This window comes from Chthonomonas calidirosea T49 (genome assembly GCF_000427095.1).
Taxonomy (GTDB): domain Bacteria; phylum Armatimonadota; class Chthonomonadetes; order Chthonomonadales; family Chthonomonadaceae; genus Chthonomonas; species Chthonomonas calidirosea.
In genome coordinates this window covers 3,226,063-3,341,405 of the sequence record NC_021487.1, presented here as the reverse complement: position 1 = coordinate 3,341,405, position 115,343 = coordinate 3,226,063, and the positions used below count along the sequence as shown (strand labels likewise).

Sequence of the window (115,343 nt, the reverse complement as noted above, 5' to 3'; positions counted from 1 at the left end):
GAGTGGGCATACCACTCCACGGTTCCTCCTGTGTGTTCAAATATCTGTCGGAAAGGCGCAAGCGGCATTCCGTTGACCACTCGAGGCGGCACATCGAAGGCGATCAACTGGTTGTCGAAGGCGATCTGTAGCGTTCTGGCACGATGAACGGTTGTGCCGGTGCCGAGCAGCCGCGTATGCTGAATGCGTTTCACGACAGGCTGTGCCACGAAGCCGGTGAAGGCGTGAGGCTTTGTCCCTACCCCTACGGCAGCGGCCACATGAGGCATAACGGCGAAGTTGCCGATGCGTTGCGGAGCCACCAAAGGTTGGGAGGTGCGACTTACGAACGATAGCCCCTCTTTGTTAAGGCTTAGCGCGCCTTTCGGCTCGGCCAGCATAGCCAGAACACCAACCGAAGCGGTGGGCACCGCGAAATGCACGGCAGGCACTTGTCGGTCGGGTGTACTCCAGGCAGTTTCTGGCAGCGTAGGCGCCTTGAAGCGGTTCGGTGCGGGAAGTGCCAACAGCGGATGCTCCTTCGTTACCTCCTGTGGCACCACGGCGGCCCGCAACCCACCCACGAGAGATGCCGCGGAGGTGGCGTCTTCCGTTGGTGCTACAGCCGCATCTGCTTCCAAATGTCCTTCCGGCTGAAGAGCTAGCGTGGCTTCCACCGCACGATTAACCAAATTTTGTGCCGGAGAGGGCTGCGAGTTACGCAGGTCTGGAATGGTGGTTTGGCGATTGGTAAAGCCCATCACATTGTTAACGGTTACAAAGGTGCGGATCTTCTTTACCACTGCCTGGGTTTGAGCGTCGAGGACCTCGATGTAGATCTCATGGTTGCCGTTGGCCACACGAGTCGAGTCCCAGTTAAAGGTGTAGGGCGCATAGTTCTTCATCATGAGGAAGCGATTGTCCACATAGAACGAAACAAACGCCCCACTTAAAGAGGGGTCAACCTGTACAACGATGGGCACCACCCCTTGTACAACTGCATTTTGCATGGGCGATGTTAGGCGAACGGGACCTCCTTCGCCAAAGTGCACGGTGGCTTTGGCAACCACAACCCGTCCGTTAGCATCTATTCCCTTTACAACGACAATGTGATCTCCGGCCTCCACAAGGGAGGGATCGATCTCAAAACGAATTTTGCCGACTTTGGCGTCGGTTGTCAGTGCGCTTTTTTCGAGGAGATTTCCGTCAATGTAAAGCATTATCGAGCGGATGTTGCCCCCGATGTAGCGAACCGTTAGAGCAACGTTACCGGCCTCCGTGACTGTGGCCTCTGGAGAGATCGAGAGTTGAAGCCCGCCCACATTTGTCATTGTGATGTGGTCTGCCAAGCTCGGTGGGGTTGCAGCTAGACCAAGCCCTGTGCCGGCAGCAAGGGCGAGCATCCAGGCCATACGTTTTTTCATGCAGTTTGCCTCCTTTGTTTCCGCGCGGTGCTGCGCTTACCTTCGCAATTCCACCTAAGCTAAAAACAGACGAAGTGGCTTGTTATGCAGCACTTCACTGCCTTAGCGGAGAAATTGCAACCGAAGGTTCGTGAAGATTTCGGAATCCGTGCCCAAGAGGCGTCGTGATACTTGCTACGACATATGGGCATTCTAGAGCCTATATACTCTATCACAATTGGGCAGATGTGTCAAGAGTTTTTTGACAAAAATTTTTTGCTACCGTCCATCTCCACGCTTTGTCTGTTGATAGTGGGCGGTTAAAAGATCACAGGGCGCGAGTTTCGCGCCCTGCTAAACACGAACTATCTTGGAACTACTGTGCCGATGATGGAGGTTGAGGGTTCATTGTGGCCGCCTTCAGCTCCTCCATCTCCTTATGAAAGATAGCACGCTGCTGCTTGATACCCGCTTCCCCCATCTGAGCTTGATGCCAATATTTATCGGAGACATCAATGGTGTAGGGATTCGGCAGGGAGTTTTTAGGCTTCTCCGGATGATTCACCATCTCATAAAGCTCGCTGAGCATGGGGGCAGGAATCCCTTTCTGCTTCCACTGCTCCACCGTTTTTTTCGCGATTCCATGCTTCAACAGCTTCTTGTCCATACCGGCAGGAAGCGGCACGAGAGCCTGTTTTGGGGGTTTTGCCGGCGCCGATGGCAGGTTTGTTACCTGATTATCCTCTTTGGGCGGTGCAGCCGGTGGCGGTGCTACCATGCGTCCTCCTAAATAGAGGATCACGATGAGCAAAACAACAATAAGTAACTGAGTTAACGAGAAATTTCGTTTCATAAGCGAGAACGTTGAACCTCCTCAACCCTTTTTGGGTCTCTAATCTGAATACGCATTATGTCTTGCTTCTCTCACCCCTGTCAAGCTGTAAGGCGGCGCTTAACCGGTGCTCTATCTCGATCTCCGACAGATTTTGTGGTATCTGCACGTAGAAAACCGCACGGGCTTCGCCCTGCCACGTAGATATCCGTGCGCTCTGGATATTCCATCCTAAACGCGCTAAAGCCGCAGCAGGCCAGTAGAGCGCGCCCATCTGCTCCTCACCAGCCACCTCAATGAGCACGATCTCCTCCTCTACGTTTCTACGTACCTCTCGCACATACATCCTTTTTGCTTGCTGCAACAAGGCTGTTGGCAAGGCCAGCGTCTCTCCTTGGACAACCTTTTTTAGGAGCTCGGTCACCTCTTTCCTCTTGCCGGGCAGGAGATGGCGCCCACGATAATCTACCCAAAGAGTGTCTATTGCGATACGCTCTTCCCCAGCAACACGCGTTAACACCTGGGCCGCATGAACGGTTACCCCGGCACAGAAGAGCGCTAGCGCGATCTTAGACAAAAGCCCGGGCTGCGGGTCGTCATAGGTACAGACCGTTAATTCGGAGTAGGTCGCTGTCGGCTCATCTTCAAATGCGATGACCATCTCGCCTGCACGCACGCGCCGCACGTACTCGATGTGGGCGGCGATGCGTTGCACCGGTTGATTCAATAGATAGCTCGTTGGCATGGCCTGAATATGTTCTTGCACCAACTCGGTCGGAAGCGTGTGGAAACTGGTGTCTCTCAATAGCGCCCTCTGGGCACGTGCCACCAGTGCCTCCTCATCTTCAACCTCTTCACGGGCATAGAGGGCATCTAAAGCTCGCAGCCATAGTGTCCTCAAAAAATGCCCCTTTACCGGTGTCCATACCCCCTCACCCACAGCGCGTGTGTCGGCGTAGGTTAGTAAAAAAAGCATGTTGAGGCGATCCACATCGTCCACCACGCGCACAAAATCGGCAATGGTCTGTTCCCTATCGAGGTCGCGGAGACGCGAGGTCTCCGCCATTAAAAGATGGTTCTTCACCAGAAAACAGACGGTCTCTGTGGCCTCCTCATCCCACTCCAGTCGCTTGCAGATCGTCCGAGCAATGCTCTCTCCGCTCTCGGTATGCGGCACATCGGGAATGGCCTTTCCACAATCGTGAAGTAGAGCCGCTAACATAAGCCATTCGGGATGAGGAAGCTCAAGGAGAAGACGGCGCATCTCGGTCAATAGCTCTTCGTTGGTCGGATGCGGCTCCAAGAGCGCTTCAAGATGCTTGATCACATAGAGAGTATGCTGGCCCACGGTATACTCATGGGCGGAGTCATAGGGAATGAGATTCATCAACACGCCGAACTCCGGCAATAGCCAGCCCAGTACCCCCAAATCGGCCATCTTTTGCAGAATGGGATAGACCTTGCCTGTTGCCGAAAGAATCCGCGTGAATACCTGACGGATGCTACGATCCGCAGGGACTTCCGGTTTAGAACGCAATAGCTCGATAATGACAGGCTCCAAAGCCTCTCCGATTTCGAGCTGATATTTCTGAGCCACCTCAAAAATCCATAAAATCCAGCCGAGGTCGTCGGCGATAAGGGCGTCGTTAGCAGGTACGATCTGCCGATGTTTACAGTCTAGCCCAATGCCTNAAATGAGACGGCTATGCTCCACCCGTCGAAATATGGAGGCGGCAAATCGCCGAATCGTTGCCAGGTGGGTAAAGGTTTGAGCCATAAACGCCTCTGTGGAGGCAGGCTCTTGACCGTAGCCCAAAGCGTGTGCCACCTCCTCCTGCCGAGTAACCACCAGCACATCACGCTCGGCGCCGCAAAGGGCATGTAGGGCGTTCCTGACTTGAAAGAGGTGCTCTTTTGCCGTAGCGAGCTGCTTACAGTCCTCCTCGGTTAAATGCATCTCCTGTTGCAGAACCTGAAAGACTCGTTCACCGCGAACACGCGCTGCCGGCAGATGATGGCGCGCCTGCAGCAGCCATACCATCGTCTGAAGATCTCGCAGCCCCCCAGGCCCCTCCTTCAAGTGTGGCTCGACGTGGTACGGTACCATCCCATGCTTGGCAAGCGCCTTTGTCCGCTCCTCCAGTTTGGCAAAAATGAAATCGGTAGCGTTAAAGTTGTTCCAAAATGCGTCTTCAAACTGAATAAAGAGCCTCTCGCTGCCCACAATGAGCCTGGCATCTAAGAGCCCACTGATGGTAAGCAGGTCGAGATTGCCGCAATCCTCCAGCAGACGATAGGCATACCCCACCTCCAGCCCAACACGGTTCATCCCGATATCCATAAGCGCCTGAAACATGTGCCGGACGACCTGGTCGGTGCGGGCTTCGCCATCGCGTAGAGGAATGAAGGTGATATCTATGTCGGAGTAGGGACAAAGTTCTCTTCTACCGTAGCCTCCCGTAGCCACAACACAGAGCGGCACACCGGTAGGTGTCTCCCCAATACGCTCGCAGGCTAACTCAAACAGCCGTCCGATCACCGCGTCGGTTAGATCGCTGAAGCGACGTGCCATCTCCGTGCCAGAGGGTGCTTTTCTCTCTCCATTCCGCAGCGGAGCTCTTATCTCATCGCATAGCTTCTCGCGCTCTGCAAGAAAGAAGGCGGCTATCTGCTCCGGATCGCTCAAGGTTTTCAGTTCTGCATAGGCGAGATCAACGCCGTGATCCCCCACAAAACCGAAAGGCTCTTCGAGGCCGATGGCGTCACGTATGGCTTTCTCCTCTTGACCGGCGCTGAGGTCAGGTGATACGGAAAGCGGAGGAGGTGCTGCCTCAAGCCGCTCGGAGTCTTTTCGGAGCTTCTTCATTCCTGTCTTACCTCTACCCGAATGCCAATCGTCGCAATGATGCTGGCTACGCGTTCGCACTCCTCCTTATCGGCGTGATGAACCACCGACTTACCTAAGTGATGTATCTCCCAAGTCTCGATGGCAGCCTCCTCAAACGAACAGTGGGTTGCGGCAATGAGGATTCGAATGACCTCCTCCACCGTGTTGTAGTCGTTGTCGTATACCACAACAATCCACTCCGCCCCGCTGCCGCCGGTGCTTTCTAGCTCCTCTCCTTTCGGAAGCGCCTTGATGGAGTTCTCTACCAATCCCATGTTTCTCTCTTCAAGGCCAATCCTAGGATGCCCAGAAAATCTTGCGATTTTCTGGAGAGGGGTGTCCTCCTCTTCCGCAACACCCACTAGCAGAGGAGCCTTTGCCGTGCACACGAACGCGCCATCGTTTGTCCATTGGTGTTTCCGTAGCAACTTTCTCCTCCTCTACACTAAATGGATATGAGAGCCTCTTTCATCTTTTGTTACTTCAATACGATGTGCAAAGGCATCCTTCAGATCTTCCATGTGGGTTATCACCAAAATTTTCTCAAAATCGTCCTTGATAGCCTCGATGGCCTCCACCAAGCGCTCGCGCCCCTTTCCATCCTGCGATCCGAACCCCTCATCCATAATCAAGGTTTGCAAACGCGTCCCACTACGGCGGGCAAGCAATCGCGAGAGGGCGATGCGGATGGCGAAACTGATGCGGAAGGCCTCTCCTCCACTAAACAGCTCGTAGGGTCGTGTCCCCATATCGTCCGTGATGCGGATATCGAGCGTTTCGATCTCACTGCGTTTGGATTTTGTTGGGCGCACCACTTCAAAACGCAGTTGCATTTTACCATCGGTCAAAGAGCGCAAAATCTCGTTGGCCTCCTCCTCCAACTCCGGCAGCGTGTTTTCAATAATAAGCGCTTGAACTCCTTTTCTTCCAAAGGCGGCGTCTAAATGCTCGTAGAGGCTTTGCCGCTCTTTCCAAGCCTTTAGGGCAGCCTCTTTCTTTCTCAACTCCAGTGCGCCCATCTCAGCACGTCGCACAGCTTCGGCACACTGCCCCTCTTCGAGCTTTCGCTCTTCAGAACGTTGGCGAACCTCGTCCAGCGCTAGCCTAGCGGCCTCGCACTGGCGTTGCACATCCTCAATCTGTTCCAACAGGAGGCATTTTTTGGCATGCTCTGCCTCCAAATCCTGCACCTGCTTCTGCTTCTCAGCGATAAGATGGTTTAGCCGCTGCCGCTCCTTCCGCATCGGTTCAATCTCGGCACGTGCGGATTCCAACAAGCGAAAACGTTCACGGGCCGGCTCCAAAGCTTCCACCTGTCGCTTCACTTGTTCGTACTCCTCATGGACTTTCTTCAGTCGGGCAAGCTCGCTTTGTGCGATTGTTAACTTCGCCCGAATGGGATGACCAAAATCTCCCTTTTCGAGCTTTTGTTGCAAGCTGTTGCGTTCATCGCGTGCCTGCTTCAACTTCGCATCTACCTCATGGTAGTCCTTCAAACGCGCCTGCAAGGAGTCCAAAGTAGCGGCACGTTTTGCGTACTCCTCCTTCTGCTTCTGCAGTGCCTCTATCACCTCTCGGTTCTCTCTCTCCTGTTGTCGTAGTTCGTCAAGTTTCTTTTCCACCGCTTGACGACGTGCAACTAGTTCCCTCGCAGTAAGGATGTCGAAACGGGCGAGGCGCTGCAAAAGTTCCTGCGCATTCTCAAGCCGTGAAAACAGAGGACGCAGGGCGTCATCTGCTTCCGTCGCCTCAAGATCGGCCAACTCCGTCTGTGCTTTCTGTATCTCTTCTTCTATGGTGGCGTACTGCCTTTGTTGCTCTTGCAGCTCCTGTAGGCGCGCCTTCTGCTCAATGAGCTGGCGTCTCTGCCCCTCGAGGTGTTGTTGTGTCTCCTCAAGCTGCTTTTTTCTCTCTTTCAGCTCAGTGCCCTGTTGGAGCACTGATTTGAGTTCCTCCGCATACTGCTTCGATTTTGCCTCCTGTGAAGCCACGAGTCGCGCCCGCTTCTCCTCATTCAGCTCCGAAGCGCATACCGGACAACTGGCTCCAGCTTGTTGCAGGATAGGCAATATCTCATTAATCTCTTTTATATTCTGATTTAAACGATCGCGTTGCGACTTTAGCATCTGATATTTTTCCGTTGCCTCCTCAAGCGCCTTCCGCACCTCCTGAAACTTCGCTTCAAGCTGCTCTTCTTGAGCTAACTGTTGTTTCAAATTTGCGATGTCGGCAAGAATCCTATTGCGAGCATCGAGGCTCTTTTGCAGTTGGGCAAGCTCTCGTCGCTTCGAGGCTATCTGGTGTTGCAGGTCCTGTCGTGCCAAATTGTAGTCACTTTCAAGCTGCTTGATCGCGTCGCACTCGGCCTGTAGAGCCTCTTCTTGTCGCTCCAGCTTTTGCTGCAGTTGAACAAGCTGATCGTAGCGCACCAGCACATCCTTGTTCGACTCGATCCAAGCGTTTAAATTTTGAATTTCGGCCACCAATCGATTCCTCTGTTCGATCTCCTTTTCGAGCTGCTCTATCTCACGCCCCTTCGCGTCAATACTATGTCGCAACTCTTGCTCCTCATGCGCTAGCTCGGCCTCTAGTCGCAGCTTCTCGTTGCTGGTCTCATAATATGCTTTGATTTGTGGTTCAAGGGAATCGGCCTTCTGCTTCATACTTTGCCACGACTGGTAGTCGCGCACGATCGCTTCGCTCTGCCCTAAGATAGTCTCCATCTCTTCAATTTGGTTTTCGACTTTGGCAAGCTCAGCCCTTCGCGTTTGCAAATCGGCCCTCTGCTCGGCAAGTGTTCTCGCCTGCTCTCTGACCTGCGTGGCCAAAGTCTGCAACTCCATAAGCTTCGTTTGCAGCTGCGCATGTTCTCGCTCTTTTTGGGCCAGCTCCTCTCGCAACCTTTCCAGGCTGGCTTGTACCTCTTGCAACTGCTCCTTCCGTCGCTGCAGATCGTTCGCCTCGAGCTTTAAGACATTTATCTCCCCCTCGATCTCCTGTATCTGGGCTTTTGCATCCCGCACCTGCTCGCGTGCCAACTCTTGGAGCCGGTCGTACCGCTCGAGGCCAAGGATCTGCCCTAGCACCTGCTTGCGCTTGTCGGGAGTCTGCCGGGTAAACTCCTCTGCGCGCCCCTGCTGCAAATAGGCCGAATTCAAAAACGTCTCATACTCCATGCTAAGCAGCTGGGTGAGGCGCTTTTCTGTCTCCCTTTGAGAGGTTCCGCTAAGCGATATCCAGTCATTTCCACTCCAACCGGCAAGATGCCATTCGCTGCCACCGCCACGCTTACGCTTTTTGGTCACCTTATAGCGCTGCCCATTTAACTCGAATTCAAAGAGCACCTCCATATCTTGAGCGCCCAGCCGAATGAGATCGTCCTCGCTTACCCCCTGCGAGGCAATGCGCGTGCGCCCCCAAAGTGCCCAGGTAATGGCATCGAGTAAGGCGCTTTTCCCATTGCCGTTTTCACCGGATAGACAGGCCACATGAAGCCCCTCGAAGTTCAACGTTTCCGGCGTCTCCCCATAGCTCATAAAGTTTTTCAGACTCAACCGAATCGGGATCATCCTGTCACCTCATTCTTAGAGAGAAGTAGTAAGCTCCTTCTCTTCCTGTTCTAAGATCTGAAAGAGCGGTTCAGCAGCCTCAAGTAGACGGTCTTTTAGTGGTTTGAGTTTGTCCTGTGTTTCGATGTAGAGGGCTAATGCCTCACGTGGCTGACGATTTTCGGTTAATGCGCTGTTGCGCGTATGGATGTTGCGACGGATAGCGCGGCGCACGATGCGCACAAGCGCCGGAGATAAGGCCTCCTCGATAAGGCGTTGATCCACCAAAGGGTCGCGATCGGCCTCAATGTGATAGATTAGTCGTACGATGTTATCTCGAATCGGGTGAAGCCTGATCGCAGCGAGGATGGCCGCAGTAGGGTCATCACAATCGGCATCCACCTCGATCTCCACCATCTCACGGGCCACTTGCACAGGAATAAACCGATAATCGGCCCCTCCCTTGTACACGTCGGCGATCACAAACCCCTTCTCCTCCTCGCGCTCCCCGAAGTCTATGCGGTCGGGGCTCCCACAGTAGACCACATGGGGCTGCCCTTGCGGATGAAGATCTTGAAAACGGTGTATGTGCCCTAGCGCCACGTAATCGAAGGCGGGGTTCGTCAGCACGGAGAGGGGTACCTGTGGCTCGTTGGAGTTTCCTAGATAGCCCTGCTGCCAACTCGAAAGTTTGGCACCGCTTACCCAGAAATGCCCCATAAGCACCGTGGGAATATCGTCCTTTGCCTCCTCTACCTGCTTTGCCAACCCCTCGATGTAGAAACAGTAACGTTCCTCCACATAGCGGCGTGTTTCATCTAAGCTGAAGTGTTTCAACTCCTCACGCCCAATGAGCACCCCTTTCGCTAGATAGGGCATGGCGGCAACACGCAGCAGCGTACCGCGCTTTGTGGGGATGCACTCAACATCAGGGCGGCTAAACACATAGACCTTTTCAACGCCAAGAGTTTTATAAATTTCAATAGCGTTGGCACGTCCCTTCATTACGGGTAGGTCGTGATTGCCGGTTAGCAGCACCACAGGAATATTCTTCTCGGAAAGGCGGCGAATACATTCGGCAAACTCACGCTGCTCCGTCTGACGAGGGTCGCGCGCCTTGTAGGCATCGCCGGTAAAAATTGCGATGTCTACATCCTCTTCGATCGCGCGGTCTATGGCGCGCAGAAGCGACGTTTTAAAATCCAACAGACGTGAGTTTAGGCCGGTTGCAGCGTCGAGCTTGCCATACTGCTCGACGCCAAAATGGGTATCCGCAAAATGCATAACTCGAATGGTGTCGCCCATGTTTTTATGTCCCCCTGGCGTCCGCTATGGTATCTTCTAACATTATAACACTGCCCACAACATTCCTCTTGGCGGAAAGCCACCTCTTGACATGCTCTTAGGCCAATGCGACGATCTAACAAGTCGTAGAAAGCAAGCGAGAGGTATACTACAGTAGCCTATGTTTGCATTGGTGCCCTTTTTATGGTGAAGCGACTTTCTCTACTATCCGGCTGCACGCTACTGTTTTTGCTTGCGCTGCCCACTTCGGCAAACGCCGTCGATCTACCGGACGCTTTACGTTATACCGTCAATCTCTACTCGAACCTTCATAGCTACACGGAGCGGGCGACGGTTGAAGCCTCATTACAGAGCGGTAGCACCACGCTAGAACGCTTTGTGGAGGGGATCGTCCTCTCTGCCAAGCGCCCTAACCTTCTGAGCATGGTGATCAACATGTCAAACCGGTCTGCCTATCAGGCCGTCTACAGCGATGGCAACACGCTAACCGTCTACAGCTCCGGCACCAATCAGTACTTTTCTATCCCAACAGCTCCAACCTTCGCGCAACTGCTGCCCCTTCTCCATAAGAGAGCCCAGATTAACTTTGTGCCAAGTCCTCTCTATCTGTTCGCCGATCCAAGCCTGCTCTCCTCTTTTCAGAACTTCCGCCAAGAGGAGGATCAGGCAGTAGATGGCCATGCCTGTCGGGTCATTTCCGCTCTCGCTCCATCTACGCCCTCTCCTTTAGGACGCCAAACAGTATCCGTTCGCTGGAAGTGGTATATTGATAAACGAACCGGCTGGATATGGCGGCTTGAAGGGGTATCTGAGCCGGCCCTGCTGAGGGTTCGTCTGCCGGGGCATCCACAGCCTGAACCAACAAAGGTGATTTTACGTATCGAATATCGGATATTGCAGGAGCAGATAGACCCGGAGATAGCAGAAAGAGACTTCCGTTTTCATCCGCCGCGTGGGGCGACCCCGAAAAAGGGATCAACCGTTCCCCAAGCGCCGCAACGCTTGTCAAAATAAGGAAGGAAATGTAATGCTATGTTGGCAATGACCGCCGCCGCGCTAATCGCCCTCCTTATCACCACTTGGTTAACACCGAAAGTGAAAGAGTGGGCTGTTCACCGTGGTGTGGTAGATCATCCCGAAGCGCGGCGCATTAACAAAACGCCTCTGCCGCGAGCAGGTGGTATTGCTATCTTTATTGGGTTTCTTATAGCGGCCGTGCTTGCCATTACCGCCCGCCAGCTTTCTAGTGGCAAACACGACTGGACATTCTCCATCTTCGGCGTTCTTGTTGCCGTCACCGCAGCAGCCCTCCTCGGCCTTATTGACGACCTCTACGATCTGCCAGCAAAGTGGCAAGCCCTCGCACTGATCGGCCTTGGGCTGCTCTTGTTTCTTATGGGCGTGCGCATTGAAGGGGTATCCAATCCTTTTACTCCCATCAACGGCTCTTACAACCCCACCGTCAATTGGCACCCTATCGGCTTGGCGACCTCCATTTTCCTCACCATTGTTTGGGTGTTCACCGTAGTGAAAACGGTAGATGCTATTGACGGCGTAGACGGTCTTGCCGCCGGCGTATGCGCTATTTCCGCGGCGACGTTAGCCCTTATGTCGGCACAGCTTCATCCCTCCGATGGCCCCACTCTTCAAAAGTACGACGGCCCCACGTTAGCCCTTTTGGCCTCAGCCATCGTTGGGGCCTGCATCGGTTTTCTGCGCCACAATCATCACCCTGCTCGTATCATTATGGGAACGGTAGGGGCTTGGGTGCTCGGCACAGCGCTGGCTGCCATCTCGATTCTGGGCGCCTTCAAAGTGGCGACGGCCGTTTCCGTCATCGTGCCTATTCTGGTGCTTGGCGTGCCTATTTTCGACTATGTGCATGTAGTTACCCGAAGGGTGCTTGCCCGTGCTCCTCTTACCCGAGCCGATAAACGCCATCTTCACCATCTTCTGCTGGCTCGCGGTTGGTCGCAAACTCAAGTCACCTACTTCCTTTATGGTCTCACCTTATTGCTCTGCCTCTCGGCTTATGCCCTCTTTCAGATCATGCGTGCCCACTAATTTCGAGCTAGCAGTAGAGAAACAGTTACGTACGCACCATCTGCAAGGGATCTCTCGCTAGAGTGAAAGGTGCAGGTATAATCTCATAGGACGGATAAAATAAAAAGGAGTCACGAGTTTTGTTAGACCCCAAAGAGGTGGCAGCCCGCGAGGCGGTGAAAGCCGTGAAAGATGGGATGACTATTGGAATTGGAACCGGCTCAACCGCGGCTTTCGCTATTCGGGCGATCGGAGAGCGCGTTAAATTGGAGGGTCTCCATGTGCGAGCCGTCGCCACCTCCTCCCGTTCCAGGGAAATGGCCGCTGAATGGGGCATTCCTCTGATAGATCTCTGCGAGGTGGAGGCTCTAGATCTCACCATAGACGGTGCCGATCAGGTGGGACCGAATCTCTCTCTGATTAAAGGAGGCGGAGGCGCGCTCCTTCGAGAGAAGATCGTGGCGCAAGCAAGCCGTGAACTCATCATCATTTGTGACGAGACGAAACGCCAGATGCCTTTTGGTCAGCATCCCCTTCCTGTGGCCGTTGTTCCTTTTGGGCATACTCTTACACGCCGTCGCCTCGAACGATTCTGCCAGAAGGTGTTGCTACGCCCCAAAGCGCCTGACAGCCCTGAACCCTACCTTACCGACGATGGTCTCTACATCTATGACATGCACATGGAGACGATCGCCGACCCGCCTCAATTGGAACAAAGGCTTAAGCAGATCGTAGGAGTAGTAGAGGTCGGTTTGTTCAATGGGCTGGCCTCTCGCGTGCTCTTCGGCTTCCATGATGGGCACGTCGAAGAGCTCCTTCCCGAGCATTCCGCCCGTCTCTAATCTGCTTTTTGAGGTAGCCGCATGCCAACAGAGCCGCAATTCGACATCGTTATCACCCGTGGTACGCTTTTTGACGGAACCGGCGCCCCGCCTTTTCAAGCAGATGTCGGTATTCTAGGTGAGCGTATTGTAGCTATTGGCGACCTCTCGCAAGCGAAAGCACGGCGTATTATCGTCGCAAAAGATCTGCATGTGGCGCCTGGCTTTATAGATATCCACACCCATTCCGATATCTCAGCTCCTTTCAATCCGTGGCAGTCCAGCGCTATCGCCATGGGGGTCACCTCCCAAGTCGTTGGTAACTGCGGCATCTCTCTCGGCCTAGCGCTTCATGATCCTCTCTTTGCCTTTGAACAGCGCTGGCTTGCCGCCTACGGCAAGTCTATTGAATGGAGCAACTTTAACGAATTTCTCCTCTACCTGGAAGAGCAGGGCATCGGCACAAACTTTCTTCCTTTAGTCGGACATGGTACCCTTCGCAAACGTGTGATGGGTATGGCCGATAGACTTCCTACGGAGGAGGAGCTGCATGCCATGAGTCGCCTCCTTGAAGAAGCGTTGGAGGCCGGCGCTTGGGGGCTCTCCTCCGGCCTGGAGTACCTTCCCTCCGGTTACGCCGATGTGAACGAACTCGCCACTCTTTGTAGCCTTGTACGCAGATACAATGGCATCTATGCCACTCACCTCCGCAATGAAGGCGATACCCTTGTCGAATCGGTACAGGAGGCCCTGGAAGTTGCATCTAAAGCACAGGTTCCACTCCAGCTATCTCACCATAAGGCAGAGGGAACGAAAAACTGGGGCAAAACCAAGATCACCTTGGCAATGGTGGATAGAGCGCGCGCGGAAGGACTAGATGTTCAACTCGATCAGTATCCCTACCCCGCCTTCATGACCTCTTTGGTGGTGCAAACGTTACCACGTTCCGCTCAACAGGGCACCAACGAAGAGATGGCCGACCGTCTCAAAAACGCGCAATTTCGCTGTCAAATCGTTCACGAAATTCTTGCGGCCCATCCGGAATGGAACGACTTAGAGCCTTGGCAAAATATCCTTATCGGCGTCTGCCGCGGCAAACCGGAACTTCAGGGGCGCTCTGTGGCGGAGCTCGCCCAGGAAGCCCAAAAACATCCTGTCGAGTATGTACTCGATCTGATCATTGAGACCGAGGGCTTTGTAAGCGCTATCAATTTTTCGATCGGTGAAGAAGATATCGTGCGCGTTATGCAACATCCCTACACAGCCATCGGCTCCGATGCCGTCGCCTCCCAAGTAAACGAGCGTTCTTTACAAGATCAGATTCATCCTCGTGTCTACGGCACGTTTCCACGGGTACTGGGGCGCTACGTGCGCCAACAACAGGTGCTCTCTGAAGCGGAAGCTATCTACAAAATGACAGGTCTTCCGGCACAGCGAATGGGTCTTACCGATCGGGGATTTCTGCGAGCAGGTTGCTATGCAGATATCACCATCTACAATCCGCAAACGGTGATAGATACTGCTACCTTTGAACATCCCCATGCCTACCCCATCGGCATCGAATGGGTTCTGGTTAACGGCACTGTCGCTCTAGAAAACGGCAGGCTTACTAACGCCCTAGCCGGCAAGGTGCTTCGTGCCAACAACCGCGAATCCCGCTAGCGACGCTCGATGATGCTTACGGGGTCTAACGACGCCAAACGGAAGGCGATTGTGGCTAAAGCGAAGAGCGCAATGGTAAGGGGCAACGGCAACGTGAACATAAAAGCTGTGGGGTCGAAGATATCCAGAAGAAGGCCTTTAGGAGCAAGGAAAACCGCACGAATCACCCAGAGTGTGCCGATCGTCAGCAGGCCCCCCAAAATCCAGCCGCATGCACAGTAAAGACACACCTCTCCAAGCGCCCGCCTTAGCAAGAACCCACGATGATAGCCTATCGCTGCCAACATGGCAACCTCCGGCAAGCGCTGCGAAAAATAGATGTTGGCTAAAAGCCCACAAACGAAAGCAATGGCAAATACGATGATGCCAATGGCCAGATTGAGAATAAGATAGAGATTAGAGAGCGCGCTCTCCGTCTCATGAACTAAATCGGCGAAGCGCCAAACCCGCACCTGTGTATGATCAACCGCTCGCTCGATAGCCCTATCTAAGGCTCTCTGAGCGTTCGGTGAGGCGTTCGGGGCAAAGGCCAAATACCCAATGAAACTGTAGGGAGACGTTTTATCTACCTCGGATTTGGAAGTGATGCCAAGCCATACCGGGCCGTGTAGCAGCCCTACCAAGCGAATCGGAACGGGTGTGTAGTCATCTAGAGAGTTCGGGTTGGCAAGCACACCGCCCAAAGGGACTTTCAGGTTACGGGCAACATCATCCGATATCGCCGCCTCAGGCTGCCCCTCTCTTGGCATTCGACCTGCTATCAACCGAACATGGCTCCGCTCCAAAAGCATCTGGCGTCCTTCTGGACTGAGCCCAAAAATGGGAAAAGGCATTTTGCCGAAAATGGTTTTAATGAGCACCTGATAAGAGTGAGCCGGATAAAGCGCCCCAAGTTGGGGCAGTTTGCGGATGCGCTCTACTTGATCCGAAGGAATGTCAAGGGCATTGCGAGGCGTTAGTCCCGTTAAATAGCGATTATATCCATAAAGCGTATAGATGGTCAACCGGATCGAGTCGACAATGGTGACCACACAAGCCACCAGCATCACGGCAAGCATGATCACAAAAACCAAAGGCGCCACCCTCGCCGGATTACGCCGAAAGTAGATCAGCGGGTGCAGTGGGCGTATCATTTTACTAAATGGGACGTATCGTTGAGCAAAAGCAGCCGAGCAAATGGCTCGGGTTCGCGCGGCTCCTCTTCTATCAGGCTCAGAGAGGCGTTATCTACCCAGACCCGCGGCATAGACTCCATAGGCGCTTGTAATGCGTTACAAAAGAGAACTCGCAGGCTACTGCCATGCCCCACGATGGCGACCTGCCCGGTAGGAAAAGCCGAGCGAATGGTGTGTAGCACCTGTAGCATACGCTGCCAAACATGCGCAAGTGGTTCACTGTTGGGGGGGCGATTGTGAAAGGAATCGCGGTCGTAGGCTTCAAGAAGGGCCTTATCCCCTCGGGCTACAATCTCGGCACGCGTTAGCCCCTCCCAATCGCCCAACATCGTTTCTCTCAGTAGCGGCGTAGCCTGCACGGGTAAGCTGAAACGGCGTGCGATGACCTCCGCCGTCACCCGAGCACGTTGCAGATCGCTAGACCAAACGGCTTGCAGAGGTTGAGGAAGGGCCGAAAGACGATCGGCTATACGCTCCGCCTGTCGATGCCCCTCTGCGTCAAGCGGAACATCGGTATGCCCTTGCATGCGCCCTTCCTCATTCCAGATAGTCTGGCCGTGCCGTACGATATAGAGGCGCAGGCGTCCTTCTGACACTCTATATGCCCTCGTCGTTAAGGATTGGGTTTTGATGGGCTGCTAGGGACACCTCCGGCCGCAGGAGCGGGCGGCTTAAGCAGACGCGCGCCCTTTGGGGGCACAAATCGAAATACCGACTCAGGGATATTCGCCCCTATCTGCTGATCCAAAATTTCCGTATCCAGCCCGAGAATGGTAGGATTTAGCTGGTTAGCATCCACAATACGCATCAAGCGGTAGCTGCCCTGAGACACAGTAAGCTCTAAAGGTTTCACCTTCGCTCGCACTGCCGCGCTTACACCTGGAGGCAGTACTAAACTTACCTGTATCACATAGGCATTTTGTCCATGATACTGTAGCGTCTTCGTTATTCGAGCGGTTTTGAGGTCAACACTCGTCAACAACGGATCGATGCTACGAAGAAACACAAAGGCCGGCGGCACCTGAGGCCCTGCAGGCTGTTGCATGTACACGTTCTGTACGCTATCGTAAAGGGTCGTCAGCTTGCCATCAGAGCAGATAATGCGCACCACATTCGTGTTATGGGGCATCAGAGAGCCACTAATGGTGGAATGCTCATAGAAGCGATTGGGTAGCGTCGCTTTTATCTCTCGAACCACCGTGAAAGTAGCCACTTTCTGCTGAGCCGACAGGCTTTTTTGATAGGTTCGCGCCGTGATGGCAAGGCTATGCGCATTTTTGTAGAGATCGAACATCTTCTGCAAAACGGCGGCTGGTTTCGGCGGTGCGGCCGAGCAGCCGATGGGTAAAACGATCCCGGCCAGGCCGCAGGCAACACCGAGGCACTTAGACATTCTTAGTTCCACATGGGAACGCAAAACAGACAGGTTCATCTTTAGACGGTTTCTCCTAATGTCGCAAAAACAGATTTTAGTATACCAGGTTTTTCCAAGCTATCGTTCCACCACGCTCACGCGCAGTTCATGGCTCCCATCTGCGCATGCCATTTCATAGTAGTAGAAAAGCTCATTTCCCACTGGAAGAACGTCCACATAACGCAGGGAGCCGCTGCCGTAGGGAGAGCGCAGAATAGGGCCGTGCGGAGAGAGGGAATGATAATGCTGAAGGTCGAACGTGATTGCCAAACCGGTTTGCTCCTCATAGTTGCCCTCCACAGAAGCGCTCCCATCGTAAAAAGCGAGAAAACCTCCATCCTCTAAGGGCAGCAAGGCACCGAGCCGGCGGCAATAGCCATCCCATCGCTGCGTTTTCTCCGAGTTCAGCGGCAGCAGGGGCGCGTGTTGTGGTGATACATCTCCCAGCCACTGAAACACGCGTCCATCTCCACTTATGGCGGCTGCGCTTCGCGATTCGGTAAGCCCCGTATTGTAGATATCGCCCGTAGCATGGCGCACGGCTTTCTGCTCTTCCGTGAGGTTCGGTAAGGTGACGGCATAACTCAGTAACAGATAGATCATACGCCCTATAAGAAAAGCACAGGGGTCTTTAACCCCCTCACATGCCAGGTCGTCTGGAGAGAACAAAACCGATACACAGTCCGCCTCAAATTTTTCAGGAGCATCGGCTTCGGCACGTCCCACGTACCAGCGCCCATCGGCAGCAGAGGCATAGCTTAAGTAGAGTAACCAACGGCCATCCGGTGCCTGTATCAGCGAGCCTCGCTCCACGGACAGCGCATCGAGAGAGTCCTTAGAGATCGTCCCAATATCCTCAAAAGTCACTCCATTGCTGCTAGCAGCGATGCGACACTCCACTCCACGCCCAAGTTCGGGAGGGCGACGTACGCGATAGACCAGATAAAACGTATCTGTCGTCGGGTCGAATACGGATGAGGGCGCGCCCACCCACCAGCCCTTTCCTCTTTGTTGGGGTGAGCGCACCACGATTCCCTCCTTCGGATCAAAGAGGGGAACCGCTCCAAACTGCTTGCCCATTCTTAGTGACATGCCAATGCTCCTCAACTCTAGCGATAAAAGCCCACGCTCCTATTTTTTTGCAGCCAAGACTACTTTAGACAGCCATCTTTAAACCCCCGATATTCGGCTGTAAAGGCGCAAACGATCTCCTATCTTCCAGCCGGCCAAAAGCGTTGGCAAAAGGAAGTTGCCGGCACTAAGAAGCGTTAGCGAGCTGGCTCCCCCAGATGAACCGCTGGGACGATAGATCAGCCAAAAGAGCACCGACAACAGAAACGCGCAACCATACACCATTAGTAACGAGCGCGACAAACGCTTGCGAAATCGAACCCACTGCCACGTCGCCCCCAGCAGATAGACCAGAAGCGATAATCCGATCCACAAAAGGGCCAAGAAAGCAAGCAGCGCCGCTATCGGCAGCTTCTTGTGGCGGCTCACGTAAATTTGAGCACACTGAGAAAGCGGATGGAGTCGTCCGTATAGGGAAAGCAGCAACCCAGAGAGAAAACCTCCGAATATCAGAGCGAAAATAAGGTTAAAAGAGATGTCGGCAACCAGCCGTTCGCCCGGAAAAAGATAGAGCAGGGCGAAGACGCAAGCGAGCGCAAAAGCGGCTGCAGCTGCAATGATTGCTAAAAATATCTCGCGCTCCATGCCATATAAGGCTTCCCACAAGGAGACCTTATGCGACTGCGAGAGCGTCACATGGGGTCGCGCCCTCTGTGAACGCTCCTTGATGGTAAGACGCTCGAGCTTGGCTTGCGCCTGGTAGTTGTTGGGATTAAACTGCACGGCGTAGGAGTAGGCAGCTATAGCGTTTTCCTTATCGCCTCGCCGTGCCAAGAGATCGCCAAGCAGCTCATGGGCGGGCGATAGCGTGACGTTCAGCGCGATGGCCTGCCGACAGAGACGTTCTGCCTCCGCATAGCGCCGTGTGTAGAACGCCAACTGAGCCTCGTGCAGAAACTTCTCCGCTCTGGCCGAACGGCTTGCGGTCGTTGTTTGCGAAGCGAAAGGTGCCTGTCGTGGACGTGAGGGGGTCTCTTCTTGCACCACACGCCCAAAGCCGTTAAAATCCACTTTCGGCTGTGAGGTAGGAGCGGAGGGTTTTTGCGACGAAGTCGTGCGAGATTTGGGGGAAGTGGGAGTAGAGTGTTGAAGACGTGTGGCCATGAACAGACGCTCCGTGTCGTAACGAGAACGCCTTTCGGGATCGCTTAGCACGTCGTAGGCCTCATTGATCTCGGTGATCTTCCGAGCCGCCTCCGGAGTTGGATTTACGTCGGGGTGATAACGCAGTGCCAACTCGCGGTAGCGCCGTTTGATCTCTTTGAGATCGGCCGAAGGCGCTACACCTAAAATGGCGTAGTAGTCTTTAGATGAACTCTCCATGCCCCTCCACTTACCTTAGCCTCCCGCAGAGGTTACACTGGCAGCATACCCACTGTAGAATCGGACAATGAACATGGCCACCACGATCGCCACGAAAAGAAACACGATGACCCCTACAGCGATCGCCCATTGCCTTGCTTTAACCTGCCCCTCTTGCTCGTAATAATCGGCGGTTTTCTGTAGAATCTCCTCCAAATTTCCACTCATCTCACCGGTACGGAGCATGTTCAGCGCCACCGGATCTAGAAACCCTGAACGATACAAAGCATCGGAGACGGCTCCTCCCCACTGGGCTTGACTCATGGCCTGCAAGGCGGCGTTTCTTAATAGAACGTTTCCGCTGGCCTCGCCGGCAATGCGTACGGTCTCCGACATAGGAAAACCGGCGTGGTAGAGAGCCGCATAGGTTCGGAGAAACTTAGCCGTCGCAAACGTCTTCACCAGCTTGCCAAGCCCAGGCAAGCTCGTTTTAAGGGTGTCGTACGTCTCTCGAACGCCCTTGATGTTGAACAGAAAAAGCCGAAAGATCACCACTAGCGCCAAGAAGGGCAGAAGCAACTCCAACCCAAAGACGAGCGTGTCGTTAAGATACTGCAGCAGCGAATACTGTGCCTTGCCAAGCCCGCTCAGCACAAGCTCGGAAATTGCCGGCATATTGGATCCCAGAAAGCCGCGGCCGAGTATCATAAAAGCGACAAAAATTACGAGTTTCGGATAGAAGGTCTCCATACGCAGCACCCGCCGCAACGCCACCTCATGCTCCACATACTCCGCAAGCTGGCGAAACACGTCATCAAGCATGCCCCCTTGCTCTGCAGCGTGTACCATCGCCACATGCATCGGTGGAAACACCCATGGGTAACGCGCCATAACCTCCGACAGTCTCCCACCGCGTTCGGCCCGCAACTTCATGTCGCGAATCACCTTTTTTAACTGTCCATTTTTCGTATTGGCCTCCAAGGCGCTTAGCGCCTGATAGAGAGACATGCCTGCGTTGATAAGCGCCGCGAATTGGCGGTAAAACTCCACCATGTTCCCCAGGAAAACGCCGCTCCAAACCGGATAGATGCAGGTTTCCAGGAACCTCTGATACAGAGAAAAACCTTTTGTTGCTCCGGAGTGTTCTGCAGCGCCTCGCTCACGCGCTGAATAGGAAGTCGAGGCTATGGTTGCCGCATAGCGCTGACCTTGGGGGGCGTTCATGGAAATCGTCGACGTTGCTACAGATTGAGTCGGTTCCGCAACCACCGGATTTGCGGGAGCCACCGGTCCGCCACGCTCCCAGGGCTGTATAGGTGAGTCTGGCGTTGGCTCTGGCTCGGCGAGGGGCGCTAACGGCGTGGGTTGAGCGCTCCAAGAACCAGCAAGTTCCAGCGTTGGAGACGGTGCAGGAGCTTGTAACAGCTCCAGCCGCGTTGGCGTATAGCCCATCTGCCGCAGCCTCTCCGCAGCCACCGCAAGGTTTTCGGCCTCTAAAGTGCCATCCAGTATACGGCCATATCCGTCCTTGGCCTGATAGGTATATGTCGGCATTCTAATGCCTCCTCTTCGGAAGACCTCTAGCTCCCGAAATACTTGTCCACGAAGTGGAACATTCCATTAAAATAGGAGTAGACAAACCAGAGAAAGGCGCCTCCACCCAACACCAGCATGGCGGTTATGCCGATATGAAGCATGGCATGGCGCACCTTACCGGTGCTGTCAAGCACCAGATTTTGGTAGTAATCGGCCACCTGATCGAGGCTTTCCGGCACCCGTCCGGCCTGATGACCGGTGAGAATCAGATTTTCGATTTGCCCCGTAAAGAGGCGCGTTGCCTGAAAGGCGTCGGGAAACGCGGCTCCGCGTTGCATAAGGGCGGCAGCCTGAAGAAGGCGTTCGCGAATAATGGCGTTGGGAGTGGCCGCCGCTGCGCTCTCCCACGCGGTTCCCGGCGCTACCCCCGCATGATAGAGCCGGCGCAACGTACGCGTGAAACAGGCTAGGCTAAACTGCCGTTGCAACAGCCCAAAAGGCGGTGTTCTCAAGGCCAGCGCATCGAGATAACGACGATACTCCGGTAGCTGCATCCAACGCCCTATGCTGACGGCAAGCAGCAACAGGCCCACAGCGGCCGGCAAATAGAGGAAAGCTAAACGCTTAAGATAGAGAGCGAGCCCGACTTTATAATCCATGCTGCTGAAGAGCGATGGAAAAAAGGGGATGACAATGGCCACAGAAAACAGGGCGCTGATCACGAGCAACTTCGGCAACCACGAGCCGCGATAGAGGGCGATATTCTGTTCGTAGGTTTGCGCTATCTCTGGCAGCATCACATCCAGGAAACCGCCCAGCTCCCCAGCAGCCACCGCTCCCGTCACATGCTCAGGAAAAATGCGCGGGTAGCGCTTCATGACCTCAGAGATAGGCCTTCCGGCCTGCGTTGCCATCATCATCTCCCTAATAACCTGGCCTAGGTGTTTGTTGGGAGTGCGCCGCCCCAACTCTTCCAACGCATTGTAAAGCGTGTAGCCACTAAGAACCAGCGTCGCGAACTGCTGGAAGAACACAAGCAGATCGTGGGTGCTGACCCCGCCGAGCTTCGAGCCGCTTGAAGAGGATGGACGAACTGCAGGCGATTTGGCCGATGCCTGTAGGCGTCCTGCATTGCCCGTGAACACGACCTTATGAGAGGCGTTACCGACCCCTTGCATGTGCGTTGAGGCCGACGCTCTGGGCACAAAAGGCGCATTGCTCTCCTGCGACAGCGACACAGGCGCCGTCCCCAAACCCACAAGCTGGCTGGCATCTAAAGCACTTGATAGGCTACTGTTCGGAGATGCCGGTGCTAATGAGATAGGCCGATAGCCTTGCTGCTGTAGTCGCCGATGTACCTCAGAAGCATCCTTGCCCTCTATCTTGCCCACAACGGTCTTGCCCGTCGCGTCAACGGCCTCATAAAAAAACTGCTGCATTCTCTCTAAGCTCCTTGCCACCCTGCCAACGTCTGTGCACAACGGCGCAGTGTTTGGCGTTGAATGCATTCGCTAGCCATCAGCTGTCCAAGCCGACGTCCGTCTGGCAGAAGGAGATCGGCTGCGATATCCCACAGAGGGACTATCACGAAAGCACGATTCGCTATCTCCGGATGAGGGATCTTCAACTGATCGGTCCTTATCTCTTCGTCCGCGTAGAGCAGAATATCTATATCTATGGTGCGTGGCCCCCAAGAGATGTTCCGCTCTCTGCCTCCCTCGGCCTCAACATACTGTATTCGCTCAAGTAGCGCCACGGGTGTAAGACACGTGCGTATTTTTACTACCGCATTGAGATGCGGCGGGTAACGCCACGCATCTTCCGGCTCTCTACCGAGGTGGGGCGATTCGTAAACCGGAGAGACCTTCTCTATGGTTATATCGCCTGTTTTGGTCAGCCGCTGAAGAGCTTTTTGTAAATTCTGCAGGCGATCGCCTAAGCTCGACCCTAAGCCGAGATAGGCTACCACCTCGCTTGTTCTCTCCTTCATATACTACTACTCCATCGCGCAAGCTTCCGTTTCCATCCTCCTTACCTATGCTAACGTGCGGAGGTCGTTGTGGTGATGCTTTCGCGATATAGTGCGGCCAGTTGCGAGGGCGTCACCGCTACGTAGTCTGGCCCCAAAATCTTCAGCATATCGCGCAAGTCCTCCAGCTTCGTGCTCCAGTTCATCACAAACACGTTGATGAAAGCTGGGCGCACATTGCCTATACGTTGGCGTATCTCATTGGCGAGCGTCTCTCCGCTGCCTCCACTTGTAACGGCCCGAAACACTTCTTGACCGCTTGGCAGCCGATACGTCAGCTGGTCATAAGAACGCTCTCCCTGATAACCGTAGTCCGCCATGATGAAAGAGACCTGCGGCAAGTAGCTTGCGACCTTCGCTATGGCATCTGCATCGACTCCCATCAATCGCAACGTATGCATGTCCATGCGTCTCATATACTGCCATGTGAGGTCGTAGAAGGAGCGAAAGGCTGCATCCCGATTTTTGAGAGCCATCGCCCAATCCGGGGGATAGATGTAGCCTACGCCCGACACGTCACAAAGAAACTCATCGTTTGGTGTGGCATGTTGATAGTACCACTGCACCCAAGTTGGGGCACAATCAATCAGTGTTGGCCCCATGCCCCAACCGATGGGAATGGACCCGTGTAGCGGGTCCTCGAAGTAACGTCGGAAGAAATCGCGCCAAGTACACAAGTTATCGCCGTCCGACATCGTGATGGACAGATAGACCTTCGAGCGATCAAGCGGGGGCGGCGCAGACGGATGAGGCTGCTGCACCCTCGCAAGTCGCACCCCACTGTAAACCGAAAAGTTGGCTACATAGTCGCTCACAGTGGTAATCTTACCAAAGCGGCTGGCCAGAGCCACTCCAGGGCCTTCATCAATACCGATTCCCTCGCCATGCCAGTAAAACCCGTGTACCACCGCATTCAGCGGCATGTGAGCAAAAAGGTATTTGACCTGCTCCAATTCCGCTCCCATATCGGCCCCAGGCAAATTTTGCGCACGCGGCCCTGTAATCCAAAAGGTGATGCCTTTGGCTGCAATGATATAGTCAATCGCACCACTGTCGAGAATAGAGGGGTCTAAGCAGAGCGCGAGATAGGGGTTAAGATGCGGCAGCAGCTGCCTATTTAGATAGTGCAGCGCGTCGGCATCGTTCTTAAATCGGCCACGTAGGTCTTGGCGTATCGGCAGATGCAACTGCTTGGCCAGCTGCGGGGTCGCCACCACCAAATTATCTATCGCCGCAATATTTACTGCGATATCCGGACTTACGTAGACCTTCGGATCGGGTACAACGACACCGTTTATCTCGGACCGGAACCGGCTGACGAGCGATAATGGATCGTTCACCATGATAGGCGTTCCGGTCTCGTTCTGCTTTTGCATCTCCTGCAACCAAAACCTATCGGAATCCTGTGCGATCAAGTAGATACGTGGTTTCTTTCGGTTAACAATCCCCTGCAGCGAGTAGAGCAGCACCTTTTGAGCAAATGGCAGATTCCCTATCTCCGCCACATAAAGATGCTCGGCGGGCGGCGGCATTTTCGGTTGCAGCGTGGGATAAGGTCTTGGAGGATTGGGCAGTACCACATCGCGGTAAATGGGCGGAGGCGGCAGACGATCGAGCACGGCAAAGGCCTTTCGCATCTGCTGTGGCGTTAAAAGGTGCTTTTCGACAAGGGCGACTAGGGTACCGCGCGCTAACATCTGCTCCGTATCCCAGGCAGAGTCATCCCTATTTTCGGGAAGATGGGTCCACACATCCACCGCCCCATTGAAAGCGGAGTCATGATGGATGATGATCGCTGCAACAGGCTCCTCTCCTTCCACCAAAATAGGGATGACGTGATCTTCTGGGGGCAAGGTAGAGACATCAAGCGTCTGAGCATGGGAAGTCTGCTCCCAATTCCGATGGAGCGCCCCCAAACCGAGCGGGTCTTGTGGAGCCAGGCGCAGCGGCGCCTGCGGCCCATCTTTAAATCCACCTACCCCCATCCCCTGCGGGCCGAAAAGCGCTGGGGCACTGTCGTGCCCTTCATCCACCCACCCTCTTTTTGCATCGTAGATAACCGCATGGGTGAACGGCACGCCGGATAGGATGAGACAGCCCCCGGCCTGGTGGAAGGCACGAATGTTAGCAAATGCGCTCGCTGGATAGGTGTTTCCATAAGGCAGAACCAACGCTGCATACCGATGGATATTAAAACGAGCCGGATCGGCCAGCGCAGCCGTATCAAGGCTCTCCGCGGCAATGCCCACGCGACGCAGATCGGCCACAACATGGGCGGGCGATGTGGCAATGGATACCATGTAGTAAGGAAATCCACGCTGTTCGTATACAGCCACACGCGGCGCCGATTGCGCTCTTGCATAGCCATGCAGACTGAGCGCTAGAACCATTCCACAGAGAAACATCGAAGCCCTTTGAAACTTCATAAAAGTCGCAGTGAGAACCCCATCCACCAGGGCGGGGAGAAACACCGCTTCCTCCTTCCTTGCAGATTTTCCTCTTCTTTCGTACAGGGTTACCGGTGTGCAGATACTCCTGCTGCACGGAGCAACGGTTTTATACGCCATGTGAAGCGTTCGCTCAAAAGTCCTAATTTGAGCTGTATCCTCTTTATTTTATTCACAGAAAACGGCTCTCCTGCTCAGTGCTCTTTCTCCGACGAAGGCACCGCAAGCACCGCTACTTGATCGGCGAAATATCTCTTTGCCACATCCAGCAGCTCGTCGGCAGTTACCGCGTGAATACGCTCCGGCAGATGCTGCAGATAGTCCGCCCCCAAGCCCATGGAGGCATACCACCCCAGCAAAAACGCCCTATCGCTTACTCGCTCCAGCGCAAGTTCTGCACGCGCGATGGCCATATTGCGCGCCCTTTCCATCTCCGCCTCCGACGGCGGTTTTGTGAAGAGAGTCTGCAGCTGTGTGTGAAGAAGATCGAGCATCTGCTCGGCCTTGATGGGGCTGCCCGCTTGCTCTCTTGCAGCATCCCACTCTGCGTAGAGCACAAAAGGGCCGGAGGTCGCAGCTAAATAGTCGGCTCCTACCTGATACCCTATTCCAAGGTGACCGCGCAACTGCATAAAAAGACGCGAAGCATGGCCTAGTCCCAGCAAAGCCTGCAGCACGAGAAAGGCCGGATAGTCCGGGCTGTCTGCCCTTGGCGCCGCTGTCACCACCATTGCATAGGCTGCCGGCCCAGCGGCTCGCACATGAAGAAGCTTGCTTGGTGGAGTTTGAGGCAGAGGCGCGACATAGGCCGCTGCCGGCAAAGGGGCGCTTTGCATAGGCTCGTCTAGAAAGGCCTCAAAGTCGGTCTGTGCCTGTTGGAGAGCAAAGTCGCCGGCGACGGCAATAAAGATGGTCGATGGCTGATAGTGCTCCAAAAAATAGCGTTTCGCCCGATCTGGAGTCACCTGTTCAAGCAGCGCTTTGGAAGGCTCAACCGCAAAGCCCAGCGCACCTTGCGCCGCCGCTATAGCCGATGCGTAGGGATCACTCGTCCGCTTTTGCCTTTCCCTTAGGATATCTTGCAAGGCCTTCTGTAAAGCGGACGGCGGAAAATCGGCATGAAACAGAATGTTTCCCAGCATGTCTGCCACATTGTCAAGCTCGGCACGATCGGTTAGACAGCTTAACGCCACGTAATCTGGAGTGCAGAGCACGTTCAACACACCACCCGTTCTTTGAAAGAGCATCTTTACTTTATCCGCCGTCCGCTCGGAGCTGCCATAGATCAGAGCGTGTGCAACCATCAGTCCCTCCGCCTGACGTAAAGGCAAGCTCTCACGAGGCGTTCGTACAAAAAGGCTGACGGCCACAAAATGCGAGGATGGATCGGGCTGCAATAGGACGTGCATGCCGTTAGCGAGCGTCATTGTCTGGACTGGCGTGCCCTGGGCAAGGGAGACCTGCACAAGGGAGACGCCAAGCCCGAAAGCGACCCATACATGGAAGGCTCTCCTCAAGGCCGTAGGCTCTCCCCCGACACTTTGGAAGTTAGTGCAGGTTCCATTACGACCGTGAAGGCATCCTGGGTTCGTAGATAGCGGCTCAGAAACAGCTCCGCATCCTGCGAGGTAAGGTTTTGTAGGCGTTCCCGTAGCTGATCTGGTAAGTCTCCACCTGTTGTAAGGGCCTCCCCTATGGCCGTGGCGTAGCCCTCATCGGTCTCCGTCTGATAGTCCAACCGACCGATAGCGCGCTGCCTCGCCTCCAGAAACAGATCCTGTGGCACGGACAGTTGCAGCTGTTGAAGGAGATGGAGCAGCTCCTGCCCTCTCCGCCTTAGTTGTTCCTGTGATTCAGCACGAAAGGTGATCACATACAAACTTGGATCGCGCCGAGGAGAGAAATGCACCTGCAGATCGGCCTCGGAGTCGTGATCGGCAAAAGCACTTTGAAGGAGATCCGCCAGCACAAAACCTGCGGCCACCATGGTTTTATTAGCCGCTCTAGGTGCCCGAAGCGCCACAGCGGCGATCCATTGTGCAGCGTCGCCTTTCACCGTTAAAAGAGAAGTCTCCGGCCACTGCGGCTCCTGATTCACGATGGGTTGTGGTGTTGTAGTGCCAACAGCCTGCCAACCGCCGAAAACCTGCACTACTTCCGGCAGAACCTGTTTTGGCGTCACGTCCCCAACGAGCACGAGCGCGGAGCGATCAGGCCTACAGCAACGCTGGTAGAAGGCCATGAGGGTATCTCGTGCCCGCAAGGCAATTCCCTCCGGTGTGCCCCCAGGAGAACGGTGATAGGGGGCACTGTCAGAATAAGTATGTGCGTAGAGCAACGTGATAAGGCGATTTATGGGGTCTGCATCACGACGGGCAAGCTCGTCTAAAATAACTCCTCGCTCCTTTTCCATAGCCGAATCGGGCAGCAAGGCATGTTGTGCAACATCCCCAATAATCTGCAATACCGGCGCGAAATGGACTGCCTCCACGGTGGTGTAGATGTGCAAAGCATCGGGACCGGTCTCCGCATCGAGGCTCGCTCCAAAACGCTCGGCGGAGATATCGGCCTCCTCGCCCGGCCGCTCGGTAGTCCCTCGAAACAACATATGCTCTAAAAAGTGCGCCGTTCCATCTTCATCACGATGCTCTTCCCTTGCTCCAGCCCGCATCCATAGGTCTATTGCAACCAGAGGCACAGAATGCCGTTCCTTCACCACCACGGTTAGCCCGTTCGAGAGGTGGGTGAGGAACAGAGGGCCACTTTCGGCCTTACAGCTTTGCCAAGTCAGAAGACTCAGCATAGAGCAGAGGAGGACACTCATCACGCGCGGCTTCATCTTGCCCGCATTATACCGCCTTTTCCGCTAAATCCGGTTTTCAATTGTCATGCGTCCAAAACCCTGTCATCTTCCTCAACAGGCAGCTGAGCCCACAAGATATCCTTGACAAAAAAACGCCCTGATATAATGGTGAGGTTTTCCGAAATAACAAACGATCTCTGTCGAGGGCTGTATATCCTGCCATTCCGTTCTGTTATGTGCGAACCGAACGGTTTCGAGCATGGAATACAGCCTTTCTATTTTTTATTAAGGACGTCCGCCTAGCCGTGAATGCCGCGACATCGGCTCTCCAGACCCCATGTTTTGGTGTTGTGGGAGATTTATGGTAAATTGATACTGCTTTTGCAACGGAGAGCTACGATGCGAATCCTTGGCCTTCACATTGGTAAAGATAAGCTGCTTTCCTTTTCAGATTTTTGCGATCGCATTCGGCGTGCAGCGCAAGAGGCCCATCCGGCGGCAAAGTTTGCCCCGGCAGCCAACGGCTTCACGATTGTGCTCGATGGCCGCATGCAGACCTGCAACCTGCGCGGGCTTTATGCGGCCTACTGCAAAGAGCCACATAAGCGAGACGCCCTCATCACAGAGTTTCTCGATTCCTTAGAAACGGAAGCACCCGCGGGAACCTGGTACGATACCCTGCCGATGCTGCGTCCCTCACTACGCAGTCGCGAATTTCTTGCCGATGCCCAACGCAGCCTTCAACGCCAAAAAGTGCCCGACAGCCTCCCCGCCGTTCATTTTCTCGGAGAGCTTTACGTCATTGTCATGGCCGAACATCGCAGCCGTATATGGGCGGTTACCCAAAACCTTTTGGACGGATGGGGTGTAACCGTGGAACAGGCCCTAGAACAGGCCATGAACAATATGAGTATCATGGCGTTTCCCAACATCGTGAGCGTGATGCAGGGAGGACCGCTAAATCTGGAAGCCGGCTTTGTGTTTGAAGGAAACTACCTTACATCGAGCTGGATTCTTTTCGAACGATTCCGCAATTACGTGGGGCAGCGGCTACAAAGCAACTTCGTGATCGCCGTGCCGAATCGAAGTCGCCTGATTGTGGTCCGCGACGATATGCCTTCCCTGATCGCCAGCGTGCAACAGGCTAATCGAAATTTTCACCTCCAGCCCTATCCGCTCACGAATCAGCTCTACCATGTGGATATTCGGGCCACAGGCGGTATTGTCTCGATCTATCAACCTCAGGGCGAGGGGGAAAAGCTCTCGCCAGATAGCCCCTTCGCTGGGGCTGTATGGCAAAATTCCTCCTTGCCCAGTCTATCGCAAGCGGCTCAGGGGCTTCCGCAGGCCACCCTCCTGAACCCTTGGGAAAGTTTTAGCGAACCTACCGAAGAATCGGTCTAACCATGTTAAAACAGATCTTGAATGAGCTTGTATTAGGCAAAAACCTCACCCGCGAACAGGCCGCTCAGCTCATGCAGCTGCTAATGGAGGGCGAAGCGACCCCAGCGCAAGTAGGGGGGCTGTTGGTGGCCTTGCGAATGAAAGGCGAAACCGTAGAGGAGATCACTGGTTTTGCCCAAGCCATGCGCACTCGCCTCCAGCCGGTCCACCCACAAAGCACCCCCCTGCTGGATACTTGCGGAACCGGTGGAGGGCGCTTTCGAGTATTTAACGTCTCGACAGCTGTCGCCTTTGTGCTTGCCGCCGCCGGAACCTATGTGGCGAAACACGGAAATCGTGCAGTATCTGGCACGTGTGGAAGTGCAGATGTTCTAGAAGCCCTTGGTGCGCGCATTGACCTCAGCCCCGAGCAGTGTGCCCGATGTATAGATGAAGTCGGCGTGGGTTTCCTCTTTGCTCCGCTTCACCATCCAGCTCTCCGACATGTGGGCGGACCTCGACGCGAATTGGGCATTCGCACCGTCTTTAATCTCCTTGGGCCGCTAGTCAACCCGGCGGGGGCGACCCTCCGCCTTATGGGCATCTACGATGAAAGCCTTTGTCGAACGGCCGCAGAGGCCCTGCATGCGCTTGGCACCACAAGCGCCATCGTAGCTCATGGTCATATCGGCGTCGGGGAGATCGCCACCGTGGGCACCACCCTTATTGCGGAGTTGAGAGAGGGGCACGTTGATACCTACACCCTCACCCGACGTGACTTTGGACTTCCATCGCAAGAGCCGCGCTTAGAAGACCTCATGCCCGAAGCTACGCCCGAAGCCAACGCGGCGCTCCTTCGTCGTGTTTTCACCCCCCAACACGACGATACTGGAACACGCGCTAAACGCGAGCTGGTAGCCGTCAACGCTGCTGCAGCCCTGCGAGTCTGCGGTTATGTGGAAGACTGGCAAGATGCCTACCAAATGGCTCAAGACCTTATCGCCTCCTGTAAGCCCTTAGAGACCCTTGAGCGCTTTGTAGCATTCACCCGAAAGTTCTAGGCCGCTCCTAGTTATCTATGCGACAGAAAGCGAAAACAGACTTTTACGCAATAGAATCATAGACTGACCCTGTAGCCCATACGCTATCATCAAAGAGGTCCTGCCCTACAACGAGAAATTAGGATACCAAAACGAGGACGAAACCCATGAGCATGCTTTCAGAGATACTGGCCACGAAACGCACAGAAGTGGCCTACCGCGCAGAACATACCCCTCTACAACTCCTCCAAGAGCGCCTTATTGACGCTCCTCCTCCCCGTGACTTCGTGAAGGCGCTTCGTCAACTTCCAGGCCCAACTCTTATTGCTGAGGTGAAAAAAGCCTCGCCGTCGAAAGGCGTCATTCGAGCCGACTTCGATCCCATTGCCATTGCGAAAGCCTATGAGGCAAACGGCGCCGCCTGCCTCTCGGTGCTCACCGATGAGCCCTATTTTCAAGGAAAACTCGACTATCTTACCAGCATACGTGAGGTCGTTTCTCTGCCTCTCCTGAGAAAAGACTTTATCATAGATCCATGGCAGATCGCGGAGAGTCGCGCCGCCGGCGCCGATGCCATCCTGCTTATTGTGGCAGCCCTCTCGCCTTGCCTGCTACGCGATCTTCTCCATCTCTCTCAAGAGTACGGCATGGCCGCCCTTGTTGAAGTCCACGACCGAGAAGAGTTACACGAGGCTCTCGACGCTGGCGCTAGCCTTATTGGCATCAATAACCGCGATCTCCACACCTTCCAGACCTCACTTAACGTTACCTTCGACCTGCTGGCAGAGCTACCCCCCGATCCCAACCGAACTATCGTCAGCGAGAGCGGTATCTTTACCCATGACGACGTCCTGCGATTAGGACAGGCCGGCGTTCACTCCGTGCTCATCGGTGAAGCGCTCATGCGAGAGGCCGATGTAGGGGCCAAAGTGCGAGAAATTCTCGGCCGTTAGCTCCGCTTACTCTGGTGCTAAGGCGTACTTGGGCGCTATACAGACGGTTATCTTCGGACATACGTAGAGAAAATCGTCGGGAATGATGGTCTGCCAAGGGGGTGCGCCCAAGGGTGGCCCAGAGCCAAAATAAACCCGCTTATAATCTCTTGGCAGAGCGGCAAGAAAACGTCGGGCAGAGGGCAATGCGAGCCGCAACGGATGCATTGTCTCAAAATTGGAAAACACTACGGCATCGGGCAGTGGAGATAGTACAGACCGATCCCATTCCCTAGAAGGAATGCGCAGACGAAATCGCGTGTCCTCTTGGGCTGCTTTCGCCCGTTGAACGGGTGAAGGCAACCCAAAGAGCGGAGATAGCGGGGGCGAGTAGAACCAGGGAATCGTTGGAAACGCAACGGAGGCACCTGGAGGCAACACGTGCCAAAGATAGGCTGCAGCCCGATCTTGGGGTGTGAGTGCCACCATCCTTCGAACCCATCCTACAGATAGTAACAATGTAAGCAACGCTACCACGGTTAAGAGGCCTTGCCGCAACCGCTCCCTGGCTCTGTTCCCATGCACCTCCTCTAACCCCCGCGCCGTAAGTACAGCAAGTGGAATAAAAAGCGGCAGGGTATAGCGCGCAAACCGTACCGCAGAGAACCCAATGATAAGAAAATAGAGGGCAGTAAACAGCAGCAGCAGTCTATCGCCTATCGTGCGCCTCCTACCGGCCACCCCTACTCCCCATAAAGCCGCGGCGTAGAGGGGAAGCCCTAGCCCCCACGGAAAGGAGATGATGAGGTGGTACCACCACCCAGGTCCCGTGTGGACAAACAAAAGCCCGTGCCCCTGACGTGAGTGAACAAAAAGCTCGTAGTAGACCCCAGAACCGGGATAACCGGGAAGGCCATTCCAAAAGACATTCCAGTTCACCAGAGGGCCAGGGCACCCCACAAAGAACGCCAGCAGCACGCCCAGTCCTACAAGCACGGCTGTCCTCAGCCTGTGCGGGCTTTTAGCCCAACAGAGGGCTATGAGGGGGGCTACAATCACTACCCCAGCGGTATATTTTGTTGCCGCTGCCAGCCCAACCCAAATTCCGGCCAACAGTCCATCTCGCGCGCTATCGCTCTCTATCAGCCGAGCGCTCCATAAGAGCGCAAGCGCCACAAAGAGATTTGCCGGCACATCCACTGCCAGGAAATGGCCGTAGACCACAGCTAAAGGCGCCACCGCATAAAAGAGGCCAGCCCACCAACCGATACGCGCTCCATAGAGGCGCCTGCCTAAGGCAAAGACCACGGGGATGGTGAGCGTACCCATCAGCACGGTCACAAGACGGCCCACAAGAAAGAGAGCAGCTTGATGCGCCGCGTTGGGTGTTTGAGGGGACGGTAGCAGACCATAGCCCGCCGCTATCGTCTCAGCTAAACTTACTAGGTAGAAATAGAAAGTACCGTAGTTATAAAACCCTATGTCGAGCTTGAGATGGGGAATATCTGCCTGAAGCGCTGCACTTAAGTTGATAAGCTCATCGGGATGATAGGTTGCAAAAGGATGATGGGCATTTGGCAAGCTCCATGTAATACCAAACAGACGCAGCAAGAACCCTAACAGCGTTATGAAGCCAACGGCTCGTATGGTTTCCCAAGAAAGCCCAAGCACAGAGGCTTTCTTGCCACTCGGCAACGCTTCTGCACCAACAGGTTCCTCGACCTCCAACCTCACTCTTTCCTTTCAAGGTTGCAGCACAATACGAGCCGGTTTCGGATGGAGCGCGTACGGAGCAAACCAAGCTACATAGGCTACTCCGATCATAAGCAGTACCAAGAGCACGATTCTCAACCAGAAAGCACGACGGGCACGTGCTCGTCGTTGCGCTAGGTAAGTCTTTTCAACCTTTGGCTTCACCGCTGTACGCTCGCCTCCACAGCAGGTCGCTTCTCTCCCAGCAGCAGATTCAGCAGCGCCAAAGCTCCCCGTTTATCCAGCGGCTGGTTGTTATTTCCACACAGAGGCGATTGCACACAAGACGGGCACCCTTCCCGGCAGGGGCATTGTTGGAGTAGAGAACGGGTTGCCTCCAATAAAAACAGTAAGTTCGCGTAGGCCAACTCCGAAAGGCCCACCCCACCAGGATATCCATCGTAGATAAAGACGCTCGGCAAAGCAGTATCCGGATGCTGGAAGTAAGAGACTCCTCCCACATCATCTGGATCGGTACCACTTAACAGAGGTAGGAGGCCGATAGCCGCGTGCTCTAGAGCGTGCAGGCTACCCATCAGATCTTGGGTAAACCCGGCCAGCTGCTGACAAAGCGAGGCGGGCACTGTGAACCACACCGCTTCGGTCTCGTAGGTCTGCTCCGGCAAGTCTAACGGCTCGATACTTAACACCTCCTCGGTGTACAGTTTTATGCGTTGATACGACACCACTCTGTTGGTAACCACTACCTCTCCGAAGTGAGCGGTAAAATGCTCATAGTCCTGTGAACTCCGTGCCCGCAGTATGATCACGTCCGTGGTGCTGCTGGAACGCGTATAGTAGTTAACCGTTGCAGGACTTACAATGGCCCGGCGCCCTTCTATATCTAACTCCTGCACCAGGTAGGTCTCCCCCATATGAAGATAGATCGCTCCTGGATGGAGCGTCCGAAAAGCGCTTGCCGGTTCTTCCGTGCCGATCAGTTTGCCAAAGACGTCCTCGATGCGGAAAGGCGCCCCACCGGCAGAGCGTATGCTTACCCATGCAGCCGGATTGTCCCCAGCGTTATAGAGCCAGCGGCCACCGTGGCGTACCAAAGTGCCCTCCTCCTCAAGCACTTTGATGCAGCTCTCTGTGGCCGGCCCGAGCAGCGCCAAATCCTCTTCGGAGAGAGCTTTCTCGTAAGCCGCACATAACAGATGTGCTCGCAGAATGCGCCGATTGTCGGGATTCAACGCCACGTGCTCGCAGGTTTTCTTGAAGAAATAGTCGGGATTGTTCATAAGGAACTGATCTAGAGGGCTATTGTAGGCAACCAACACACTTAAAGCGGGTTCTTCGCCCCTACCGGCGCGTCCCGCCTGCTGCCATGTGGAGGCCACTGAGCCTGGATAACCGGTAAGTATGGACGCCTGCAGTCCCCCAATGTCAATGCCAAGCTCTAGGGCGTTGGTGGATGTTACCCCCAATAACTGCCCGGAGAACAACTGTTCCTCCACACGGCGGCGCTCCTTCAAAGTATAGCCGGCTCTGTAGGCTGCGATTCGATCGACAAGTTCGGGCGCTCTAGCCTGCAACAGATCGCGAGCATAGCGGAGAATAAGCTCGGCGCTCCTTGCGTGCCTTGGTAAAAACAATGGTACGCACCCCCTGAGAAACCAGATCACAGAACAACTTCGTGGCCTCGGTGTGGGTACTGCTTCGCGTATTGTCGTCCTGTTCGATAAGAGGAGGGTTCCAAAAAACGAACGTTCTTCGGCCGGCTGGCGCTCCATCCTTGTCTATGATCACCGGTTCGCACACGCCGGTAAGCCGCTCGGTCAGCTCCTTAGGATTTGCAATGGTGGCAGAACAACAGAGAAATTGAGGGTTCGACCCATAGTGACGACAGAGGCGACGTAATCGGCGCAGTACATGAGCTACGTGGGCACCAAATACCCCTCGATAGACATGCATCTCATCTATCACCACATAGCGCAGGTTTGCAAGAGCGCTTCCCCACTGGATATGGTTGGGCAGAATGGCACGATGCAACATGTCGGGGTTCGTAAGCACGATGTGGGCGGACCGACGAACCGCTCGGCGCTCTTCAGCAGAGGTATCGCCATCGTAGGAGGCGAAACGCACTGTGGGAAACAGCCCTAACGCGTTCAGCTTGCCGAGCTGATCTTGTGTCAAAGCCTTCGTCGGAAAAAGGTAAAAGGCGCGCGCTGTTGGTTGCTCGAGCACCGTTTGGATAACCGGCACATTATAACAGAGCGTTTTGCCGCTCGCCGTGGAGGTCACCACGGTGACATGTTTCCCCTCGAGTGCGGCGGTGATAGCATCGGCCTGATGGCTGTAGAACCGCCCTATTCCCTGAGAACGCAAGGCGCGCTCCAGATCCGGATGGAGCGCGCGCACCGAAGAGGCAGGTTCCGAACCTGTTCGTACTTCCCCATAGCAGGCCGATTGGCCAGGTATACGCTCGATATGCGCTATCTGGCCTCGATAGGATTCCGAACGACGCAGGTCTTGAAGATAGCCATCAAAATCCATTGCATCATGCAGACTCAAGGCTTTGCAGAACCATCGGCATTCTTGTTACCTGTATCCGCTACCAAGGTCGTCTCCGATTCCCAACTGATCGGACCGTAGTTTAGAGTGGGCAGGTTTTTCAAGCTGGACTTCGCGTAGACCGTGGAGCCATCTGTCGGGTTCATATAGACCGTCGTTTTCACCGTCATCATCGTGCCCATGTCATCGGTAGCGGCCTCCAGGGTCTGCTCAACCTTCCAGCAGTTCCGCCCTTGATAGACCACCATACCGTCATAGGTATCCTTTAGAGTGACCTGTTTACCCTTGACAAGCGGGTTATCAAAGGTAGACTGCCAGGTATCGCCCGGCTTGACGGGGTGATCCGGCAGAACCACATGCACCGAAGCCTCTAGGAGAGCTGCCGCTTGGGGCACTATAGGCGATGTGTCGTCCTCTTTCTTTTCGCCTACCATCACCAAGCGTCCCTGTTTATCGAAAGTGACCGAGAAGGGCGGGGGTGGAGGGGTGGGCTGGGGCCCCGATCCCAAATCCACCGAGGCGCTTCCGGGGGTAACCGTGATAACAACTGAGCCGTCCGGCTTTACCTCCTTTACAACACGCTGAGCCGTTGTGGTATAGGTGACCTGCGACGAACCATCGGCTGCCATCACATGGGCAACCGTTTTCATTGTTACCGTCGCCCCTTTTTCAAACTTGTAGGCCAGCGTCACCATCTGGTCTCCGGCTCCCTGAGTTTGCGAGGTGTCTTGAGCTCGCGCCACAAGTGCGGTAGTGCCGATTAAGCAACTTAAAGCCATACCGAGACAAACAGTTCGCAGTGACATACAGAATGCTCCTTTCTCAATGTTAGGCGGTTCCTGGGCGTGGCTGTTGAGAGCGCGCCGCCCTCGCTTGATCGCGTATTTTAATCCACTCTACGAGGCGTACCAAGAAGTAGCTGCCGAAGTAGAGCACGAGCAGAGGTATGACCATGAGCGTCCACGAGATGATGTCGTTAGAAGGGGTCAGCAGGCCACCTACCACCGCAATGAGCACACCCCAGCGCCATTGCTTGATAAGGCTTTTTGAATTAACAATGCCCAAGTAGGTACCCGCCATCAGCACGACCGGCAGTTGAAAGGCTACCCCAAAGGCCGCCATCATCTTTACCATGAACACGATGTAGTCGTTAGGGTCTTGCATCAGCGTGGCGCCGGGAGGAAAATCGCTTAAGTAGGACAAAAACCAGCCCATCGCATAGAACATGGTGATGTAGGCCACCACCACGCCGAAAAGCAGAAGAAACACCGAGATAGGAAACATAAGCCGTAAAGGCCGCCGCTCCTGCGGAGTGAGAGCAGGTAGCACGAAAGCCGCCGCTTCCCAAAGAACGAAGGGAATAACGAGAATAAAGCCAAAAAGCAGGCTCAGTTTAAGGCGCACGAGAAACATCTCATGGAAATTGCGAAATACGTCGCCTATTACCGGCTTTTGACCGGGGTGCTGCAGACCCCAAATCACCAACTCCCGCAGGTTCTCGATATCCTGATACGTCGGCGGGTTGTGAAGGGGTGGCAGATAGATATGACCGTCCGATCCAAAAACGATCTTGTTAGCCGACGTGGTGTTGGCAATAATGCGCTGCTTATCGAGCCGATCGATCTGTTTGGCCAAGGGTTGGTAAAGGAAGTTATAGATGGGAGTGAACACCTGATAGGCCAAAATGGCACCCACAAGCACATAAAAGAGCGAGCGGATAATGCGCATCCGCAGCTCCGCAAGATGCTCTGTAAGCTCCATTCGCTTTTCATCATAGTGCGGTGTTTTGGCCATATGCCGTTACCTTCACCTCAAAAGGCCTTCCTTAACATTCTCCCCTATACGGAGATAAGCGTTCTATTCCTGAAAAAACGTGATCTTCTATCTCTCTTCTGCGATTATACCCTAGGAAGCAACCTGCGGGTTCCTCCTCGGCTTGACATTTGTGCGGTCTGCGCAGTATACTGCTGAACGATACGTGCCGACGTGGCGCAGCGGTAGCGCAACGGTTTCGTAAACCGTCGGTCGTCGGTTCGAATCCGACCGTCGGCTTTTTCAACATTCTGCCGTCCAATCTTTTGGTACTTCGCAGAACGGTCTATCAAACCCACTTTTCCAAAACGTCTTCAATGAATCTATTCCAAAACGTTCCTTTGAGCTCCGCTTTACTAGGAAGGTGTAGACAAGTCTACGGACTCAGCAGCCCTTTCCGCGATTCTTGAGAATAGACAAAAGCGAGGACAACCTTGTTACGACTTCCTGTCCTCGCCTCCATTCCCATTGGGCAGCGCGAAACAAAGCGCGCATGAGGTAGATACTCACGGGCTCTTGTGTGAACGCAGCGATAATGGCAAATAGATCCTTCTGGGTGAATTGGGGGGCATTTACCACGGCATATACGTTTTCCCAACGGTCAGGGGCAAGTCGTGCTCGAAAGGCCTCGATGCCGTGAAAGTTATAAAACCGTCTTCCGTGCATGCGTGCCCACCGCACAACTAGTCGTAGCCATAAGGCTTCCACCCCCTCCTCTTTGCCCTGAAGTGTCAGCGGCGTTAGGCCAAGCGATACCATCTCAGCGCCCCTTACAGCACCCATTAGGGCGTCCAGTAACAGCTCGCTTGTGCCGTTTGGCGCCGATGATCCGCGTATTAACTGCTCGACCAGCCACCCCTTCCTCTTCGGGATCGGGGTTGCAATGAGGAAGGCAACAGGAACGCCCTCACGCTCTGCCACGAACACTCGGCGGTCGTAAAGATGGGCTAAAATATCCGGCTCGGCAAGAAAATGCATGGGAGGAAGCCTATGGTGGCTTATCCAATCTCTTAGACAAGCCCTTAACGCCCTACTTTCGCTAACACACCCTAAAGGCCATTCGTGAACCTCAACCCCCTTGTTGCGCGCCCGACGAATCTGCGCATGGATCGAAGGATGTTGCTTCAACGTCTGCGCCCAACGACCCGGGATCCATATGGGCTGTGCGCCGATCCGCATTCGTCCCCTACGGCCCAAACACGCCGCATCCCCTTCCTCTACCCCAAAATAACAGACGGAACGTCCCGCTTCGGCAGCCTCTCGTTCAAATATCGCCATAGACTCTTGCAGACTTTCTAAAGGCGTGATCGGCAACCCTACAACAACGCGCGCATGCCAGCGCTCAACATACCCCACCAAAGCTGGCAACTGAGGATAAGCCCGTAGCACAACTCCCGGTAGCAATGTCTGATAGGCAATAGACTGCCTGCCGTAGCGCCGAACCATCGTGTGCGCCCATTGGTGCACATCCATAAGTTGGCATGTCGGCAGAGCCTCTACCTCTTGTCTTAAAAAGGCCGATGACATGATAGAGTTGGGTATAATCTTACCCGAAATATTCAAAATTTTGCATATTATGGAATGCTCCCTATGAAGAATAGCCAGCCCAGAAGTGTCAGCTCGTATGCCAGGAGCGGAGCGCAGAGCCACCTCGCGCCCATCTGTAAAATCTTTGCGGCTCTGTCGCATCCGGTGCGCCTGCAGATCGTTAGACGGCTTTGCCAACAGCCGTGCACGGTGAACGCGCTCGCGCGAGAGCTTGGCGTTGCCCAACCGACAATCTCTCAAAACCTGGCCGTTCTCAACCAGGTAGGTCTCGTGGTGGCCGAAGCCCAAGGCACACAACGTCTATATCGCCTTCGAGGCCCGCGCATCGCCCTTATGCTCACTCTCTTAGAGGAGTTCTGTCGCGTGCATGAGCTTAGCGAGGACGCAAGCTTTACTCCAGAACAACTTCAAGAAACGCCGGTTCAACCCCATGTCGCTACCCGATAACCCCTTGTCTCAAGAGACAGCATCCTCCTCTACAAAATCCGATGTAAAGCCTCAAGAACGCCCTACTGTAGCCGTCTCTGGTGTTGAAACCTATAACCCATTACCGCCAGATGCGCCTACAGAGACATATGCAGCCTATCGGTGGTACCTAGAGCAGGCGACACTGCTTGTCAATACGTTCAAATGGGCGGTACTTGGAACGGCGGTTGGCATCTTGGCCGGTCTTGGGGTTCGCCTGTATCTTTACATTCTCAACCACGCCATTGGGTTCGGGCATGCGCTTGATCGCTTTGGCATTCCACACTTTTGGCTCCTTCCGCTAATCCTTCCGCTTTGTGTGCTCTTAGCCCATATTACCACACGCCAAAAAGCGCACGACGACCTGGAATCGCAGGAGGGCACTGATGCTGTGATCGAGGCTATTCATACCCGTAGTGGTCGCCTCGATCCGTTCGCTATCCCCGTGCGCCTCTTTCTCAGCATTCTCACCCTGTTCGGCGGAGGCTCGGTAGGAAAGGAGGGGCCGGCAGCCCAGATCGGAGCCCTGTTCTCCAGCCTGCTTTCCGACCTTCTGCGCCTTTCAGATGAAGACCGCCGTCGTCTTGTGATCTGCGGGGTGAGCGCTGGTTTTGCCGCCGTCTTTGGAACCCCTATCTCCGGCGCGCTCTTTGGCGTAGAGGTGCTTTACCTGGGTAGGTTGGAATATCCGGTGCTTTTTCCCTGCATTGTAGCCGGTATCGTGGGTCATCTTGCCTGTGGCGCATCGCCTCCCGTGCCCGTGCTGGTTCCTGGGAACGGACACGCCCATCAACTATCTCAGCCGATGCTTGTACTGTTGAGTCTGCTTTCCGGGGTGTTCTTTGGTCTTGTGGCGATGCTGCTTATTGAGACAATGCGCTTTCTCGATCAGCAGCTACGGCGCTTTGCATCCCATCCCTTTTGGGTCGCAGTATTCGGCGGAACAGCTCTCGCTGTGCTTTACCAACTTGCCGGTTCAGGATATGCAGACCTGAGCGAACCCCTGATTCGATCGGCTCTGGAGGGAACGGCGAGAATCATGCTTCTCGCTTTTCTGGTAAAGATTATCGCTACCTCACTCAGCTTAAAAACAGGGGGTGCCGGTGGCATCGTCACCCCTCTTTTCTTCATCGGCTCAACCGCCGGCGCTGCGATGGCGCAGATTCTGCATCTGCCTGTTCCGCTCTTCGCCCGTTTCGGCTTTGTTGCCGTCCTTGCTGCCGCTGCCAACACTCCTATCGCCGCCTCAGTAATGGCTCTCGAACTGCTAGGAGGCCATTTTGGAGTCGAAGCAGCCCTCTGCGCCTGTACGGCTTTTCTCATTGTAGGGCACCGCAGCGTGTTCTCAAGCCAGTATCTTGGCTATTCTAAGGCAGCTGGACTGCTGCCAACGCTCGACGTACCTATCGGCAAGATCGTTCCTTCCGACATCCAACTCCACGAAAACAGTTTCATAAAACGCCTCGAGCGCGCTCTTCAAAAACGACACGGAAAAGAAGACAACTAGGTATCGCTGCCTGAGGAGATTGTTGTATCGCAGTAGATTCGCTTCCCGTATGCTACTGCGAAGTATCAACGGGATTTCTCATCTCCCTCACAGAAAGCCTTCCAAGTCTTTGAGGTCGAAACAACAACACAAGAGGGGCTTACCTTAAGGTAAGCCCCTCCACCATTCGAGAGTGCCGAGGACAGGACTCGAACCTGCAAGCCTTTCGGCATACGCACCTCAAGCGTACGTGTCTACCAGTTCCACCACCTCGGCAAGCAACTCGTTTTGTCAATAGGGATACGGGGAATCGAACCCCGGTTTAGGGACTGAAAATCCCTCGTCCTAACCTCTAGACGATATCCCCGGAAGCCATTCGTTTACAGTGTATTGTATCTTTTTTGCCAAACTTTTGTCAAGAGAGGCATACGAACGAGGGAGCCTGAGTTACCGTAGTGTAGCGATCTCTTGCCTACCTAAACAATACCCTACGTAATCAGATAGGATCTTTTATCCGAATCGGCCTTGAATGTAATCTTCCGTGCGCTTGTCGCGTGGTCGAGAGAAGATATCCTCTGTATTTCCCACCTCAATAAGTTCCCCTTTTAAGAAGAAGGCCGTGCGTTGTGAAACACGGGCCGCTTGTTGCATATTGTGTGTTACAATAACAATCGTGTAGTTCGCGCGCATTTCGTCCATAAGCTGCTCAATACGATAAGTGGAGGCCGGATCGAGCGCGGAGCAGGGTTCATCCATAAGAATAACCTCCGGGTCTACCGCCAGTGTACGCGCAATACAGAGCCGTTGCTGCTGGCCTCCCGAAAGCTCTTCCGCCGACTTATTGAGGTTATCCTTCACCTCATCCCACAAGGCAGCCTGTTTCAGCGAGCGTTCCACAATTTCGGCAAGGCGTTTCTTATCTCGAATACCGTGCAGGCGCGGCCCGTACTCTACGTTTTCTCGAATTGACATCCGAAAAGGGTTTGGCTTCTGAAACACCATGCCAACACGCCGCCGCAGCGCAATGACATCCACGCCCTTATCGTAGATATCCTCTCCATCTAGCAACACCTGACCGCTTAAGCGGGCACCTGGAATGATGTCGTTCATTCGGTTTAGGGTGCGAAGAAACGTAGATTTCCCACACCCCGAAGGGCCTATAAGGGCGGTTACCTGATTACGCAAAATGTCGAGATTGATATCGTGTAGCGCTTGAAACTTTCCGTAAAAGAAGTCAAGATGCCGCACCGAGATGCGAACAACCTCTTTCTTCCCGTTCGAGGCTCCAGCAACCACGCTCTCTTCCAAAGAGAGCGGCACCCCGCGTTCCGTTGTTTCCATCAGAGGATTCCCTCCTCGCAACTAGCGCCCTTCCCCGTTTTGGGAAATGGCCGTGCGGTCACTTGCCACCAAAAGGTTGTTGATCACTCCTGCATTAACGCTAGCGTACTTTTGAACTACCTGGTCTACATCCTTCTCGGCCTCATCATGTGCCGCAATAGATTTTACCGTACCATCCAAGCTTACTTGGGCATCCTTAACAGAGACAGTGATTTTCTCGCCCTTCAACGCCGGATCGGCTGCAAGTGCCGCCTTCACATCGGCCTCGATCTGAGCATCCTTGCTGGCGTTGTTCAACGTCCCCTGGCCGGAACTAGTGCCTTCTGATGGCGTCTTAGCAGAGCAGCCGCTCAGCGCCACGGCCAAGCCGACAATCCCCAACAATCCATAAGCTCTCTGTCGCATATTCGATCGTTCATTCCTTTTCAAAAGTTTAGTTTATCGCTCGCATCTCTCCGCGTGCGGAGACGATGCGCGCTAGCAAGCTCGTCACGATAACGAGGAGCACAAGCACCAAAGCTGCGCCCCATGCTTGTGAAAGCGCCACAGGGTCGTTATCGTTTCTCAGGAGATATATCTGCACCGGTAGAGAAGGTAAAGGCTTTTGTGGGTTCACCGACCATAGGTTAATGCTACAGAGCACGATGAGCAGCGGGGCCGTCTCCCCAGCCACACGAGCCACTGCCAAGAGAATGCCGGTGAGAATGCCTCCGCGGGCAGCTGGCAGCACCACCTTCCATACCGTTCGGGCATAGGTGGCCCCAAGGGCAAGTGAGGCTTCCCGTAAAGAGACAGGCACCACTTTTAGTAGCTCTTCCGTTGTGCGCATTACGGTTGGGATCATCAAAATGCCCAAAGCAATGCCGCCGGCATATCCAAAGTTTTCGTGAGTCGGAACCACCAGAATATTATAGACGAAGATGCCAACAACGATGGAAGGCACGCCGTTAAGGAGATCTGTAAAAAACCGAATCCAGAAGCCCAATCGGCCTTTGCCAAACTCCGACAGATAGATGCCGCCTAAAATACCCACAGGTATGCCCACGGCCGAGGCCATCGCCACTAAAATACCCGTGCCTACAATGGCATGCAACATGCCTCCCGCCTCCGGATTTGCCGGGTTTGGAAGGCGGAAAAACTGCGCGTTCAGGGCGGGAACGCCAGCTCGAAATACATACTGGAAAAGCCAAACAAGCGCTGTAGCCCCCAGCAGCGCACACAGAAAACAGGCGACATTACCGCCGATACTGCCGATGCGTCGCCATATCTGGAAAAAGCGCGTATGGGGCGCCCATCGGTTAATGCCCCAAAGGAGCAGGAGAGATATCGCGAGCAACTCCGCCGGACCGAAAAGCCCTTGCAAGCCCTGCGATCGCAGATCATGCGCGATCTGATAAAGCAGTACCACGGCCACTAACAGGCTAAGCAAGATACGTAGGAAGCCCATTAGATGACCACGTAACGCTACCGTGCGGCGCGATCCCCCACCTCCGCTCGCCGTAAGCCAAACGAGCAAGCGAGCCACTCCATTCACGACAATGGTAATGAGAAACAGCGTCAGCGCGATCTCGGTGAGAGCGCTCGCGTGCAAGGGAGAGTTAGGTCCGTTATACTGATCGACCAGCACAGAGGTCATCGTATAGCCGGAGCGTAAGAGGGAAAAGCTCGCGGGGTCTTTTAAATGGGCTATGGTCACTTTAGCGCCAATGACCATGGTCACCGCCATAGTTTCCCCCAAGGCCCGACCTAACGCCAACATAACGGCCCCGATGATCCCGCTGCTTGCGTAGCGCAAAACCACCTGCTTCGTGGCCTCCCACGGTGTGGCACCAAGACCATAGGCGGCCTCTCGCTGTACCCGTGGAACGGCCATCAGCACATCACGTGATACCGCCGTGACGTAGGGCAGAATCATAAGAGAGAGCACAACACCGGCTGCAAGAAAATCCATGCCGGTGCCCGTATCGTAGTAAGAAGCGAAAAAGGGGATGCTGCCGAAATGAGAGTTCAGCCATACCTCTACGCGGTTTTGTAAAATGGGAACGAGATAGAGCAGGCCCCAGTAGCCGTACACAATGCTGGGCACCGCAGCAAGCATCTCGATGAAGAAGGAGAGCGTCTTGTTGACCCGATGCGGTGCCAGCTCCGCCAAGAAGATGGCGCTGCCAACCCCTATAGGCACAGCCAAAAGCAGCGCTAGAGCCGAGGTCACAAACGTGCCGTACACGAAGGGCAGCACGCCGAAAACGTTTCCAATGGGCTTTTCTGCCGTAGGTGGGTTGGGTATCCACCGATCGCCCAAGAAAAAGCGAAGCCCGGAGTGGTGAAAGTTTTGTTGGGAGGCAAGCACCAGCGAGAGGGCAATGCCTAGAATAATCACAACCGTTGATAGGGCGAAAAGCAGGGCGGTTCCGCGGAAAAGACGATCGACAAGAAAGGCCCAAATCCTCCGTTCACCTAGCCCACGCGGCTTCGGAAGAGGTTCTTTTGCCAATGAAATTTGCGCCATCGTTCCTGAGTTATTAAGGCCCTATCGCCACTTGGGCACCTTGCACGGTTTTAAGGGCCGCCAAATTCAGCTTTATTAAGGAGGGTGGTAGAGGAGCATAGTAAAGCTTCTCTCCCATTTCCTGAGCTTTCTCGCCCATCGCCCAACTGAACAGCTTAGTTACCGGTCCTGGATTGCTTCCCCCGTGCTGGTAGATCAGCACATAGGTCAGCCCGCATATGGGATAGCTATTGACGCCGGGAGCATAGACGGTGGGAGTGCGAATGTCCTTTTTCAGAGCGCCGATATACTGTCCAATAGCGATGTTGGTGGTGGTAACGCTGGGGGTAACGAAGTTCCCGGCAGCATTCCGCACGGAGGCTAGCGGCAGATGGTTCTGGATGGCATAAGCTAGCTCCACATAACCGAACCCTCCCTTGGTGCGCATAATGTTGGCTGTTACTCCAGGATTACCCTGGCCGCCGATTCCAACCGGCCAGCTCACCGACTTTCCCGAGCCTATCTGTTTTGCCCATTCGGGAACGGCTTTCGTGAGAAAGCTTGTGAAAATATAGGTTGTTCCCGAAGCATCGGAGCGGTGAACGGGATGGATAGGCAGATCGGGTAGGTTCTTAATAAAGTTGATGGCCAAGATACGTGGGTCGTTCCACTTTTTGATCTTGCCCATGTAGATATCGGCGATGATCTCTGGGGTGAGCCGCAGGCCTGACCCAACCCCCGGCAGGTTGTAGGTCATTACCACAGCTCCTCCCAAAGTGGGAATCTGCACCACGGGAAAAGGCATCTGCTTGAGGTCGGAATCGGTTAAGGGTGCGTCCGTTGCTCCAAAATCTACGGTACGATTCTTTAGCGCGTTGATTCCGGCACCCGACCCCACCGCCTGGTAGTCCACAGAGACCCCTGTCTCCTTTTTATACTCTGCAAACCACTGCGTATAGATCGGCGCTGCAAAGGTGCTGCCCGCCCCTCGCAAGGTAACACTCTGTGCAAGCGCATATCCAGAAACCATCAGCAGCAACAACCCCACACTTCCTGCTTGTCTCAGGTACCTCCTGAAATTCATATCCTTTCTTTCTCGGCCTCCTTCGGCTTTATTGAGCTCGTCAGACGATGCCCAAACCTCTTTTGCTTCCGATCAACGATTATAACCCGCAAAATATTAAGAGAATGTTAAGACGCGGTGCACCCTCAGGCACCTCGTGCGGTACACAGGCCTGCCTAATGGTTTCTCGCCATGTACGCCGACGCCACCTTCGAAAAAAATTAAAAATTTTTTGCCCCCTATCCCCAAGCAACATCCAATCCTCTCTCAAATACATCTCTGAGCTAATGAACGAGCTAATGATGGGCTAATGATGGCCTGTTATAGTGAGAATTGAAAGGGCTTCAAAAGCCTTTCCACAACACTCAAATCTAAACAAGGAGGCTTTAGAATGAAAAGCCATCGGATCGCTTCACTTGCATGGGTAGTGCTAGCTTTGCTTTTGCTGAGCGGCTTCTGTTCAGCTCAAGCACAAACCGAATCCATCTTCAATTACCCTGATTTCAGCAGTAGCTCCCTGGCGGCAAATGCCCCGTTTACCTTGTCGCTAGTGGGTGATGCCAGCTTCTTCAACAATCGGCTGCGTCTGACACCAGCCACCGACTTCCAAGATGGCGCGGCTTGGTTCAGCGCACAGCTCTACGTACAAGGGGGGTTCGACAGCACCTTCCAGTTCCAGATCACTGACCTAGGTTCGTTTCCTGGAGTGACCCCCGGTGCCGATGGAATCGCCTTCGTTATTCAAGATGACCCGGCGGGCACCTCAGCAATCGGCGGTAATGGTGGGGATATCGGATATGTGGGTATTACCCATAGTCTCGCGGTAGAGTTCGATACCTTTTGGAACTGGTGGTACGTTCCCCCGGATCCCAACAATAACCATATCGCCATCCACACGCACGGCATCGGGCCTAACTCTCCTGACGGTCAGAATGGCACCCTGATCCTGGGAGATAATCCTAACCTTCCGGTGCGGATGGCGGATGGAAATGTGCATACCGCCGAGATAAAATACCTGCCCGGAGCCCCAGGGAACATGACGGTCTCCTTAGATGGAGTGCAGGTTCTCTCTGTGCCCGTTGACCTTCAACAGGCGCTTGGTCTACCGGGCGGACTGGCTTGGGTAGGTCTAACCTCCGCCACAGGAGCCGCATGGGAAAACCACGACATTCTGAGCTGGAACTACCGAACCTCCCTGTTTCACATCGGCAATGTCTCTGTCATCGTGAACGCCACGGGAACTTCTGCCCAAATCACCTGGACGACGGATGAACCCTCCACTGGCAGTGTTGTTCTGGAACCAAATGGCCCTTCTTTCTCAGATACAACAATGGGAATTAACCACTCCGTCACGATCCCGACCATTCCCAATCAGGTCTATCACTTCCATGTCCTCGCTCAAAACCCTACCTTAGGAACCACACAGAGTGCCAGCTCGGTCTTCGTTACCGGTACGGCCTCCGCACTGCAACTCTCCTACGCTAATCTGCAGAAGAATGCTAATGGCACCTACTCGGTCACAATACAGGTAACCAACGTTGGCCCGACACCCGTCAACGGCGTCTCCCTCACCATGGCGCAGTTAGGTGCTGCCGGTTCTCCTCTCTCTCCCTCTCTTCCCACCGCAGCAATGAGTCTGAACTCGGCTCAAAGCACCTCCTTTACCTTCACCTTCCCCAGCTCGGCGGGCCAAAGCGGGAAGACGGTGCGACTCTCTGTAGGCGGCAATCAAAACTCAGGAGCTTTTCAACAGTCCTGGCGGGTTGTGCTGCCATGAAACGAAACAAACTTAGGTGAAATACCAGTCTTCTAAAACTATCAAAGGAGAAAGAACAAACATGAAAACAGTGAAATCGCCTCTACTTCTCACTGTACTGCTATTGGTCATTTGGGGTGGGCTTGGAAAAGCGCAGGCCCAAATCTCCCTGACGCTTAGCCCCGCTCTTCAATCGGGGCCTGCCGGAACAAGCAACCTCTTTACCTTTATCGGCACGATAACCAACAACGGAACCTCTACCGTTTTTCTAAACGCCGACAACTTCTCGTTTGCTGCAACGGGTTGGACGCTTGATGACACCGACTTCTTCAACAACGCCCCCCCCTCTCTTAACCCAGGAGATACTACCGGCTTGATCGCCCTGTTCACAGCCACCAATCCGCAGAGCGCACCTGCCGGAAACTACGTCGGTACCTACTCTATTTTGGGGGGTGCCACCGCTTCGGATACAAACGTCTTGGCAAGCGAGCCGTTTCAAGTGACTCTCACCTCCTCGGCCACAACCCCGGAGATGGGATCGCTTGCAAGCTTAACCCTGCTCTTTATGCTGGTCGCAGCCCTATCTCTATATCGCGCCCGAAGCAGAAGACAGGCCATCCGAGAGCTTTGAAAGGAGAGCACCATAATGCATAAAAACGCTACACTACAGCCTTTAGGTTCGATCAGGCGGCACCGAGAGCTTCTCTTCATTTTTGCACTGCTCCTCGGTCTAGCGTATCCGACGATAGGAAGGGGGCAGACTTTCCGGCCCAATGCAGTTCCTATTTATATTTCTCAGCCCATCGCCGTGCTACATAGCTTTTCGTCAGACTCTATGTATTCTAACGCGGATGGGGCATATCCACAAAACCCAGTGGTTGTAGGGCCTGACGGACGGGTCTTTGGTACAGCTGCATTTGGAGGAGTGGATGGCGCAGGCGTCCTTTTTTCCGTAGACTCTGATGGCAGCAACTTCCAGGTACTCCATACCTTCACCGGAGGGAACGATGGGGGCTATCCAGTTAGCATCATTCAGCTCCCCGATGGCACGCTGTTTGGCACGGCGTCAGGAGGAGGTACGAACGGAACCGGCGTCGTTTATAGAGTAAACCCAGATGGAACTCAGTTCCAGGTGGTGCACAACTTTGCCGCCTGGATCGTTATCACCCCTCTGCCTTACCCCTACAATGCAGATGGTGTTGCTCCCTATGGTCTTATCCAAGGAGCTGACCACGCGCTCTACGGCACTGCGCTTGAAGGCGGGGCCTTTGGAGGTGGGGTCGTCTTTCGACTGCAGTTAGATGGAACCTTCACCGTTCTCCATACCTTCTCGGGCACCGACGGAGCCAGTCCCATAGGTCTACTGCAAGGCATGGGTGGAGCGCTCTACGGTGCTTGTCGGGACAGTGGCGCAAATGGGGGTGGCGACCTGTACAAGCTGCTTCCCGATGGCAGCGGTTTCACGGTAATCCACAACTTTAACGCACCCGGCTATACCTCTAACTCCTATGTGAATGCTGGCGGCGCAGAACCCTACACCTATCTCGTGCAAGACCAGTCCGGCACTCTCTACGGCACCACACTGGATGGAGGCACGTACGGTGGAGGAGTGCTTTTCAAAATACAGACTGACGGAAGCAACTACACGCTGCTTCACGAATTTGGAGGTCCAGAGTTCTTACTACAGCCGATCGCCTCTATTCCATCAGGACAACTGGTTCTTAAGGGTGATCAAATCTATGGCACCTGTATCAATGGAGGATCATCCAACGGAGGAGGAGTGCTCTACACAATACCTACCTACGCTTCCACCAACCCAGAGTACCTCTTCGAAATTCACTCCTTCGACTTTGGGCAGGACCCCAATAACGGAGGTGGTCCGGCTGGCGGCCTCACCCTTGGCCCCGATGGTGAACTCTATGGCACTACAGGCTCAGGCGGTAGCAACGGCACGGGTGTGGTCTTCCGCTATGGTTCAAAGCTGCTAGCCCTTAGCCCCAATAGCGCCCCAGCCGGCTCCTCCGATCTCACCTTAACCCTACAAGGAACGGGGTTTACGGATTTCTCGCATGTGTTATGGAACGGACAATTTGTTGCAACAAAAAAGCTCAGCCCTCAGCAACTCCAAGCTACCATTCCGGCCTCCTGGCTTGCCAGCCCCGGTTCGGCCACGGTTCAGGTCTACGATGGTATCATTGGGGCGACGACCTCACCGCTTATTTTCCTTATAGGGCAGCCCCAACTTCAAGTCCATCTCACCTCCGTCGCACGCGACCAAAGCAACAACGTGATCGTACAGCTCACGTTTGTCAGCACTGGAGGAGCTCCCGTCAGCAACCTTAACTTGGCCTCCGCCAAGCTCACGGATAGCAGCAGAAACACCGTTATGGCCACTGCCGGAACAGGAGCCATCGGCAACCTTCCCTCAGGAAGCAGCGTCACGGTCAGTCTCACCTTCCCTGCTTCCGTGGTCTCAGGGAGAGGTCTGCTGCGCATCGCGGGCACCTACACACAAGGTAGCTTCGGAAGTTCATTCCGAGTCAACATCCCATAAGAATCTTAGGCCCTCTTGTCTAAAACTCCATAACGCTTTCGCTTTGCCCTGCTTCGCCGTATGGCCCTGCGAAGCAGGGCGTTTTTTAGGTTTTGACGCTCTATCTATTTCTTTCTCACTTAGGCTATAATAATTAAATAAGAGTGCTTGTTTGCTTTTGACAAGGCTCTTTCGAGTAGTTGTTGTAGTAGTTGTTTTAGAGAGATCTTTAGATTGTCGTGAGGCAAACAACGATGATGAACCAAGCTTGGCGTATCGAGCTATTGGGCGGATTAAGGGCCTATCTAGATAATAAAACTCACTTCCGACTACCTACCCGCAAGATGGGAGCGCTATTAGCCTATCTCATTCTGCATAGCTCCCACTCCGCTCCCCGCGAAGAACTTCTTGCGCTCCTCTGGCCGGAAGAGGAGCCGGAGGTCGCAAAAAATCGGCTGCGTGTCATGCTAACATCCCTGCGTTATCATCTCGAACCGCCGGGCACCAAACGCGGGCTTATTCTGCAGAGCAACCGTCTAAGCGTGAGCCTGCACCCTCATGCCTTTACCTCCGATGTACTCGATATGCTCTATAAGATCAAATGGGCCGATAATGCTCCGAACGAGCAAGAATGTATCGCCGCTCTAAAAGAGGCGGTCGCTCTCTATAAAGGCGAGCTACTGCCGGGGAATGAGGAGGAGTGGGTGCTTGCACAGCGACAGTATCTCTCCGAGGTTTACTATCACACACTGCGTAAACTGACCACTCTGTTAAAGCAGAATAGAGACTTCCAGCAAGCCATAGAGTACGCCCAAAAAGCCGTCTACGCGGAGCCTCTGGACGAAGAGGCCCACTACGAGCTTATTCAGCTCTACAGCCTAACCGCCCAGCCTTCTACCGCTCTACGCCACTATCAACAGCTTGAAGCACTTTTTCGCCAAGAGTTAGGCGCTGCGCCTTCCCCAAAAGTAAAAGCGCTCGCACAGCAACTCCAAGCACAACTCGGGCATCTGGGCAACAAGAAGCAGACCGCTCAGAATGTCCTTCCAATTCTAATCGCAACCGAAGTACCAAAGTCTCCTCAGCAAAGACAATCCATCCCTCCACGCCTTACACGGTTTTTTGGACGAGAAGAGGAGCTAGAGTGGATCCAACAGCACCTCGTTCCTAGCTCGCATCAGTATCGGCTTATCAGCCTTCTTGGAACAGGCGGCATCGGAAAAACACGCCTTGCTATTGAAGCAGCCGAAAGGGTACAAGACTGTTTTGGTGGGGGTGTCTGGTTTATTCCATTTGCTAGTCTCTCCAACTCAGCCCTCATTGGAGATGAGATTATGGACGCCTTGGATATCTCACAAGGGCACCATCAAGAGCCTCTCGAACACCTCATTCAGGCTATGGAGGCAAAGGGGGATTGTCTACTGATTCTTGACAACATAGAACACCTGCTACCCGAAGCAGCCGCCACTATCCAGCACCTTTTGGAACGGCTACCTCATCTGTGTTGCCTTGTGACCTCTCGAAAGAGGCTCGGCATTCGGGGAGACCGGGAGCTTTGGCTAAAGCCGTTGCCTACTCCTAGCGCAAATATGGGGCTTAACGAACTGCTGCAGTGCCCTAGCGTAGCCCTGTTTATAGATAGATTGCAAAGCCATAATCGTAAATTTCTTTTGAACGAGCGTAACCGCAACGACGTGGCCTGGATTTGCCAATGGATCGAGGGACATCCTCTTGCGATCGAGCTGGTCAGTAGTCACGCCCAAATGCTCTCCCCCGCCCAAATGCGAGCCCAATTTACCCATCGTCTCAACTGGACGGTAGATACCTCCTCTCTTGAGAAAGGCGATCGACAGGGTTCCCTTCAAAGGGTTCTCGATACGAGTTATCATCTCCTTCCCATACGCCTACGAAAGCTTTTTGCGAGCCTATCGGTTTTCCAAGGAGGTTGGGACGCTGAGGCCGCTTGTAAGGTCTGTTTCGACGGGGAGAGCCTTTTAGAGACCATGCAGGCATTGGAAACGCTTCGCACCAACTCGCTTATAGAGGTGGAACAGGAAGGAGAGACCCGCTATCGAATGCTGGAGGTGATTCGAGAGTACGCGGCGCGTTACCTACGGGATGAGGAAAGAAATAGGTTGTGTGACCTCCATTATCACTTCTTCTTTCAGAAAGTGCTCTCCGGGCAACAGAGCGAAAGCGAACTGCACAGACGAGAGTGGTTGTCCTACCTAAAAACAAACGATGCCAATGTGCGGGCCGCTTTAGACTGGTGTTTTGCAAAGGAACCGCAGAAAGGTGCAATCTTCGCAGAGGCGCTTACCCTCTACTGGATGGTACGCGGTGCCTATAAAGAAGGTCGTAGCTGGCTATCGAAAGCGCTAGCCTGTTACCCTCAACGCGACTTGACCTATGCAAAGGCACTTAACGGACTTGGTTGGCTCTCGTTCGACGCAGGAGATTATGCCACAGCACGTACCTGTTTGGAAGAGTGCTGTGTTCTCTTTGAACAACTGGGCAATAAAGCCTATCTCGCTTCAGCACTGCGTCAATGCGCGCAGCTGGCATGGGTAAACGGAGATCTCACAAAAGCATGGATGTTGCTGCAGCAAGCCTGGGACGTCCATGGTTCTATAGGTACCCAGGATAGGGCATGTGGTGTGTTGGGCATGATGGGCATCGTGTCGCTAGAACGAGGTGACCTTCAAGCGGCAAGAACCTATTTGCAACAGAGCGCTCATAAACTTCGGGAACTCGGCGATCGGGTGCTAGGCTTTGCTTTGGGAAACCTGGGCATTGTGGAGCTATATCTAGGAAATTACCAGGAAGCTGCCGCGCTGCAACAAGAGGCTTTGGAGCATTTTCAAAAATGGGAAGATGTGGGTGGCATCGCCTTCATCCTACTTAATCTCGGCAGGTTGGCTCGCCTCCAGCAAAATTGCGAAGATGCCCACGCCCTTTGCCAACAAAGCCTAACTCTTGCGCGCCAAACGCAAGAGACACGTGCCATCGCCTATGCCCTCCATGAACTTAGCGCTATCGCACTGGAACAAGCCCAAATGGATGCGGCACAAGCTTACCTCGAAGAGGCCATTCAGTTGGCATGTCGCTCCGAAGAGCGGGCGCTCCTTCCTATGTTGTACACCTTAAAAGCAAAACTCTTGCACAGCACCAAAGCAGAGTTTACCGCCGTCATTCCGCCTCTACAAGAAGCGTTGACTTTGTTAACTCTAGCACCTAACGCCATTCTTCTGGTCGAAGCGTTGGCAACCGCCGCTCTTTGTTTGCCACCGCACGACGATCTCGAGGCCGCTCGACTCTGGGGTGCGCTCGAACATCATCAAGATACCACCGGCTTGGTTCTTGACCCAACCAAACAGAGGGCAAGGAGCGAGAACATCACCCAAAGAAAGCGTAGACACACCGAAGCAGATTGGGAGGAGTGCTACGCTCAAGGCAAAGAGATGGCTCTCCTCGATGCCGGCCACCATGCGTTGAAGTTGCTTCAATCACACGACTGAATGAAAGAAGGAGGCTCTAAGAGGAACGATCGCTGCCCGCAAAGCTTCTACAAAACCCACCTTATTACACGTTTAACTGTGTCACTCACCTTCACGATCGGGCGGATGCCCGAAAAGCGACCCATGTGCGCCCTAGCGACTCCCCAGCCGACTCTACCCCCAGATACGACAGCCCTCGTGCTGTCTATCCAGAGGACAACTTGCCAACACATTTTCTGGTAGCCACGCTCTCACAAAAGGACAACGCCCCGATGGCAAAACCTATCCACCAAAACCACTCCGAGCCACAACTATGAGCCTTACCGCCTGCGAGAAGCCATAATATAGACGTTGAAATAAAAGGGGAAAAGATACCGTAACGTCTTTACGGGGAGAACGGATGTTCCTACCTTATGCTACCGATCAACCGACGGAGAGAAGACCGTGGATGACACTGGCCCTTGCTATCTTGCAGGGGCTCATTACCCTGTGTCTCCTTCTAAGCGCTCATTTCTGGCCGCTGGATGTAAACACCCTACTCTATCGTTATGGGCTTGTGCCCGCCCATCTTCATCTCTTGAGCCTCTTAACCTACTCTTTTCTACATGCCGACCCGGCACATCTTCTCCTTAATCTTTTTTTCCTGTGGGTGTTTGGAACGGGAGTAGAGAGCGCCATAGGCGGAGGCAAGCTACTAGCCCTTTACCTTTTATCTGGCGCGATTGGCGGCTGGTTGCAGTGCCTTATTATTCTTACCCTCCTACCCCCTGATATCGCCCGTGTGCCGATCATCGGGGCCTCTGCTGCCTGCGCGGGGGTTGTCGGCGTCTACGCCGTGCGCTATTACCGAGCGCGCATCTCCTTTGCCCTGTTGCCCATTCGCCCCCACGTTGTGCTGGTGGTGGCAATCTTTCTAGCAGGGGAAATAGGCAGCGGCTTGTGGCGACTTTGGGTGGGAGATACCGCCTATGGAGTAGCCCACTGGGCGCATATAGGCGGCTTTGTCACGGGTCTTACCGCAGCCTACCTGCTTCGTCTTCCCCAGAAGGCTCAGATGGCCTATCTTACCAGAGATGCAGAGCAGGCTCTGGAGCAGAATCGCCCCGGCGCGGCCATTCCTCGCTGGGAGGCCGTGCTTCAAAAACACCCCGACGATGCGAACGCTCACGCTGAGCTAGCTCGTGCATGGGAGATCATGGGTGACCAGGAACAAGCCGCGATCCACTTCAACACCGCGCTCGATATCTACCTAAAGATGAGAATGCGCTCGATGGCCGTGAAGCTCTACTTAGAGATGCAATCGCATCACATCACACAGGTGGCCTTATCTCCAGCACAACGGTATTTTCTGGCCTGCGCCCTCGAGGAGGGAGAGCACCTTACGGAGGCCCTAACGCTTTTTCGCCAGGTGGCCCAAGAGAATCTCCATAGCCCTGAGGCAGAGACGGCACTGCTGAAAGCTGCAGCCCTCTGTGCTCGCTATCTCCACCACCATGAGGAGGCACAGCAGCTCATTGCCCTGTTTCAGCAGCGCTATCCGCACAGCCAATGGCGACATCTTGCCGATAACCTCGCCCGCGAATTAGCATCAGCCTCTCCATCGGCCGACTCGTCCGCCTCCAATCCATCCTGAAAGGGAACCGTTGCCGGAGATATTACTACCAGTCGGCCATAGAGCCATCATCCTCATGAAACCATCGGCCTGGGTCCGGCTTTGGCTTAAGAGGATGCATCCGTAACCACTCCTCGTCCGGCTCCACGCCCAAGCCGGGGCCTTGAGGCACGGCGATGTACCCGTTCTCTACGATAAAAGGCTGCTTCAACACCCCCGCACCTAACCCAATGGAGTCTACGAACTCCTGCACAAGAAAGTTAGGAGTGCAAGCATCTACCTGCAGGCTCGCTGCAAGGTTAAGTGGGCCGTAGGGATTATGGGGAGCTAGGGCGGCATAGTAGACCTCCGCCATACTCCCAATCTGGCGTGTCTCCCAAAGGCCGCCGCAGATGCAGGGATCTGGCTGCAACACGGCAGCAGCCCCTTTCTCCAATACCTCCCGAAAACCCCAACGCGTGAAAAGCCGCTCGCCGGTCGCGATGGGTGTCTTGCATTGCGCTGCCACCCGCGCCAACGCGTCCACATTTTCCGGCAAAACAGGCTCCTCAATAAACAGCGGATGATACGGACGCATGGCCTCCTCCATCAGCACAGCCATGGCTGGACTTACCCTTCCATGAAAGTCCAGCAAAATATCTATGCTGTCTCCTACGGCCTCGCGCACCGCCTGAACGCGCGCCGCCGCCTCTTCCACTAACTGATAGTGATCTAGCACATGTACCTTCTCGAAAGGGCAGAACTTCATGGCGGTATATCCGCGCGCTACCACATCCTTTGCACTTTTGGCCAACTGCTCCGGTGTTGCGCCATGCGGTCGACTGTACATTCGTATCCTGTCGCGTACCGCTCCTCCAAGCAGCTGCCAAACCGGCACGTTCAGCGCCTTCCCCAAAATATCCCACAAAGCCATTTCAAGACCCGAAATGGCCGCGCAAAGGATGGGGCCACCCCGCCAAAAGGCCCCTCGATAGAGGCTCTGCCAATGATGGGTGATCCGGAAGGGGTCTTGACCGATCAGCGCATGTTCGTAACTACGGACGGCCTCAGCCACCACAAAGGCCTTATCGCCCAAACACTCTCCCCACCCTTCAATCCCTTCATCCGTCGAGACCTTCACAAAAACCCAGCGTGGCTCCGTGAGATAGGTGCTTATCTGCGTGATCTTCAATTTTGAATAGCCTCCTGTAACTGTTGCACAAAGTAGTGAGGATTCAGAGGTTCACCTGTCGCCCTTCGAAGCCACTCTTCCCATGGCCAGAGCGCTCCCGGCGCAAAGAGTCTCTCTCGTAGGTAGTCTCCTAACGCCGGATTGAACGTAGAGGCACAGCCCAGCTCCTCCAGTTGCTTCTCCACCTGTGCTGCAATGAGATGCCCTAAAAGGTAGTTATGATAGTAAACAGAGGCGGTAGCGACATGAATTTTCGCCGCCCAATCTGGTGCATCGCGTCCCTCCGGCCGCCTCACGCGCTGATATCGCTCTACTAAATCCCACCAAAGCGTGTTCAGATCGCCCTCTGGGTTTTCATAAAGGGCTCGCTCAAAGTGATACATCACCAAACACCAACGCATAAACACCAACAGGCTCTGAGCCTCATAGATGCGGGCATTTTGGCCTATGGTCTCTGCCGTCTGCACCGGCACATTTGCATACGTCGTGAGCCATTCCGGCTGATGGATTCTGCTTCCCGCCCACAGCGCCATCGCTTCGGTGGTCATGGTGTGCGCAGGGCGTCGCAACAGGTAGGGCAGCTCCGGAGAGATATATTTATCGTAAGCGGCATGGCCGAATTCGTGCAACATGGTGTTCATCCATCGTGCATTAGGCCGGCAATTGCATAACACACGGATATCGCCACGCCGATCGATATCCGTGCAGAAAGCGTGTTGGCATTTTCCTGCACGTTCATAGAGATCGGAGCGTGCCAAGATGTCTTCGATTGGCAACCCGATATCGGCATAAAAGCGCGCTGTGATCGCCTCCAAGTTCTTGTCGGCAAAATAGGGGTCTAGGTTTAAACCGCTAGGCTCTGGCGCCTGAAAGAAACGGTTCGCGTGATGCCACGGGCGAATCGCTTCAGGAGGAACGCCGTAACGCTTTGCCAGTTGCTCATCGAGCGCGTCGCGGTAGAGGTTCCAAAGCGGCTCGGAAAGACGGGTTAGCTCCTCCATTAACGCATCGAGCCACTGCAAATCGATCTCCTGTAACTCGATGCGCAACGTGTAATAGTTTGGGTAGCCCAGCTTTTGAGCCTCTTGGTTGCGGAGAGCCACTAGCCGGCGAATCCGGTCGGCCACTGCAGCGCCAACCTGTTTACTGGCTTCCCAGGCCTCTTTGCGAAGCGCCTCATCTCGCGAGTGAATCAGGATCTGCTCTAACTCATTATCGCTCACCTCTTGTCCACGCAGCCGTGCCCGATGGTGGTTATAAATGTCCGCTATCTCGACCTCTAAAGCCACGATCTCCTTCAAAGTCTCCTCATCGCCTTGCCGACTGAGATAGGCGTGAAGCAGTAGCGTATGCTGACGTTTCAGAAGCGGGTCGGAGAGTGCCTCCACCGGTAGCTCTTTGAGATAGCGATAGGTCTCTTTATCGGCGTAGATCAACGCCAGCTCTGTGCGCAGCTTGCGGGCACGCTCCATGGCTTCTGGACTTCCCGTCGTCTGCATCTCCCAAGAGGCTCTCGCGGCCTCACAGGAGAGAGGTTCTATCACGACAAGATGCTGTTGAAGGAACTGTCTGAAACTATCTTCTGTCGACATCTGGAAGTTCACCTTTTCTAAAACGAGTGGGCTTGGTTGCCCATCTCTACGTTAGTTTCTGCTTCAAATTCGATTTTCCCTCTAAAAAGTTCGAGCAAGGGGACAGGGTATAATTTCGATAAACGTATATAACATTAGCGACTGACATATAAGGGGGATAGAGGGGTGGCCTACACCGATTTTCAAGACTTTCTTGCCTACCTCGAAAAGATGGGTGAACTTAAACGCATAAAGGAGCCTCTCGATCCCTACCTGCAGATCACCGAGGTAGCCGATCGCGTTATGCGTCAACCCGGTGGCGGGCCTGCGCTTCTCATCGAAAACCCTGTTGGCAGCGATATTCCGGTAGCTATCAACGTTTTCGGCTCGCGAAAACGCATGTCGCTGGCGCTAGGGGCCGCCGACCTGGAGGATATCGCCTGCGAGATCGAAGCCCTCCTAAAAACGGAGGTGCCCAGCGGTAAACTGCAGGCCATGCGAGAGCTGGCCCCCAAATTGGGTGTGCTGGCCAAAATTCCGCCTCGACATGCCAAAGGGCCTGGGCGTTGCCAAGAGGTCGTCACAACGGGCGATCAGGTAGACCTTTTTCGCCTACCTATTCTGCACTGTTGGCCCCAAGATGGCGGGCGCACCATTACCTTACCGCTGGTCTTCACCCACGATCCACAAACAGGCCGCCGCAACGTGGGCATGTATCGTGTACAGGTCTACGACCGTTGCACCACCGGCATGCATTGGCAGATGCATAAAGTGGGCGCGGAGCATGAACGTGCTGCTGCCCTCCAGAAGCGCCCTATCCAGGCAGCCGTAGTGCTTGGCGGAGACCCAGCCCTCACCTACGCGGCCACAGCCCCTCTGCCTCCAGGCCTAGATGAGCTCCTTTTTGCCGGGTTCCTCCGGAAAAAGCCGGTTACCTTGGTGCCCGCAAAAACCGTCGCTCTTGAGGTGCCAGAAGATGCAGAGATCGTGATCGAAGGTTGGATTGACCCTCAAGAGAGGCGTATGGAAGGCCCTTTCGGCGACCACACAGGCTACTACTCTTTGGCCGATCTCTATCCGGTGTTTCATGTCACCGCCATTACCCATCGAAGGAACCCGGTCTATCCATGTACCGTAGTTGGACGCCCACCGAAAGAGGATGCTTGGCTCGGCAAAGCCACAGAGCGTCTTTTCTTGCCCCTGCTGCGCCTAAACCTGCCGGAAATTGTTGATATCAACCTGCCTGTGGAAGGCGTATTTCATAACATAGCCTTCGTGTCCATCCGCAAGCGCTACCCTGGACATGCCTTCAAGGTGATGCATGCCCTCTGGGGGCTAGGACAGGCGATGTTTACGAAGATGATCTTTGTCTTCGATGCCGATGTCAACGTGCAAGACATCAGCGAATGCCTTTGGAGAATTGGCAACAATATAGACCCCGAGCGTGACATGTGTCTCGTGCGTGGGCCGGTGGACGTTCTCGACCATGCCTCTCGCGCTTTAGGGTTCGGCTCGAAAATCGGATTCGACTGCACGCGCAAGGGACCTCAGGAAGGGTTTCATCGCGAATGGCCCGATGTCATCGAGATGAGCCAAGAGATAAAAGCGCAGATAGACGCGCTCTGGCCTAAATTAGGACTTTAAGTAAGATGGAGGAGAGAAGAACCCTTTTTGAAATTGAGACAAAGTGGGGAGCACAGCCTGTGCGCCTCACCGCTTTTCAATGCTGCCAACTGCCGATGGATGCCCCTGTTACCTCGGTACACTTTGTGGCGTTTCACGGTGGCCGTGTGCTCGTAGTCTGTGATCGCCGCGGCGTCTTCGGATTTCCTGGAGGTCGGCTTGAACCCGACGAGACGCTGGATCAGGCCATGCTACGGGAAGCTTATGAGGAGGCTTGTGCCCATTTGAACCCAGACTTCGAGCTATTTGCCGGCATCCGCATCGAGTGCACAGAAAAACTACCGGGGCGGAGCTACCCCTATCCCTATACCTACGTAGCCCTTTACACAGGAACCGTACGTGCTCTTGACCCTATACGCCGAGATCCAGCGGGCATTGTGGCCTCACGCTCACTTTTTACCTGTGAGGACTGCGAACGCCGCCTCGTGTTGCACGACCGCATCCTCCTTTGTGAGGCCATCCGCACCATCGCGCACCGTAAAGGGGGACAACGCATCGTACGCGCCTTTCTTGGATGCGACCCTCAACGCGCTCGTGAAGCCTATCAGCGTCTACGGGGTGGCGCCGTCAAGTGAACCCAACGTTCTCTACCAAAAAGCTTGTCGTGGGAATTACCGGGGCGAGTGGCGCCATTTATGCCTATCGCTTTCTCTGTGAGGCCATCCGACATTATGAGAGGATCTACGTTATTCTATCGGAACAGGCCCGTCAGATCATGGCTGTGGAGATGGATCTTCATTTCTCGAATGCGCAAGAGTTTGCAGCCCTCTTTCCAAAGGCTTCCGCCAAGGTGCTGCAGCTGCTTTCCCCTAAAGAGTACTTTAGCCCACCGGCCAGCGGCTCTTTTCGCCACGACGGCATGGTCATCGTGCCCTGCTCCATGGGAACCGCGGCACGCATCGCCCACGGCATTAGCGACGATCTGCTGACGCGCGCCGCCGATGTGTGCCTGAAAGAGCGGCGAAAGCTCGTTCTTGTGCCGCGTGAAACGCCTTGGTCACTCGTTCATCTACGCACCTTTACCCAGTTAGCCGAGGCCGGCGCGGTGGTTTTGCCAGCAGCCCCCGGCTTCTACCACCATCCGAAAACCGTGGAGGAGCTTGCCGACTTCGTGGTGGCGCGCATCCTCCAGCAACTCGGAATCGATCAAGATATCGTGCCGCAATGGCAGCTTGTGGAGGAGTAGTTCATCCATGACCGCCCTTTTCCACCGTGCCAAGCTCTATCTTGAACTTGTTAAGTTCGAACATACCATCTTCGCACTGCCGTTCGCGCTTATCGGCATGCTGTTGGCCGCTCACCAAACCCGCTCAGGTCTATCGGCCCATACCATCCTATGGATTTTGGTGGCCATGGTAGGAGCCCGCAGCGCCGCCATGGCCTTCAACCGGCTTGTAGATGCCGACTTCGATGCTCAAAACCCTCGCACGGCCAATCGGCATCTACCGCGAGGGCTGCTTTCGCACGCCCAAGTCGTCGTCTTTCTTCTGCTCACCATAAGCCTTTTCGTACTAGCAGCCGCACAGCTTAATCGCCTTTGCCTCCTGCTCTCTCCCGTCGCCCTCCTCTTCACGTTAGGATACTCCTATACCAAACGCTTCACCTCCCTCTGCCACTTTTTTCTGGGCATGGCCACCGGCATCGCACCTATCGGCGCATGGCTCGCTGTAACCGGCTCCTTTGCCTGGCCCCCTATCCTCCTATGGCTCACGGTGATGCTCTGGATCGGCGGCTTTGATATTATCTACGCCCTCCAAGACTACGAGTTTGACCTTCAAGCCCCGCTTCACTCCCTACCAAAACGCATCGGCAAAGCCGGCGCCCTCACGGTTTCTCGCCTTATGCACGCCACCATGCTGCTGCTCTTGCTTGTGGTAGGCCGTCTTTGTGGCCTCCACCTCCTCTACTTCTTAGGGCTGATCGTTGTGGCTGCTCTTATTTTCTACGAACAGAGCTTGGTAAAACCAGACGACATTCGTCGTGTGAATTTGGCCTTCTTTACTCTCAACGGTTGGGTAAGCGTCACTTTGTTCGGTTTCGTGCTGCTCGATGTTTTGCTGCACTAAGTCTGCTGCACGATAACTCTTCAGAGAGCTCTTGTATATCCCGCCGCAACAGAGGTGCCGTTAACAGAGAAAGCCGCTCCTTCTGAACTCCATTGGCGTCGAAGTTGTCTGGGCTTAGCCAGCGTTCATACGCCGTTTTCAGCGCCGGCCAGTCCTTATCTATCATCGCGTACCAAGCCGTATCTCTATTGCGCCCCTTCACCACGCAGGCTTGCCGAAACACTCCTTCAAAAGAGAATCCGAGGCGTTGCGCCGCTCGGCGTGAGGGTTCATTAAGAGCATCGCATTTCCACTCATACCGCCGATAGGCTAGCTCCTCAAAAACGTAGCGCATCAGGAGATACATCGCCTCCGTTCCCGCCGGCCTGTCTTGTAACAAGGGAGAATAACAGATATGTCCAACCTCAAGGCACCCATGTTCAGGCTCGATTCGCAGGTAGGCCGCCACCCCAACCGCTCGGCTGATCTCCCGATCTACAACGGCAAAGAAGAGGGGGTCTTGCCTCTCACTCATCTCCTTTACCCAACCGAAGTAGCTTTCTTGATTTGGAAAGGGACCGTAAGGCAGATAGGTCCATAACGCCTGCTGAGCGTCAAGCGAGTTGGCTCTGTAGAGTGCGTCGGCATGTTTCGAGGCCTGCAGAGGCTCTAGGCGGGCGTAGTTGCCCTCCAAATAGACCCGTTCCGGTCGTGGCCGTGGCTTCCATTGCGGTACTTCCTCACCTATTGGCTGACCCAAATGGTTCCGAATTTGTCTCACAAAGTTGCCTCCCAGAGCATGATAAGCAGGAATGGCCCGTGTTTTAGAATAAAATATCTATGCGCGTTGCCGAAGCGTAGGCTAAGACCTCGAAAGGGGGGTTCTTATGCCTGCAGTTAATAAAGAAGCGATGTTGAGGGTTCGTGCCCTCGTGAATCGGCGCTATGTGGACGCCTCACTGTTAAACATTCACGTTATCGGAGGGACCGTTCACTTCACCGGGGTGCTCCGACATCTTCGGAACCATCCGGATATCGACCTTCGGGCCGAGATGGAGCATATTACCCATATTGTTCGGCAGCAGCCGGGTCTGCGTGAGGTGATATGGGACGTCACCGTGCGCGACTAAAGGAGCACCCGAACAAGCGAAACGAGAGGCTTGCTATCAGCGCTAAGTAGTTGGTCATCATGCTCTGCCGATGCAAACGCCCCAACAAGGGCGTTGTTGGGGGTGTTTGTCCGCTGAAAAACGCCTCGTTGCACCTTTTTGCTCAGGAGGGCAAGGGCAGCTTCGGCTTGTCCTTGAAATCGGGTCGAATTGGAGGCGATTCCTCAAGACGCTTCAAGATGACCTCGATTCCCTTCTCCAGTTGAGGGTCTTTGCCCTGCACATAGTCTTGCGGCGTAACATCCACCTCGATATCGGGATCGGTGCCGTAGTTTTCCACACGCCAGCCCACATCCTGAAACCAGAACGAAAACTCCGGTTGGGTGGTAATCGTGCCGTCTGCTAAAGGCATACGGGGCCAAATACCGATGACGCCTCCCCAAGTTCGCTTTCCGATCAGAGGCCCCAGCTTCATCAGCTTGAACACATGGCTAAAAATATCGCCATCTGAACCGGCCCATTGGTTGGTGAGCGCTACTATCGGCCCAGCAACCGAGTGCTGGGGATAAGGCTCCGGCGCGCCCCAACGCTGCAGATCATACCCAACGCGTTTGCGGGCCAGCTTCTCGATGATGAGCTGCGAGACGAAACCTCCCCGGTTAAAACGAACGTCAACAATCAGCCCGTCTCTCTCCACCTCCACCAAATAGAGCCGGTGAAACTCCGCAAAGCCCCGCAGTCCCATGTCGGGGATATGCACATAGCCCACTCGTCCGTTCGTGGCCTCATGGACTCGCCGACGATTGGCCTCGACCCACTCTCGATACCTTGCTGGAAACTCCGAACGCAGCGTGTGCACGCGCACGTTGCGCCGCTCGCCATCAGTATTCTGCACCGTAAGCACCACATCGCTATCGGCTCGATGCACCAGCGCCTGGTTGGGCTGAAGCTGCGCGCTTAAACGCTGTCCATCAATCGCTATCAGGAGGTCGCCCTCACGAATATTTACCCCGCTGGCCCGTAAGGGCGAGTCGCGCTTTGGGTCGCCTGCCGTCCCTCGTACGATATGCACGATGCGATAGGCATCGTGTTCAGGATCGTAACGAAAGTCGGCTCCAAGAAATCCGATGGGATACTCCGGCCCCTTACGGTAGTCTCCGCCAAACTCATAAGCGTGTGATGTGCCAAGCTCGCCCTGCATCTCCCAGATGAGGTCAGAAAGCTCGCCACGCGTTCCCACCCGATCCACAAGGGGCGCATAGCGCTCCCAAACACGGTCCCATTCCACTCCAGAAAGGTCTTCCGTCCAGAAGAACTCTTTCTGCAGCTGCCAGGCCTCGCGCAGCATCTGGCGCCACTCTGTGGGGGGGTCGACCTCCAACCTCACGCGATTTAAGGCAAGAATGCCGCTCTGCCATCCGGGTTCCGCTCCTGCCTTCTCATCCGGCTTCTCGCCCGCCTTCAGTAACCGAAGCGACTTGCCGGTATGCACCAAAATCCGCTTTCTATCGCGCGACGGCCGGAAGCTCTTTACCCCCCCTAACAGGGTCTCCTTTTTTAGCGTTTTGAAATCGTAACACTCCAGAGATCCGATTCGCTCTTCCGAATCGGGCACCTGCTCTCCAACCACAGGATAGCTTAGAAAAAGAACTTTGCCGGTAATGCCGACAATCGTTCCGTAAATGCCTTCTGGCACGGGGAAGGGGATAACGCGCGTTTGAATGCCCTCTAGGTCTATACGTAGCGGCATGGACGCCTCCGAAGAGGCGGATTCTCCCGCTTCCTTTGTCTCTTCCTTTTCCCTTTTCTCTTCAGGTTCGGAAAGCGGCTCCCAAAACGGCGAGAACCTATCGGCCTGCAGCGTCACCAAGTAGGGGCGCATACCCATCGGAAAGCTCAGCTCGAACTGAAGCGAATCCGGTACCGGCGTAAACTCGCGCGCACTGATAAAGTAGAGGAACTTGCCATCTGGGTCGAACGACGGATTGCTATCGGCTGCTAGCGTGGGGTCGGTGACCTCGTGGATGGTCTTCTCCTCTTTATTCCAAAGCCGAACCGCGCTGCGGTAAGGGCTAATAGGCAGCCCATAGGCAAGCCACTTGCCGTCCGGAGACCAATCCATGCCGCGCACCGCCCCATAGTCGCTGCGATCGCAGAGGGTCAACGTGCCGTCTTCCAGCTGCACACAAAGCAGCTCGTTACGATGGTTGGCAATGGCAACCACATCTTCTTTAGGAGAGACGATCATCTCATAGGGGCGGCCGATATCGAGCGCATCAAAGCGCTTGACCGGTTCCAGATCAAGCGTATGATGAACCTCTAAAACCTCACGGCCATCCACATTCGCCACCACCACCACGCGCTCTCCGTCGTTAAGCCAGCGGGCAAGGCGCAGTCTTATCGCCCCCTTAGCGTTCTCTTGAGCTGTTACCGGCCCTTCAAAGCAGCCCAAGGTAAAGCTCTTTCCGCGCCCCGTTAATGCCACCTGTTCCTTACTAGGATGCGGCTCATAGCTCTCCAGATAGTCCATTATCTCCACGAACTTGCGTTGGCGCTGCACACGCGGACTGGCGTAGGTAATCGCGATTTTCCGAGAGCGATCCTCTTTCGGCTCGTATACATAGAGATCGGCCCCCGCTTGATAGACGATTCGCGATCCATCGGTTTTGGGAAAGCGCACGTAAAAATCCTTATGGTTGGTGTGGCGCTGCAAGTCCTCGCCGGCGATCGTGCAAGAGTAGAGGTTGCCTACCCCCTCATGATCCGAAAGGAAGTAGATGCGATCGCCTATCCACAGCGGGCAGGTGAGATTCCCCTCCAACGTCAGAAGTCGTCGAAAGTTGCCGTCGCCGTTGGCGTCAATCCAGATGTCGCCTGCGGTTCCTCCGCGATAGCGCTTCCATCGGGCTGGGTCGTTATTGTTTCGTGCCAACACCACTCGCCCGTCCGGCGCGATGGAGAGGCTCACCGCATGTCCCACCGGAAACGGCTCCGGTAGGCCGCCGTCCAGTCCAACCGCCTGAACAAAGCCGATGCGGTCGAAGGGACGTCCACTATCGGTGGCGAAGAGCACCTTCTGCCCGTCTGGCGTCCATCCCAACACGGTGCTTGTGACACCAAGATAGGTTAAACGCTGCAGAGGGCCGCCCTCGCTATCCATCACATAGACTTCATTGTGTCCCTCCTCACGACCGGTGAAGGCCAATTTCTTGCCGTCGGGCGAGAAGCAGGGAAAGCTCAGCGCGGCGAGATTCGCCGTCAACCGGTGGGCAGTTCCACCCTCTGTGGAGACGCTCCACAAATCGTCTTCCGATACAAACACCACGCGATGGTTGTGTATCGTAGGGAAACGATAGTAGCCGTGTTGTTTCATAGTGATATCCTCTTGTACGGCTCTGTAAGCCGCAACCTCCTCTATAAGCTTTTGGCCCTTTGCGTATAAAAAGACTCCCCCTCCTCGCTGGTGCAAGAGGAGCCATTCTCTTTCACAAAAAATTTAACGTTTTTGGCAAATTTCCTGCTTAAGCCGCGCTCAGACCATAGCAGGAAGCGGCTCTTCAGATGGCGATGGCGGCTCTTTTCCCACGCGGGCTAGCCGCTCGGCAAGCAGCTGTTCGGAAAAGGCCTGAGCGTTGTAAGACGAGCGCACAAACGGGGCAGAGGCCACAAACAGAAAACCCATCTCTTTTCCTATCCGCTCGTACTCCGCAAACCTATCGGGATGAACATACTCCACCACCGGCAAATGGCGTGTCGTCGTTGGTCGCAAATACTGCCCGATCGTCACCGCGCTTACGCCTACCTCCCGTAGATCGCGCAGGGTCTGCACAACCTCTTCATGCGTTTCGCCTAAACCTAGCATCAACCCCGATTTGGTGTGGATGGAGGGATCGAGCCGCTTCACCGTGCGCAGCACCTCGAGAGTGCGCCGATACTTTGCCTGCGGCCTCACCATAGGAGAAAGCCGCTCCACCGTCTCGATGTTATGGTTGTAGATATCTGGCTTGGCCTCCACAACCTGGCGAATGCACCAGACCTTGCCCTTAAAATCGGGGGTAAGCACCTCCACAATAACGCCAGGAATGACCTCACGAAGGGCCCGAATGGTGTTCGCAAAATGGCCGGCTCCCTCATCAGGCAGGTCATCCCGGGCCACCGACGTCACCACCACATGTTTCAAGCCCATCGCCTTGGCTGTTTCCGCAAGCCGCCTCGGCTCTTCCGGATCTACCTGCAATGGCCGGCCCACTTTAATCGCACAAAAACCACAGTTGCGCGTGCAAATATCCCCAAGGATCATAAAGGTGGCGGTTTTCTTCGACCAACACTCGCCCAAATTAGGGCAGCGAGCGCTCTCACAAACCGTGTGAAGGTGGCTTTCACGCATCATTCTCTCCACTAATGCCACCGTCTCCGGGCTAGGCACTCGCTTTTTTAACCAATCCGGCAATCTTGAGTTCATCCTCTTACTCCACAAAGCTCCCGCAAACTTCAGAAATTGTACCTTACGGATGAGAAACTGCGCCTTGCCAGCACTTCGCTATCGTTCGTTAGCTTCCAAGAACCGCAAGAAAACCTGAGGTGGCCTTCGGTCTTGTAAAACGGCGCGCACCCGCCCGTCCGGGCCAACAACCACATAGGTTGGCAGGGTGGCAACACCAGCAAGCTTCTGAAGCAGCCGGGCGTTCTGGCGGTCTTCCTCCCTGTCTCGATCGGTGTAAAGCTCCACAAGGACAAACTTCCTCAGTTCAGCAGCCACCTCAGGGCGAGGAAATACGTTCTGCTCCATATCCCTGCAGTTCGTGCAGTTGACGCCGGTGAAGTTAACAAACACCGGACGGTTTTCTTGCTTAGCAAGGGCGAGCGCCTCGGTATAGCTGTGCAGCCAGTTCAGCCCACCACGCTCCATTTCCGCTTGACCCGGATAGGGATCGGGAGGCAAGAAGGCCGCTAACGTTCCCAGCGGAGCATGGTTTATTCCGGCGTAGAGGTAGACACAAGCCACAAGAGTTAGCAAGCCGAAGCCGCGCCGAACCTTACCTACCGTTGCCGTGGTATCGTGAGGCAGAAGCAACCAGCCCATCAGATAGCAGCCCGCGATCAGCGCGATAGCCGCCCAGATCGCCAAGAAAACGGGGCGGGTAAGCCAACCTAAACTCCATACGAGGTCGGCATTGGAAAGAAACTTCACGGCAGCAGCCAACTCCACAAAGCCTAGATAGGCCTTGACGGTGGTAAGCCACGAGCCTGAATGCGGCAGTCGGGCAACATACTGTGGAAAAAGGGCCAGCAGGAAGAAAGGCAGGGCGAAGGCCACACTAAACCCCAACATGCCCACAATGGGATAGAAAAGATCGCCCTCCGCTGCGGCAGCCAACAACGTGCCTACAAAGGCCACGGTGCAGGTGAATGTGGTGAGCGTAAAGGTAAGCCCCATGAAAAACGGCCCCAAAACCCCCGCTTTCTGCGCGCCCGCAGCAAAGCGGTTGGCCAAACCTGCTGGCAACGCGATCTCAAATCCACCCATGAGATTGATGCCCAGCGCAATGAACAGAACGGCCAAAGCAAGGTTCACAAAAGGATTGTTGGCGATGGCGCGAATGCCCGTGGCCTTAAAGAGCACCGCCGCTGCAACCCCCAAAAACGTGAACGTCGCTATAATACCAAAACAGTAGGCTAAGGCATCACGAATACCTTCCCACGTCTTCTGCTGACGCCGCTTGGAAAAGAAGCTCACGGTGATGGGCACCATCGGGAAGACGCAAGGGGTAAGCAACGCTAAGAACCCAGCCCCCATCGAGAGAAGCAAGAAGCTCAACAGACCTCGATGTTCTGCTAAAGCAATGGAGCGACGGGTGGAATCGCTGATCGGCGGTGAGGCGGCCGTTTGCTCCATCGTGGTTGAAGGAGGGCTACCCGTTGCAGCGCCCGCAGGCTGCGGCGGCACCGAGGTGATCGGCTGCAGATGGTCGGGACGTGGTGGGCCTGGCGCCACGCGAAAGCTCAACGGCACCGATACCGTTGTAGGGATGAGACAGTTCCTATCGGTGCAAAGCTGATAGTGCACCTCGATAAGAGCCTTTTGCGCCCCCGCTATCCCTGAACGCAGCTTCACGGGGATGCCAAAGGCAACCGCCCCCTCGTACTCCTGATCGGTTATTTGAAACCCTGGGTCGAAAACCGACCGGAAGGGAGGCTGAACCGCCTTTCCCACAAACGCAAACGGGCCACCAGCAGGCACCGTGATCGTCGTGCGTACCGGCCCCCCCTCCGGCTGCGTCAGCGAGTACAGATGATAGCCGGGATCTATTTTGGCGGTCAGCACAATCTGGGCGCCCTCACCCGCCCTGGCATCCGGCGGAACAAGGGTCGCTTGGAACGCGATATGCGTCGCCCCTCCCAGCTGCCCGAAGGCCGGTAGAAAAGCGCCTATAAGGAGCCCAATAACGATTAGCTCTCCAAAAACGCGCCTCATTTTAGTCCCCTTTCCAGGCCGCTAGACGCCTTTAGGGAGACTTTTGTCGCCCCCACCACGATCTTGGTCTTGGTTTGCAGCTCCGTGGGCGGATAGCAGGTGCTTTCGTTGCAGCCCTGATACCGCAAAACGATTGGGAGAAGAAATGTGCCGGGGCGATCGGCCTTTAGCAGAGCCTCCACCGTGATCGTGCCTTCGTAGACCGGTATCTGCTGACCGGCAAACCGGATGGACTTTGCTGGCGGATAGAGGATCTTCTCCACATGCAGGTACGGTGGCGTTTTCACCGTGAGAACGGTGGGAATGAAATTGGGTGCCGGCGAGTGGGCCTGAATATGATAGGGTGGAGCGATAATGACCTGCACTTTCACCTGAAAGACCTTATGGACGGCCGCGGTTTTTGGGTTTTGCACCGATACCTTCACAAAATGGGGCTGTGCCAACTGAGCGTTCGCATGCAGTGCCATGCCGAAAGCCAACGCGAAGATCGTTCCGAAACGTTTTCGCATCTCTTCTCCCTCGTTATTATTGCCGTTCATTTCCCTTACGCCCAACGCGCTTACTGAGGTTCCAATGGCAAAACGGGAGAGAAACGGTGTAGAATAGTGACCATGTTCATTGACACGCACTGCCATCTCAACCATGAGCGCCTTCGAGACGATCTCCAAGGGTGTCTGGAAAGAGCGCTCGCCGCCGATGTTCGCAAGATGATCGTGGTGGGCTACGACGGGCCTAGCAGCGAGGAGGCGCTTCGGCTTAGCCTTGCCCATCCCGGCATCCTCTACGCCGCCATCGGCATCCATCCTCACGATGCTACCACCTGGAATGACGCCATTGCCGCCCGCTTCCGCGAGTTGGCCCGCATGGATGCGGTCGTCGCTATTGGAGAGATAGGCCTCGATTTCTACCGCGATCTCTCTCCACGCGAACAGCAGTATCGCGCCTTTGAAGAACAGCTTCGGCTGGCCAAGGAGCTCGACCTGCCCGTTATCATCCACTGCCGAGAGGCCTATGAGGAGACCTTATCCGTTCTCGCCGCGCATCCCCTGCCTGGTGTTATGCACTGTTGGGGCGGTACCCCAGAACAGGCACAGCGGGCTGCCAGTTTAGGGCTTGCGCTCGGTTTTGGTGGCACGCTCACCTTCCCATCGGCGCAAAACGTGCGCGATTCGGCCATGTGCATCGCTCCAGAGCACCTTCTCTTAGAAACCGACGCCCCTTACCTTGCGCCAGCACCCTATCGGGGAAGGCGCAACGAGCCGGCCTTCACGCGCATTGTGGCTGAAAAGCTTGCCGGCTTACGCTGCCTCGATCTCGATCAAGTTGCCTCCATCACCACCCAAAACGCCTATCGTCTCTTTCCCAAGCTCGCCCTACCCCCCTAGATTATTGCCCCCACTGGAAACGGCAGGTGACCTAGACCGCGCTGAGACCATCCACCCGAGGCCGCTTTCGACGTATACTAAACAGAAGGAGAATACGATGGAATCCGTTGTCATTGTAAGCGCGGTAAGAACCCCCATCGGGAAAGCGGGCAAAGGTGCCCTCCGAGAGACGCGCCCCGATGATCTAGCCGCCCTCGTGGTGGAAGCAGCCGTTCGTCGGGCAGGAATCGATCCCCATACGGTGGAGGACGTTATTTTAGGTTGTGCTTCCCCAGAGGCCGAGCAGGGCCTGAACGTCGCCCGTATCGCGGCGCTCCGCGCCGGTCTGCCGGAGGAGATACCGGGGTTAACCATTAACCGCTTCTGCGCCTCAGGGCTAGAGGCCATCGCCTTGGCAGCCGCCAAAATCGCCACAGGCCAAGCCGAAACCGTGATAGCCGGTGGCACCGAGTCGATGAGCCTCGTCCCGTTCATGGGCCCCTCTTTACGTCCTAACCCCGTGCTCGCCCAAAAACGACCCGATACCTACCTTGGCATGGGGCCCTCGGTGGAACAGCTGGTCAAAGATTTTGCCATCACCCGCGAAGAGGCCGATCGGTACGCGTTCATGAGCCATCAAAAGGCCATAGCAGCTCAGGACAAGGGACTTTTTGCGGCCGAGCTCGAGCCGGTTCCCATCACCAACGAGGCGGGTGAGACCCTCCTTTTTGCGCAAGATGAGGGGCCTCGGCGCGATACCTCGCTCGAAGCCCTGGCGGCGCTTAAGCCAGCCTTCATACCCAACGGCATCCTCACCGCAGGCAATAGCTCACAACGCAGCGATGGCGCCGCAGCGTTGGTGCTCACCAGCGAATCCCATGCTAACAAGCTGAATCTAAAGCCCCTTGCCCGCTTTGTTGGGTACACAACGGTAGCGGTAAGCCCCCTTCAATTCGGCATCGCCCCCGCCTACGCCATCCCGAAACTGCTGCAACGGCTGGGCATTGCCCTCGAACAGATCGATCTCATCGAGTTCAACGAGGCGTTCGCGGCCCAGGTGTTGGCGGCCAACAAGCTCTATCCGCTCCCTATGGAGCGCGTTAACGTGAACGGCGGCGCGATCGCCTTAGGGCATCCGCTAGGCGCGACCGGGGCACGTCAGACGGTGACTCTGCTCTACGAGGGCGCCCGGCGAAAGGCGCGCTACGGTTTGGTGACCATGTGCGCCGCGCTCGGTATGGGCGCTGCCGGGCTTTTCGAGATCTATGCGTAAACGCCCCTAGGGCACATGCATCACGACCTTACCGCGCGTGTGGCGCGTAGCCACCTGCGCTAACGCCTCGCCGGCCTGCTCGAGGGCGTAGCTTTTGGCAATATAGGGACGCAGCTTACCTGCCGCGATCAGCTCATTGAGGTGCTGAAGCTGCGCTCTATCCGGCCGTACCAGCACGTACACATAGCGCACGCCCCGCTTCTCGGCCTCTTTAGCCGCTTCCGGGTTCGCACTACCTCCCACGATGGAGACCAGGCAGCCACCGGGCTTCAGCGTCTGCAAAGAGCGCATCAACGTCTCTCCGCCCACCATATCGAACACTACATCTACCTCTTTGGCAACCTGTTCGAAGGGGGTGCTGGTGTAGTCAATAGGGGTGTCCACCCCAAGCTCTTTCAAAAAGGAGATATTGCCGGAAGAGGCCGTTCCGTAGACATAGGCACCGTGCGCCTTGGCCAGCTGCACGGCCATCGTGCCTACCCCACCGGCCGCCGAGTGAATCAGCACCTTCTGACCCGCTTTCAGCTGCGCGGCCTCGAACAGCGACTGCCAAGCCGTTAGCGCGACAATGGGCAGGGAAGCCGCCTCTTCAAACGTGAGGGTTGGTGGCTTTGGAGCCACAATAGCGGCGGGAACCGCCAAATACTCCGCAAAAGCGCCAAGTCGTTGCAGCGGCGAGTAGCTGTAGACCTCATCGCCGGGCTTCACGTCCTTCACCTTGCTGCCAACCGCCTCCACTACACCGGCAAAGTCGGCACCGGGTATCAAAGGCAGTTTCAGGTTTAGCCAGCTCTGGGCTGCGCCCGTGCAGATGTAGGTATCCACGGGGTTCACGCTCGTTGCCCGAACCCGCACCAACACCTCGTCCTCCGCTATTTGCGGCTGTGGCACGTCTTCGTAACGCAGTGTGGGCGGATTCGTGAAGGTTGGAACCACAATCGCTTTCATGTCCTACACCTCCTTTGAGATGGGTTTATGCCGGCAGAAAGCCGGCCTCGCGCAACTCTCCCAGCAACGCCTGCTCCTGCGACGGCGTTAGGTCCACCAAAGGCGGGCGCACGCTGAGTCGCGGCAACCCACGATGAGCCAAAACGCTTTTGCTAGTTGCCATAGGTGGATAGCGATGCAGTATATCGAGCAGCGCGTCAATGCGTTTCTGAGCCCTATCCAGCCCCGCCTCATCGCCCAGTTCCCAAGCCGTTCTCGCGGCAACGATGACTTCGGGGAAACAGTTCGCTGCCCCCGAAATGCCGCCCGCCGACTTATGGCGCAGGGAACGCGCCAGCAGCCTATCGCTGCCCGTGAAGATGCGCAGATGCGGATAGCGCTCGATAAAATTGCGAGAGCTTTCCCAATCCCCCGTGCTGTCTTTTACCCCCGAAAGATTCGGGCAGTCCGAGAGAAGCGCCATCAGCCCATCGGTAATGCGAACCGCCGAATATTGGGGAATGTTGTAGAGCAGCAGAGGGATATCCACATGCTCGAGCAGCGGTCGAAAGTAAGCGGCGACCCCCTCATCGGTCGGATTTTTGAAGAAGAAGGGGGGCAGCACCAAAACCGCATCCGCCCCTACTTCGGCGGCATGAAGCGTGAGATCGAGCGCGTCGGTCACTGCAGCGGCTCCGGTTCCAGCTACCACTAGCAGATCGCCGCGGTGCGCCATCACGGTTTCAAGCAGCTGCTTACGTTCGGCAACCGAAAGCGAGGTCCCCTCGCCGTTGGTTCCCGCCACGATCACCCCATCAATCCCTGCTGCCCTCTGAAAGTCGAGCAGGGCCGGCATATGTTCCAGCGCCAAGCGCCCATCTGGGTGAAAAGGCGTATTAATGGCGGTGAGGATTCCGCGCAGTTTCCCGGCTTGTGGGTGAGGCATAAACGTTATCTACTCCTATGGAAGGTTTTTTACGTCGCTTTCGATCGTTAGCCGCGAGAACGCGGCATAGCGGAGAAGAGGAAGAGCAACGGCTCCCGCTATGGAGCCGCGGAGGAGTCTCCATCAAGAAGATACGCTTGGGGGGCTGCGGTTGCTTCAAACCTCCACCGGCAGATCGGGACGTGTCCCCCACTCGTTCCAAGAGCCATCGTAGTTCTTCAAGTGGTTATGGCCCAACATGGAGAGAGTGAACAGCACGGTCGTCGCTGCCACACCGCCGTTGCAGTAGGCCACCACCGGGCGATCGGGTTGAAGGCGCAGCTCCTCAATCAGCTTGCGCAGCTCCTCGGTGGGGCGGTAACAGCCATCCGGTCCTACCAAACGCTCTCTTGGCAAAGAGAGGGCGCCCGGAATGCGTCCGGCCCGTGGACCGCGACGTATTTTGCCCGTGTACTGTCCCTCATCGCGCGCATCTATAATCTGCACGTCGGTGCCCAGGCACGCCTTTAACTCCTCGGCCGTTATGCGCCACTGAGGCTGTGGGTTCGGAACGAAATGCGCTGTTGGGTAGTTGGGTTTTTCTGTGGAGATAGCCCGTCCCTCCCTTACCCATTTGTTCCACCCGCCGTTCAGCACGCGCACCTTCTCATGCCCGCAATAGCGCATTACCCACCACAATCGCGTGGCAAATTGAGAGGCCGGATGGTCGTCGTAAGCGATCACCAAGTGCTCGTTGCCGATGCCGGCCTCGCCGAAAACTTTTGCCAGCTTCTCGAAAGAGGCCACCTGCACAGGCACCGGGTCGTCTTCGGCAACGATGTCCTTCGTCCAGTCCAGGTAGATGGCACCGGGGATATGGCCGCGCTCATACGCGTCAGGTGCCCCCAGGTAACGAGAGATCTGCGTGCCATCCGGCTGGGTCTCCAGCTCCACCCTCCCCCGCATATCCACAATACGCAGGGTGTTATCTCCCTCCGCAATGCGCTCGGCCAGCCATTCCGTCTCTACCAGATGTTGGTGACGCAGATCGTCCATCGTTTCCGCTCCTTCACTTAGGCCTGCCCACGAATGATGGCCAAAACTTCATCCCGTCGTCGCTCCATCTCCTGCTGACTCTTCGCCTCGAGGTTAAGACGGATCACGGGGTCGTTGGCCGAAGGTCGCACGTTAAAGTGCCAATCGGGATACTCCACGGTAACGCCATCGCGAAAATCGAGCTTGGCATCCGCGTAGCGCTCCTTAATGCGATCGAGCACGGCCTGTACATCGGGCACCGTGGAGTTGATCTCGCCGGAGATATAGTACTCGCCCAGGCTAGCGATCAGCTGGCTCATGCTAGTTCCACTTTCGCTGAGCATCTGCAGCACCGCGAGCATGGGGATGAAACCGTTGTCAGCATAGAAGTGATCGCGGAAGTAGTAGTGGCCAGAGACCTCTCCTCCGAACACAGCGTTGTGGGCGCGCATGGTGCGCTTAATGAACGAATGCCCCACGCGCTCGGAGACGGGCACACCGCCCATCTTTTTTACCCAGTCCGGCACCACCCACGAGGCGCGAATATCGTAGACGATGGTGGCACCAGGAAAACGTTGAAGGAAGTGACGGGCCACCAGCGCCGTAATAAAGTCGCCCGGTATCGGTTTGCCTGTCTCATCCACAAAGAACACCCTATCGGCGTCGCCGTCCCATGCGACTCCCAAGTCGGCCCCCTCGCGTTTTACCGCCTCCGTTAGGGTCACAATGTTCTCCGGCTCGAAGGGGTTGGGGCCGTGATTTGGAAAGTGGCCATCTGGTTCGAAAAACAGCTCCGTCACCTTAAGCTGAGGAATCCGTCGAAAAATCTCATGGGCCGGCAGCCCGCCCACGCCGTTGCCAGCATCGGCTACAAGACGTAGGGGGCGCACCTTCTCCGGGTCAATAAACTGCATCAGGTGATCGACATACTCCGGCAGAATATCTTGCTCTTCTACATGCCCCTCACGCTCGGCTTCCGGAAACCGCCCTGCCAGCACGCTATCGCGCAGCTCCTCCATGCCCGACCCCATGCCGATCACCTGGGCGCCGCCGCGCACCATCTTCATGCCATTGAGCTCCTTGGGGCTGTGCGAGGCCGTTATCTCTACGCCAGGCAGGTTGTACTTGCCCGACACATAGTAGATGGTGTCGGTGGTACACCGCCCCAGCAACACCACATCTACCCCTTGCTGGGTTAACCCTTCGGCCAAAGCCCGCGCCCAAGCCGGCCCCGAAAGACGGGCATCGTAGCCAATATAGACTTTGGGGGCGCCGAACAGACCGGCCAGACCGCGACCTATTTGGGTGACCCCCTCCGTATCCAACGGAGCCAGAAACGCTTTCGGGTCGCCCAGCATCGCGTAGAACTCGCTATGTTCATCTACCAGTTCAGGCACAAGCGCCCGTATATCGTAATTCCGAAACACTCTCGGATCTACTGCAGCCATAACCTCTCCTTCTGACTAAAAGCTTCTGCTGGTTGGCGCGCCTTATATGCTACCGCAGTTTAAACCATTTTACCATCCTGTTCTCTCTGCTCAGCCAAAGCGGACACTCTGCAGCTTCCTAAAACGCCCTCTTTGACAAAGATACGGCCGCCTTCCTGCAAAATTCTCGCAGACCTCTCAGGTGGCCTCTGCCCTCTACAGTGGCAGAACCTCTATGCAGAAAGAGGAGAACCGCCGGTGAAAAGGTGCAGGACCTTGCAGTAACAACCGCTCTCCTCTTTCTGCCGACAAAAACCATTACTTAGCCTAGAAATGGGGAAGCAAACGATGCTTTTGACACACCTGGCCAACACAAAACGGACTCGCCACCACCACCCTCACCCTATCCAACGCGCATGGTGCCTCGCCCTCTGCGCTGCAGTGTACAGGTTGGCAGCGGCGGCCCAACATGGCCCATTCGTTTCCCATAGCAGGCCTCCCCCGTGTGCAGATAGATAGCTACGGAAAGCACCCCGCGAAAGCCGGCTCTGGAAGAATCGCCCCACGCCGTTTGCCCCTATGTCTTTCCTCCAAATGGGCACCCTCGTCGCACAAACCCTCCCGCTCCCTCCTGCCGTCTTTCGCCGCTTTGCTTCAGGCCTCGCCCCCCGCCAAGCCGTAAAACCCCCGGGACATCGCAACGCCTTCTAAGCTGTTCCACTGCAGCAGGACTTCTGTCAACGCTTGGCGTACTTATAGACGAAAATCGTCCTGACCGACGCCCAGAGCGCACCCCAGAAGCCGCATCTCGATTCTGAACTCTCAAAACCGCTCTGGCATGCGTCGTTATTGGTGATGATCAGCGACGGAGGAGTCTATCATGTGGCATCTAGGCCGTGCGATCGCGTTCTGTTTTCTCCTACTATGTCCGTGTCTGCTTTCCGCCCAGCCCCCATCCGTCCCCGCCGATCTGGTGGTCAGCCTACCGACAGGCACGACCTCCCTCGACGAGATCGGGCTCTATCAGGTCTCCTATCGCTACGATGACGGGCGCAGCGGCACGATGCCTATCGGATGGAGCGGGTTTTTCACCGAGGACACGGGCATCGCATGCGAGCCCTTCGGCGATCAAAACGGCAAAAAGGCCTTCCTCTTACATCCCATTTGGCGCGGTGGAACAGGAGATACCGACCAAACCTTCTGGCTTCGCCTGCCTCGGGCCAAGCGGATCCTCCTGCGCTTCTCGATTGCCATGCGGCAGGGCTTTACCGGCCCTCATCTCTCCGATGGCGCCACGTTTCGCCTCTTCATCAACGGCCAAAAAAAGCTGGATGAAAACAAAACCGACTCCACCTGGACCTCCTATCAGTTTGACCTCACTCCCTATGCAGGCCAAATAGTGACCCTACGGTTCGAAACCGACCCCGGCCCCAAACGTGATCCCTCCTTCGACTACGCTCTCTGGGGCGATCGAGAGATCCTCGTTACCGGCGGCCCCGCACCAAGCCCTCCGACTTTCCATCCCGATCCAGCCTCTCTGCTCCTCCGACGCACCACCTTTGGCAGCTGCTCTCCCACCTACACCCCACAAAGCCGCTACAGGCTTCAGGCCGAGGTAACCTCCCATCCTAAAACGCTCTTTGATGGCTGGTCGCTGGTCCTCTCTCCACGTGCAGACTCCCATGCACGCCTCATGCCTCCCATCTTCGTGGGATTTGGAGCCACCATCACCTTTGTTACAACGGACGGCCAGTTGGTACGCTCCGACTCCCCACAGGTGCGTCTTCTTTCCTTAACCCAACACACCGATCCCGCCACGCATTCGGTTGTGCGAAATGCGATCTATGCGGTTGGCGATCGCAAGGTTCGCCTCCAAGCAGTCCTCTCGGCTCCCTCCGGCCATGCGGTCCGGCTCGACCTTCGCTCGCCCGATCCCTACATCGCCGCAGTGGATTTTGGCCGGCTTGGGCCGGTCGCCTTTGTCCGCCGTATTGTGGTTCCCTACCTGGGCACCGTAGACTACTTTCCCCAGCTTGGCCTCTATGCCAACACCATTGGTGACTTCGTGCTTTCCCATGCTAGCTCATTCGATGGCACCACCGCCATCTACGGCCCGCTGACCAACGGCCAGCGGAACGCCCTTCAGGAAACGGTATACTACGCGCTCTCCAACAACCTGCGCGATGTGCTGCCTACCCCTCCGAACCCACCCTCGCCCTACTTAAAACTCATGGGGCAGTTTGTTGTTCTCGATGTTTGGGGTGGACGCTTTACCGACAACGCCGCCTGGCTGCGCGAGCTAGCCACCTACGACCTCACGCATCTGTTGACCATCGTTCATGTGTGGCAACACGGCGGCTACGACAATCAGCTGCCCGATACCGTGCCAGCCAATGCCGATCTCGGTGGGGATGAGGGCATGAAGGTGTGGACTCATACCGCCGAAAGCCTAGGCGAGCGCATCGCGCTGCACGAGAACTATGTGGATTTCTATCCGAACGCCCCCTCTTTTACCTGGAACGATGTCGCCAGAGATTCACAAGGCAACCCGCAACCTGCATGGAAAAACATCATTCAGTCGTATGCTCTGGCTCCTACCGCCATTTTGAAATATGCCAAACGCATCACCACCCTTGTCCAGCAGCACTACGCTCCCAACGCCAGCTATCTGGACGTGCACTCCTCTGTCCCTCCTTGGTGGCACGTGGACTTCCAAGCCGGCCGGCCGGGCGCCGGTGAGTTCCACACCGTATGGGAAGCCTACAAGGCCTTGTGGCAGCTATTTCGGCAGGTGCACCACGGCCCTGTGCTAGGAGAAGGGAATCAACATTGGCGCTGGAGCGGCCTACTCGATGGGGTGGAAGCCCAGTTTGGACAGGGTGTGCCCATTAATGGCGGCGAGGAGGCTCCGCTCTTTGTGGATTTTGACCTCCTTAAAATCCACCCCCTGCAGTGCAACCACGGTATGGGCTATCTTGAACGATGGCTTCCTCAAGGGTATGAGGGTTTCTGGTGGCAACGGGTGCCACCCACTAAAACGCTCGATCAGTACCGTATGGAAGAGATCGCCTACGGCCACGACGGTTTTATCCCCTCCCAGCTCGTGCGCAACCTCGCCTACATTTGGCAGGAGGAGAACCTCTTATGGCCTATCACGTCGCGCTACTCCACCGCTCTTCCGCAACAGATTCGCTACGAGGTAGACGGCAAGCTGGTTGCCACCGAGCAGGCCATCGCCGCCCATAGCCGCTTCGATAGGGTCTTTGTGGCCTATAATAACGGGCTTCGCATCTACGCCAACGCGCGCGACTCCGATTGGCCGCTTGCCGTCGGCCGCCAACGCATCGTGCTGCCCCAGTACGGGTGGTTGGTCTTAGGCAAAGATATCATCGCTTGGACCGCACGCCGCCAGGGCGTTGTGGCGGACTATCTGCGCACACCGAATCGCATCTATGTGAACGCGCGAACCGATGTGGCTGGACCCATTCCCCCTCTAGCCGTACAGCCCTCCGTCCTCTCCTTCCAACAAACCGGCCCTCGCGCGTTCCGCATCGCCTTCGCTTGGCAGGTGGGTGCCCCCATACCCCAAGGCGATCTCGTGTTCGTGCACATCACTCAGCCTGGCCTCGAAGAGCACGAAGGCATCGTGCTTCAACCCGACTCCGGCATCGCGACCCCGCCCGACCGATGGCCGCTCGGTACGGTGGAGGGCAGCCCCGTCGCCATCACCCTGCCTGCCGACCTAAAGGATGGAGACTACCAGATCAAGCTCGGCATCTTCTCGCCTCAAACCGGCGAGCGCCTCCATCTGCGAGGTGATGATGACGGCTCCTCCAGGATCATCGTAGGTACCCTGCATGTGGCTGATGATGGCAGGGTCATCACGCTTACCAAAGACACCAAAACCTCCGCCGTACCGCAAGCCCTGCTGGAAGCGCATCAAAACGTGAAGGCGGTAGCTATCTCCTTCGGGCCTGTTCGCACCAACGGCAGCCTGCGGCTCAAACGCCAAAAAGCTGGCCAATGGGTGCTTATCCCCTTCCCCCGTGACGAGGCCTTCGATGTGACTCTCGTTCTCTCGGATATCGATCCCCTATGGCGTCAGGGGGTGCGCATCACTGCGCTCAACACGGCTGGCGCGCCCATAGGCCGCATTCCGGTTCAGCTTCGCGTGCACAACGGCGCCCTTCAGGCCACGTTTCGGGTGAACACGGTGCCCAACGCGGTGGCGTACCTACTTGTGGCCGCACCCTCAAAACCTTGAAGCGATCGCCCCTTCGCCGCGTGTCCATAGCAGGGAAGCGTGCTAGCCAGAGTTACTTTGAGAAGGCTTCTAAGAGCTGCATGATCGGCTTAAGTGCCTCATGACTCCAGTCAAAATCTTTAGCGATGGCTTCACCTAATCTCAAATCTGCATATTGAGCCGCAAGAAAGGCGCTGACCTTACTTTTTGAAGTTATCTTTAGAGATGGGTTCTTACCTCTGCAGCATTTCAAAAAATCGTCGACACACTTACAGATTTTATCCTTCTCCATCCTCACTGTAATATAGAGGTCTTCCAGCGCCCCTTTTTGCAGCGAGCCATCTTCATTGGGTCCCGGCATTATCGCGATCGCGACGTGAGGGAGTCCTGCATCTGTCTTCCACTCAAATGCTTTGCTGGGAAATGGGAACTTCTTTTGTCTCAAAGCGTCTTGAAGGCTTTGCAAGGCCCCGTTCGCATTGTTATCTGCGTCGCGAACGAGGAGAATTTTCTCACAATTGCCTATGTTTGAGATGCTCTTTAACGATGCTGCGAATCCATCTTTTCCGCCAACGGGCACTATATCAACTTCTTTCAGTTTCAAATGCTCACAAGCCGCTTGGAAAAAACAACGATCATCCGGCCCCTCAACGAGGATCGCAAAGCGCTTCGTGATCTCCTGAGGCTTACGATCTTCTGTTTTGCTCATCGAACGCTGCAAACCTTCCCCCTCCAATGCCGACGCCCTTCCCCGGATCTCTAACGAATCTCTAAGTTACTCTCGACTGCAGATGCAGCATCGTTATAGTTCAAGACAACCGGTTTTATCTCACTTCCCTCCTTGGGGCGTTCTAAACGGATGTAGCGAAACAGCTCCTGATCCTTTTTGTTGCCTTCTAGTCCTTGTATCGCCGCTTGAATGCACTCGTAGCTGTGTGTTGTGCCAAAGAGCTGACAGCCGGTCTCTCGCACCACCTCTGCAAGGAGTTTCCACATTCTAGGAAGGGCGGAGTGATGAATGCCGCTCCCAATCTCATCAACCAGAACGACCGTGGGAGGCGTCATTAGGCAGAGCAAAATGGATATAAGGCGATCCACTCCATCGCCCATACAACGGATCGGCAAGGCACCAGGGCCCTCTATCTCGCCATGAATCTGGGAAATGCCTCTCACGGGAATCAGCATAAGCCGTTTTAGGCGTGGTTCCATCACACGCAGGTATTCCACCAAGCGTTCCACCCCATTTTCTATATCTATCGCACCAAAGCGCTGGGCTTGCCTAACGAGATCCTCATATCCCCTGCTGGGCACGGGGGCTACGCTCCAAGTATCTGTTGAGAGGTTTCCTTCTAGCTGAACGGTATTGCCTAACAGCACAACTTTCATCCGCTCCTTTAGATAGTCTTGTCCAAGTTTCACTCCCTCCGAACGATAGGTCAACACAAGAGATCCAATGGCCGGTGACTGAGCAATAAGGGATTGATGTGTTGGTATGTTCAACTGGCTAGGCATCTCGGATATGTGAGGGTCTTGCAGAGGGATTTCCTGAGACTGGGCCGTTAGAGGGATTCCCTGAGACTGGGCCGTTGGTGAAAAGCTAATTTTGAGGGTTTCCCAAAACCTACGTGTCGCATTTTCACCGGCAGTCCCTTCTGTCCCCACCTGGCCTCCTGAGGCGCGCAACGACCTGACGGTTCTTTGCCATCTGGTTAACGGAACATTTTCCCAATTACGTTGCACCGATATCTCTATTGGGCGGGAGAGATCGAAATTAGCGAAGTGCGGCGCCCAGTGAACTTCAACGATAATGGGTTGCGTGGGAACAAATTGCGACCAACTCGATTGCATACCACGAGAAACAGATATCTGGCTGAGAGTAGAAAGGTAAGCTCTATCAATAAACGCCCAGATCGCCTCTAAGAGGCTGGTCTTACCGACATTATTTCTTCCCGTTATCAGGTTGATAGCTCCAAGGTTCTCAACGGAGAACTCCTCAAAAGCCTTGAAATGACGAATCCGCAAACTCTCTATCATCGGCCGCCTCCCCGGACGAACGCCCCCTCCTGATGTGTGCTACCCTTTCGAAACCCAACCGTAGCGGACTATTTGTTGCAAGGTCTCAAGGCTAGTATACCTTAGCGTCTTAAAAGGCCTCCTTCTGGCTAGGCACCGACATTTCAACCGAACGCTGAAGGGTGCTGTTTCCCTATCTACGGCTCGGTGCCCTGCAGGCGCTCCCTATGCTGATGCGGCGGGAAACCGAACAGCCTCTTGTAATCTCGATTGAAGTGCGAGGGGCTATTGTAGCCAACCCGGTAGCCAGCGCTCGCCGCATCCAATCCTTCGTAGAGCATAAGGCGACGAGCCTCCTGAAGGCGGAGCTGTTTTTGAAACTGCAAGGGGCTCATGGAGGTAACAGCCTTGAAATGCTGATAAAAACCCGACACGCTCATCCCCACCTCGCGCGCTAGGGTGTGAACAGCCAATGGACGATGAAAGTTCTTCCGCAAAAGCTCGATCGCCTTAGAAATAGGGGAAATATCCCCGTTGAAGCGCACGATATGCCAAAGTCGCTCCCCTTGTTGGCCCATCAATAGGCGATAGATAATCTCCCTTTTTACCAAAGAGGCCATAAAAGCGGCGTCGTTAGGGTGGTCTATCAACCTCAGCAGCCGCACCACCGCGTTTAAGAGGTCTGCATCCAGCGAACTGACATCAAACGCCTTTGCATCGGCATGGGAACGGGCTCCCAAGTAGCCCAATTCGAGCATTACAGAGCCGACCAGAGCGGGGTCTAAGGCCAAGCGAAGGCTTAGATAGGGGCGGGGTCTGGAGGCTTCGACGACGCGGGTAATCACCGGCAGTTCCACCGTGCTTAAGCAGTAGTGATAGGGGTCGTAACGATAACACTCCCTGCCCAGGTACACCTCCTTACTTCCTTGGGCGATCACGCAAAATGCGGGCTCATAAACCCCTGGCAGAGCGGAGGTAGGGGCCGAGGCACGGTGAAGCAGGAGCCCCGGCAACGGCTCAGCGCTGCCGTCGTGTGGAACCGCGCGGGCGATCCGCTCCAGCAACTCCGCTCGATCGGCCTCCATCCGCAACCCCTCATGAGCTGACGGTCGTCGTACCTGCGTATCCATAGGGGGTTCCACCCTTTGTAGAAAAGTGCAATATCTTTGGAAAATCATTCTATCACATCGTTCTGTTCCCTGAGTAGATTCCAGTGGAAAAACTCCAAAACGCACTTCGTGAACTGAAATCCCAAGAGGAGGTCCCCTATGGAGATCAAAAGAGTTGGATCGCAACCATCGAGCAAAGGGCCCGAGGCCTACTTCACCGGCGCTGTGCGGGTGGATCCTCTGCTTGAGGCGCCCGATCCCGCCCGCGTGCGGGTAGCGAGTGTTACCTTCGAGCCTGGCGCTCGAACCGCGTGGCATACCCATCCTTTAGGCCAGACCCTCATCGTTACTTCCGGCTGTGGATGGGTGCAAAGTGAGGGAGGGCCTAAGCGCGAAATAAGGCCAGGCGACGTGGTGTGGTTTCCCCCTGGCGAAAAACATTGGCACGGTGCCACAGTCAGCACGGCCTTAACCCACATCGCTATCCAAGAGGCGCTGGCGGGCAAGGTCGTGGAGTGGATGGAAAAGGTTTCTGACGAAGACTATCATCAAAAGACGGAGGAGTAAGCGATGCGTGCAACCGTTTTAAGTGCACCGAGAGAGGTTCACATAGATCAAGTACCCGACGCGCGGATCATCGAGCCGACGGATGCGGTTATTCGGGTGGTCGTCGCCTGCATTTGTGGCAGCGACCTTTGGCCCTATCGGGGTTTTGACCCTCTTCCTGAAACGGGTCGGCGCATGGGGCATGAAGCCATAGGCGTTGTGGAAGAGGTAGGTTCGGAGGTGCGAACGGTGCGCAAAGGCGATCTGGTGCTGATGCCCTTCGCGTTTTCCGACGGCACCTGCGTATTCTGCAGCGAGGGTCTGCACACCGCCTGCACCCACGGCGGATTTTTCTCCTACCATACCGAAGGAGCGCAGGCCGAAGCCGTGCGCATCCCCTTTGCAGACGGCACTCTCTATAAAGTGACAGCGCGTGAAGACGACAAGGCCCTCCTTCCTCACCTCCTCACATTAACCGATGTAATGGGCACCGGCCACCACGCGGCGGTAACCGCACGGGTTCGGCAGGGCACCACCGCCGCGATCATCGGGGATGGGGCGGTAGGCCTTTGCGGGGTTATCGCCGCCAAGCGGCTCGGGGCGGAAAGGATTATCCTCTTGGGGCGCCATCCGGATCGGATCGCGTTAGCCCGCGAGTTCGGCGCCACCGATATTGTAACCGAGCGTGGAGACGCGGCGATAGAGGCCGTACGCGAGCGAACGGGCGGGTTAGGCGCCCATTCCGTGTTGGAGTGTGTGGGCACGGAAGAGGCCATGCGAACGGCCGTCGGCATCGTTCGTCCTGGAGGCGCCATTGGGCGAGTAGGGGTACCGCATCATGAGGGTATCCCTGCCGGCCCTACCTTCTACAACAACATCACCATCAGTGGTGGCCCTGCCCCAACGCGAGCCTATATGGACGAGCTGCTCCCCGACGTGCTGGAGGGACGGATTCTGCCGGGACGCGTGTTCGACCGCACCTTGCCGCTAGAGCAGGTTGCCGAGGGCTATCGCGCCATGGACGAGCGCCAAGCCCTTAAGGTGATGTTGGTGCCCTAACGCTTTCTTTGGAGGCAACAGATCCCCAACCTGGATCACCGGATAAGGAGAAAAAACAATGCAAAAACGCAAACTGGGCAACTTAGAGGTCTCCGCCATCGGGCTAGGCTGCATGACCATGACGGGCGGCTACAGTGTGTCACCCGATCGAAATGAGATGATCGCGCTCATTCGCAAAGCGGTGGAGCTCGGCGTCACCTTCTTCGACACGGACGAAGTGTACGGCCCCTGGATCAACGAGGAGCTTGTGGGAGAGGCTTTGGAGCCTTTCAAAGGTCAGGTGGTTATCGCCACCAAATTCGGCTTCCGGCATGACGGCGATCGCGGCCCGAGCCCCAGAACCGGAACCGACAGCCGCCCCGAACAGATCAAGCGCGTGGCCGAGGCCTCGCTAAAACGCCTGCGCGTGGAGGCGCTCGACCTCTTTTACCAACATCGCGTAGACCCCAACGTGCCCATCGAGGATGTAGCCGGCGCCGTGAAGGAGCTGATCGAGGCCGGCAAGGTCAAGCATTTTGGGCTCTCTGAAGCGGGCGCACAAACCATCCGTCGTGCCCACGCGGTCTGCCCGGTGGCGGCGGTGCAATTTGAGTATTCGCTGTGGTGGCGCAAGCCCGAACAAGAGATCCTGCCCACCTGCGAAGCGCTGGGCATTGGGTTTGTGGCCTACAGCCCTCTCGGCAAAGGCTTTCTCACGGGCAAGATAGATGAAAACACGCAGTTCGACCCCACCGACCTGCGAAGCCGCATTCCGCGTTTCACTCCAGAGGCGCGGCAAGTTAACAAGGCACTTGTGGAGCTGCTAACAGCCATTGCGGAACGCAAAGGGGCCACCCCCGCCCAGATCGCTCTCGCCTGGCTGCTTGCGCAGCGGCCATGGATTGTGCCGATTCCGGGAACCACCAAGCTCCATCGCCTGGAAGAGAACGTCGGTGCGGTAGACGTGGTGCTGACGCCGGAAGATCTGCGGGAGATAGAGGCTGCGGCCTCCAAAATTCAGATCCAAGGCGAGCGCTATCCGGAGGATCTCGAGCGAATGAGCTACCTCTAACCTCTTAGGAACGACACCGGCCTCGGTCAGGGGAGGGCATCGTCAACAGAGTCCTCTCCCGCCCATTACTCGCAGAAACACCAATTTCAGAAATCCCCTCCAACGCCCCGTCAGGCCACCCTGATGCACCGCCGCAACCCAAATGAAGCAGACCGCATGAAGGCAAACCTCACAGGCTCCTCCCTATCCACCGAAAGAGGCTTTACCCCCCAACTTCTCTATCGTCTTACGGGCTGCTTCCCGCACCCACAAATTCTCATCCTCCAAACAACGCTGCAACCCCGCCACCGCAGCAGGATAGCTCCATACCCCTTCCCCTAGCTCCCCCAAAGCCCAACAGGCCTCAAGACGAACGTCCCAACTTCCACCCCCCAAACAGCTCACCAAGCCCGGAACTACCCCCGCATCTTTCAAAACCGCAGGCCCCAGCTTCCCCAACGTTTCGCATGCCCTACGACGTAACCCCCAATCCTTATCCGCTAAGCATGCAACCAAGCTCGGAACTACCTCCTCATACGCCAAAACCCCAAGACCTAACTGGCCGAGCGCTTCACACGCCGCTTGGCGTGTGCGCACCCACTCCTCCTCCTTCAAACACCTCAACAAACCCGGCACGACTTCCCTGTTTTTCAAAACCTCAGGCCCCAACCTCCCCAACGCTTCACAGGCGGCACGACGAGTATACTTATATTCATCCTTCAAACATTGCACTAAGTTTGGCAGCACGTCCGCATCCTTCAAAACTTCAGGGCCTAGCTTGCCCAACGCGTCACAGACATCATCACGAACCAACCTGTCCTTGTCGTCCTCCAAACATCGTATCAAGCTGGGCACCACCGCCTCATACCGTAGAGCCCGTGGGCCTAGCCGACCTAATGCCCAACAGGCTGGGGCTATTAGCCCCCAATCCTCAGATTTCAAGCATCCTAACAAGCCTGGCACAAGTGCCACACCGAACCGGTCTAACACGTCTTCAACCGTATCACGGACATCACCATCATCGTCCCATATACATTGTATTAAGCTTGACACCAATTCGCCATATTGCAAGACCTCTGGGCCGAACTCTGCTAACGCTCCACAGGCATCGTCACGAACATTCGCATCCTCATCCTTAAAACATCGCAACAGGCTCGATAGCACATCCTCATCCTGCAAAACTTCAAGCCCCAGAAGTCCTAATGCCCCACAAACGTGACTGCGAATAACCTTGTCCTCCAGACATCGCAATAGGCTCGGTAGCACATTCTCGTACTGCAACACGCCGGAACCTAACTGACATAATGCCAAACAGGCTCTACGGCGAACCTCCCTCTTCTTATCTTTCGAACCAACTAATAAAGCGGGAACGACTTCCGGATACCTTAAAACTTCAGAACCTAGATTGCCCAACGCTTCACAGGCGATACTGCGAACACACCAATATTCATCCTTCAAGCGCCTCAACAAGCTCGGCACCACTTCGCTATCTTTCAAAAACCCATTTTTAGAAATCTTAGGTCCCAGCTTGCTTAACGCGTCACAGGCTATACGACGAACACGCTTGTCGTTATCCTCCAAACATCCTAACAGACTTGCAACTACGTCCACGTAAGGCATAACACCAGAACCTATCTGACCTAATGCCCAACAGACTGCATCACGAACATGCCAATCCTTATCCTTCGCATATCTCAATAAGTTTGGAACTACGTCCGCACTCTGCAAAACTTCAGAATCTATTTTGCCTAGCACTTCACAGATGACATAGCTAGCATACCATTCCCCATCTTTCGAACATTCCGTCAAACACTTCACCAGGCCCGCCACAACCTCCCTATTTTCCAAAACCTTGGGCCCCAGCTGGCCTAATGCTGTACAGGCCGCGTGATAAACAGATCTATCCTCATCTTCCAAGCACCTTAATAGACCCGGAACTACTTCTCCATACTCCAAAACTCTGGGACCTAACTCACCCAATGCCTCACAGGCAGCACGACGCACCGACCTACACTTATCTTCCAAACACCTCAATAGACTTGGCACCAACCCTTCATACTGCAAAACACTAGGTCCTAGCTTGCCTAATGCTTTACAAGCCGCACGGCGAATATCGCTATCTTCATCCTGCAAACAGCTTAGCAGGCACTCGCGAACCTCTTTATACTCCAAAATAATAGAACCAAAACCACTCAATGTTTCACAAGCTGCAGCCTGAACACGTCTATCCGCATCCTGCAAGCAGCGCAAAAAGCCCTGCACCACCTCTGCATAAGGCCTAACACTAGAGCCTAAATCCGTCCACTTCAACACTTCATGGCCTATACAGGCCAAACCCAGACAGGCGGCACGACGAACCTTCCAGTGTTTATCCTCAAGACAACTCAGCAAAGCGGGCACCACGCCCTTATATCTCAAAACGCCATCGCTCAAATCTCCTAACGCCCGACACGCTGCCGCCCGAAGTTTCCAATCCTCAGCCTCCAAACACCTCAGTAAGCTAGGCACTATCCCTTTAAACTCTAAAACCTTAGGGCCTAGCTTGCCTAACGCCTTACAAGCCTTCGCACGAACCTGCGGGCTCTTATCCTGCAAGCGAGTCAACAGGATCGGTATTTCGGTGTCATCCAGCATCGCTCTCTCCCTCACTTTCGCCGAGCACAACATTCACGGGGCTATGAGCACACAACTTGTATGTATTAAATTCTATTCTTTCTCTAACGCACCTTTTCCTTCTTTCATCCCGATTTCGTAGGGACTGCGCTAACGATGATGGTTTCCTGCGATGCGTGCGTCCATTATTGGCACGCCGCTCGCTATCGGGGTAAGGCAGAAAAAAGCTGTGAGGAGAGGGTGTGCAGGAAATGGGAGCCGAGAAAGGCAATTTAATAGGGAAAACTGTCGTAAGAGACACGATATGCGTGCTCTCTAAACCCAACTTTTCCAAAGGAGGTTTGTAGCAATAGCATGGAGAAAGTCCGCGTCGGCATCATCGGCACCGGTGGCATCGCCCAAGGCCACATCCAGCGCCTCCTCGCGCACCCTGCCGTAGAGATCACCGCTATCTGCGACACATCCCCGCAATCCCTCGCCCATACCCTGGAACGACACCCGCAGCTCAAAGGGGTGCAGCAGTTCCAAGACTATCGCGAGCTTATCCGCTCCGGCCTCGTGGATGCCGTGAACATCAACACCCCGCATACCGCTCACTTCGAACAGATTATGGCGGCCTTGGAGGCCGGGCTGCATGTGCTTACCGAAAAGCCCATGGTCTGCTCGGTGGAACATGCTCACCGTGTGTTACAACAGGTCGAAAAGAGCGGCAAGGTGTTGGTCGTCAGCTATCAACGCCACTATATGTCCGAGTTTCTCTACATCCGCGACCAGATCGCTTCAGGTCGGTACGGGCCCGTGCAGTTTGTTCAGGCCTTTCAAAGCCAAAACTGGTATCGGGGCACAAAGGGGAAATGGCGGCAAGATCCGGCCCTGAGCGGTGGAGGCCAGCTCAACGATTCCGGCTCGCACCTGGTGGCCGTCATCCTCTTCATGACCAACTTGCCCGCCGAAAGCGTGTTTGGCTACATCGAAAACTTCGATTCACCGGTAGATATCAACTCGGCCCTCTCCCTCCGGTTTCAAGGGGGCGCCTTGGCCAACATTTCGGTGGTAGGTAACGCCCCCACATGGCACGAAGACCTCACCATCTGCTGCGATCAAGGGGTGTTCTTTCTGCGCAATGGTAAACTAGAGGTTTGTGGGCCCGACGGCAAACGCTTTACCCCAACCCAAGAGGAGATGCCCAAGGGCAGCGATCCAGACACCAACTTCATTAACGCCATCTTGGGCAAAGAACCGGTGGGCTCTCCCGCCATTTGGGGGCTGCGCGTTATGGAGCTCACCGAGGCCGCCTGGAAATCGGCCCGAGAAGGCCGGCCCGTCGAGGTAAAGCATCTCTAACCTCTAACCCATAACAGCCCTCGCTTAATCTCACGTCGCCTTCCTCCTACACAGCGAGGCGTGCTTCCTAAACCGTCCAAGGAAGCGCGCCTCGTTTTTAGTGGCTCTCTCCTCTCAAACCCACCCTACAGCTAACCCCCAACCTCCTCGCTTCCCAAATTCTCGCAGACCTACTTGGAAGACCCTTCCTTCTCCTATGGCAGAACCTTTGTGCAGAAAGAGGCAAAACCGCTGGTTAAAAGGTGCAGGACCTTGCAGTAACAACCGCTTCCCTCTTTCTGCCTACACAAAACCACAACTTTGAATTGGGGAAGCAAACGATGCTTTTGACATATCTCACGCAAACCAAATGGCACCGCCGTCACCATCTTCACCCTATCCGGCGCGCATGGCAAAACGGCCTCGCCCTCTGCGCCGCCATGGTCGGGTTGGGAGTGGCGGCCCAACACAGTAGAGCGATAACTCTACCCATAGAGGTCTTTGGAGCGGTTTCGGGGGGCGCGAGCGTGCGCTTTGTCCCTCCCGTCTCCTCGGATAACAGCCCCATCACCACCCTGGTGATGCGGGTTCATGGCTTGGAGTATCCCGGGCAAGCCAGTGTGCGCGTCAACTCAGGGACCTGGATCCCGCTCGATAACCAACATGTCACCATCCTCGGCCCTGGGATCGCCGGCGATTTTGGAGGGATTGGGGGAAGCCCTATCTCCACCTTTGATCTCTCCATTCCACTACCAGCCGACGACGTGCCTAAGGTAGGCGCCGCAAACCTCATCAGCTTCCGTTTCAACATGACAAACGGCATCAACAGCGGGTGGCGGGTTTTGAGCTTCAATTTTCGACGCGCCGACGGCACCAACGTGCTGCCAGCCTCTATGTTCACCCAAGATGACCCCTCTACCTGGCAGCCTCCTTTAAACGATCCTGCCGATATCGCTGCGGGCCAAGCGTTATGGCAGAGTGCGACCCTTAAACTCAACAGCCTCCCAAACGCCCCCACCATCAAAGCTCACTGCGGCGATTGCCATGCCACCGACGGACGAGACCTCAAATACTTCAACTACTCCAATTACTCCATCATCGTCCGCTGCATGTTCCATGGCCTCTCCTACCAACAAGGACAACAGGTCGCTAGCTACATCCGCTCCCTCCCCGCCTCCTACGCCAGCAAGTACGCTCGACCCTGGAACCCACCCTATCAACCCGGACCAGGCCTCGATAGCCATGGACCTAACGAGTGGGCCGCAGGAGCCGGCATTGACGCCGTCCTCCCTAACGATGCCGCCATGCTCCCCTACCTCTTCCCTAACGGCATCAAACCCGCAAGCCACCTCCGTCCATGGCTACCTCAACATGCGAGAGCTGCCCATTGATATGCCCCTCCTCGACTGGAACCACTGGCTCCCTACCCTCTCGCCCGTAGACTACACCCTCAACTTCTTTGCACCGGCGCAATCTAACTCCCCCTTCGTCATGAGCTGGTCGCAACGCTACCAGGATATCTTGACCCACCTGCAAAATAACTTCAGTCGCTACCTCAATAAGCCCATAGGAACCCGACCCGACGGACAACCCCTCACCTCCTCCGACTTTAAAACCGAACAGGACGCTTGGGCGACGGGAGCGCTGACCCCGCTGCCCCAGTTTGCAGCCAACGTCACCACTGACCAACAAAAGGCTGAGCTGATCTACTCCCTAGCGCAGTGGCGTATGGTGCGAGTTTGGGAGCTGCAGCAGCGCTTCGGTCTGGACACCATGGGGCAAACCATCTTTACCAACATGGGCAGCTCCACCAACAACCGCATCGAGCCCTTGACCTGGTCGAACGCCTTTGCCTTCGACTTGGCTCCCAAAGCCCTTCACACCGAAGATGGAACAGCAAAAGATGCCAATGGCAACAAGATCCTCAGCCAGGGGGTGCCGTTAGGAAACAGCTGGGCAGGGAACCAGTATCTGGACGATGAGTGGTACTGGATGCAGCTCATTTTGAACCCAGGCAATGGGAAAGGGAGCGGCAATGTGCCGGTGGACTGGGGCTACATTCCGGACGTAGTCGCCCGCACGGGGCAGGTAACGGGGGAGAGCCAGTGGTTACGGCTTGTGGCGTTGATCATAAAGGGCAGCCAAGAGCGGGACAACGGCATCGGCTATGTGATGAGCACGCCCTGGGATGGGGCGGATCCGGGTTGGAACCCTTATCGAGTGGACTATCTGTTCACGCTGTTTTATTGGCTGAATGTGGGTCAGGATGAGGTCAATTCACAGGTCAAGGCACAGGTGATAGACGCGATGATCCAGAGCTGGTTGGCAAAGAACGAGGAGTACACGGTGAGCCAGTGGTTTACGCCGTGGCAGAGCCCTCAGGCACAGCAGTGGGATCCTTCTATGAACCCCAACGCACTGCCCACTTTCTATGCTACCAACTTCGAAAGCCAAGTCTATACATGGCTTTCGATGGCAAAGCAGGCCGGTGTCAGCGACCAGACGCTCATACGCGTGGTGAAATGGCTGCAGACAATGTGGCCACGGGTGAATTGGGCTATCGTAGCGTTGCAACCGGAGAAGCTTGGCCCCGATCGCAAGCAGGTTCCACAGATACCTGTGCAAACCGCCTCGCAATGAATCCGCGAGGATAACGTCCTGACCGAGTCTTAGAAGAAGAGACGTCCGTAAGAGATAGTATAGTTAAGGGATCTGCAGCGATCTCCAATTTTACGTGCGGGCACGCCGGCAACGATGGTATAGGGCGCCACATCCCTTGTGACCACCGCACCGGCAGCCACCACCGCCCCCTCTCCAACGGTGACGCCCGGCAAAATCATCGCACGCGTGCCGATGAACGCATAGTCCTGAATGGATACCCCCGTACTCGACCAGCAAAAGTGGGACTTTGAGGATCGTGATCAGCGGTCAGAATGCAGACCTCTGCTGAGATAGAGACGTTGTTGCCTATAGAGATTCCTCCTCGATTGTCGAGTCGGCACCGCTGATTGATGACGCTGTGATCTCCCAGCACAAAGTTACCGCGGGTATCGAACCAAGCGCCCATGAAGATAAAACTATCTTTCCCGATCTGAAACCGCATGATACGGCGATAGAAGAGAAGCCGAACCCAATGCACGGGGATACAACTGACAATATGATTGGTTATGTAGAGGGCGGTTTGGGAAGCGACATACCGCAGTGAGGGTCTCCTCATCGAATCATCTTCCTGTGGCAACCGTCGCCCAGAATCGTTTTCTTTGCTCCGCCAACAGAAACCGCGAGCGCGCCAACTGCTGTGCGTTTTCCACCACCTGGGGCGCACACTCGCCAGCGGCGAGCAGGCAGCGTGCCACCTCTTTCGGGTCTAGGCTTGTCGCGAGCACCGCCGCCTGATGCCGCGCCAACAGCCGGCCTGCGGCGGCCTCTGCAGGTCCGTGATAAAGAATAGGCAACCCACTGCCCAAATAGGTTACCAGCTTTGTGGAGAGGCTGTAACGCCAAAACATCTCGTACTTCGGCTCAAAGGGCAGAGGCAAGTAGAGCAGATCGGCCTGTTCCATATCCCGCTCGATCTCTTGCTCGGGCGCCCACGGCAAAGCGCGCACGGGCAGGTGTTGAAAGGAGTCGGGTACAGCGCTCCCTCTTATGGTCAACGAAACAGGTATCTCCGGCTGCTGCTGCCGAACAATGACCAACGCCTCGGCAAGTGCAGTGAAGGTGGCCGCGTAGCTAAGATGAATGGCGCCAGCGAAGTAGATGCGAAAGCTGTTTTTGGGTCGCTCACGGAGAGGAGATATCCCCTCTAGGCCATCCGTCACGACCGTCCACGGGCGTTTCCCATAGAGCGCCTCCAGCCCTTCACCCATCTCCTCGGAGATCACCATCCGCGCCTCGGCATTACGCCACACCTCTCCTAAACGCTCTACCATCAGAGCAAGTGCAGGGCTACTTGCATGTGTGTACTCGAGCCGATCGTGCACGGTAATGTAAAAGGGCAGTTTCAATGCTTTCGCCACCTGATAGCTCACCCAAAAATCGGCGCCGTGGGCGATAGCGTGCAGGGCATTGGCTTTATAATCCCTACAAACCTGTTCGAGCAGGCTTTGTTGGCGCTTGAAATTAGTGAACCACCGATCCAAATAGAGTCGAAAGCGCGTGGCCTCCAAACGGCCGAAAGAGGGGCGATGAGGGATGTGAAGCTCTTTCACAAGGGTGGTGGGCGGGGGTGGCTTTTCCCCCATACAGACGGAGAGAACCGGTTCGGGCGGTTGCGTAAGAAGCGCCCTCAAAATACGCGGGCCTCCACCAAACGCGTTGATCCCAAAAGACTGTGTGCAGACTAACACCATAATTATATTGTGGGCTCCCCGGAGAAAGTAAGTAGCCTATTTGGATAGACCGCAGACGCCAAACTTCTATATTATAGGCCAAAATCGTTTTTCCACAAAGCTCCCTTATCGCGGTGCCGCCTAGGCGGCCAATGTCTATCCTCCTACGATAGTGGCTTGGGAACGGCCGAAGATAAAGATCTGCTTTAAAACCGTCTATACTTAAGAAGAGGATACATCATAAGGAGCTCCACATTGCAGGTTGCCTCACCACCACTGCAGGAATCGAAAACCGATCGCCCTACAGCGTCCAAGCGCCTGCCAGAGATCGATTGGTTTCGGGCGCTCGCCATCTGCTATATGGGACTTACGCATGCCGAATTCCATATGGACAACCCTCCCTCGTGGGCGGCTCGGTTGGCAATGGGCGGCATCTACTTCTGCTATGTGGGCTTTCTGATGAGCTTTGGAATGGCGCAAGCGATCATCCGCTATCGAGGGCTGCTGCTTCGTCCCGAAGGCAAGGCACGCTTTTTGCGACAAGCCGGCATGATCTTGCTGGGCTACTATCTTATCGCCTTTGGAGGCAACTACGCGATGCTCGCCGGGTTGCCTCGATCACAACTCGCCCCTACCATTCTTCACATGCTTCTGCTGCTTAACGTGCCGAAGGCGGGCGATTTTTTTCTCTCGTTTCTACTCTATCTACTGTTGATTCTGGCTTTTCCCAACGTGGTCTCCTTCATCGCCACCCGTCCCGGCAGAGCGCTTTTGGGCGCAATGGGCTTAAATATCCTCGGCAACCTTCTGGCAAGGCACGCGCCGACCGCCTTTTCAGGCTGGTGGAAGATGGTTTTCGGGGCACAGCCCAGTGCCCGCACCTTTCCTATATTCGGGTATGCTCCCCTCCTCGTATTTAGCATCTGGCTAGGCTGGAGCTACGTGAATTCGAAAAACCGGCGCCGCTGGGTGGGTATTGCCTTGCTCGCCGCTCTTCTGGTGGCCATCGGAGGCAACCTCTTATGCGCGACTGCCTCACAGGAGCCATGGCATCGCCTCGCCGCCCTTACCCCAGTTCCCGGACTTCTCTACCTCCTTAGCGCCTCAGCGGTGGGCACCGCTGTCTTCTGCGGGGTGAGCTTTCTGCGGATGCTGCTGCCCTCGCTAAATGCATCCGTGCTTGGGAGGTTCCTTAACTTCGTGGGACGGCACTCCTTCTGGATCATCGTGTGGCAGTACTTGTGGATAGGCTTTCTCATGGACGCGCTCACCCTCTCGATAACCAGCTCAGTGGCCACGGCGAGCTATCTGCTCTCTATTGTCTTTTTACCCCCGCTTTCGCTCTATCTCTCTCAAAAGCTGGAGGCCTGGTACCAAAGCAGTTCACCGAACCTAATAGGGAGATCCTCGTGAAATGCGCCTAGGCATCATCGCCCCGGCTCTGCCTCCGCAGCGCGACGGCATTGGCGACTATACGGCCAATTTGGTGCAGGAGCTTGCAAAGCAGCACCAGGTTGTGGTCTTCATTCCTCAAGAGTATGCCCACCACCCCATTCCTCAGGTTGAGGTCGCCAAGCCCTTCTCCTATTCCCAGCCCAAAAGCGTGTCGAACCTTCCAAAGATCGTTGCCGACTATAAGCTCGATTGGCTGCTGCTTCAGTACAACCCCTTCAGCTACGGCCGTTGGGGCTTTAACCCCTGGCTGCCCTTTGCTATGCGGGCGGTAAAGCGGCGGGGCGTTCACTTCGCCGTCATGTTCCACGAGACCTTTGTGCCGGTGCTGAACTGGAAGTTCGCCGTCATGACCACGTGGCAACGGTTTCAGGCAAGAGAGCTTTGGCGTGCCTCCGAGCGCTGCTTTATCTCGACCGAGGCTTGGTGGCACCAGCAGCTTGCGCCTTGGAGCGGAGGTCCGCGCCCCATCCATCTGCCGGTTGGTTCCAATATCCCCTATTTGGGCATCCCGCCCGATGAGGCGCGCTCCAGGCTGGCTATCGCGCCGGAGACGCTGGTGTTGGGCTACTTCGGCACGGTTCATGGGGCCCTGCGACTATCCTGGTTTCGCCAAGCGCTCCAACAGCTTCAAAGCCGTTCGCTCCCCATCCTATTTCTGTACATTGGCCCCAATCAAAAGGAGATGTGCGCTCTGTTTGAGAACCTACCGATCAGAGCCGACGGACTCTGTCCTCCTGCAGAGGCCTCCCTGCGCCTTTCCGCTGTGGACATCTATCTGGCTCCGTTCGTAGATGGGGTCTCCACGCGACGCAGCAGCTACATCACCGCATTAGCGCACCGGCTGCCTTCCGTGGGAACCCTCGGCGAACATACCGACTCGCTCTGGATGTCGACCAACGGCACGGCGTATCTGCTGACGCCTGCGGAAGATCAAAAGGCCTTCCTAGATGCGGTTGCTCTGCTTGCGCTCAACCCCGATCGCCGCATGGCGATGGGGAGGGAAGCACGTGCTTTCTACGAATCCAACTTCACTTGGGAGCGGATCGGAGGCGAACTGATTTACCATCTCACCTCAGGAGTTAGCCGATGACCCCCACCATAAAATCGCAAAACTTAGCCGATACACCGCGAACATCAGGCCCTTACTTCTCCCTCGATGCCTGGAGAGGCGTTGCCAGCTTATGGGTTCTGGGCTTCCATGCTGCCAGTCAGTTTCATCCAGAACATGCTGTTGTACCCTTGAATGTGCTCTACACCCTCATGTCTTTCGGAGGCCGGGGCGTGCAGCTTTTTTTCGTGATCAGCGGCTTCTGCATTCTCAGCGCAGCAGTGGCCAACCTAAACCGCGATAAAAACCCCATCGGCTATCTCAAAGCGCGGATCCGTAGAATATACCCCACCTACTGGGCGTCGCTGATACTTACCCTTTTGCTTGCATTGGCCATTGCCTTCTTGGCACATCACGGATACCTCTCACAAAGCCATCTAGCCGAACGTCTTCCAAACAGCCACCAAGCCCCTCTCTTTTGGCTGAGCAACGTCACCCTAACAACTCCTTCCTTTCACCAAATTGATCTCATCGGCCCAGCGTGGACTCTGTGCTACGAGGTCGCCTTCTATGTCATCGTGGGGTTGGCTCTGTGGGGTGTCATCAGCCGCCGTCAAGATGAGGAAACCCTTCTGTTGGCGCTGCACGGTCTCGCTCTCTTATGTCTGCTCGCTCTGTTGCTCTTGCCTACCCCTCCACCTTTCCCCTTCGATCTATGGCCACAATTTGGTTTAGGCATCGTCGTGTACGATGCCATCAAGTTTCCTCATCGTGGACGTGCCCGCCTTATGCTCCTCCTTTCAGGGTTCGCCATTCTCGCGCTCAGCAGCCTTAAACCCTATGAGGTGATAGGCGGTCACAGACTTTATATTTTTCCATCGTTTGCTATCTGTTGGATTTTCGCAGTGCTACTTATTTGGCTTCACCGTCATGACAAGCGCCTTGTGAAGAGCGCTCTGTTACGCCCCCTCTTTGCCGTGGGCGCTTTCTCTTATAGTCTCTACATTACGCATATTCTCATCGTCGGTACCATGCACCAGCTGATGACAAAGCTTCACCTCTCTTCCGCAGGATACCCCTATCTACTCTTTTTCCTCACCGTCGTCAGCGCTGTTGGGTTTGCCTGGGCGTTTTATCTTGTGTTCGAGCGTCCCTTCATTAGCAAGAGACGCCAACAGATCGTCCAAACCATTCACCATGTGCCGATGGAACCGCTGCCACCGGTCAAAGAGATCTCGTAGGAGGACAATACGAAATGAAATGTCTCATTATCATGCCCATTGCCACCCTTCGAGGAGGAGCAGAACGCATGCTGCTGCACCTCTTGCAAGAGGCACCCAATGGGGTGGAGTGGGAGGTCTGTTTCTTAGAGGATGGTCACATGGTGTCCGACGCCGCGGGGCTTGGAACCAAGGTTTGGGTGCTTCCCGCTGGGCGATTACGACAGTTATCGCGCTACTTCCTCACAGTGATGCGGCTAGCAGCCCATTTGCGCCGTGCGCATTACGACTGTGTAATAGGCTGGATGGGAAAGGCGCATATCTACAGCGGCCCTGCCGCACTCCTCACACGCACACCCGCCATCTGGTACCAACTTGGGGTGCCATCGAAAGCGAACTTCTGGGATAGAAACATTACCCGTATTCCTGCCAAAGGCATCATCGCCGTTTCCCAAAAGGCTGCCGCCGCCCAAAGCTGCCTCCCTCCCAAGCGCCCCATTCAGGTAGTGCCTCCCAGCACCGACCTATGCCAATTCGACCCAACGCAACTGCCTAGTCCCTCGGAAGTAAGGTCGCAGCTCGGCCTTCCACAAGAGGGGCCGCTTATTGAGATAGTTGGCCGTCTTCAACGTTGGAAGGGCATGCATACGCTTATCGAGGCCATGCCCGCCATTCTAAAGGCGCATCCCGAGGCGCACGCCCTCATTGTCGGCGGAGAGCACGCTTTGGAGCCGGACTATCTGGCCTATCTGCGCCAACGCATCGAGGCTTTGGGGCTGCAAAACCACGTGATTCTTGCGGGTTTTCAGAAAAATGTGGAACAATGGATGCAGGCGTGTGATGTTTTCGTTCACGCCTCCGACAACGAGCCGTTCGGAATTGTGGTTATCGAGGCGATGGCGTTAGGAAAACCGGTGGTGGCGGGCTCCGAGGGAGGGCCACGGGAGATCATTACCGAGGGAGTAGATGGTCTTTTGGCGCCCTATAATCAACCCGATAAGCTGGCTGAAGCCATTCTCCGTTATCTCAACAATCCAGAGTTTGCACGACAGGTTGGTCAGGCAGCCTTTAAACGCGCTCAGGAGTTCTCAACGCAACGATTTGCCCAACGGTTTGTAGAGGCCGTAGAGGCGCTGTTGGCCGAACGCTAATGACGAGAGAGCAGGACAACACAAAGGAGCGAACGACATGACAACAGAAACAACCCGCACCGATCTCATTTCGGGGTCTTACATTCTGCGCCTTCCGAGCACGGGCGGTTCGTCTCAAAAGATATCGGTCTGGGAAATCATTATCCCCTCCATCGTGCTGCTTGGGGCCATTCCCTTTGCAATCAGCTCCATGTTGGGCGTTCGATGCCTTATGGCGGGCGCGCTTTTTATTCTTTTCTTTACGCTTCGCCGTTCCGCCGCTCTACCCATTTTTGCTCTTATCTACCTCGCTGTTCTGGGCGGCGTGCGCCGCAACCTCATCCCCCTGATGGGAGAGTTTCATGTAGATCCGCTGCTCACCGTCATCCCTGTCGTTATAGGCCTCATTGGCTTTGGTAAGCTCCTGGCACGCCAAATTCCGCTGGATAACCCCATCGCCAAAACACGCGCCTTGCTGTTGGGGCTCATGTTGACGGTTGGGTTGCTCAACCCTATGCAAGGCAGTGTGATAGTGGCCTTAGGCGGGGCGATGTTTATGGTGATCCCTATCCTCTGGTCGTTTGTGGGTCGTGATCTGGGAAACCGCCGCACGGTTCAGCTGCTTTATGCGGTTGCTCTCATTGTGGCGCTGTTTGGCGCCTTCTATGGCATCTATCAAACGCTCTACGGCTTCACAAAAGGTGAACAGATCTGGATAAGTCGCGACCCCAGCTACAATTCCATCAATGACGCCGACGCCAAACGCCCCATGTCCTTTTTTACCTCTACTGGGGAGTACCCTCTTTTCTTAGCTATCTGCTTTGTTATCGCTTGCGCCTTTATCCTCTCCGGGCGTTTTTGGACTTTGGCCTTCCCTCCCCTGCTCTTGGCGGGGATTCTCTATAGCGGGGTTCGAGCACCTATCGTCCTCTCGCTGATGGGGCTGGTGGTGCTGTGGGGCGTGCGGGGTCGCTCCATCACCAGCTGGATTCCACGGCTTGCGTTAGCGGCGGTGCTCGGCATCACCGGACTTGTTTACGGCATAAAGCATGCGCAAAATCTCGCGATGAACTCCAGCCAGCAAGCTCTGCTGAATCATCAAGTTGAGGGTCTCTCTAACCCTACCGACCCCAATAGCTCCACAGCCGGCATTCATGCGGCCTCCGCCCTTTACGGCATCACCTCGAGCCTGCAACACCCCATAGGTATTGGGCTGGGCGCCATTACCCTTTCCGGATACCAGCTACATAGCAGCTCGGCAGGCCCCGTAGTCGCCACCAACATGGAGGTAGACTGGTCTAACATGTTTTTGGCGTTGGGGCCGGTAGGCGGAATCGTCTATCTCCTTTTCATTGGGGCCACGCTCTGGTGTGCCTTTAAGGTCTGGCATCGCACGCGAGCGTTGACCACATTGGCCATTCTTGGCGTTCTGGTTACATCGCTTAATACCTGGCTTAACGGAGATAACTACAGCACCTGTATGCTCATCTGGTTCAGTATCGGCGCGCTGGAAAGGGAGTATATGCTTCTACAGGCGCAAAAGACCTCATCGCCGAAAACCGCATCTATAGCAAGTGTGTCTACGAGTTCAAGCACTTAACGATGCGTCCTGAAAAGATCGGGTGGTGGAGCTGTAGAGCCTATAAAAGGCGGTGGAAGTTGTTGGCGCGTCTGCTGAAAGCGCTCAACTTTCTTCTGTATAAGGCGGTGCTGCCTTACGAGGCCGAGATCTCCCCCGACATTGAGCTGTGTCACTATGGGATCGGGGGTGGTCATTCATCCGAACGTGAAGATCGGCCGTCGAGTCAAAATCTTTCATGAGGTCACTTTGCAACGAGCACCTGGATCGGGTCGCCCTATTACATTGAGATCGGCGACGATGTGATGATCGGGGCAGGTGCCAAGATCATCGCAAAGCCGGATCGAGGTCTGCGCATCGGCAACGGCGCCCAGATTGGAGCCAACGCCGTGGTGACGCGAGATGTGGCGGATGACGAGACGGTGGTGGGCGTTCCGGCCCGACCCCTTAAAACGAAATCCGCCCACAACGAGCCGACATCTTAGAGAGGGTTCGATCATGCATATTGCCCTAGCCCTTCATCGCATTCGCAAAAACGATGGTCATGGCCGAGTGAACTACGAGGTCATCCGCGGCGCTCTGCGTCATGGCCATAAGGTTACTGTGTTGGCTGCAGAGGTCGCTCCGGAGCTTCTGGAACATCCCAACATCTCTTGGGTGCGGCTGACCTGGTCTAAGCGCTACACCACCCTCATTGGCAACGTGTGGTTTGCGGTGAAAAGCACCTCCGTTCTTAAAAAACAGCGATCTCATATTGATGTCGTTAAGCTGAACGGCTTCACAAGCTTCTACCCTGCCGATGTCAACGCCGTGCACATGGTGCACGAAACCGCCTCGCGCTCTCTTGGTGCAATGCCAAACGTGCCCCAGCCCCTTTTCAAGTCGCTCTATCGCAAGCTCTACATGAAAAGCAGCGCAGCCCTCGAACGCCGAGCGTTTCAACAGGCGAAGGTGCTTGTAGCGGTATCCGAAAAGGTGAAGGAGGAGCTTCTGACACATCTAAAGCTTCCGCCAGAAAAGGTGCGAACCATTGTCAACGGTGTGGATACTCTCGAGTTTTGCCCAGGCCACCAAGCGAGAACGGCTTTGGGCTTGCCCGAAAACGAGGTGCTCGGCCTCTTTGTGGGAGATATACGCACCTACGGAAAAAACCTCGATACGGTGCTGAAAGCGTTGGCGCTGGTGCCAGAGCTCCATCTTGCGGTGGCCGGCGATACGAAAGGAAGCCCCTTTCCCGCCCTCGCACAGCAGCTGGGAGTCGCCGACAGGGTCCACTTTCTCGGTTTTAGACGCGATATTCCCCAGCTGATGCGAGCCTGCGACCTGTTTGTTTTTCCCTCACGCTACGAGGCCTGTTCCCTGGTTCTGTTGGAGGCGATGGCCTCGGGACTGCCCATCGTTACCGCCCAGACGGCCGGAGGCTGCGAGCTGATGACTCCTGAAAGCGGGATGGTTTTGCCCGACCCCAACGATGTCCAAGCGTTGGCACAAACGCTTTGTAACCTGCTTGTCGATCGCGAACGCCTGCGGGCCATGGGCCGCGCCGCTCGTGCCATCGCGGAACAGCATACGTGGGAGCTTATGGCCGATCGGTATGTGGCTCTCTTTGAGGAGCTTTGTGCGCAATGAAACGCCTGCTCTGCATCGCTACGGCAGGAGGAGGGCAGGACGCCATCCGTATCCGACGCCTCACCGAAGGCATCGCCGCAGAGTGCACCTATTACGATGTAGACCGCAAGCTATCCCGCAAAGCGGCCCTGCGCCAGGTACGCCAGCTGCTGCGCTCCAAGCCGTGGGATCTGGTCTATCTAGAAGGAACGGGCATTGCCGGAGGCTTGCCCCTCATTTGGGAGGCTCGCACCAGAAGACTGCGCTATATCGTCTCCTCAGGCGACCCTGTGGGCGGCTTTTTTCTGGTGACCCAAGGTCGCCTTCACGGCTGGGTTTTCGGAGTCTATGAAAAACTTCTCTACCGGCACTGCGTGGGTTTTATCGGCTGGACCCCTTACCTTACCGGTGTCGCCCTGCACCTCGGAGCGCCAAGAGGCATCACCATTGAGGGAGCGGTAGACCTCTGTCGTTTCACCGTGCCCTCCGCGTCCCAACGTCAGGAGGCGAAACGCGCTCTGGCCATCCCCCCGCACCATCTGGTGTGCGGCGTCGTCGGTAGCCTCAACTGGACGGAGCGTCAGCGCTACTGCTATGGGCTTGAGCTCATAGAGACCCTTAAACTGCTGAAACGGGCAGACGTTACCATGCTGATCGTGGGAGATGGAAGTGGGCTAGAGCGACTGCAAGCGGCCGTGCCCGCTTCCCTGCAGGAACGCGCCCGGTTTACGGGCCGCCTACAGCCAGACCAGGTGCCTTGTGCGCTTCACGCCATGGACATCGGGTTCATTACCCAAACGTTGGACAAGCTGGGCAGCTTCCGGCTCACCACGAAGTTACCGGAGTATCTGGCCTCGGGGGTGGCTGTGGCCATGAGCCCCATCCCTGGCTACTACGACTATGTGGAACCCGCCGGTTGGCCGCTTCCCCCCTACCATCCGACCGATCCGGCATTTCATCGTGCCTGTGCACAATGGCTTGACGCACTTTCATGGGAGGAGGTGCAGGAGCGCGCCGCGCACGCGCGCCCCATCGCTTTGCGCTTCGACTACCAAACCGCCAATGCGCGATTTCGCCGGTTCGTGGAGGAGCTGCTGGCTTAACGTTTTGTGGCTTGCACTCTCTTTGTAACCCTTCCATAGCGGTAAGCCTCTCCTCCCTCTCTCTTGAGGTATTTTATATCCGTGATCGGTAATCATCTGCTTTCTAAAGAGCGCTACGAGCGCCTCGTTCATCAATTCGCTGCTTGCAGGGTACTCGTGGTTGGGGACATCATGGCCGATGAGTATCTGCGCGGCCAAGTTCGTCGGATCTCGCCCGAAAGCCCGGTGATGATCGTGGAGGTGCAAAAGGAGGAGATCAAACCCGGTGGTGCCGCGAACGTCGCCAACAATTTACATGCTTTGGGAGCAAAAGTCTACCTTGCCGGCTTCATTGGAGAGGATGAAATAGGCAAAAACCTTGTGGACACTATCCAAGAGGCGGGCATCTATATCAATGCGGTTCTCGTTGATCCCTCTCGGCCAACCACGCGCAAAACGCGCATCATCGCTCAGCATCAGCAGGTGCTGCGGGTTGACAGGGAACGAACCCATGAGGCGCCCCTCCCTCTGCAGGAGCAACTCGCCCTTCAGGTAGGCGAAAGCTTGCATCAGGTGGACGCGGTCGTCCTCTCCGACTATCGCAAAGGGGCCCTGTCACCCCATACCATATCCACCATCATGGCCTCGGCAAAACGTTTTTCGCTTCCGGTAATCGCTAACCCAAAGCCGGCTTCCGCACACTGGTTCTCCGGTGCGACCGTTCTTTCCCTCAACCAAGCGGAAACCGAAGAGCTGGCCGGCCCGATACCCCTCCAAGATCACGAGTTAGCCACCTATGGCGCCCAGCTGCGCGCACAACTTCAGGTTGATATCCTCGTCACCACTCTCGGGCCTCGCGGTTTGGCTTACTGGTGCAAAAGCGGTGAGCATTGCCACGTTCCCGCCCATGCCATTGAGGTGTACGATGTGGCAGGCGCGGGCGACACCACTATCAGCGCGTTCACTCTTGCCCTCCTCTGCGGCGCCACTCCGTTGGAAGCCGCCTGTATCGCCAACCATGCAGGGGCCTGTGCGGTTCGGAAGGTGGGTGTTGCCACCGTTTCACCTGAAGAGCTGCTCGACGATTGGGACCAAAGATAAAAGAGATAGCTGTATAAACCCTACTCTACTTTTCCGAAAGGCGATAGATGGCCGACCCTACTTCTAAACGTCGCATCCTTCTAATAGGGATGGGATGGTTTCCTGAGCAACCTGGTGGGCTAAACCGCGTCTACTATGAGCTGTTTAACCGCCTACAGAGCCACTACCCAACAGAACTTACTCTTAGAGGGCTTGTGGTCGGGACGGACAATGTGGCGCAGCAGACCAAACAACAGGCCATTGCCTATGCAGACGCACAGTGCTCCGTGCTGAAGCGCCTTTTGGCAGCCCGTCGAGCCATTCGGGAAGCCGTTCAAACGTTTCAGCCGGATGTCGTTGTATCCCATTTTGCTCTCTACACGTTTCCGGCCCTTGATGTGCTTCAGGGAAAGCCTTTCGTGTTCCATTTTCACGGCCCTTGGGCGCTGGAAGGCGGCGCGGAAAAAGAGCACGGCCTCACGATACGCCTCAAAAAAAGCCTTGAACGCGCGGTCTATAAAAAGGCGCAGCACTTCATTGTGCTCTCAAAAGCCTTTCAAGAGATACTTGCAGACCAGTACGAGATCGCAAAAGAGCGCATCCACATTATCCCCGGTGGCATTGATCTAAAACAGTATGCCTCCCCAAATCTAACGAAACAGGAGGCGCGTAAGCAGCTGAATTGGCCTCAGGACAGAAATATTATTCTCGTGGTGCGCCGCCTGCAGAGGCGGATGGGGATTGAGCTGCTGCTGCAGGCTATCGCCCACTTAAAATCGCGTTACCCCAACCTCCTTGTGCTGGTTGCGGGCAAAGGGCCTTTGCGCCAAGAGCTCGAGGCCCTGATCCATCAGCTCCAGATAGAAGCGCATGCGCGCCTGCTGGGTTTTTTACCCGATGAACAGCTTCCAATAGCCTACCGAGCCGCGGATTTCACCGTGGTGCCTACCCTTTCGCTTGAAGGTTTTGGCCTCATCACCATCGAATCGTTGGCGGCAGGCACCCCCGTGCTCGTTACCCCCGTGGGAGGCCTGCCGGAAGTCGTGCGTCCGTTTCGCCCCGAATGGGTTACCGAAGCGGCAACGGAGGAGGCCTTAACCGAGAGGCTGCAACGCATTCTGTCGGGGGATATCGCCTTTCCGAGTCCTGCCGAGTGCCAAGCGTACGTGCAGCAGCACTACGACTGGTCGGTTGTGCTTCCGCGCATACTTCAAGTCTACGACATGGCCATCCAATCCCACCGCCTTCAGTAAATTCGTAAGACAGTAAGGCAGATCGCTTGCTTTGGCGGGAATGGCGGTAAAATAGAGGGGAGATCTTTAGGGAGGTATGAGCTGAGAATGCCTGAGCCGGTGAAAGTGACCGTTTTTGACGACGGGCCCATTGAAATCCAGGGGCCTGTCACCGTGTACAATGAATTCGGCAAAGTGATCGCCACTTACGACGAAGAGGAGACCCTCTATCTCTGCCGATGCGGCCACTCTAACGACAAACCCTTTTGCGACGGCAGCCACGACGATACGGGCTTCTGTCATAAAGTGCGCCCGAAAGAAGAGTAAGCTCCTGTTTTACAGTATCCTATGCAAGTCGTTCAAATAGGTATCTCCCCCTGCCCGAACGATGTTTTCATCTTTGGCGCGCTGATGCTGGGCAAGGTGGGATGCGAAGGACTGCAGTTCCGATTCGATCTGCAGGACGTGGAAACGCTCAATCAGGCTGCGCAGCAAGCGGTCTTCGATGTCGTGAAGATAAGCTGCGCTGCCTACCCCTTCTGTCAAGAACAGTACACCATCTTGCCCGCTGGTGGGGCGCTGGGGCGCGGTGTAGGGCCGCTGCTGCTTTCGACGGACGGCCAGTGGCAACCAGAACGCGTCACCTTGGTGCCAGGAGAGCATACCACGGCGAATCTGTTGCTCGACTTCTACGCGAAGCGGCCTTTGCCGAAAATCTACCTACCTTTCGACAGGCTCTACAACGCCTTGTGCCGTGGAGAGGCCACTCAAGGCGTGGTGATCCACGAAAAGCGTTTCACCTACGCCCGCGATGGCCTGCATCTTATTCAGGATCTGGGAGCTTACTGGGAGCAACACACGGGCTATCCGATCCCCCTGGGAACGATTTTGGCACGGCGGAGCCTAAACCTTGCTTCGACCTTTACCGACCTTATTCGAGCAAGCCTGCGCTACGCCTATGCCCACTACGAGGAGATATTCGATCTTTGTAAACAGCATGCTCAAGACCTTGAGGACGAGGTTATCGCCTCGCATATCCAGCTCTATGTGAACGACTACTCCGACGACCTTGGCGAGGAAGGCATGAAAGCCATTGACTACCTGGTGCGCTACCAAAAAGCGCCGTCCCCGCCAATAGCGCCTAGCGAAAAACCTGAAGTGAAAGGATAGAGAAACACCGTGCGAATCGCCTGTTTTGATTGCTTTAGTGGCATCAGTGGAGATATGATATTGGGCGCCCTGCTTCATGCGGGTGTAGACCCGCAAGCTTGGCGTGCCGCCTTAGATCAGCTGCAGGTGCCTGGTTACGACATCGCCATCTCCACGGTAAAAAAGCAGGGCATCTCGGCGGTGTCGGTGGAGGTAAAACTCCATGAGGCTGATACCGGTCATGGGCGCCACCTTTCCGACATCGCCGAAATACTGGAGCGAAGCCAGTTGCCGGAGAAGGTTCGCCATCGGGCTCTTGCGGTTTTTACCCGTTTGGCCAACGCGGAGGCCAAAATCCACGCCACTACCCCCGAGGCCATCCATTTCCATGAGGTGGGTGCGGTGGATGCCATTGTGGATATTGTGGGCGCTTGCATTGGGCTGGAGATGTTGGGTGTGGAAAAGGTCTACTGCTCTCCCCTGCCCTACAACAGCGGCTGGGTGGAGTGCGCACACGGCCAGATGCCCGTGCCGGCACCGGCTACTCTGGAGCTGTTAAGCGGTTTTACGCTTCGTTTCGATCCCCGCAACGAGGAGCTTATTACCCCCACGGGTGCCGCCATTTTGGCGGAGTTTGTGGAGAGGGACGCCCAAGGCCATGTCCTTGGCTTTCCTCCGCTGCGCCTGCTGAACGTAGGCTATGGTGCTGGCAGAAGAGATACCGAGCAGCCAAACCTGCTGCGATTGTGCCTCGCCGAAGAGCTTACCCCCGCTGACCTTGAAAGGGCAGGTCATACGCTTTGATGGGCTTGTTTTGCTCAACAGCCCTCGCGCACCGAAGGGGTGTCCACACGCCCACATCTCTCCAAACCTCTCTTAGGCCGCCTTCCGTTGCTCCTGAGGATAGGCCTGCTTGCCGATCAGCTCGAAGAATTTGGTAACGACCGCCGGATCAAAGTGATGCCCAGACTGATCGCGCAGATACTCCAATACCTTCTCTTCCGGCCACCCTTTGCGGTATGGTCTATCGGAACGAAGAGCATCCCATACGTCCACTACCGCAAAGATGCGAGCGGCCAACGGTATCTCCTCCCCGCGAAGCCCGCGCGGGTAGCCACTGCCGTCCCAACGTTCATGATGGCAGTAGGGAATATCTAAAGCCGGGCGTAAGAAGGGAATGGAGGAGAGCATCTCGTAGGCATACTCCGGATGACGCCGCATGATCGCCCACTCCTCTTCCGTTAGTGGGCCGGCTTTATGGAGAATGCTATCCGGAATGCCTATCTTTCCAATATCGTGCAGTAAAGCCCCCCATCGCACATAAAGAAGCTGACGGTCGGAAAAGCCCATCTGTTCGGCCAAACGCAGCGAGAGCTCCGTCACGCGTTGGCTATGCCCTTCCGTCTCCTTATCGCGCAGATCGAGAATGCGCGACCATCCCTCGATAGTCGCACTGTAGACTCGTTCGAGATGCCGATAGAGCCGTTGCCTCAACCGCTCTGAAGGGAAACAAGCCGGCATCTCCGCCGCCGAAAGCAGCTCAGCAAGCTCCTCCTCCAACGCCATTGCCTCGTAATGGGTTACCCGGTTGCGGCCCAGATGTTTCGAAATGTAGAGCGCCTGGTCGGCCTCTTCAACAAGCTCGTTCACATCCTTCACCTCATCGCATAGGGTAGCGACCCCGCAGCTTGCCGTTATGGGGCGTAAAAGCCATGGGTATCGCTCCACGGCACATCGCAGACGCTCTGCAAGGGATGTGGCTGTGTCTTTGTCGGTTTGGGGCAGTATTACCATGAACTCTTCTCCCCCATAGCGTCCTAGCACATCCCCGGCCCGGAGCTGGGCCTGTAAAATGGAGGCTAGCTTTTGGAGCACAAGATCGCCTTGCAGGTGACCAAAGGTGTCGTTATAGGCCTTGAAATGATCTACATCCACCATCACCAGTGAGAGCGGTTGCCGACCTCTACGGGCCTGCCAAAAGAGTTCATCCAGCTGCTCCCTCAAGTACCGCACATTACCCACCCCTGTAAGGAAGTCGGTGGCGGCCTGTTTTTCAAGCATCCTTCTTTGAAAGCGCAGCTCTATCTGACTCATAATCTGTCGGGCTAGCGCCAGGAGGGCCTCCTGTTGGGCTTTGCGTAACCTTCGTGGCACGGTGTCTAGAACGCACAGCGTTCCTAACGCATAGCCATCGGAGGTGATAAGCGGAGCACCGGCATAAAAACGAATGTAGGGCGGGCCGATTACGAAGGGGTGTTGCTGAAAGCGAGGGTCTTTACGCGCATCGGGCACAACGAGCAGACGGTGAGAGAGAATGGTGTAGTTGCAGAAGGCCAGCTCGCGCGGTGTCTCCTGCACCTCCACGCCTAAGCGCGCTTTAAACCACTGCCGATCGCGATCAATAAGGCTAATGAGACTAATGGGTACTTTGCAAATCTGAGCGGCAAGTAGCACAAGGTCGTCAAACTCGCGTTCGGGCAATGTGTCGAGCAACGCATAGTGATACAACGCACACAGTCGAGCCTCTTCGTTCCAAGGAAGGGAAACCGATGCTGCCATCTCTGTACATCTCCATCAGCAAAAGTTGGTTGCAGGGCAGCAAGGCCACCAAACAACGATGCGGCGCGGCATCGGGTCAATGAGGTTATTTTTGGCAGGCAAGGAGAAAGACTTTAGGAGGAGAAGCCAAAACACGGTAACCTTGCGGAAAGCGCGCCCGGAGAGACTCGAACTCCCGACCTACAGGTCCGCAACCTGTCGCTCTATCCGCTGAGCTACGGGCGCACAAATTGGCGAGAGGCACCGCTAGTATACTGAGTAGTTCCTGAAAATGTCAAGGGTTGTGGCTTAATAGGCTATTTCCTTCCCAACTTCAATGAAGACCGCACGAACCCTTCAAACGTATTTAGATAGGGACTTGGCGCTACGAAGCCCAAGGCACAACACAACAACACAGGGCAACTTATAATAACGCCGATTTTAGAACGAAAAATCACAATAAAGTAGTTGACAAGTATCTACCTACAATAGTATACTTGTTGCATCCTAGGGCGCTCCGCCCCACGATGGAAGGAGACATGGTTTCTTATGAACTTACCGGCGTTCGCATCACCGATTTGGGCAGAGAAAAGCCCCACTCAGCCTCAACCGCAGCCGAAACCTCCTGCCCCACGGCAGCCAAAACCTCATCGCCCTCTTCGCCTCCTTGTGTTCAGCTTTACCGTGCTCGTGGCCCTAGAAGCCGGCGTTGTACTCGACCAAAAGGTCTTTCAGCTCCATGCCTCTCTCCTGCCTCTCTCGGCTCCTTCCACAACCCCAAATGCTTCCGTTCGTCTCTGCACTGCCGAGGCCAAACGTCAAGAGGGATTCGTATCGGTGACGGGGAGCTTTCAAAACCTAACTCCCTACCCCCTGCACCATGTGCAGGCCGTTGTGGAGCTGCTGGATTCGAAAGGTCTGCCACTCGACGTCGAAACGGCCCCCATTGTGCTCGACCCCGTTCTGCCCTATCAGAAAGCGCCTTTCCATATCATCGTTGAGGACTCGCGTTACGCTGTTTCCTGCCGCATACGCTTTCGTACCCCGTTCGGCCCCATGCTCGACTAGAGCGTGTAATTGAGAGCTCCCATCTCGCCTGTAGAAGCGACAGTCTCCTAGAGGGCTTGACACGCCGATAGCACAGCATGTATAATGCCTAAACATCTGACGATCTGATGATTGGAGTTCTAACATCGAACCCATCCAACGCCGACAACTGGTTGAACAGGTCATTCAGCGTCTTCGGGAAGGCATCGCCAACGGCGAGTACCCTGTGGGAAGCCGTCTGCCCGCGGAACCGGAGCTGATGAACGCCTTGCAAGTGGGGCGCTCGACCGTGCGAGAGGCGATTCGCGCCCTCGCCCACTCCGGCCTACTGCAGGTAAAGCAAGGCCAGGGCACTTTTGTCTGTGCCCTCCCTCAGGAACAGGAGACCCTTACCGAGCGCCTTCGGCGCGCCCATATCGTGGAGGTCTATGAGGTACGGCGAGCGCTTGAGCCGGAAAGCGCCCGCCTGGCCGCTATTCGCCGTAATGAAGCCCAACTCCAGCGTCTCACCGACCTTCTTGCGGAGCGGGAGCGCTGCCGCCTCCGCAACGACGCTCAAGGCCTGCTCGAAGCCGACATCGCATTTCATATTACCATTGCAGAAGCTGCCGGAAATGGGGTTTTTGTGGACCTCGTCCGCTCCTTTCTAAGCGTCCATCGCGAAGCGCTGTGCGACGTTATCGCCCTCTCCGGCACCACAGAACAGCAGGCGCGTCTGCATGAACAGCTTGCCAAAGCCATCGCCCTGCAGGACGAAAAAGCCGCCTATAGGCTTTCAGCGAAACTGCTCGATTCGATTCTTCAGGTGCATCAACAGCAGGCGCCCCTCTACCAGGAGGTATCCTTGTGACCGAGGCGAGTAGCATGCCGTCGCAGATAACCGACATCTACCTCGTAGGGCTACGCACCGATGGGCGCAGCGAAGTGCCCAACTTCTACACCTTCCTGCTGGAACAGGACCAGGAGTTGCAGCCTCTGCTTCTGGAAGATCAGGTGATACTTTTCACTCACATCGAGTTGGCCCCACAGGCCTTTGCGTTGGCCGACATACCGGTGCAGTTTCGCCGCCCGCTCTCCTTGGAAAACGTCTATCTCATAGATGCTGCGCGCACCCTGCATTTGCTAGCCTATCATGATGAAGACAACGAGCAGGTCATCGCGAACTTCTTAGACTGGTGCGCCCGCACCCTTACTGCGCTCGGCATCCCGCTTCCACCCGCGTTCGACGTGTTGGCCGACCTCGGCAAACACGTGGATCAGTACCGTGTCTACGGAGATTTTCTCAGCAAAGAGCCTTACCGTCGAGAGCGCGCTATAGATGGCGTTCGATGGTGCCTGGGCACCATTTTCTCTTTGGCGCGAATTTTAACGAAGGAATAGACAGCTCCATGCCTCACAAAAACCCGTGGCGCCCGGCCCGTTCGGCGAAAGAGCAGTTTAACCGACAAGCGGCCCATTACGATGCCCGCTGGAACAGCTGGAGTGCGGAGACGCTAGCCACCCTCGTTCGCCTCGCCGAGCCGCAACCGCACCACGTGGTTCTCGATGCGGCCACAGGCACCGGCTTCACTGCCCTTGCCATTGCGCCCTATGTACAGCACATCGTTGGCGTTGACGTTTCGGAAGCGATGCTCGTACAGGCGGCACATCAGGCCCGTGAGAGAGGGCTAACTAACATAGAGTTCCACCTGGCCTCCGTCGAACAACTTCCCCTACCCAACGACTCCTTTCACCGGGTTACCTGCCGCTTGGCGGCGCACCACTTTACCTCGGTGCCGGCCTTTCTGCGGGAAGCGCACAGAGTGTTAAAGCCCCAAGGCTACTTGCTGATCGCGGACACGACGGCCCCAGCAAACTTAGCGGCGGCAGAGTGGATGCAACAAGTGGAGACGCTTCGTGACCCCTCCCACGTTCGTAACTACACGGAGTTGGAGTGGCGGCAGATGCTCTATCGCGCAGGCTTTCAAACCGATGTCTGCGAGGTGAAAACAGAGGCCATTCCGCTGCGCTTTTCGGAATGGGTACACAAGGCCGGCTGCACGGAGGAGCAGATAGCGCAACTGAGGTCTCTGTTTGAAACCCATCTGCCCGATGAGGCCAAACAGTGTTTTTCCATTGCTGCAACGCCAGATGGAGATATCGCCTTTGCCTGGCCGCGTGTTCTTCTCCGTGCCTACAGGCACAATGAAGCATCTATCTCTACATCCTAAAGAAAGTGAGGTGATCGCCTTGCCAAAAACGATGTTCGAAAAAATTTGGGAAGCACATGTGGTGCGAGAGGCCGAGGGAGAGCCGACGCTGCTCTATATTGACCTACATCTCGTCCATGAAGTGACCTCTCCGCAGGCTTTTGAAGGTCTGCGATTGGCCGGACGAAAAGTGCGTCGTCCCGATCTCACCGTGGCGACGATGGATCATAATGTGCCAACCACCGATCGCAACCTGCCCGTGGCCGACCCCATCTCTCGCGCCCAGATGGAGACTTTGGAGCGGAACTGTAAGGAGTTTGGCATTACCCTCTACGGCATTCACAGCCGTCGTCAAGGCATCGTTCACGTGATCGGGCCGGAGCTAGGTCTTACGCAACCCGGCATGACGATTGTGTGCGGCGACAGCCACACCAGTACGCACGGCGCGTTTGGCGCCCTTGCCTTCGGCATTGGCACCAGCGAGGTGGAACACGTGCTGGCCACACAGTGCCTGCCGCAGAAACGCCCTAAAACCATGGAGATTCGCGTAGACGGCACTCTCGGCCGCGGCGTCACCGCCAAAGACGTGATTCTGGCCATCATCGGCAAAATTGGCACCGATGGGGCAACCGGCTATGCCGTGGAATACCGCGGGGATGTCATCCAGTCGCTCTCGATGGAAGGGCGTATGACCATCTGCAACATGTCCATCGAGGCCGGAGCGCGCGCCGGCATGATCGCCCCCGACCACAAAACGTTCGCGTGGCTTGAAGGGCGCCCCTTCGCCCCAAAAGGAGCCGAATGGGAACGGGCGCTGGCGTGGTGGCAAAGCCTGCCCACCGATCCCGATGCCGTATTCGATGCCACCGTCTGCCTTCAGGGCGAACAGATTGAACCCTACGTAAGCTGGGGCACCAGTCCAGAGATGGTGGTGCCCGTGTCGGGCTGCGTTCCCGACCCCGATCAGTTTGCCGACGAAGGAAAGCGCCGGGCAGCGGTGCGCGCCTTAGAGTATATGGGCCTCCAACCCGGCACCCCCATTCAAGAGATTCCGATAGACCGCGTGTTCATTGGCTCTTGCACCAATGGACGGCTTGCCGACCTACGCGCTGCCGCCGAAATTGTGCGCGGCAAACGAGTCCACCCGCGCGTGCGCGCGATGGTCGTTCCCGGCTCGACCGGAGTGAAACTGCAGGCTGAGGCAGAAGGACTAGACCGAATCTTCAAAGAGGCCGGCTTCGAGTGGCGTGAGGCCGGGTGCTCCATGTGTTTGGGAATGAATCCAGACATCCTCCAACCCGGTGAGCGTTGCGCATCAACCTCCAACCGCAACTTCGAAGGCCGACAGGGTAAGGGTGGTCGCACACATCTGGTGAGCCCGGCCATGGCCGCCGCTGCTGCCATTGCCGGCCATTTCGTTGACGTTAGAGAATGGGAGTAGGAAACGATGCAACCTTTTCGCAAAGTAACGGGAGTTGTGGCCCCGCTGAATCGGGTTAACGTGGATACCGACCAGATTATCCCAAAGCAGTTCCTCAAGCGCATCGAGCGAACAGGCTTTGGACAGTTTCTGTTTTACGATTGGCGCTACCTGCCGGATGGAAAGACGCCAGACCCCAACTTCGTGCTTAATGCCCCAGCTTATCAGGGCGCTACGATTTTGGTAACCGGAAGGAACTTTGGATGCGGCTCCTCTCGTGAACACGCCCCGTGGGCGCTTATGGACTACGGGTTCCGGGCCATCATTGCACCTTCCTTCGCCGACATTTTCTACAACAACTGCTTTCAGAATGGCCTTCTGCCCGTTCGCCTTCCCGAAGAGACGGTCGCCCAACTCTTGCGTATCGCCGAAGAGCGTCCGGGCTATCGGCTAACCGTAGACCTCGAAGCCCAAACGGTTTCCGACGAGGAGGGGTTCAGCGCAACCTTCGAAATTGACCCCTTCCGACGGCACTGCCTGCTGCATGGTCTGGACGACATCGGGCTTACCCTTCAGCACGAAGCCGATATCGCGGCCTTCGAGAAGCGCCGCCCTACTTGGCTTCGTGGTGTGGCAGCAGAAGCGCAAGAGAGCGGCGTCTCTTAGAGAGACGCAGAGGACAACAGAAACGGCTTGTTGGGGTCTACCAGCTAACGCTGGTAGACCTTTTAGCGATGAGCCGTGGTGTTGAGGGG

95 protein-coding genes, 4 tRNA genes and 1 pseudogene (2 of these 100 only partly in view) are annotated in these 115,343 nt (G+C 55.6%); 49 read left to right on the top strand and 51 right to left on the bottom strand.

What is annotated here, in order from left to right:
- From CCALI_RS14010 to CCALI_RS13985, 6 genes are all read right to left on the bottom strand, one after another.
- A protein-coding gene (locus CCALI_RS14010) for a stalk domain-containing protein (RefSeq protein ID WP_016484121.1) crosses the window boundary here: on the bottom strand, positions 1 to 1,403 show its 5' portion. It extends 214 nt beyond the left edge of the window; the window shows 1,403 of its 1,617 coding nt (coding positions 1–1,403); it begins with the start codon at positions 1,401 to 1,403; its stop codon lies beyond the left edge, outside the window.
- A gap of 355 nt (positions 1,404 to 1,758) precedes the next feature.
- The gene (locus CCALI_RS14005) at positions 1,759 to 2,235 is read right to left on the bottom strand and encodes a hypothetical protein (protein WP_016484120.1); all 477 of its coding nucleotides are present in this window, start codon (positions 2,233 to 2,235) and stop codon (positions 1,759 to 1,761) included.
- Positions 2,236 to 2,290: 55 nt separating this feature from the next.
- Entirely contained in the window at positions 2,291 to 4,786 is a 2,496-nt protein-coding gene (locus CCALI_RS14000) for a [protein-PII] uridylyltransferase family protein (protein ID WP_425481503.1), read from the bottom strand.
- Positions 4,787 to 5,076: 290 nt separating this feature from the next.
- Positions 5,077 to 5,376 carry an ATP-dependent Clp protease adaptor ClpS gene (locus CCALI_RS15575; RefSeq protein ID WP_155850580.1) on the bottom strand — a complete coding sequence of 100 codons (300 nt, stop codon included), beginning with the start codon at positions 5,374 to 5,376 and terminating at the stop codon, positions 5,077 to 5,079.
- Between the two features lie 165 nt (positions 5,377 to 5,541).
- The gene (locus tag CCALI_RS13990) at positions 5,542 to 8,670 is read right to left on the bottom strand and encodes an AAA family ATPase (protein WP_016484117.1); all 3,129 of its coding nucleotides are present in this window, start codon (positions 8,668 to 8,670) and stop codon (positions 5,542 to 5,544) included.
- A gap of 15 nt (positions 8,671 to 8,685) precedes the next feature.
- On the bottom strand, positions 8,686 to 9,954 hold the full coding sequence (locus CCALI_RS13985; protein WP_016484116.1) for a metallophosphoesterase family protein: 1,269 nt from the start codon (positions 9,952 to 9,954) through the stop codon (positions 8,686 to 8,688).
- Positions 9,955 to 10,137: 183 nt separating this feature from the next.
- Here CCALI_RS13985 and CCALI_RS13980 point away from each other — a divergent pair, with 183 nt between their 5' ends.
- The 4 genes from CCALI_RS13980 to CCALI_RS13965 all read left to right on the top strand — a co-directional run bounded on the left by CCALI_RS13980 (position 10,138) and on the right by CCALI_RS13965 (position 14,480).
- The gene (locus CCALI_RS13980; protein WP_016484115.1) at positions 10,138 to 10,968 is read left to right on the top strand and encodes a LolA family protein; all 831 of its coding nucleotides are present in this window, start codon (positions 10,138 to 10,140) and stop codon (positions 10,966 to 10,968) included.
- Between the two features lie 18 nt (positions 10,969 to 10,986).
- Positions 10,987 to 12,018 carry a glycosyltransferase family 4 protein gene (locus CCALI_RS13975; protein WP_016484114.1) on the top strand — a complete coding sequence of 344 codons (1,032 nt, stop codon included), beginning with the start codon at positions 10,987 to 10,989 and terminating at the stop codon, positions 12,016 to 12,018.
- A gap of 119 nt (positions 12,019 to 12,137) precedes the next feature.
- Entirely contained in the window at positions 12,138 to 12,839 is a 702-nt protein-coding gene (gene rpiA, locus CCALI_RS13970; protein WP_016484113.1) for a ribose-5-phosphate isomerase RpiA, read from the top strand.
- A gap of 21 nt (positions 12,840 to 12,860) precedes the next feature.
- Positions 12,861 to 14,480, top strand: a complete 1,620-nt coding sequence (locus tag CCALI_RS13965; protein WP_016484112.1) for an N-acyl-D-amino-acid deacylase family protein — start codon at positions 12,861 to 12,863, stop codon at positions 14,478 to 14,480.
- Here the strand turns inward: CCALI_RS13965 and CCALI_RS13960 are convergent.
- From CCALI_RS13960 to CCALI_RS13910, 11 genes are all read right to left on the bottom strand, one after another.
- Positions 14,477 to 15,613, bottom strand: a complete 1,137-nt coding sequence (locus CCALI_RS13960; protein ID WP_016484111.1) for an ABC transporter permease — start codon at positions 15,611 to 15,613, stop codon at positions 14,477 to 14,479. The two genes, CCALI_RS13965 and CCALI_RS13960, sit on opposite strands and share 4 nt — an antisense overlap.
- Positions 15,610 to 16,251, bottom strand: coding sequence for a histidine phosphatase family protein (locus CCALI_RS13955; RefSeq protein ID WP_016484110.1), 642 nt, complete (start codon positions 16,249 to 16,251; stop codon positions 15,610 to 15,612). The genes CCALI_RS13960 and CCALI_RS13955 overlap by 4 nt, the downstream gene beginning before the upstream one ends.
- A gap of 17 nt (positions 16,252 to 16,268) precedes the next feature.
- Positions 16,269 to 17,087, bottom strand: coding sequence for a DUF2092 domain-containing protein (locus CCALI_RS13950; RefSeq protein WP_016484109.1), 819 nt, complete (start codon positions 17,085 to 17,087; stop codon positions 16,269 to 16,271).
- Between the two features lie 60 nt (positions 17,088 to 17,147).
- The gene (locus tag CCALI_RS13945; protein WP_016484108.1) at positions 17,148 to 18,161 is read right to left on the bottom strand and encodes a hypothetical protein; all 1,014 of its coding nucleotides are present in this window, start codon (positions 18,159 to 18,161) and stop codon (positions 17,148 to 17,150) included.
- Positions 18,162 to 18,239: 78 nt separating this feature from the next.
- Positions 18,240 to 19,523, bottom strand: coding sequence for a J domain-containing protein (locus tag CCALI_RS16790; RefSeq protein WP_016484107.1), 1,284 nt, complete (start codon positions 19,521 to 19,523; stop codon positions 18,240 to 18,242).
- 15 nt (positions 19,524 to 19,538) lie between these two features.
- Entirely contained in the window at positions 19,539 to 21,056 is a 1,518-nt protein-coding gene (locus CCALI_RS13935; RefSeq protein WP_016484106.1) for a type II secretion system F family protein, read from the bottom strand.
- Positions 21,057 to 21,082: 26 nt separating this feature from the next.
- Complete coding sequence (locus CCALI_RS13930; RefSeq protein ID WP_016484105.1) at positions 21,083 to 22,477, bottom strand: type II secretion system F family protein; 1,395 nt, start codon at positions 22,475 to 22,477, stop codon at positions 21,083 to 21,085.
- Positions 22,478 to 22,482: 5 nt separating this feature from the next.
- Complete coding sequence (folK, locus tag CCALI_RS13925) at positions 22,483 to 23,028, bottom strand: 2-amino-4-hydroxy-6-hydroxymethyldihydropteridine diphosphokinase (protein ID WP_016484104.1); 546 nt, start codon at positions 23,026 to 23,028, stop codon at positions 22,483 to 22,485.
- A gap of 50 nt (positions 23,029 to 23,078) precedes the next feature.
- Positions 23,079 to 25,538 (bottom strand): GxGYxYP domain-containing protein, encoded by a 2,460-nt coding sequence (locus CCALI_RS15570; protein ID WP_016484103.1) that lies wholly within the window; start codon positions 25,536 to 25,538, stop codon positions 23,079 to 23,081.
- Between the two features lie 170 nt (positions 25,539 to 25,708).
- On the bottom strand, positions 25,709 to 27,031 hold the full coding sequence (locus tag CCALI_RS13915) for a M16 family metallopeptidase (RefSeq protein WP_016484102.1): 1,323 nt from the start codon (positions 27,029 to 27,031) through the stop codon (positions 25,709 to 25,711).
- A complete protein-coding gene (locus tag CCALI_RS13910; protein ID WP_172636663.1) occupies positions 27,028 to 28,317 on the bottom strand; it encodes a M16 family metallopeptidase in 1,290 nt (429 codons plus the stop codon). Before CCALI_RS13910 ends, CCALI_RS13915 begins: the two co-directional genes overlap by 4 nt.
- A gap of 399 nt (positions 28,318 to 28,716) precedes the next feature.
- Here CCALI_RS13910 and CCALI_RS13905 point away from each other — a divergent pair, with 399 nt between their 5' ends.
- The 3 genes from CCALI_RS13905 to trpC all read left to right on the top strand — a co-directional run bounded on the left by CCALI_RS13905 (position 28,717) and on the right by trpC (position 31,693).
- Positions 28,717 to 29,721, top strand: coding sequence for a DUF1444 domain-containing protein (locus tag CCALI_RS13905; RefSeq protein WP_016484100.1), 1,005 nt, complete (start codon positions 28,717 to 28,719; stop codon positions 29,719 to 29,721).
- A gap of 2 nt (positions 29,722 to 29,723) precedes the next feature.
- Positions 29,724 to 30,761, top strand: coding sequence for an anthranilate phosphoribosyltransferase (trpD, locus tag CCALI_RS13900; protein ID WP_016484099.1), 1,038 nt, complete (start codon positions 29,724 to 29,726; stop codon positions 30,759 to 30,761).
- A gap of 146 nt (positions 30,762 to 30,907) precedes the next feature.
- Complete coding sequence (trpC, locus tag CCALI_RS13895) at positions 30,908 to 31,693, top strand: indole-3-glycerol phosphate synthase TrpC (protein ID WP_016484098.1); 786 nt, start codon at positions 30,908 to 30,910, stop codon at positions 31,691 to 31,693.
- A 6-nt stretch (positions 31,694 to 31,699) separates the two neighbouring features.
- On the opposite strand, the gene CCALI_RS13890 is transcribed toward trpC, so the two are convergent.
- Genes CCALI_RS13890 through tatC form a run of 6 tightly spaced genes read right to left on the bottom strand, consistent with a single transcriptional unit; the run spans position 31,700 to position 37,732 of the window.
- Positions 31,700 to 33,400 carry an ArnT family glycosyltransferase gene (locus CCALI_RS13890; protein WP_016484097.1) on the bottom strand — a complete coding sequence of 567 codons (1,701 nt, stop codon included), beginning with the start codon at positions 33,398 to 33,400 and terminating at the stop codon, positions 31,700 to 31,702.
- 15 nt (positions 33,401 to 33,415) lie between these two features.
- Positions 33,416 to 33,589 carry a hypothetical protein gene (locus CCALI_RS16265; protein WP_155850579.1) on the bottom strand — a complete coding sequence of 58 codons (174 nt, stop codon included), beginning with the start codon at positions 33,587 to 33,589 and terminating at the stop codon, positions 33,416 to 33,418.
- The gene (locus CCALI_RS15565; protein WP_269431611.1) at positions 33,586 to 35,049 is read right to left on the bottom strand and encodes a DEAD/DEAH box helicase; all 1,464 of its coding nucleotides are present in this window, start codon (positions 35,047 to 35,049) and stop codon (positions 33,586 to 33,588) included. The genes CCALI_RS16265 and CCALI_RS15565 overlap by 4 nt, the downstream gene beginning before the upstream one ends.
- Positions 34,949 to 35,938 carry a DEAD/DEAH box helicase gene (locus CCALI_RS15560; protein WP_082629889.1) on the bottom strand — a complete coding sequence of 330 codons (990 nt, stop codon included), beginning with the start codon at positions 35,936 to 35,938 and terminating at the stop codon, positions 34,949 to 34,951. The genes CCALI_RS15565 and CCALI_RS15560 overlap by 101 nt, the downstream gene beginning before the upstream one ends.
- Positions 35,935 to 36,744: a hypothetical protein gene (locus tag CCALI_RS13880; protein WP_016484096.1), complete on the bottom strand. Its 810-nt coding sequence runs from the start codon at positions 36,742 to 36,744 to the stop codon at positions 35,935 to 35,937. Before CCALI_RS13880 ends, CCALI_RS15560 begins: the two co-directional genes overlap by 4 nt.
- Before the next feature lie 22 nt (positions 36,745 to 36,766).
- Complete coding sequence (tatC, locus tag CCALI_RS13875) at positions 36,767 to 37,732, bottom strand: twin-arginine translocase subunit TatC (protein ID WP_016484095.1); 966 nt, start codon at positions 37,730 to 37,732, stop codon at positions 36,767 to 36,769.
- Positions 37,733 to 37,918: 186 nt separating this feature from the next.
- Here tatC and CCALI_RS13870 point away from each other — a divergent pair.
- A tRNA-Thr gene (locus CCALI_RS13870) sits at positions 37,919 to 37,990 on the top strand.
- A gap of 144 nt (positions 37,991 to 38,134) precedes the next feature.
- Here the strand turns inward: CCALI_RS13870 and CCALI_RS13865 are convergent.
- The gene (locus CCALI_RS13865; RefSeq protein WP_016484094.1) at positions 38,135 to 39,277 is read right to left on the bottom strand and encodes a phosphatidylglycerol lysyltransferase domain-containing protein; all 1,143 of its coding nucleotides are present in this window, start codon (positions 39,275 to 39,277) and stop codon (positions 38,135 to 38,137) included.
- A 63-nt stretch (positions 39,278 to 39,340) separates the two neighbouring features.
- Between CCALI_RS13865 and CCALI_RS15555 the strand changes: the two genes are divergently transcribed.
- Positions 39,341 to 39,745 carry an ArsR/SmtB family transcription factor gene (locus tag CCALI_RS15555; protein WP_016484093.1) on the top strand — a complete coding sequence of 135 codons (405 nt, stop codon included), beginning with the start codon at positions 39,341 to 39,343 and terminating at the stop codon, positions 39,743 to 39,745.
- A complete protein-coding gene (locus tag CCALI_RS13855; protein ID WP_081648411.1) occupies positions 39,666 to 41,270 on the top strand; it encodes a chloride channel protein in 1,605 nt (534 codons plus the stop codon). Before CCALI_RS15555 ends, CCALI_RS13855 begins: the two co-directional genes overlap by 80 nt.
- 173 nt (positions 41,271 to 41,443) lie before the next feature.
- Here CCALI_RS13855 and CCALI_RS13850 read toward each other — a convergent pair.
- The 6 genes from CCALI_RS13850 to pstS all read right to left on the bottom strand — a co-directional run bounded on the left by CCALI_RS13850 (position 41,444) and on the right by pstS (position 46,126).
- Positions 41,444 to 41,525, bottom strand: a tRNA-Leu gene (locus CCALI_RS13850).
- Positions 41,526 to 41,544: 19 nt separating this feature from the next.
- Positions 41,545 to 41,616, bottom strand: a tRNA-Glu gene (locus CCALI_RS13845).
- A gap of 143 nt (positions 41,617 to 41,759) precedes the next feature.
- The gene (gene pstB, locus CCALI_RS13840) at positions 41,760 to 42,590 is read right to left on the bottom strand and encodes a phosphate ABC transporter ATP-binding protein PstB (protein ID WP_016484091.1); all 831 of its coding nucleotides are present in this window, start codon (positions 42,588 to 42,590) and stop codon (positions 41,760 to 41,762) included.
- 21 nt (positions 42,591 to 42,611) lie between these two features.
- Positions 42,612 to 42,995, bottom strand: coding sequence for a BON domain-containing protein (locus CCALI_RS13835; RefSeq protein ID WP_016484090.1), 384 nt, complete (start codon positions 42,993 to 42,995; stop codon positions 42,612 to 42,614).
- Between the two features lie 28 nt (positions 42,996 to 43,023).
- A complete protein-coding gene (gene pstC, locus CCALI_RS15550) occupies positions 43,024 to 45,099 on the bottom strand; it encodes a phosphate ABC transporter permease subunit PstC (protein ID WP_016484089.1) in 2,076 nt (691 codons plus the stop codon).
- 13 nt (positions 45,100 to 45,112) lie between these two features.
- Positions 45,113 to 46,126: a phosphate ABC transporter substrate-binding protein PstS gene (gene pstS, locus CCALI_RS13825; RefSeq protein WP_172636661.1), complete on the bottom strand. Its 1,014-nt coding sequence runs from the start codon at positions 46,124 to 46,126 to the stop codon at positions 45,113 to 45,115.
- 406 nt (positions 46,127 to 46,532) lie between these two features.
- Between pstS and CCALI_RS13820 the strand changes: the two genes are divergently transcribed.
- From CCALI_RS13820 to CCALI_RS13800, 5 genes are all read left to right on the top strand, one after another.
- Positions 46,533 to 47,918: an L-type lectin-domain containing protein gene (locus CCALI_RS13820; protein ID WP_016484087.1), complete on the top strand. Its 1,386-nt coding sequence runs from the start codon at positions 46,533 to 46,535 to the stop codon at positions 47,916 to 47,918.
- 61 nt (positions 47,919 to 47,979) lie between these two features.
- Complete coding sequence (locus tag CCALI_RS13815) at positions 47,980 to 48,528, top strand: COG1361 family protein (RefSeq protein WP_016484086.1); 549 nt, start codon at positions 47,980 to 47,982, stop codon at positions 48,526 to 48,528.
- 15 nt (positions 48,529 to 48,543) lie between these two features.
- Entirely contained in the window at positions 48,544 to 50,451 is a 1,908-nt protein-coding gene (locus tag CCALI_RS13810; RefSeq protein ID WP_016484085.1) for a choice-of-anchor tandem repeat GloVer-containing protein, read from the top strand.
- 233 nt (positions 50,452 to 50,684) lie between these two features.
- Entirely contained in the window at positions 50,685 to 53,948 is a 3,264-nt protein-coding gene (locus CCALI_RS13805) for an AfsR/SARP family transcriptional regulator (protein ID WP_016484084.1), read from the top strand.
- A gap of 379 nt (positions 53,949 to 54,327) precedes the next feature.
- On the top strand, positions 54,328 to 55,560 hold the full coding sequence (locus CCALI_RS13800; RefSeq protein ID WP_016484083.1) for a rhomboid family intramembrane serine protease: 1,233 nt from the start codon (positions 54,328 to 54,330) through the stop codon (positions 55,558 to 55,560).
- 25 nt (positions 55,561 to 55,585) lie between these two features.
- On the opposite strand, the gene dgoD is transcribed toward CCALI_RS13800, so the two are convergent.
- Both dgoD and CCALI_RS13790 read right to left on the bottom strand, forming a co-directional pair.
- Positions 55,586 to 56,710, bottom strand: a complete 1,125-nt coding sequence (gene dgoD, locus CCALI_RS13795; RefSeq protein WP_016484082.1) for a galactonate dehydratase — start codon at positions 56,708 to 56,710, stop codon at positions 55,586 to 55,588.
- The gene (locus tag CCALI_RS13790; RefSeq protein ID WP_016484081.1) at positions 56,707 to 58,302 is read right to left on the bottom strand and encodes a M2 family metallopeptidase; all 1,596 of its coding nucleotides are present in this window, start codon (positions 58,300 to 58,302) and stop codon (positions 56,707 to 56,709) included. Before CCALI_RS13790 ends, dgoD begins: the two co-directional genes overlap by 4 nt.
- A 165-nt stretch (positions 58,303 to 58,467) precedes the next feature.
- Between CCALI_RS13790 and CCALI_RS13785 the strand changes: the two genes are divergently transcribed.
- Genes CCALI_RS13785 through CCALI_RS13770 form a run of 4 tightly spaced genes read left to right on the top strand, consistent with a single transcriptional unit; the run spans position 58,468 to position 62,030 of the window.
- Positions 58,468 to 59,925 (top strand): menaquinone biosynthesis decarboxylase, encoded by a 1,458-nt coding sequence (locus tag CCALI_RS13785; RefSeq protein WP_016484080.1) that lies wholly within the window; start codon positions 58,468 to 58,470, stop codon positions 59,923 to 59,925.
- Between the two features lie 5 nt (positions 59,926 to 59,930).
- On the top strand, positions 59,931 to 60,539 hold the full coding sequence (locus CCALI_RS15545) for an NUDIX hydrolase (RefSeq protein ID WP_016484079.1): 609 nt from the start codon (positions 59,931 to 59,933) through the stop codon (positions 60,537 to 60,539).
- Entirely contained in the window at positions 60,536 to 61,150 is a 615-nt protein-coding gene (locus tag CCALI_RS13775) for a UbiX family flavin prenyltransferase (RefSeq protein ID WP_016484078.1), read from the top strand. Before CCALI_RS15545 ends, CCALI_RS13775 begins: the two co-directional genes overlap by 4 nt.
- Positions 61,151 to 61,157: 7 nt before the next feature.
- A complete protein-coding gene (locus tag CCALI_RS13770) occupies positions 61,158 to 62,030 on the top strand; it encodes a UbiA-like polyprenyltransferase (RefSeq protein ID WP_016484077.1) in 873 nt (290 codons plus the stop codon).
- On the opposite strand, the gene CCALI_RS13765 is transcribed toward CCALI_RS13770, so the two are convergent.
- Positions 61,987 to 62,790, bottom strand: a complete 804-nt coding sequence (locus tag CCALI_RS13765; protein WP_016484076.1) for a GNAT family N-acetyltransferase — start codon at positions 62,788 to 62,790, stop codon at positions 61,987 to 61,989. The genes CCALI_RS13770 and CCALI_RS13765 overlap by 44 nt on opposite strands.
- 106 nt (positions 62,791 to 62,896) lie before the next feature.
- Here CCALI_RS13765 and CCALI_RS13760 point away from each other — a divergent pair, with 106 nt between their 5' ends.
- Positions 62,897 to 63,139: a hypothetical protein gene (locus CCALI_RS13760; protein ID WP_016484075.1), complete on the top strand. Its 243-nt coding sequence runs from the start codon at positions 62,897 to 62,899 to the stop codon at positions 63,137 to 63,139.
- A gap of 142 nt (positions 63,140 to 63,281) precedes the next feature.
- Here CCALI_RS13760 and CCALI_RS13755 read toward each other — a convergent pair whose 3' ends face one another.
- The 4 genes from CCALI_RS13755 to CCALI_RS13740 form a co-directional block, all read right to left on the bottom strand.
- Entirely contained in the window at positions 63,282 to 66,491 is a 3,210-nt protein-coding gene (locus CCALI_RS13755; RefSeq protein ID WP_016484074.1) for a S41 family peptidase, read from the bottom strand.
- Between the two features lie 159 nt (positions 66,492 to 66,650).
- The gene (lipA, locus tag CCALI_RS13750; RefSeq protein ID WP_016484073.1) at positions 66,651 to 67,580 is read right to left on the bottom strand and encodes a lipoyl synthase; all 930 of its coding nucleotides are present in this window, start codon (positions 67,578 to 67,580) and stop codon (positions 66,651 to 66,653) included.
- 78 nt (positions 67,581 to 67,658) lie between these two features.
- A complete protein-coding gene (locus tag CCALI_RS13745; RefSeq protein WP_016484072.1) occupies positions 67,659 to 69,593 on the bottom strand; it encodes a protein-disulfide reductase DsbD family protein in 1,935 nt (644 codons plus the stop codon).
- A complete protein-coding gene (locus tag CCALI_RS13740) occupies positions 69,590 to 70,228 on the bottom strand; it encodes a protein-disulfide reductase DsbD domain-containing protein (RefSeq protein ID WP_172636660.1) in 639 nt (212 codons plus the stop codon). Before CCALI_RS13740 ends, CCALI_RS13745 begins: the two co-directional genes overlap by 4 nt.
- Between CCALI_RS13740 and CCALI_RS13735 the strand changes: the two genes are divergently transcribed.
- Together CCALI_RS13735 and CCALI_RS13730 are read left to right on the top strand one after the other, a co-directional pair.
- Positions 70,205 to 70,978, top strand: a complete 774-nt coding sequence (locus CCALI_RS13735) for a TatD family hydrolase (protein ID WP_016484070.1) — start codon at positions 70,205 to 70,207, stop codon at positions 70,976 to 70,978. The genes CCALI_RS13740 and CCALI_RS13735 overlap by 24 nt on opposite strands.
- A gap of 97 nt (positions 70,979 to 71,075) precedes the next feature.
- Positions 71,076 to 72,230: a thiolase family protein gene (locus CCALI_RS13730; RefSeq protein WP_016484069.1), complete on the top strand. Its 1,155-nt coding sequence runs from the start codon at positions 71,076 to 71,078 to the stop codon at positions 72,228 to 72,230.
- A 6-nt stretch (positions 72,231 to 72,236) separates the two neighbouring features.
- Here CCALI_RS13730 and CCALI_RS13725 read toward each other — a convergent pair whose 3' ends face one another.
- The 4 genes from CCALI_RS13725 to CCALI_RS13710 all read right to left on the bottom strand — a co-directional run bounded on the left by CCALI_RS13725 (position 72,237) and on the right by CCALI_RS13710 (position 76,565).
- A complete protein-coding gene (locus CCALI_RS13725) occupies positions 72,237 to 73,178 on the bottom strand; it encodes an NADP-dependent oxidoreductase (RefSeq protein ID WP_016484068.1) in 942 nt (313 codons plus the stop codon).
- Positions 73,179 to 73,203: 25 nt separating this feature from the next.
- The gene (locus CCALI_RS13720; RefSeq protein WP_016484067.1) at positions 73,204 to 74,103 is read right to left on the bottom strand and encodes a dihydrodipicolinate synthase family protein; all 900 of its coding nucleotides are present in this window, start codon (positions 74,101 to 74,103) and stop codon (positions 73,204 to 73,206) included.
- A 156-nt stretch (positions 74,104 to 74,259) separates the two neighbouring features.
- Positions 74,260 to 75,138 carry a sulfurtransferase gene (locus CCALI_RS13715; RefSeq protein ID WP_016484066.1) on the bottom strand — a complete coding sequence of 293 codons (879 nt, stop codon included), beginning with the start codon at positions 75,136 to 75,138 and terminating at the stop codon, positions 74,260 to 74,262.
- A 17-nt stretch (positions 75,139 to 75,155) separates the two neighbouring features.
- A complete protein-coding gene (locus CCALI_RS13710) occupies positions 75,156 to 76,565 on the bottom strand; it encodes a phosphomannomutase/phosphoglucomutase (protein WP_016484065.1) in 1,410 nt (469 codons plus the stop codon).
- Between the two features lie 859 nt (positions 76,566 to 77,424).
- On the opposite strand from CCALI_RS13710, the gene CCALI_RS13705 reads away from it, so the two are divergent.
- The gene (locus CCALI_RS13705) at positions 77,425 to 80,808 is read left to right on the top strand and encodes a DUF5696 domain-containing protein (RefSeq protein WP_016484064.1); all 3,384 of its coding nucleotides are present in this window, start codon (positions 77,425 to 77,427) and stop codon (positions 80,806 to 80,808) included.
- 52 nt (positions 80,809 to 80,860) lie between these two features.
- Here the strand turns inward: CCALI_RS13705 and CCALI_RS13700 are convergent, their stop codons facing one another.
- The 3 genes from CCALI_RS13700 to CCALI_RS13690 all read right to left on the bottom strand — a co-directional run bounded on the left by CCALI_RS13700 (position 80,861) and on the right by CCALI_RS13690 (position 83,930).
- Positions 80,861 to 81,508, bottom strand: coding sequence for a DUF3226 domain-containing protein (locus CCALI_RS13700; protein WP_016484063.1), 648 nt, complete (start codon positions 81,506 to 81,508; stop codon positions 80,861 to 80,863).
- Between the two features lie 38 nt (positions 81,509 to 81,546).
- Positions 81,547 to 82,821 (bottom strand): AAA family ATPase, encoded by a 1,275-nt coding sequence (locus CCALI_RS13695; RefSeq protein WP_016484062.1) that lies wholly within the window; start codon positions 82,819 to 82,821, stop codon positions 81,547 to 81,549.
- A gap of 176 nt (positions 82,822 to 82,997) precedes the next feature.
- A complete protein-coding gene (locus CCALI_RS13690; RefSeq protein WP_016484061.1) occupies positions 82,998 to 83,930 on the bottom strand; it encodes an AraC family transcriptional regulator in 933 nt (310 codons plus the stop codon).
- A 138-nt stretch (positions 83,931 to 84,068) separates the two neighbouring features.
- Here CCALI_RS13690 and CCALI_RS13685 point away from each other — a divergent pair, with 138 nt between their 5' ends.
- From CCALI_RS13685 to CCALI_RS13675, 3 genes are read left to right on the top strand one after another with little or no spacing between them, the layout of a single operon-like run.
- Entirely contained in the window at positions 84,069 to 84,476 is a 408-nt protein-coding gene (locus CCALI_RS13685; RefSeq protein WP_016484060.1) for a (R)-mandelonitrile lyase, read from the top strand.
- Between the two features lie 3 nt (positions 84,477 to 84,479).
- Entirely contained in the window at positions 84,480 to 85,514 is a 1,035-nt protein-coding gene (locus CCALI_RS13680) for a zinc-dependent alcohol dehydrogenase family protein (RefSeq protein ID WP_016484059.1), read from the top strand.
- A 58-nt stretch (positions 85,515 to 85,572) separates the two neighbouring features.
- Positions 85,573 to 86,565 (top strand): aldo/keto reductase, encoded by a 993-nt coding sequence (locus tag CCALI_RS13675; protein ID WP_016484058.1) that lies wholly within the window; start codon positions 85,573 to 85,575, stop codon positions 86,563 to 86,565.
- A 183-nt stretch (positions 86,566 to 86,748) separates the two neighbouring features.
- Here the strand turns inward: CCALI_RS13675 and CCALI_RS13670 are convergent, their stop codons facing one another.
- Entirely contained in the window at positions 86,749 to 89,178 is a 2,430-nt protein-coding gene (locus tag CCALI_RS13670) for a sister chromatid cohesion protein PDS5 (protein WP_016484057.1), read from the bottom strand.
- Between the two features lie 333 nt (positions 89,179 to 89,511).
- Here CCALI_RS13670 and CCALI_RS13665 point away from each other — a divergent pair, with 333 nt between their 5' ends.
- The 3 genes from CCALI_RS13665 (at position 89,512) to CCALI_RS13655 (ending at position 93,120) form a co-directional block, all read left to right on the top strand.
- Positions 89,512 to 90,501: a Gfo/Idh/MocA family protein gene (locus CCALI_RS13665; protein ID WP_016484056.1), complete on the top strand. Its 990-nt coding sequence runs from the start codon at positions 89,512 to 89,514 to the stop codon at positions 90,499 to 90,501.
- Positions 90,502 to 90,821: 320 nt separating this feature from the next.
- Positions 90,822 to 91,871 carry a hypothetical protein gene (locus CCALI_RS13660; protein WP_016484055.1) on the top strand — a complete coding sequence of 350 codons (1,050 nt, stop codon included), beginning with the start codon at positions 90,822 to 90,824 and terminating at the stop codon, positions 91,869 to 91,871.
- Positions 91,756 to 93,120, top strand: coding sequence for a hypothetical protein (locus CCALI_RS13655; RefSeq protein WP_156415924.1), 1,365 nt, complete (start codon positions 91,756 to 91,758; stop codon positions 93,118 to 93,120). Before CCALI_RS13660 ends, CCALI_RS13655 begins: the two co-directional genes overlap by 116 nt.
- 29 nt (positions 93,121 to 93,149) lie before the next feature.
- Here CCALI_RS13655 and CCALI_RS16785 read toward each other — a convergent pair.
- The 3 genes and pseudogenes from CCALI_RS16785 to CCALI_RS13645 form a co-directional block, all read right to left on the bottom strand.
- Positions 93,150 to 93,317, bottom strand: a pseudogene (locus CCALI_RS16785) (acyltransferase); the annotation flags it as partial.
- Positions 93,317 to 93,697 carry an acyltransferase gene (locus CCALI_RS16665; RefSeq protein ID WP_231730003.1) on the bottom strand — a complete coding sequence of 127 codons (381 nt, stop codon included), beginning with the start codon at positions 93,695 to 93,697 and terminating at the stop codon, positions 93,317 to 93,319. The gene CCALI_RS16665 and the pseudogene CCALI_RS16785, both read right to left, overlap by 1 nt.
- 4 nt (positions 93,698 to 93,701) lie before the next feature.
- Positions 93,702 to 94,832, bottom strand: a complete 1,131-nt coding sequence (locus tag CCALI_RS13645; RefSeq protein WP_016484053.1) for a glycosyltransferase family protein — start codon at positions 94,830 to 94,832, stop codon at positions 93,702 to 93,704.
- 234 nt (positions 94,833 to 95,066) lie between these two features.
- Here CCALI_RS13645 and CCALI_RS13640 point away from each other — a divergent pair, with 234 nt between their 5' ends.
- From CCALI_RS13640 to larC, 14 genes are all read left to right on the top strand, one after another.
- On the top strand, positions 95,067 to 96,224 hold the full coding sequence (locus CCALI_RS13640) for a hypothetical protein (RefSeq protein WP_016484052.1): 1,158 nt from the start codon (positions 95,067 to 95,069) through the stop codon (positions 96,222 to 96,224).
- Position 96,225: 1 nt separating this feature from the next.
- The gene (locus tag CCALI_RS13635) at positions 96,226 to 97,356 is read left to right on the top strand and encodes a glycosyltransferase family 4 protein (RefSeq protein ID WP_016484051.1); all 1,131 of its coding nucleotides are present in this window, start codon (positions 96,226 to 96,228) and stop codon (positions 97,354 to 97,356) included.
- Positions 97,353 to 98,555 (top strand): acyltransferase family protein, encoded by a 1,203-nt coding sequence (locus CCALI_RS13630; RefSeq protein ID WP_016484050.1) that lies wholly within the window; start codon positions 97,353 to 97,355, stop codon positions 98,553 to 98,555. Before CCALI_RS13635 ends, CCALI_RS13630 begins: the two co-directional genes overlap by 4 nt.
- A 14-nt stretch (positions 98,556 to 98,569) precedes the next feature.
- The gene (locus tag CCALI_RS13625; RefSeq protein WP_016484049.1) at positions 98,570 to 99,685 is read left to right on the top strand and encodes a glycosyltransferase family 4 protein; all 1,116 of its coding nucleotides are present in this window, start codon (positions 98,570 to 98,572) and stop codon (positions 99,683 to 99,685) included.
- A gap of 37 nt (positions 99,686 to 99,722) precedes the next feature.
- The gene (locus CCALI_RS13620; protein WP_016484048.1) at positions 99,723 to 101,264 is read left to right on the top strand and encodes a hypothetical protein; all 1,542 of its coding nucleotides are present in this window, start codon (positions 99,723 to 99,725) and stop codon (positions 101,262 to 101,264) included.
- Positions 101,265 to 101,266: 2 nt separating this feature from the next.
- Positions 101,267 to 101,485, top strand: coding sequence for a hypothetical protein (locus CCALI_RS16660; RefSeq protein WP_231730004.1), 219 nt, complete (start codon positions 101,267 to 101,269; stop codon positions 101,483 to 101,485).
- Positions 101,486 to 101,509: 24 nt separating this feature from the next.
- Positions 101,510 to 101,728 (top strand): DapH/DapD/GlmU-related protein, encoded by a 219-nt coding sequence (locus CCALI_RS13615; RefSeq protein WP_338058668.1) that lies wholly within the window; start codon positions 101,510 to 101,512, stop codon positions 101,726 to 101,728.
- Between the two features lie 13 nt (positions 101,729 to 101,741).
- Positions 101,742 to 102,872 carry a glycosyltransferase family 4 protein gene (locus tag CCALI_RS13610; protein ID WP_016484047.1) on the top strand — a complete coding sequence of 377 codons (1,131 nt, stop codon included), beginning with the start codon at positions 101,742 to 101,744 and terminating at the stop codon, positions 102,870 to 102,872.
- Positions 102,869 to 103,954 carry a glycosyltransferase gene (locus CCALI_RS13605; RefSeq protein WP_016484046.1) on the top strand — a complete coding sequence of 362 codons (1,086 nt, stop codon included), beginning with the start codon at positions 102,869 to 102,871 and terminating at the stop codon, positions 103,952 to 103,954. Before CCALI_RS13610 ends, CCALI_RS13605 begins: the two co-directional genes overlap by 4 nt.
- An 81-nt stretch (positions 103,955 to 104,035) precedes the next feature.
- Positions 104,036 to 105,034, top strand: coding sequence for a bifunctional heptose 7-phosphate kinase/heptose 1-phosphate adenyltransferase (locus CCALI_RS13600; protein WP_016484045.1), 999 nt, complete (start codon positions 104,036 to 104,038; stop codon positions 105,032 to 105,034).
- 47 nt (positions 105,035 to 105,081) lie between these two features.
- Positions 105,082 to 106,266 carry a glycosyltransferase family 4 protein gene (locus CCALI_RS13595; protein ID WP_016484044.1) on the top strand — a complete coding sequence of 395 codons (1,185 nt, stop codon included), beginning with the start codon at positions 105,082 to 105,084 and terminating at the stop codon, positions 106,264 to 106,266.
- An 87-nt stretch (positions 106,267 to 106,353) separates the two neighbouring features.
- Positions 106,354 to 106,572, top strand: a complete 219-nt coding sequence (locus CCALI_RS13590) for a CDGSH iron-sulfur domain-containing protein (protein ID WP_016484043.1) — start codon at positions 106,354 to 106,356, stop codon at positions 106,570 to 106,572.
- 21 nt (positions 106,573 to 106,593) lie between these two features.
- Positions 106,594 to 107,415 (top strand): 1,4-dihydroxy-6-naphtoate synthase, encoded by an 822-nt coding sequence (locus CCALI_RS13585; RefSeq protein WP_016484042.1) that lies wholly within the window; start codon positions 106,594 to 106,596, stop codon positions 107,413 to 107,415.
- 9 nt (positions 107,416 to 107,424) lie between these two features.
- Positions 107,425 to 108,198 (top strand): nickel pincer cofactor biosynthesis protein LarC, encoded by a 774-nt coding sequence (larC, locus tag CCALI_RS13580; RefSeq protein ID WP_016484041.1) that lies wholly within the window; start codon positions 107,425 to 107,427, stop codon positions 108,196 to 108,198.
- Positions 108,199 to 108,270: 72 nt separating this feature from the next.
- Here larC and CCALI_RS16515 read toward each other — a convergent pair whose 3' ends face one another.
- Entirely contained in the window at positions 108,271 to 109,953 is a 1,683-nt protein-coding gene (locus CCALI_RS16515) for a sensor domain-containing diguanylate cyclase/phosphohydrolase (RefSeq protein WP_016484040.1), read from the bottom strand.
- 152 nt (positions 109,954 to 110,105) lie between these two features.
- Positions 110,106 to 110,178: transfer RNA gene (locus tag CCALI_RS13565), tRNA-Arg, on the bottom strand.
- A 303-nt stretch (positions 110,179 to 110,481) separates the two neighbouring features.
- Between CCALI_RS13565 and CCALI_RS13560 the strand changes: the two genes are divergently transcribed.
- From CCALI_RS13560 to leuD, 6 genes are all read left to right on the top strand, one after another.
- Positions 110,482 to 111,000 carry a hypothetical protein gene (locus CCALI_RS13560; protein ID WP_016484039.1) on the top strand — a complete coding sequence of 173 codons (519 nt, stop codon included), beginning with the start codon at positions 110,482 to 110,484 and terminating at the stop codon, positions 110,998 to 111,000.
- Between the two features lie 124 nt (positions 111,001 to 111,124).
- A complete protein-coding gene (locus CCALI_RS13555) occupies positions 111,125 to 111,829 on the top strand; it encodes an FCD domain-containing protein (protein WP_044949297.1) in 705 nt (234 codons plus the stop codon).
- Positions 111,826 to 112,359, top strand: a complete 534-nt coding sequence (locus CCALI_RS13550; protein ID WP_016484038.1) for a hypothetical protein — start codon at positions 111,826 to 111,828, stop codon at positions 112,357 to 112,359. The genes CCALI_RS13555 and CCALI_RS13550 overlap by 4 nt, the downstream gene beginning before the upstream one ends.
- Positions 112,360 to 112,367: 8 nt before the next feature.
- Positions 112,368 to 113,189 (top strand): class I SAM-dependent methyltransferase, encoded by an 822-nt coding sequence (locus CCALI_RS13545; protein WP_016484037.1) that lies wholly within the window; start codon positions 112,368 to 112,370, stop codon positions 113,187 to 113,189.
- Positions 113,164 to 114,609 (top strand): 3-isopropylmalate dehydratase large subunit, encoded by a 1,446-nt coding sequence (gene leuC / locus CCALI_RS13540; RefSeq protein WP_044950598.1) that lies wholly within the window; start codon positions 113,164 to 113,166, stop codon positions 114,607 to 114,609. Before CCALI_RS13545 ends, leuC begins: the two co-directional genes overlap by 26 nt.
- A gap of 6 nt (positions 114,610 to 114,615) precedes the next feature.
- Entirely contained in the window at positions 114,616 to 115,254 is a 639-nt protein-coding gene (gene leuD / locus CCALI_RS13535) for a 3-isopropylmalate dehydratase small subunit (protein WP_016484035.1), read from the top strand.
- Between the two features lie 62 nt (positions 115,255 to 115,316).
- Here the strand turns inward: leuD and CCALI_RS13530 are convergent, their stop codons facing one another.
- A protein-coding gene (locus tag CCALI_RS13530) for a DUF5060 domain-containing protein (protein WP_016484034.1) crosses the window boundary here: on the bottom strand, positions 115,317 to 115,343 show its final stretch. The gene runs 2,268 nt beyond the window's last position; the window shows 27 of its 2,295 coding nt (coding positions 2,269–2,295); its start codon lies beyond the right edge, outside the window; it ends in the stop codon at positions 115,317 to 115,319.

Excerpts from the sequence above, each read along its gene's own strand:
- CCALI_RS14005 (WP_016484120.1), bottom strand. The coding sequence starts at position 2,235 with ATGAAACGAAATTTCTCGTTAACTCAGTTACTTATTGTTGTTTTGCTC.
- CCALI_RS15575 (WP_155850580.1), bottom strand. The coding sequence starts at position 5,376 with ATGGGATTGGTAGAGAACTCCATCAAGGCGCTTCCGAAAGGAGAGGAG.
- CCALI_RS13990 (WP_016484117.1), bottom strand. The coding sequence starts at position 8,670 with ATGATCCCGATTCGGTTGAGTCTGAAAAACTTTATGAGCTATGGGGAG.
- CCALI_RS13985 (WP_016484116.1), bottom strand. The coding sequence starts at position 9,954 with ATGGGCGACACCATTCGAGTTATGCATTTTGCGGATACCCATTTTGGC.
- CCALI_RS13980 (WP_016484115.1), top strand. The coding sequence starts at position 10,138 with ATGGTGAAGCGACTTTCTCTACTATCCGGCTGCACGCTACTGTTTTTG.
- CCALI_RS13975 (WP_016484114.1), top strand. The coding sequence starts at position 10,987 with ATGTTGGCAATGACCGCCGCCGCGCTAATCGCCCTCCTTATCACCACT.
- CCALI_RS13965 (WP_016484112.1), top strand. The coding sequence starts at position 12,861 with ATGCCAACAGAGCCGCAATTCGACATCGTTATCACCCGTGGTACGCTT.
- CCALI_RS13960 (WP_016484111.1), bottom strand. The coding sequence starts at position 15,613 with ATGATACGCCCACTGCACCCGCTGATCTACTTTCGGCGTAATCCGGCG.
- CCALI_RS13950 (WP_016484109.1), bottom strand. The coding sequence starts at position 17,087 with ATGAACCTGTCTGTTTTGCGTTCCCATGTGGAACTAAGAATGTCTAAG.
- CCALI_RS13945 (WP_016484108.1), bottom strand. The coding sequence starts at position 18,161 with ATGTCACTAAGAATGGGCAAGCAGTTTGGAGCGGTTCCCCTCTTTGAT.
- CCALI_RS16790 (WP_016484107.1), bottom strand. The coding sequence starts at position 19,523 with ATGGAGAGTTCATCTAAAGACTACTACGCCATTTTAGGTGTAGCGCCT.
- CCALI_RS13935 (WP_016484106.1), bottom strand. The coding sequence starts at position 21,056 with ATGCCGACATATACCTATCAGGCCAAGGACGGATATGGCCGTATACTG.
- CCALI_RS13930 (WP_016484105.1), bottom strand. The coding sequence starts at position 22,477 with ATGCAGCAGTTTTTTTATGAGGCCGTTGACGCGACGGGCAAGACCGTT.
- folK (WP_016484104.1), bottom strand. The coding sequence starts at position 23,028 with ATGAAGGAGAGAACAAGCGAGGTGGTAGCCTATCTCGGCTTAGGGTCG.
- CCALI_RS13910 (WP_172636663.1), bottom strand. The coding sequence starts at position 28,317 with ATGCTGAGTCTTCTGACTTGGCAAAGCTGTAAGGCCGAAAGTGGCCCT.
- CCALI_RS13905 (WP_016484100.1), top strand. The coding sequence starts at position 28,717 with ATGCGAATCCTTGGCCTTCACATTGGTAAAGATAAGCTGCTTTCCTTT.
- trpD (WP_016484099.1), top strand. The coding sequence starts at position 29,724 with ATGTTAAAACAGATCTTGAATGAGCTTGTATTAGGCAAAAACCTCACC.
- trpC (WP_016484098.1), top strand. The coding sequence starts at position 30,908 with ATGAGCATGCTTTCAGAGATACTGGCCACGAAACGCACAGAAGTGGCC.
- CCALI_RS13880 (WP_016484096.1), bottom strand. The coding sequence starts at position 36,744 with ATGTCACTGCGAACTGTTTGTCTCGGTATGGCTTTAAGTTGCTTAATC.
- tatC (WP_016484095.1), bottom strand. The coding sequence starts at position 37,732 with ATGGCCAAAACACCGCACTATGATGAAAAGCGAATGGAGCTTACAGAG.
- CCALI_RS13865 (WP_016484094.1), bottom strand. The coding sequence starts at position 39,277 with ATGTCATCGGCCTTTTTAAGACAAGAGGTAGAGGCTCTGCCGACATGC.
- CCALI_RS15555 (WP_016484093.1), top strand. The coding sequence starts at position 39,341 with ATGAAGAATAGCCAGCCCAGAAGTGTCAGCTCGTATGCCAGGAGCGGA.
- CCALI_RS13855 (WP_081648411.1), top strand. The coding sequence starts at position 39,666 with ATGAGCTTAGCGAGGACGCAAGCTTTACTCCAGAACAACTTCAAGAAA.
- pstB (WP_016484091.1), bottom strand. The coding sequence starts at position 42,590 with ATGGAAACAACGGAACGCGGGGTGCCGCTCTCTTTGGAAGAGAGCGTG.
- CCALI_RS13835 (WP_016484090.1), bottom strand. The coding sequence starts at position 42,995 with ATGCGACAGAGAGCTTATGGATTGTTGGGGATTGTCGGCTTGGCCGTG.
- pstC (WP_016484089.1), bottom strand. The coding sequence starts at position 45,099 with ATGGCGCAAATTTCATTGGCAAAAGAACCTCTTCCGAAGCCGCGTGGG.
- CCALI_RS13820 (WP_016484087.1), top strand. The coding sequence starts at position 46,533 with ATGAAAAGCCATCGGATCGCTTCACTTGCATGGGTAGTGCTAGCTTTG.
- CCALI_RS13815 (WP_016484086.1), top strand. The coding sequence starts at position 47,980 with ATGAAAACAGTGAAATCGCCTCTACTTCTCACTGTACTGCTATTGGTC.
- CCALI_RS13810 (WP_016484085.1), top strand. The coding sequence starts at position 48,544 with ATGCATAAAAACGCTACACTACAGCCTTTAGGTTCGATCAGGCGGCAC.
- CCALI_RS13805 (WP_016484084.1), top strand. The coding sequence starts at position 50,685 with ATGATGAACCAAGCTTGGCGTATCGAGCTATTGGGCGGATTAAGGGCC.
- CCALI_RS13800 (WP_016484083.1), top strand. The coding sequence starts at position 54,328 with ATGTTCCTACCTTATGCTACCGATCAACCGACGGAGAGAAGACCGTGG.
- CCALI_RS13790 (WP_016484081.1), bottom strand. The coding sequence starts at position 58,302 with ATGTCGACAGAAGATAGTTTCAGACAGTTCCTTCAACAGCATCTTGTC.
- CCALI_RS15545 (WP_016484079.1), top strand. The coding sequence starts at position 59,931 with ATGGAGGAGAGAAGAACCCTTTTTGAAATTGAGACAAAGTGGGGAGCA.
- CCALI_RS13770 (WP_016484077.1), top strand. The coding sequence starts at position 61,158 with ATGACCGCCCTTTTCCACCGTGCCAAGCTCTATCTTGAACTTGTTAAG.
- CCALI_RS13760 (WP_016484075.1), top strand. The coding sequence starts at position 62,897 with ATGCCTGCAGTTAATAAAGAAGCGATGTTGAGGGTTCGTGCCCTCGTG.
- CCALI_RS13755 (WP_016484074.1), bottom strand. The coding sequence starts at position 66,491 with ATGAAACAACACGGCTACTATCGTTTCCCTACGATACACAACCATCGC.
- lipA (WP_016484073.1), bottom strand. The coding sequence starts at position 67,580 with ATGAACTCAAGATTGCCGGATTGGTTAAAAAAGCGAGTGCCTAGCCCG.
- CCALI_RS13745 (WP_016484072.1), bottom strand. The coding sequence starts at position 69,593 with ATGAGGCGCGTTTTTGGAGAGCTAATCGTTATTGGGCTCCTTATAGGC.
- CCALI_RS13735 (WP_016484070.1), top strand. The coding sequence starts at position 70,205 with ATGTTCATTGACACGCACTGCCATCTCAACCATGAGCGCCTTCGAGAC.
- CCALI_RS13740 (WP_172636660.1), bottom strand. The coding sequence starts at position 70,228 with ATGGCAGTGCGTGTCAATGAACATGGTCACTATTCTACACCGTTTCTC.
- CCALI_RS13730 (WP_016484069.1), top strand. The coding sequence starts at position 71,076 with ATGGAATCCGTTGTCATTGTAAGCGCGGTAAGAACCCCCATCGGGAAA.
- CCALI_RS13725 (WP_016484068.1), bottom strand. The coding sequence starts at position 73,178 with ATGAAAGCGATTGTGGTTCCAACCTTCACGAATCCGCCCACACTGCGT.
- CCALI_RS13720 (WP_016484067.1), bottom strand. The coding sequence starts at position 74,103 with ATGCCTCACCCACAAGCCGGGAAACTGCGCGGAATCCTCACCGCCATT.
- CCALI_RS13715 (WP_016484066.1), bottom strand. The coding sequence starts at position 75,138 with ATGGACGATCTGCGTCACCAACATCTGGTAGAGACGGAATGGCTGGCC.
- CCALI_RS13710 (WP_016484065.1), bottom strand. The coding sequence starts at position 76,565 with ATGGCTGCAGTAGATCCGAGAGTGTTTCGGAATTACGATATACGGGCG.
- CCALI_RS13705 (WP_016484064.1), top strand. The coding sequence starts at position 77,425 with ATGTGGCATCTAGGCCGTGCGATCGCGTTCTGTTTTCTCCTACTATGT.
- CCALI_RS13695 (WP_016484062.1), bottom strand. The coding sequence starts at position 82,821 with ATGATAGAGAGTTTGCGGATTCGTCATTTCAAGGCTTTTGAGGAGTTC.
- CCALI_RS13690 (WP_016484061.1), bottom strand. The coding sequence starts at position 83,930 with ATGGATACGCAGGTACGACGACCGTCAGCTCATGAGGGGTTGCGGATG.
- CCALI_RS13685 (WP_016484060.1), top strand. The coding sequence starts at position 84,069 with ATGGAGATCAAAAGAGTTGGATCGCAACCATCGAGCAAAGGGCCCGAG.
- CCALI_RS13680 (WP_016484059.1), top strand. The coding sequence starts at position 84,480 with ATGCGTGCAACCGTTTTAAGTGCACCGAGAGAGGTTCACATAGATCAA.
- CCALI_RS13675 (WP_016484058.1), top strand. The coding sequence starts at position 85,573 with ATGCAAAAACGCAAACTGGGCAACTTAGAGGTCTCCGCCATCGGGCTA.
- CCALI_RS13670 (WP_016484057.1), bottom strand. The coding sequence starts at position 89,178 with ATGCTGGATGACACCGAAATACCGATCCTGTTGACTCGCTTGCAGGAT.
- CCALI_RS13665 (WP_016484056.1), top strand. The coding sequence starts at position 89,512 with ATGGAGAAAGTCCGCGTCGGCATCATCGGCACCGGTGGCATCGCCCAA.
- CCALI_RS13660 (WP_016484055.1), top strand. The coding sequence starts at position 90,822 with ATGCTTTTGACATATCTCACGCAAACCAAATGGCACCGCCGTCACCAT.
- CCALI_RS16665 (WP_231730003.1), bottom strand. The coding sequence starts at position 93,697 with ATGAGGAGACCCTCACTGCGGTATGTCGCTTCCCAAACCGCCCTCTAC.
- CCALI_RS13645 (WP_016484053.1), bottom strand. The coding sequence starts at position 94,832 with ATGGTGTTAGTCTGCACACAGTCTTTTGGGATCAACGCGTTTGGTGGA.
- CCALI_RS13635 (WP_016484051.1), top strand. The coding sequence starts at position 96,226 with ATGCGCCTAGGCATCATCGCCCCGGCTCTGCCTCCGCAGCGCGACGGC.
- CCALI_RS13630 (WP_016484050.1), top strand. The coding sequence starts at position 97,353 with ATGACCCCCACCATAAAATCGCAAAACTTAGCCGATACACCGCGAACA.
- CCALI_RS13625 (WP_016484049.1), top strand. The coding sequence starts at position 98,570 with ATGAAATGTCTCATTATCATGCCCATTGCCACCCTTCGAGGAGGAGCA.
- CCALI_RS13620 (WP_016484048.1), top strand. The coding sequence starts at position 99,723 with ATGACAACAGAAACAACCCGCACCGATCTCATTTCGGGGTCTTACATT.
- CCALI_RS16660 (WP_231730004.1), top strand. The coding sequence starts at position 101,267 with ATGCGTCCTGAAAAGATCGGGTGGTGGAGCTGTAGAGCCTATAAAAGG.
- CCALI_RS13610 (WP_016484047.1), top strand. The coding sequence starts at position 101,742 with ATGCATATTGCCCTAGCCCTTCATCGCATTCGCAAAAACGATGGTCAT.
- CCALI_RS13605 (WP_016484046.1), top strand. The coding sequence starts at position 102,869 with ATGAAACGCCTGCTCTGCATCGCTACGGCAGGAGGAGGGCAGGACGCC.
- CCALI_RS13595 (WP_016484044.1), top strand. The coding sequence starts at position 105,082 with ATGGCCGACCCTACTTCTAAACGTCGCATCCTTCTAATAGGGATGGGA.
- CCALI_RS13590 (WP_016484043.1), top strand. The coding sequence starts at position 106,354 with ATGCCTGAGCCGGTGAAAGTGACCGTTTTTGACGACGGGCCCATTGAA.
- CCALI_RS13585 (WP_016484042.1), top strand. The coding sequence starts at position 106,594 with ATGCAAGTCGTTCAAATAGGTATCTCCCCCTGCCCGAACGATGTTTTC.
- CCALI_RS16515 (WP_016484040.1), bottom strand. The coding sequence starts at position 109,953 with ATGGCAGCATCGGTTTCCCTTCCTTGGAACGAAGAGGCTCGACTGTGT.
- CCALI_RS13560 (WP_016484039.1), top strand. The coding sequence starts at position 110,482 with ATGAACTTACCGGCGTTCGCATCACCGATTTGGGCAGAGAAAAGCCCC.
- CCALI_RS13545 (WP_016484037.1), top strand. The coding sequence starts at position 112,368 with ATGCCTCACAAAAACCCGTGGCGCCCGGCCCGTTCGGCGAAAGAGCAG.
- leuC (WP_044950598.1), top strand. The coding sequence starts at position 113,164 with ATGAAGCATCTATCTCTACATCCTAAAGAAAGTGAGGTGATCGCCTTG.
- leuD (WP_016484035.1), top strand. The coding sequence starts at position 114,616 with ATGCAACCTTTTCGCAAAGTAACGGGAGTTGTGGCCCCGCTGAATCGG.